Genomic DNA, 115,343 nt, shown 5'->3' with positions numbered 1-115,343 from the left:
TGTATCCCCATTCCGGCTGTCCGTAGTTTCTGTATTTTGAAACCTTGTCGGTATCGACATCAAAGGAGTCGGTCTGCAATCCCATGTCCTTCAAATATTCTTCAATGAAAAGCTGTACTTCCCTTTCATTGCCCAACGTGCTGTCGTAGGAAGCCACCGTCTTTAAAAACAGCAGCTCCTCGTTCCATAAGCTATCGATTGCCTTCTCTACAGATTCATTAATTTCAAGATTGATGGTTACCCCTCCTGATCGAATGCTATTTCGTCCCTGTCAGCCAGTTCCCTGACGACTTCGAAAAGTAAAGTGCCGCACTTCTCCAGATATGCGTCCAGAGTAAGTTCTGCAATATCGTGGCTGATGCCGCCGACGCTCGGTGCGAATATCATCGCTGTTGGCGCAATGTCGTTGATGTACCGGGCATCATGTCCTGCCCCGCTCACTATATCAAGCGTGCTGTAGCCGAGACTCTCACTTTTACTCGAAATGACCTCCAGAACATCACTGTTGAAATGGGTGACTGGAGAAGTCCAGGTGTGATCAACGTCGATGTCGACATTTTTCAGGGATGCGATCGCCCCTACCCTTTCTTCCAGCAGCCTTATGAATCCATTTCTTTCTTCATCGTCCTCAGAACGGACGTCGATTGAGAAATTCACCGTTTCTGGAATGACATTGACAGCGCCCGGTGAGGCACTGATTTTGCCGATTGTCATGAGTACGGACTCTTCCAGCGCCAATTCCTCAAGATCGCTGATGAGCCGGGCAGCAGCCATCATGGGATCTTTCCTCAGGTGCATCGGAGTCGATCCTGCGTGGTTGGATTTGCCCTGAACGGTCACCTCGAACCAACTGACCCCCTGGATGCCTCTGACAATACCGATATCCCGGCCTTCCTTTTCCAGTCTCGGTCCCTGTTCGATATGGACCTCCACAAAGGAATGGATATCCTTGATGCGGTTCTCTTCTGTACCCCTGTAGCCGATCCTTCCAAGTTCCTCGCCAAATTCAAGCCCTTCAGCGTCCTTTCTCGAATGGACGAATTCCTTGGTGAACTCTCCTGCGAGCAGTCCGGAGGCCATCATCGGCGGTTCAAAGCGGGCGCCTTCTTCATTCGTGAAATTCACGATTTCAATCGGCCGCCGTGTTTCGATGTTGTAATCATTCATCGTCCGGATCGCTTCCAGGGCCATCAATACACCGATGACCCCATCATAGCGGCCGCCATAGGGCTGCGTATCGAGGTGGGACCCGATGAGGACCGGGGGAAGGTCTTCCTTCCCGGCTCTTCTGCCATACATGGTTCCGACGTCATCGATCCGCACTTCAAGCCCCGCTTCTTCCATCCATTTTCTGAACAGATCACGCATCTCTTTGTCTTTATCAGAGAGTGCCAGTCTATACAATCCTGTATCTTTGACTCTGCCGATTTCCGAACTTGCCTCCATGGTCTCCCTGAAGCGTTTGAAATCAATTTTTGCGTTTTCCACACTCATTTAAAGTTCCACCTTTTTTAATTGAATCCCAGCATGAAGAACAGATATCCCCAGACGCCTATGGTTATTATCGTCATTATGATTGCTATTGCATATATCTGCTTGTATTGCCTTTTGATCTGCGCCAGACCATCCGGCCTTTTCATGAATTCATTTAGCGTAATTTTTGCCATGCTCGTTGATTTCATCGTATCATAATATCTCAGTTCATATTCGTTCGGCTTCGTAAGGAATGCGGCGACAATCAATGCGCCGACAGAAATCACCAGTGAAATCATCAGTGCGTCAATGCCTTCCGGTACCGGGAGCCAGTTGAAGCGAATGGCTTCGCCCACAAGTACGAAGGCCGTGACCCCAAGGATCATGCTGGCCAGGGCCGCCTTGGAGTTCATCCTTCTCCATTCGAATGAGGCAACGATCGTCGGCAACCAGCCGACTGCGAAGATCGATCCGGCATAGATGGAAATCCAATAGATGGCTGAAGGTCTGATGATGGTGATGATACAGACGACGATACCAACGATTATCTGGCCGATCCTCGCTGCGCCCAGGCTTTCTTTCGTATTCAATTTCTTATCAAACAGTCTTTCGTACAAGTCCCTGGAAAGGGCGAATCCGACGAGTACAAAGAGCGTGGATGCCGTGGACATGATCGAGGCCATCAATGCGGCAAGTCCGATGCCGGCAATCGCAGGTGGCGTATAGTCAAGGAACCCGATGACCATCGCGTAGTCCGGATCTGAGATGTTCGGATCCAGTACCCTGACGGCAGCTGCAGCAAGGAATACTGTAATCTGCATGAACGGTGCAAAAAATATGCCGATGATGGCCACTTTCAGGATGACAAAGTCATTCTTGGCCGGGAATATCCGTGAAACCAGTGCAGGGATACATGTAAAGAAGAGTATCCATACAAGGAACTGGGAGATTGACCAGCCGATATGCCTGTCTTCTGTACCGGCAATAGACCAGTAGCCCGGCAATGTTTCAGCCAGATTCTTCATCTGGTCGAATCCTGCCTGACCGATAAGTATAGGTGCAATCACGACGGAAATCATGAGCATTGTGAAGAACATCATTGTATCTGTAACCACGATGCCGTACATACCGCCGACTGCTGTAAACACGAGCATGGCAATCGTGAAGATGATGACGATGATCCTGTAGTCGACCCCTGTCACTTCACTCAGGACAATGCCTGCACCGATGAACTGGATGACACCGTAGCCGATCAGCCCAACAATCATGATGATGATCGCAACGACACTCACCCATTTATTATTGAAGCGCTTGTCGAAGAAATCCGGCATCGTCGAGCATCCATACGCCTTCATCTTTCTGCCGACGTATACGACGGCGAGCAGCGTGCCGACCCATGCCCCGAATGAGCCGAGGGCCGATATGACGAGCGGTCCTTCAGTATAGGACTGTCCCGCGATTCCGAGAAGGGTGGTCGCACTCAGGTAGGTTGCGGCAAGCGTACCCACGATCAGCACGGTCGAGCCCCTTCCACCCATGGTATAGAAATCGTCTTCCGTTTTTATGACTTTCACAAGGGCCAAGCCAACGCCAACGTACAAAGCAAGAACTCCGATCATTATGCCTACTGCCATCAGCGCACACCCTCTTTCTGTTCTGGATCATTGGTGATTGTCTCGTTCGCCCGGTTATTATTCTGTGCGTTCCTCTGTTTGTTCTCCTCTTCCTGAATCACAGGCAGATACTGCTTTTTGAGAATGCCTATGACAACCACACACGAGATGATGGTTACAAGTGTGGCATTAAAGAAGAGGATCAATACATCAATATTCATTTATCCTGTCCCCTTTTGCATGCTTTATTTCTGGATATGGTTCCCGATGGATATATATTTCGTCTCGAGGTATCCTTCAATCCCTTCGATGCCGCCTTCCCGGCCGAGACCGCTTTCCTTCATGCCGCCAAATGGTGCATGTGCCGCCGAAGGTGCGCCATCATTCCAGCCGATCACCCCAAATTCAAGGTTTTCATGAAGGTACTTGCCCAGCCGGTAGTCATTCGTAAAGAAGTATGCAGCCAGACCATACGGCGTCCCATTCGCTATCTCTATCGCCCTGTCGATACTGTTGAAAGTCGTTATGGGAATCACTGGACCGAACGTCTCCTCCTGCATTATGAGCATATCCTCACTGACATTCGACAGCACTGTCGGCTCAATGAAATATGTCTGTTTTTCCGGGTCGGTGTCGAATGCATTGCCACAGACGACAGTTGCCCCCTTCGATTCCGCCTCACGAATCTGGTTATAAATTTTATTATACCCTTCTTCGTTGATTACCGGACCAATATCCGTATCCGCCTCGAGTCCATTGCCCATTTTCAGGGCCGCCACCTTCTCCCTCAGTTTCTCTGTGAAGGCCGCTTCGATGCTTTCATGCACAATGACCCGGTTTGGACATATGCATGTCTGCCCGGCATTCCTGAATTTGGCGGCGAGGGTCTGATCGACCGCAAAATCGAGGTCGGCATCCGCGTTGACGATCAGGGGCGCATGTCCACCCAGTTCCATGGATACATGCTTCACCGTATTGGCACTGGCCTGTATGAGCTTCTTGCCCACTTCAGTGGAACCGGTAAAGCTGATCTTCCTCACCAGTTCACTACCGGTGAACAGATGGCCGATTTCATGCCCATATCCATTGATATACTGGAATACATCCTCCGGGATGCCCGCTTCAAGAGCCAGTTCTACCAGCTTCACCGTAGTCAACGGCGTCTCTTCAGCCGGCTTGGCAATGAATGTACAGCCAGCAGCAAGTGCCGGCGCCGCCTTACGGGTGATCATCGCTGCCGGAAAGTTCCACGGGGCGATGCCGATGGCCAGCCCTACAGGCTGCTTGGCAATGAGGATCTCCTTGTTCGCGGAATTGGCAGGGATGGTTCTCCCGTAGATCCTTTTCGCCTCTTCTGCATACCAGTCGATGTAGCTCTTCGCATAGGCAACTTCCCCTATTGATTCCCTGATCGGCTTTCCGCTTTCACTGGTGATTATATTGGCAAGCGCTTCCTTATTGTCTTCAACAAGCCGGGACCATTCCTTCAACAGCCGGGATTTCTCATGGGCGTCCAGCCGCTTCCAGTCGGATTGGGCAGCGTGCCCCCTTCTGATCTTCTCCAGCACTTCATTCTCCGAATCGGTCTTCAGTACTTCAATCACTTCTCCCGTAGCGGGATTGCTAACTTCCATCATTGCCATGTGCCTCCTTCAGGCTTCAAGTGCTTTCTCCAGAATATCCAGACCGGCGTCCAGTTCTTCATCTGTAATTACAAGCGGTGCCAGGAAACGGACGACGTTTCCGCTGACGCCCGCAGTCAACAGGAGCAGGCCATTATCATTTGCATACTTGGCGATCCGTCCCGTCTTCTGCTTGTCAGGCGTGTTTCTGCTTCCCTCTTCTATGATTTCCATCGCCACCATGGACCCCATTCTTCTTATGTCGCCGATGAAAGCGTGCTGCTCCCTGAATGCCTTCATCTTTTCTTCCAGTTTCTGTCCCAGCGTTTCAGACCTCTCGAGCAGATCTTCTTCCTCTATCGTCTCTATTACAGCCAGCGCTGCTGCACAGGCCACGGGGTTTCCGGCATAGGTGCCCCCGAGTTCACCCGGACTCGCTGCCTCCATTATTTCCTTCCGCCCCACGACGCCACTCAATGGCAGACCCGCTGCCAATGATTTTGATACCGTGATGAGGTCCGGCACAACATCAAACTGTTCCATCGCAAACATGGTTCCTGTCCGTCCGAATCCTGTCTGTATCTCATCCGCCACAAAAACGATGCCATGTTCCTTGCAGAAGTCACTGACATATTTGACGAACCTTTTCGGGGGGATGATGAAGCCTCCTTCCCCCTGGACCGGCTCCATTATGACACAGGCCACCGTTTCGGGGTCCACGCTTGAGACGAAGAAACTGTCGAATTGCTGGATGATGAAATCAATATACTCTTCTTCACTCATCTGTTCCGGCTTCCTCGAAACGTCAGGAAAAGGTGCCTTATACAGTTCCGAAGCAAAAGGGCCGAACCCATACTTATATGGTTTTACCTTGCTTGTGAGTCCCATGGTCAGGTTCGTCCGCCCGTGGAATCCCCTTTCGAATGAAACGACGGCCTGCCGGCGTGTATATTTCCTTGAGACCTTCACTGCATTCTCCACAGCCTCGGCTCCCGAATTTGCCAGCAGGGCCTGCTTGTCAAACTCACCCGGAGTGATTTTACAGAGTTTTTCTGCAAGGTTGATGTAGCTTTCATACATGATGACATTGAAGCCGGGATGCAGGAACTTGTCCACCTGGGATTTGACCGCTTCCGTCACTTTCGGATGACTGTGCCCAACATTCAGTGTGCCGATGGCACCTGCAAAATCGATCCATCTGTTGCCATCGAGGTCTGTTACAGTCGCCCCTTCTGCATGATCGGCTATATTCAGGTTTCCATTGCCGACTCCTCTGGGGATGAATGCTTCTCTTTTCCTCTGCAGATCCTTAACGATATCACTCATTGCCGTAACTCCTTTCAAAATTGCGAATTTATAGATTATTATCGCAAACACTGATACAATTAAAAGCACCAATTTTTCATTTTTTTAGGTACCAGATGTCCACAGGTACCTCATCAAGGGGGATGTCATGCTCAAACTGAAGATCGATCATGAAAGGAATGCCGGCTTCATCTATAGGCAGGTTTACGAAGGAATCAAGGAAATGATTATGCAGGGCAGGCTCACCCAAGGGTACAGGCTGCCCTCCAAACGGGTTCTGGCAAAGGACCTCGGGGTCAGTACGAACTCTGTTGCGAACGCCTATGAACAGCTGATCGCTGAAGGGTATCTTTACAGCATAGAAAAAAGCGGATATTACGTCGAGGCAATCAATCCATTCAAAATACATGAACAGGCTGTGGACCAGCTGCCCGAAGAGTTGAAGGAGGACGAAACCCTTGAAGAGGACTGGCTATCCTTCACCCACATTACGACGAATGTTGCACTGTTCCCCTTCAAAAAGTGGATTGCTGCAGAAAATCACGCGATAAGGAACTACAGGCATTATATTTCCGGACTCAATCATTTCCAGGGACCATACATTGTGAGGGAATCGATCCGGGATCTCATCGCCGTTACGAGAGGGGTCTCCTGCTTTCCCGAACAGCTCGTGCTGAGTACGGGTACACTCCCCCTGATAAACCAGATTCTCGATATGGCGGAGGAAGGGGCCAGAATCGCCATTGAGGATCCCGGCTACTCCAGGATGTATACACTGTTGAAAAATAAAAACTTCACTGTCATCCCGATCCCTCTTGATGATAAGGGAATCAACATGGAAGTACTGGAAAAAGAAGACCCGGACTATGTCTTCGTCACCCCTTCCCACCAGTTTCCGACCGGCACCATCATGCCGATATCAAGACGGATAGACCTGTTGAACTGGGCCGCCGGGAAGCCCAACAGATTCATATTGGAAGATGACTATGACAGTGAATTCAAGTATACGACGGACAACATCCCCTCCCTGCAAAGTCTGGATAAGAATCAGAAGGTCATATATTGCGGTACATTTTCGAAGACACTGCTCCCAAGCTTCAGGTTCAGCTATGCTGTCCTTCCGATCCCTGTAATAAACCGGTATAAATCACTGTACCGTGAATGGATCCAGGGGAACAACACGCTCCAACTGCTCGCGTTGAAGCATTTCATCGACAAGGGGGACTACAGCAAACATGTACGCAAAATGAACCTCCACCACTTCTCCAACAGGCAGCTGCTCATCAGCAAACTGTATGAATACTTTGGAGAGGATGTGAAAATAAACGACATCCCTGCCGGTCTCCATTTCCTTGCAGAGTTCAGAACAGACAAAAGCTACGAGGAAATAATGAAGAGGGCCGTTGCAGAAAAGATTGAAATCTATGATATGAGGCGGTTCTCCTTCAATTCCCTGGACTATGGCAGCGACTGCAAAAAACTGATACTCGGGTTTGCCAATCTGGATCCGGATCTGATAGAAGAAAGCGTTGCAAGACTGTACAGGGCCGTCGCAAAGTAGTCCGATATGCCTGCTCCATTCCAACACACCCGGATGACTGCTTCACCAATTATTCCCCATTCAATAAGTAAATTCCCGTATATAGGGTAAAATTATATAAATGCGATATGTATATAATATATCTGCGCACGATTGTGAGGTGAAAATGATGAAATATCCATATGCTGCAGCATCCCATGCTGCATTGAAGGCGGGGATGTATGAGCGTGCCCGGGAACTTTTCAAAAAGGGGCTGACCCATCGTCTGGGTGCCGATGAACCGGTCATCAGAATATATCTGAGATTTTCCCAGCATGCATATCTGCACAGCCAGCTGGACCTGCTGGACCTCAAGGAGGAATACAGAAGCTATCTCAGAAGCCTTGTATATCGTCATGAGAAAAACTATCAGGCGGCCTGGGAAATGATAGAATGGATTCCCGACGAGGCACTCATCCCGCTCAAGGTGGGCCTCCTCTGTGATATGAGGAAAAAGGATGAACTGATCGAACTTTCCGATGAGGGTGTGGACATACTTGCACACCTGAAAATTGAACGGAAAGAGGCCCTGATCCGGCACATGATCCGGAATCATGACACAGAGAGGGCGGAACAGATGATCAGCAGGACCGAACCTGACAAGGAGCGGCTGCGTACCCTGTTCGAAACGGAAAGCAGCCATCCGGTCATCAGATACGACTGGGAAACATTCAGGAATGCACATCTCGGCATGAAATCCGACCCGCAGCCGGAGGACTTCTCTTCATTGATGAGTACAATAGAATCTTTGGAGGCCACTCTGCAGGATGCGGCACATGTCCACCTCATCAACCGGTTCCATGACGAATCACAGTATCACCGGATGCTCAACAGGACTTCCGTCGCGCATATGAACAACAAGGCGGATCTGCTCCAATACATCAGTATTGAAGCCCTCTATACGCTCAATTTCAATGCATCACTTCTGGGAACACCATCTTCACAGCTTGATCTGCTGTTCGAATACTATCACAGCGGCAATCGCGGTCAGGCCGTCATCCGGGCCATCCATCAGCTGCTGCCGGAAGCCAAATTGACCGACAGCCATATCCGTTCGATGAGAAAGATGATACTCTATGGCACGCTCGACCTCTACAACGAACGATTGATTCAGATGTTCAGGGAGGATAAGAAGGCCTATACGGTCTTCCAGTATCCTGCCCTCTTCCTCAACACCAGAATAAACAGGGCCGTCGACAACTTCGTCTATTTTCATTTTTCGAGCAAGGTGCGGGAAAAGATTTTCCGCCCCCTTGTAAATGAACTTGTCGAATCGACCGAAAAGACCACTCTGCCACGCTATTTCGTCCACTATCTGGAGCGGACGAGGCACAGAAATTTTTCCAGCATGTGCATCCTCGTCCGCCACACATACCGCAGCGGCGACAAGGCCCAGGTCGAAAAATACATCAGGGAATTGATACCGGATAACCAGTTCAAAATAAGGCTCTATCTGGCGAAATTCCTCTACGGCTTCGGTGAACTCGAGGAGGCCCTGGAAGAGGTCAAGGCGGCCGAAAAGCTTACCGATCAGCATTCGGAACTCTACATGAGCTTCATCAAAATCTACAGGCGGCTGGGAGATTCGGAGAACCTGCTGAAATATATGGGGAAAATGAGGGAACACTATCCGAAGGCGCTGCCGGACCGTGAATACGAAAAGGCAAAGGCAGCGTATGAAAGGCTGAATAGGAATTAGAGGAGTACTTGGAAGAAGCGGACGTCTTTATGCAGACGTCCGCTTCTTCTTTTATCGCTTCATCATCGTAGTTTTCAGATCACAAACTTCTCATTCATATAAGTAATTTTACACATTTAGGGTAAAAGTATATATATGCAGGGGGAATATAAATGAACCGCTACTAGAATTGCTGAGGTGAAGATGATGAGCTACTTTTATGCTGCAGCGTCCTACGCTGCATTGAATGCCGGCATGCAGGGTCGGGCGTCCCGGCTATTCAAAAAAGGATTGACCCATCGGCTGAATGCACGCGAGCCGGTGCTGAGCATATACTTGAGACGCTCCCGCCATGCGTTCGTTTACAACCAGCTGGACACGCTCAGCCTTGACGGGACATACCGCGCATATCTCAAAAGCATCGTGCTGAAACATGAGAAAAAATATGAGGAAGCCTGGATGAGGATCAGGGATATCCATGAGCCGTCCCTGCTTCCGCTCAAGATCCGGATCCTCTACGACATGAAGCAGCTCGACAAGCTGATCGAACTTTCCGGCGAAAAAGTGGATGTGCTGGGACACCTGGACCGTCACCAGAAGGAGACCCTGCTGGCATTCATGCTCAGGGCACACCATTTTAATGAAGCGGAAAGGATGATCGAACAGACGAAGCAGCACCGGGCACGCCTTCGAACTCTATTCCATACTGAGAGCAGCCAGGCGATCGCCAAGTACAGATGGCATCCATTCAGGGAAAAACATCTGAATATGGCACAGGACCCCGGACCGGAAGACTTCCCGGCACTGGCTCCTGTCATAGAGTCGCTTGACACCCCCCTCCAGGATGCGGCACATGTATTACTGGTCAACAGGTTCCATGATCAGCCTGAATATAAAAATGCACTCGACAGCACATCCGTCAGTTATCTAAATGACAAACCGGATCTCCTTCAATATGTATCACTTGAAGCACTCCATACCCTCGAATTCAAAATACCACAGACAGACTCCGCCACCTCACAGCTGGAAAGACTTTTCGAGCACTACCACGGCGGCAATGACAGCAGAGAAATCATCCACGCCATCCATGAACTGCTTCCGCAGGTCAAACTGACCCGCAACCATATCCGTTCGCTGAGAAAAATGGTTCTGGACGGTACCCTGGACCTTGAGGATGAAAGGGTAATCCGGCTCTTCAAAAAAGACAGACGGGCTTATACCGTATTCCAGGATTCCGCCATGTTCATCGATCCGGCAGTCAATCGGAAGGTGGATGACTTCATCCACTCCAATTTCCCGGGCCGGACACGCGAGCGGATATTCCAGCCGGTGGTCAACGCACTTGTCCAGTCGACTGAAAAGACCCGGTTGCCGAGGCACTTCTTGCGCCATCTGGAAAATAATCGCCACAAGAAGCTCTTCAATATGTATATTCTCGTCCGGCATGCCTACCGGACGGGAGCCACGACCCAGGCCGAGGTGTACATCAATGAACTCGTACCGGAGGAGCAGTTCAAACTGAGGCTGTATCTGGCCAAAATCCAGTTCAGCTTTGGCGAACTCGAGGATGCCCTCGCCCAGGTCGAGGCGGCACAGCGTATCAGGGAAAGGGACCCGGACCTGTTCCGCCACTTCATCCGCATCCATCATTATACCGGCGACATTACAAACCGCTTCAAGTATGTAAAGAAGATGCAGAAAGACTTCCCGAACAGACTGATCGACCGGGAATATGAGATGGCCGAGGATGAATACATCCTGTTCCGCGAGGAATGGAACCTCGATATCGATACGCCGCCACTTGATGACCCCGATCCATCAAAGATACTGTTCGTGTTGAACAAGGCCTATCCGGTCATCAACGGCTACACCGTCCGTTCGGATGAAATGATCCAGAGGGTGAAGGAGCACGGCTATCATCCCATCATTGCCACGCGGCTCGGCTGGACTCCGGAACATGAAGGGTACGACACGCCGGCTCGGTATGATGACGGAATCGATGCCCACTATATCGACCGCTCGGACGAATATCTGACATACCGTACACCGCTCAGGACATACTTCGAACAGTATGCCAGGGAAATCACGACCATCGTGGAGAGGGAACGGCCGCACATCATCTATGCCGCCTCCAATTTCCAGAACGCCTACGCCGCCCTCGCAGTCGGGAGACGGATGGACATCCCGACCATCTACGAAGTCAGGGGGCTGTGGCAGTATACACAGAGTACAAAGAATCATTATTTCTACCAGTCCGAACGGTTCTATCTGCATGAAAAATTTGAACTGAAATGCTGTGAACTCGCCGATCGGATCACCTGCATCAGCGAAAGCCTTAAGGACTTTCTGGTGAGCAGAGGCATCGAGGACTCCAAAATCACCGTCCTGACCAATGGCGTGAACACAGCTGCACTCACACCGGTCCACAAGGACGAGACACTCATCCGGAAATATACCCTGGAAGACAAGGTCGTGCTCGGATTCATCGGTTCCATCACGGACTATGAAGGCCTCGACCTGGTGCTTGAAGCGGTCCATTCAATCAACAGGAATCAACTGCATCCCAAGGAATTTGTCTGCATGATCGTCGGCAAGGGCCCTGCCAAAGAGGCCCTCATCAAAAAGGCACGGACCTTGAACATGACGGACCAGGCCATCTTTCCCGGAAAAATTCCGCGGGAAGACGTCCAGAGCCACTACTCCGTCATGGACATCGCCCCCTTTCCAAGGAAAAATGAACCGCTCTGCCAGCTAGTGACGCCACTGAAGCCGTATGAGGCCATGGCAATGGGGAAGAAGGTCATCGTCAGTGATGTCGCTGCCCTGAAGGATATGGTGATTGAAGACGTCAACGGCAAAATATTCAAGGCAGAAGATGTGGAATCCCTCATCAGTGCAATACTCGAAACCGTCGATGATGAACAGCTGGGTGTCCGGACAAGGGAATGGGTCGTCGCCAACAGGGACTGGAATGTAGTCATCAGGAATCTGTTGGAACTGCTGCCTGCTGCCCCCGACACAAATGAGAGCAAAGAGGAAAGCGAGGCGACGGAATAGATGAATTTGAATTTTGACGTACACAAAACCGCGCTTCTGAAGCGGAACATCCAGCAGAACAGCAAATTTCTCCAGTATGCAGATGAACTGCTCGAAGGCAGATATCTCGTCCACCCGAGCCTCGACGGACTGAAGTTTGAAAGCACGGTGGACTGGGACATCCAGACGGAAAAGAACCCAAGAACCGCACAGATCTATCTGCATTCGATGGACTACTTGAACTACCTGGTCTATGCCCATAACGAGACAGGCGAAGACAGGTATCTGGAGAAGGGAAAGGCACTCCTTGAGGATTGGCATCACCACCATGCCGATGCAGGGAAGCATGAGACGAAAACCAATCTGGCATGGAATGAACACGCCGTCTCAAGCCGCGTTGTCAATGCGCTGTGGCTGAAGGCCCACAAGCCCGATGCACTTGAATCCGATGATCAGTTCGAGACGTTCATCCGGCAGCATCTGGACTTTCTGGCCGATGATACAAATTATATGGAAAACAACCACGGCATCATGATGGACAAGGCAATCCTCATCATCGCCCTGTTCATGGAAAACGTAGAGGCCAGAAGTCCCTACATCACCATCGCCAAGACACGGTTGGAAAAAGTACTGCTGCGCGACTTCAGCCATCAGCATGTCCACCTGGAAAACTCGCCCGAGTACCACCGCCTCGCGGTGCGGTGGTTTACAGAACTGTCAAAGCTTCTGAAGGAAATGGATGCCGGCTTCCATCGGACCTACTACAATAAGATCAAGCGTGCAAAAGACTACCTGGGCTCAGTCATCGATTATAACCATCAGCTGCCATTGCTTGGTGATACCGGAACCGTCAACATGTCAGTCGATAAAGTGCATGACGACTTCTTCGATGCCGAAGCGGGGGTGAGCATATTCAATGATGAAGCCAAACGCTCGACACTCGTATTCAGTGCCGGCTTCCACAACAAAGCCCATAAGCATCTGGATGATCTGTCCTTCATATTTTCAGTGAACCGGGAAAGCATCTTTGCAGACTCCGGCAAATACAGCTATGCAAAGAACGATCCCTTCCGGTCACATGTCATCTCTCCAGCCGCCCATACCACACTGTGCGTCGAAGGTGAGGACTACCCGATGGACGTGATCGGGGACGTAGGTCTGACAAACTACTACACCACCGGCAGATACAAATACGTCAGTGGCGAAAACAACCTGTATGACGGCGTTTCATTGAAGCGTCATCTGATACTGATAGACGGGGACAAACTGTTCATCGTCGATGATGCGGCTTCGGAAACACCCAAAAGTTTCATACAAAATTTCGTGCTTGATGACGGTGTCCACGTGGAGCAGACGGATGCCCATGCGATGAAGCTCTCCACTGCAGACAATACCTACCTCTTTAAAAGCCATATGGGAGGGATGGAAACATCTATATTCCAGGGCAAAAAAGACATGGCCGTCATCTCAAAACAATTCGGTCAGTTGACCGATACCCACCGGATTGAAATCAGTATGAAGGGCGACCGCGCACGCTTTTTCACAAGCTTTGTACCGGAAGGCGACGTGGTGACACTCAATGCTTCAGATGAGGACGCCGTCTCCTTCGACATCAATGGCAGGACATTTGACATCCCACTTGAGCCGATGAAGAGAAAGTGATGGAAACGAATGGGCGGGTACCCTGTCGCAGGTATCCGCCCATCAAAGTTCTATTTATAATAGTCGCGCCTAACGATGCCATAGAGTGCACTGTCACAGATGCCCTGATTATTGCGGTCCGACTGCCGGGTCGTCCCTTCATACAGCAGACCGCACTTCTCCATCACCCTGCCGGAACCGGGATTTCTGGTGTCATGCTTCGTTTCGATGCGGTTTAATCCGACGTCTTCGAAGAAGAAGCGGATCAGCCGTCCGAACGCTTCCGTCGTGTACCCCTTCCCCCACCACGCCTTGCCGATGCAGTAGCCGATATGGACCATCCCGACAGAGTCATCCGCATCCACTACACTGATTGTGCCGACCGGTGCGTTCAACTCCTTTGGCACGATGGCCCATTGATAGAAATCATATTTCTTATATTCTTCTGTCCAGTGGCCGATCAGTTGCCTGGTCACTTCCAAAGACCCATGCGGCGGCCAGGTCAGGTATTCCGTCACCTCCGGATCCGATGCCCATTTGTGATACATTGCTTCTGCATCATCCGAAGTGAGCTTCCGGAGCACGAGTCGTTCCGTCTCCAATTTTTGTGTGCCAAGATGCTGCATATGTATCTCCCCTATCTGGTTTTACTCATTATATCATTCAAGATTTTTCACAAAATAGAAGACCTGCAGGAAATTCCCACAGGTCTATTTCATCATTCCTAGTTTGGTCGACGTCTCGTGAAGTAGATTACAGCGCCACCAATGGCCATAAGCAGTGCTGCTGGGATTGCGACATTCTTGGCAGCAATTCCCGTATCCGGCAACATTTCCTGCTCAGTGTCATTTTTCTCAGCTGCAGCAACAGTCGTGTCTGTGGATGCTTCGCTACTCTCAGCAGTTTCACTTCCAGAAGTCGTCTCTTCTCCGGATGTACCATCGGAGTTCACTTCAGTTACCACCACATCATCGTCTGTAGTCGCGTTCTCAGAATCTTCTTCTGCACCCTCTTCAGTCAACTCACCATATTCAACAGCAAATTGGCTGAAGCTGTCTTTTGTAAATACAACGTAGCCATCCATCACTTCAAAGGCCAGTTCAGTCAATGTCTCTCCGGATTCGCCAAGGTAATAGACATTTGAAACCGTGCCATTGGCCGGGATGGAAACTGTTACGGATGCTTCAGGCTCGTATTCATTGCCGTCTGCATCGAGCAGTTCGATGTCATAGAGGTCGTGTGGATTTGAGATCAGGCCGGAGTCCTCAAGAACTTCGACTGACACCTGAACGCCCTCAAGTTCACCGGTAGCACTTGAAACCGTTATACCGCTTGCCTCGTCGACAACAGAAGATCCTTCAATTGTAGTCCCGGTTTCATTCTCTTCCTGTGTACCAGTACCAGAGTCGTCGGAAGGGGCATCAGAATCATCTTCAACTTCATTGTCTCCCTCACTTGCTGGAGGCGCCTCTGTAGAATTATCTTCACCAGTCAGTTCTTCATCAGTTGGTTCCTCTTCGGTAGGCTCATCGACCGGTTCTTCCTCAGTCGGCTCCTCTTCCGTAGGCTCATCAACCGGCTCTTCCTCAGTCGGTTCCTCTTCCGTTGGTTCGTCGACTGGCTCTTCCTCAGTCGGTTCCTCTTCCGTTGGTTCGTCGACTGGCTCTTCCTCAGTCGGTTCCTCTTCCGTTGGTTCGTCGACTGGTTCCTCGTCAGTCGGTTCTTCACTTTCGAAATCGTCAGGATTTTCTCCCTTTTCCCAGACATTGATATTTACGTTGTGTAGAGTTAGGTCATTCTCCTTTTCATTAAACTCATAGTAACTAAGAGAGTGGCTTCCGGGAGTTTCGGCAACACCTGTCACATAAAAGCCATTGTAAATGAAATATGGACTGGTAGCGTAGGCAAAGCCTATTTCCATATCACTGGGAACTTCTATTTCAGTAAATTCACTCCCGGTATAATAAGTTTCATATTGTTTATACAATTCAGAGAAATCTTCGAACACTTCTTCTCCCACTGTATAGTTCTTAGTAACTGTAATCTCGTCTTGTGGTGTAACACCTTCAGGAAGTGGCTTGATCAGATAGTCATAGTTTTGTATTGGCTTACCATCAACTACACCTTCCTTATCTTCTTCCCACTCATCAGTAATATACACAGTCATATTGGTCACATAGTTTACTTCCATAAACCCTGGGTACGGTCCGCCTCCACCTCCACCACCAACACGTCCGGCTTTTCTAGTAACAACTCTGTAATTCTTTCCTGTTTCTTCTTTAAGCTGTTCTAGATATCCATCAAGTTGCTTTGAGTATGAACCTTTCTCAAACTTAATTCTCCCAAGATCTTGACCAGTGTAATAATCTATAAATGCCAGATTCCCCATATAATTTTTTTCAATATCAATCTTTTCAGGGTTTTTTTCGATTTTATCGTTTTGATTCAAGGAATCAAGATATACTTCAATGAAATATCCTCTTCCTTCATATAAGTCCCCATAGCCCGCGCTATCTTGATTTATATACTTTTCCACAACATCTTCATAGACATGAAGCTCATCAATATTAAAATATGTTGGATGGGACATATAATACTCTGATAGGGCTCCTTTAATCGATTCATCCATTGTTTCAGTGCGTACATACTCCCTGTCGTATTTCAAACCATCACCATCAATGATACGAATCGATCGGTATACCATTTCAGATGTTGAGTCATCATACAATTCTTCTTCAGGGACACCTGGTAGAATCATGTCATTATCCTCATCTGGTCCCAACCCGTCTACATAAATATTATATTTTCTATTACTGGTACTGTAGTAGTAGTCATCGGTATGCACTTCATAATCAGTCAGTTCGGTATTGGAAACCATCATATTTACATTATTAATTTGGTTGTATTCATCTATGATACTGCTTAACCTTTGGGAAAAGAACTGACCATATACTTCCAAGGACATGACTGTCTTACCTGTTTCTTCGTCAATCAATGTCAACTCATTTTTGACATCCGAATTTGCATCCTCATTTTCATAATAATATTTTTTCTCTTCCACTTGTTGGAGGTATGCTTCAGAAGGGTTATATGCTTCATAATAGACAATAACATCATACACGGGACGAACTTCTGAACCATATTCCATTCCTTCTTCCATTTCAGCATCCACATATTTAAAAAATGGAGCATCATTGTTCACAGAGTCAACAATCATTTCTTGAAATTCCCGACGAATTTGATTGTCTATGGTGCCTCCCCAAGTTTCTAAATAACGAGTATCATCTACACCACCTTTATCCATATTAAAGAACCGCATTATGACTTGTCCTGTTCTAGGTACAATATCGTCAATCAGTTCCTCTTCCGGAACCAAATCTTTTAAATTCGGCATATTATTATCAATCAAAGTGACCACAATATGGTTTCTGGTTACTATTTGTTTTTTTGCGTCTTCATCCACTCGACTATAGATACCTATATTGTGCTCATTAAGTTTATCAACAGTGTAGTTTGTATCATTTTCTGCATTCAGTTCATCAATAATTGAGACTATATCAGATTTGTAATTCTCACCTTTTGTTATCTTATAATCAAGATCATAATTTTCATTTCCGATTTTTATCTGCAAGGTAATATGATTCTTGTATTCAGTGGTATATCCTTCCTTATTTTCCTGTTCCTCAATGCTTCGGCTTGGTGGAACCTCAGTACCTACTACATCTCGAATATATCCAGGAATCATCTCTTCAACAAAGTCTTTAGGAAGTACTTTTTGGCCTACTTGTTCGTTGACAGCAAACCCATACTCATCAATATCATAAGAGTATTCGTATACCCCATCATCCAAATAGATGTAACCTGCTCTATCATTCAGCACTTTATCCAGAATGTCATGGTATACCTCATCATCATTTTGGGATCCACTAGAATTATCTTCTTCGTTAAGGTCATCGTCGACTTCTTCTGGATTTTGTTTAGGAATGTCTGCTCCTATTTTCGCTATCTCATCATCGTTAAGTTCTATTTCTATGAAAGCTGCAGGAATGATGAGATCTCCTTGAACGACCTCTGTAGCGTAGCCTTCCTCATCAACTTCATAATGATATTCATATATACCATTTTCCAAATAGATATATTTATCTGGATTTTGCATGACTCTAGATAGCACAGCAACATAATGATCCACCTCTACAGCAGTATATAGTAATTCACCATTCTGGTAGATGGCATTCTCATCGTATTCCTCATCAGAAGGTGCTTCATCTGACGCTTCTTCATTAGATTCCTCATTAGTCCCTTCTTGATTTGAATTTTCTTCTGAAGATTCCTCGATTAATTCTTCTTCTACAACTTCTTCATCGACCTCACCACCAGCGAACTCCTCTTCAGTTGATCCTTCAACACTCTCCTCTTCTACTGAGGGTTCTGAAGGTTCGACTTCCTCGGTAGGTTCATCTTCTAGTGGTGATTCAGTCGATTCCTCAGCTTCGTCTACTGGTGTCTCTTCTGGATACTCCCCTTCTTCGGATTCTTGGTTTGAACCTTCAGGTGCTACAACTTCCTCCTCATTTCCCTCTTCAGTAGCCTCACCGTCTAATTCGGTTGATCTTTGCTGTGGAATACTTGCCCCTATTACATTAATTTGATCGAGAGTCAGTTCATAGTTAACAAACTGCGTCGGGATGACTTCCTCGCCTATAGTATAGTTATAAGCATATCCACCCTCGTCTACCTCGTAAGTGACAGTATATACCCCACCGTCTACAATATACTGATTTGGATTCGCTAACACAGTATCAAGAACGCTTCTGAAATGATTTGCCTCTTCACCTGTGTAAATTACATTTCCTTCGTTATCATATACTGCATCCTCGTCATACCAATCAGGGAATTCTACATGGTCTTCAGGATCTCCTACACTATGTGATTCATCCCCTCCCCCAATTTCCTGACTGCCATCTACCCAATCATCCGTTTCTGATGCATCAACTGTTCCTGCCAGTGGTGTTGCTATTGTCAGTGCCAGTACACTTGCCAATGATGCTTTCATTAAACGCTGTCTTTTTTTACTTTTCAAGTACGATCTCCTCCAATTATCTTGTTGCGTTCATATATATTTGATCGCTAATGACATTATGTAACTTGCTATTATGTAAATATTATCCTATACATTGAAAATTTTTACAATGTAATTCGTGAAGAATTTAAAAAATTTAGAATTTAAATTTTGTAGTGGAGTTAGCATACTTTAATCCAAATAAAAAAGCAGGCCCATGACCTGCTCAATCAAAATGTCTGATTTTATATTCCATTTCTTCTTCCGGCGTCATAAAGCCTCTTGCCTTACCAACATTGCCGTTCTGTTCATTCCATATGGTGTTGTGCACCTGCACAGCATTTGAGAAGTCTCCCTCCATCCATTCCTCAAGAGCCTTCATATAGAACTCCCTATATGCATAATTCGATTCCTTGGCTGTTTCGTACTTCTGCTCGATTCGCTCATCCGTAATTTCAAGATGGCCCCATTTCTGTGTCGCCTTGACCTTCTGGTGTGTCATATGGTGTAGACTGTCTGCGAACTGGCGTTCACTCGGCAGGCCATCATCCGATTTCTCATCAGATACTTTAAACTCGCCTTCCGAGCTGGAGTCGGCCAGTGCCGCAAGTTCTTCATCCTCTTCAGGCATTTCCGCTTCTTCCGCAACAGATTGGTCGAGTGCATTTCCGATGCTGTTTCTCACATCGGAGAAGTTGAACGCTATTACACCTACAGCAATCACCCCGAGTACTGCGACAACTGCCACGCTCCATAAAACCACCTTGGTAAAACTTGTCATAAAACCGTCCTTTCATGATGTTGTGTTAATTTGGGTTACTTTCCATATTATGGTTTAATACAGTTTAACATTCTCTACTATCAAAATGTAACCCCTTCATCAGAAAAGCACACATTCCTTTTAGAAACTTGCAATAAAAAAGGAGCGCCGAATGGCCCTCCCTGATATTACGCCGTCGTCCGCTTGTGGCTCGTACGTATCTTCTGCTTTCTTACATCTTTATCCTCACCTGAACCATATGCCCATTTAAGATATTCGGGAACATAGTTGTAGGCGATGATCTTCTCGAGCCGCTTTCTGAACATGTAGTTCTGCTCGTCTGTAATCCTGTAGATGACGATGTTCATGTTCCTCTTCTCCAGCACGCCATTGAACGGCTTCAGACGCTTCTCCTCTTTCGACGGCTTCTTCTCGAACGGCTTGCTGAAGTGGCGCTTCAGTCGCCTTGCGATGTTCGTACTGTGGCCAACATAGAAGAGATCCGAACCCTTGTAGATCAGATAGACACCAACCAGCGCCTCATCGTTGGACAATTTGAATTGCTTCTGAATCTTTTCATCGAGATCCTTGTGGTCGACCGCCCGTCGCCCATCACTCGTCTTAATAATTGAAGGAGCAATCTGACCCGACTCGATCCCCTTCTTCCAGATTCTTTTCGATTCCTTGCCAAAGTTCTTCATTACCCTGTCTAGCTGCTTATTCATGTTTCTGAGCTGTCTCGCCATAATAATCACCTCAAGATACCTATTCCCCAGTATCCCGATTCCACACATTAAAAATGATTGCCATGGTATCCAGGCCTGTGTTCTTATGTGATCTAAAGACCAAGCATGCGTTCACTTTCGTCCAAGCTGTACACCGTCTCATCTTTATTATATGCTTCCATTGCTTTCTGATGAATCTGGATATCGATTTCGTCTTCGACCTTTTCGATAGTTAACCTTTTTATAAATTCGAATGTACTGAGACCGTACACCTTGGAGTAGTGACTGATAATTTCTTTATCTTCCTTAGATACTCTGATTGTTATTGTTTCAGAATTGCTCATATCTATCGACCCTTTATATTACATTATAATAGATCTATGTCATTGAATAAATTTACCATCATATCTACTATTCATAAAACTCCATATGGGGCTTGGCTTCCTTATAATACTCAAGCCTGTCCTTCATGGTGCCGGTATGAAATTCAAATTTATGACCATCCGGATCAGTGAAATAGATTGAGCGTCGATCCCGGGTGTCCCGCTTCCGACCTTCCAGTATATTGACATTGCAGGAATGTAGCTTCTTCACCATATCGTCAAAATCCACCTCATCAATCGAGAAAGCGATATGTGTATAGGAGTCGCGAATTTCATTCCTTGGAATTCCCCGCTCTTCATTCAAAGCGAGCCATATGCCGTCCAGATCGAAATAGGCGGTGGTCCTCCCTTTCACTTTCAGGTCTGCCCCAAAGACGTTTCTATAGAATGTGACGGACTTCTCAAGGTCGGACACGGAAAACAACAGATGATTGATGCCTTGGATGGTCATTTAATTTCCCCTTTCTTTCATTCCTTCATACTACCATTATAATGGTTTTCAAAAGAAAACCCGCACTCCCGGATGGTAGCCTGGAAGTGCGGGTGGGCTATCTGCTCTAAGCTGCCTGCTTCAATCTATTCGCCACAAGTTCAAGAAGGATGGCGACAATGAGGATAAGGTAGGTGATCATGCCGACTTCATGCATGTCATAGTAGAATGTACTGGACATGAAGAGTTCGTAGCCAATGCCTCCTGCACCCGCTGCGGCGCCCATGGCAACGGCGATGCCGAAGTTGGTCTCAAAACGCAGGAATGTCCATGCGATCAGATATGATTTGGTCTGGGGCAGGACGACCTGGAACAGGATGTGGGTGTAGCTGGATCCTGTGGCTCTCAGTGCTTCAATCTTGCCTGCATCAATCTCCTCGAACGCCTCGGAGTATGCTTTGACAAGGTAGGCAACGGAATGGAACAGCATCCCGATGACGGCGGCGACGGAACCGAGTCCCGCCGCGATGGCAAAGATGAGTACCCACAGTACGGTCGGCACGGCACGGATGACTGTGATGAATGTCTTTATCGTCATGCTGAGCCATGGCTTCGACAGGTTCATAGCCGTGCCGAAGGCCAGGAACAGCGAGATGACGGCACCGATGACGGTGGAGAGGAAGGCGAGTGATAGTGTCACAAGCACCTGCCACATGGCTGTACCGAATGTGACCTGATTGAACTGGGGCGTGAGGAACATCGTCTTCAGATTATCGAGTGTACCGATGATGGCCGGGACAAGTTCGAGTCCCTGGTAGTCCAGCAGGAAGAACCCGATGATGGTGAAGAGGAGCGTCCCGATCATCAGTGCACGGAACCGCATCTGTCCCCTGTTCGCCTTATTGATCTTGATCTTTCCGTTGCCTGTGGTTTCCAGATGGCTGTCCATCATAGTATCTCCCTCCTTATCCAGTTGGATACCCATTCGATCAGGAGCACGGCGATGACGATGGCGAGCGTGATGAGCGACACCATCTCATAGTCGAGCTGCTTGTAATAGAGGTCGAACAGGTATCCGATGCCGGTGCCGGTCAGAAGCCCCACCAGTGTGGCACTGCGTATGTTCGTTTCGATCATGAAGAGAACCCAGCTGAACATCTGCGGCATGCTTTCCGGAATGACGGCCTTGGCAATCACCTGCGGGTATGTCGCCCCCGTCGCCTTCAGCGCCTCGACGGTGTCACTGGATGCTTCATCAATCGTCTCGATGAATGCACGGACCAGGAAGCCGAATGTCGTGAAGAAGAGTGCCAGGAATCCTGTCGCGGCATTCGTTCCGAAACTGATGACCAGGATCAGCGCCCAGGCGACGACGGGAACATTCCGGCTGATGGAGGCCACGAGTTTGGATATGTACATCAGCGGCGCATTGACTGCAGTGAGCTTCGAGCCGGTGATGGCGAAGATGACCGCAAAGAAGGCGGCGGTCGTCGTCGACACGACGGAGATCAGCACCGTCTGCCAGAGCAGGTTCAGTACGGTCGGCAGCCGGCTGAGGGTGCTGCCGCTGAAGAACATGTTGGCGAGCAGCCATTCAAGTGCAGCCGGTATCGCAACAAGTCCTTCGATATGATCATACTCTGTGACCATTCCGGAAAGGATGATCAGTGCGAGTATGATCAGCGCAATGACGGACAGCCGAATGTGCTTCTTTCTGATGATGTTCACATCAACTACATGCTGTGGGTTTGTCTTTTCCATAGCCACCCGCCTATTCCGTAATCAGTTCGTCCAGCTGGGATCCATAGATCCGGCTGACCGATTCTGAAGTGATTGCATCCGGCGCATCGTCGAAGACGACAGTGCCATCATTGAGCCCGATGATGCGGTCGGAATACTTCCTTGCCACTTCCAGCTGGTGGAGGTTGACGATAATCGTGATGCCCCGCTCCTCTGATATCCGCTTCAGGTACTCCATGATGACGCGGGATGCGTTCGGGTCGAGCGAAGCGATCGGTTCATCGCAGAGGATGATCTTCGGATCCTGGATGAGGGCGCGGGCGATGCCGACCCGCTGCTTCTGTCCACCACTCAGTTCATCACAGCGCTTATAGATGTGCTCCCCGATGCCGAGTTCCGAAATGATGTCCAGTGCCCGCCGCTTTTCATCCTCCGTATACATGGAAAATATGCCTTGGAGGCTGTTCTTGTACCCGAGCAGACCATGCAGTACATTCTCGAATACACTGAGCCGGTCCACCAGGTTGTAGTGCTGGAAGATCATGCCGATGTCCGTCCGCATGCGGCGCAGACCGCGCCCGCGCATCGCGAGTGTGTCCTGCCCTTCAAAATGGATGGCACCGCCGCTCGGTTCGATCATGCGGTTGATGACCCGGAGCAGCGTCGACTTGCCGGCGCCCGATGGCCCGATGATGGAGAGCAGCTCCCCCTTCCCGATGTTGAATGAAATGTCCTTCAATACGCGCTTGTTTCCGGTGTAGGACTTGTCGATGCTCTTTATTTCCATGATCGTCGGCAGAGTGCGCCTTTTTGGTTTTTCCGCTTCCTCGAAGAAAGGAAAGATGACTTCATCCGTTTCCTTCTCCACTGCCCTGTCTGTTCTATCAAGTGTTTTAACACTCATCCGTATCCCTCCAAAAATAAATAAAGGGAGTGCGGCTCCCTTCATTTTCATTCCCTATTGGCCAAGTTCCCTGATCGGGTCGAACCATTCATCTTCCACGACAACGAACTGCTCATCCGCAGATTTTGTAAAGAGGCCCGTCTCTTCGGAATCCTCAGGCAGGAAGATGTTCTCGTTGTTCGCCACTTCCTCGGAAGTGAAGGCATCCTGCAGTTCCTTGATCTGTTCTTCGCTCAATGTATTGCCGTTGGCGACGAATGGCGCGTTCAGTACCGGTGTGGCGGAAAGGATGCCGAACTCTTCGCCTGCAAGATTCTCGAATGGTGCCGCTGCACCTTCAGAAACCGTATAGATGGCACCCGGTGCGTTTTCCTCGCCTTCCGACACTTCGACGTAGTTGTCGAGGCATGTATCACAGAACGCTGCGAGGTCCGCTTTGCCGTTCAGCAGATTTACTGCCGAGCCCTGGTGGGAGTTGCCGAACATCACTTCACTGAATACATTGCCGTTTTCTGCAATCTGGTCGATTTCAAGATCTTCATAGCCTTCCTGCTCACCGAAGTGGCTGACCAGCGTGCTGCCCGGCACCTTGAAACCGGATGTGGAGGATGGTGAGACGAAGGAGAACTTTTTGCCTTCAAAATTATCGAGTGCATATTCACCGTTTCCATCTTCATACTGCTCCATGTTTTCAGGCAGTGCCGCGAACCAGCTGTGGTACAGGGCATCTTCTTCCGTGCCGCTTGGGCCGGATGGCACCGCAAGTGGAGTGAGCGCGTCGTTCCTTTCTTTCGCCTGTACGTAGCCTTCAGCTCCGGTGAATGCAAGGTCCGCATTGTCATTGACGAGGCTCTCTATCGCGATGGCATAGTCCGTCGTCAGTTCATGTTCGACTTCCTGGCCCGTGGCATCTTCTATGATGCTGCCGATCTCATCCCTCGCGTCAGAGAGTTCGTTTCCGGATTCATTCGGATACCAGACGACCGTAAGCGGTTCTCCGCTGCTATCTGCGCCTTCGGCATTCGCCTCTCCCTCCGAATCATTACTGCATGCGGAGAGTAAAAGGGACAGTGATGCCAGGCCAACCAACCATTTCTTCATTGATATGCAACTCCTTCATTTTTTTGATTCTATTCCATTAAAATCGATTGGGTTCGATAAATAAACACCATTTACGCTTACTTAACATTTCTTAAAGGGAACTTCATCAAATGGACGATGCGTTAACAAATCCGCATCCATGCCGATCTCCACCGGTACACCGAAGTCGCCATGGTAGTCCGACCCGCCGGTTGTGACCAGCCCGTAGCTGTCGCACAGTTCGCCCACCCGTCTCACATCGTCTTCCGTATGATCCGGATGGTACTGCTCGATGCCGTCGATGCCAAGTTCAACGAGTTCTTCGATCAGATCGTAGCTGTCGAGCTGACCGGGATGGGCAATGACGGCCATGCCGCCATCCGCCTTCACCGCGCGTACGGCATCGTGCACATCCATATACTCTATATCGCCGGCGGCAGGACCATCTCCTTTGAAAAGGACACGGTACAAAGACCGGTATTCATCCGTCGCATAGTGTGCATCCGTCAATGCCGCCATGATGTGCTGCTTGTAGACCGTCTGCCCGGGCAAGAGCTGCGCCTCGACCTGCTCCACGTCGATGTCGAAGCCATATTGCCTGATCTGTTCGACCTGCCAGAGTGAATGCTGGTGCCGCCGTTCGAGCAGCGGAACGGTCAACTGCTGCATTTGGCTGCCATCGAGGTTATAGTCATAGCCGAGCACATGGACTTTCCTGTCCCGTTTGAAGTCATAGGCGGACAGTTCTATCCCGGGGACCAGAGTGATGTCGCGGGCGGCCGGTTTCCTTTTTGCCACATGGTAGGTCAGCGTCATGTCATGGTCCACGAAGCTCAGCATCTTCACACCCCGCTTGTGCGCAGCCTCGAGCACTTGGTCGATGGTGTCCCCGCCGTCGGATAATGTGCTGTGGACGTGCAGATCAATCCGCGCCATCACATCTTCCCCGCTTTCCCGCTCGTCATATCGTACACCCTGTCGCACAGCCCCTCCATGAACTCAAGGTCATGGAAGATGCCGATGAGCGTCGTACCATCCGCCTTGAGCTTGGCGATGGCATCCCTGACTTTCAGCTTGGAGTCGTTGTCGAGCGATGCCGTCGGTTCGTCGAGCAGCAGCAGCCGGGGGGATTTGACCGTGGCCCGGGCGATGTTCAGCCTCAATTTTTCTCCGCCGCTGAATGTGTTTGGATAGTTGTCCCACAGACTCTCCGGAATATCAAAGTGTCTGAGTGCCGCTTCCGCCTTCTGCCGGGCTTCCTCCGGGTCCTTTCCCATTTCGAGCAGCGATTGGGTGACCAGTTCAAGGCTCGTCGTCCGGGGCATGACTTTGAGGAACTGGGAGACGTAGCCGATTTCCGTCTTTCTCAGACGGATCAGGTCATGGTCTGCCATCTCCATCATGTTCACCGGCCCTTCGTCCCTGGAGTCGTATATGATGGCACCCGCTTCCGGCCTGTATGTACCGTAGATGCTCTTCAGGATGGTCGACTTGCCGCTGCCGCTCTTCCCGACGATGCCGAGGAACTCGCCCTTTGCGACATGCAGGTCGATGCCGGAGATCGCCGACCGGGTCTGTCCGAGGTGGTGGATGGTAAATGATTTGGATATATTCTCTACGCTCAGCATCACTCTGCCTCCTCATCGATTCTATAGTGATATTGTGAAATGATGGCCCCATCAACGATGCATTCCGTTATGACCGGATAGTCTCCGTTGAACTGGATGACGTTGAGATCGGCCTTCTTGCCGACTCTGACCGAACCGATTTCATGGTCCATATTGACCGCCCGGGCCGGATTGAGGGTGATAAGCTTCATCGCCTCTTCCAACGGCAGCCCGCACTCATCATGAAGTTTGAAGATGGAATGCAGCATCGCTGCCGGATAGTAGTCGCTGCACAATATGGAGATGCAGCCCTCCCTGATGGCATCCGCTGCATTCAGATTCCCGGAATGGGAGCCGCCGAGCATGATGTTCGGTGCACCGGCGATTGTATGCATGCCCTTCTGATGGGCATACTTCGCCACTTCGATGGTGATCGGAAATTCGCTGATCGTCGCCCCAAGCGTCCCGTTGAGATCGATGCGTCCGACATGGTCGTCATCATGGGAGGCCACTGCGATGTTGCGGGCACGGGCCATATCGCCCACCGTCTTCATCTCCTCATAGCCGATTTGTTCATAGTCCTGCTTCTCGAGCATCTTCTGATCGATTTCGATGTCACTCATGTTCTGGTAGCTCTTCATCGTGTTCCGGTATACCGAAATGTTGCGGTACTGCCCCTGTCCAGGGGTGTGGTCCATGAAGCTGAGCAGATGGACATTGCCCGCTTCGATATGCGCCTTCAGCGCCGGCAGCTGTTCTACTGCGTCCAGCTCGAACCGGGCATGCAGACGGTGGCGGATGAGGTGCTTCTCATTGTGTGTCCGGGCGATCGCCTGGATGAGCTTCTCCACATTCTGCGGTTCCCGGATGGGTTTGTGTCCGAACAGGTCCTCCCGGTAGATCGACAGTGAATGGAACATGGTCGTGATGCCGTGGGAGCTGAGTATGCGTTCCGATTCACGGATGCCGATCGTGACGTCCATGAGGGACGTCGGCCGCGGGGCGACGATGCCTTCGATATAGTCGGAATGGATGTCGATGAATCCCGGGGACACGTATCCGCCGTTCGCATCGATGACTTCCGCCGTCCCATCGAGCATCTCTTCCGCTTCATCCATCGGAAGGATGTCCACGATGTACTGGTCCTCCATAATCACTGCTGCATGGTGCATGACTTCCGTTTCGGTGATGATGTTGCCGTTTATGATTGCTTTCAAAATCAGGCCCTCCCTTAAAGGATTGAATATACGAGCTGCTGCGTGTAGGCGTGCTGCGGGTCCTCGAGAATCTGGTCGGTGATGCCCGTCTCGATGACACTGCCGTCGAGCATGACCATCGTCCGGTCGCATAGCATGCGGATGATGGCCAGGTCATGGGAGACGACGATCATGCTGATGCCGAGCTCCCGCTGGATTTCCTTGATCAGCTCGAGTACGTCCGCCTGGACGGACAGGTCGAGGCCGGTCGTCACTTCATCGAGCAGCAGTACGGGCGGATAGTTGGAGAGCGCCTTGGCGATCTGGACCCTTTGCTGCATCCCGCCCGAGAAGTTTTTCGGTGGATCGAACTTGCGGCTGAGTGGGATGTTGACCTTTCCGAGGAAGTGGTCGCCGACCTCCGTCATCCCGCCGACATGACGGGAGCCGCTTGCAATGAGCTTTTCTGCAATGTTGCTCATGGAGGAGAACTCCATCTTCAGCCCATATACCGGGTTCTGGTAAACCATGCCGAGGATCTCGTTCCGTATCTGCCGCTTCGCCTGGCTGGATAATCCGAAGACATCCGTCTGCCGCCCATCGAATCCCGATATACGGTATTCGCCTTCCGAAGGCGTCTGGTCGAAGTAGAGCATCTTCATCAGTGTGCTCTTGCCGCTGCCGCTCTCGCCCACGATGCCGAGGATCTCGCCGTTATGGAGGTCGAAGGAGACATCATCGCAGGCGAAGACAGTATGGCACTCGGGGCACATGTTCCTGTTGAGCACGGCATCGTCCTCTACACAGTAGCTGCACCTGTCCCCATAGAATTTGCTGACGTTGCTGACGCTGATCGCCAAATTATCTGCTGTCTTCATCGCACAGAACCTGCCTTGTTGAGTTGTTCAAGCATATAGCTTGTATCGTTCGTCACGTAATACGTTTCCCCCGTCTCGTCGTCGACCAGCTCGTCCATGTAGACACCTGTGAGTCCGGACTCCCGGCAGGATACGTCATCGAAGGATTCAACTTCGAATGGATGATCGTCGAATGCGAGCGAGCTCACCTTCGTGTATGGCGGGATGGCATATATCTTCTTCTCGCGTCCGGCCCCGAGCAGGATGAGTCCGTCATTGTCATCGAGCTTCGGATTATCGAACCGTGGAATCGGACTCGGTGCCATGACATAGCGGCCGTTGACGAGGACGGGATAGTCCGCATCATCCGTAATCGAGCCGTACTTCATGATCTGCTCGAACAGCCTGAGCCAGGCGCCGCTGTACTCCCTGTCCGCATGGAGCTGCTTGGTGATGCGCTCGCTCGGTTCGACCGGCCGGAGCGGTTCCGGCAGCGGCACCTGGAGCACGAGTATCTGGTAGGGTTCGAGCGGCACTTCCGGCACACGGTGGCGCGACTGGATGAGTGTCGCCTCACTCGTATGAATGGTATCCGGCACACATGTCGTATCCTGGATCAGCTTCCTGATGTTGACGGCATTGACCGATTCGTCGGCGCCCTGGTCGATCACCTTCAGCACATCGCTTTGTCCGACAAGGGAGAGGGTCAGCTGCAGTCCGCCGGTCCCCCAGCCCCGTGCAATCGGCAGTTCCCTCGAAGCGAACGGGACCTGGTAGCCGGGGATTGCGATGGCCTTCAATGTTTTGCGTCTGATCTCCTTCTTGGAGTTCTCATCGAGAAAGGCATAGTTCTGTTTCATTCCGATTTCTCTCCTTTCGTCTGTCTCACCCGGTCCAGTACGGATTGGAAGGTGACATAGTGCGGCAGCTTCAAGTGCGAGATGAATCCGGTCGATTCCACGGAATCCACATGGAGGAGGACGAACTCGTCATCGCATGTCGCCACCCCTTCGATCGGGTGGCTCAGACTGTAGTCGAGCACACTCATCGCTATGGCCTTCGTTTCATTCTGACCGAATGTGAGGCCGTAGCCGATTCTGAATGTCTTCTCCTGGCCGCCTTCTGATTCTTCCTCTGCACCGTCCGCTGGCATGAATGCCTCCACTTCCGTCAGTTCTACGTCACCGACATAGTATGCATCCCCATCATCGAATGGATCGATGTGGACCGGCTGCTGGCCGACCCGCACTTCGCCGATGTTCGGATGGGAGGAATAGCCATATCCCCTGATTTCTGCATATCCGAGTGAAGTCACTGCTCCCGTCTGTCCGCGTGTCAGCGACTGGAGCCGCTCGCTTCTCGAACTCGGGAATTCGATGCTTCGCTTCGTGATGTCATCCGGTTCCCTGTCATCTTCCGGGTATTTTTCGAACAGCCCCTCCTGCTCGAGGTAGTCGACCACCTTCGGCAGGTCATCGAGACGATAGCCGTATGCAGAAACATCGGTCTCCTCGTGGAGCGCTCCACTGTCATATACATCCGAATCATCCAGCAGACGATGGGTGAAGTCCGGGGATGCACCGAGGATCTGTCCACCCGGGATATCCTTGAAGCTTGCCGACACACGGCGTTCGACGAACATGTCGCGTGTGTTCGTCACCGTGGAATAATGGAGCCTCGGCAGCGTCGACCGATGGGCACGGAGAAGGAACACCGCCTCCTCCATATTCCCTTCGGCCTGCCTGACTGCCAGTGCCGCAAGATCGCGGTCGTAAAGGCTCGCTTCCGACATGACCTGGTTGATCAGCTGATTCATGTGCGTCCTGACCACGCCGACATCCAGCTCCTCGTCGTGCTGCGATTTATTCCGATACATTTCAACCGATGCCTCGATGGCCTTCGTACCGCCCTTCACTGCAACGTAGCCCATCTACATCACCTCCACTGTCGTTGTTCTTGGTATGACCGCCATCCGGTCCGTCCGGTCGATGATGACCAGATCGACCCCGAGGGGGAATTCACTGCACAGCGTGTTGCGCCACACGATCCATTCCGGGTCAAGCGTCATCTCAAGCGTGTTCGCCGTCTTTATGCCGGGACCCTGGAGTATGTACGCGTGCCCTTCCCCGATGGATGCCACTTCGATGATGAATGTCGTCGACTTTTCAGGAGAGGCCAAAGTGCCGATCCTTGCCCCTTCCATCAGTCCTGCATTCAGTTCTTCGGCCTTCACGACGATGAAGTCGCTCTTTCCAAAATCTTTTGTATGCTGGCCGCCCGTCAGTGTCAGAAACTCATCCGCATCCTTGCGATCTGCCGTATTGAAGAATATCTCATTGTCGAACAGTGTCAGCACCGTCGCCAGCACTGCATCCGAGTATGAAGTGAAGTTCGGTGTATCGAACTTCGAACGCCTGACCTCCCCCGGCCGGCTGAAGAGATCCACGAGTTCCCGGTAGTGTCTCTGTGTCTCATGTACCAGTGTTGTCATATATATGCCTCCTATTCTGCCATCATGTCGAAATCCACTTTGGTTTTAAGTATCTTCTGCGTCCGTTCCTTGATATATGCCGCTTCTTTCATTTCCAGCGATTCCAGAATCTGTTCCAGTTCATCCGCGAGCACATCCAGACTGAAGCACAGATCGATGAAGGCGACTGCCATGCTGAGATTCCTGTCGGAGCCCTTCACCACGCCAAGCCCGACCGTCTGCTCCTGTCTGATCTTCGTTTCCGTCACCAGCATTTCCCCGATATAGAAAAGACTGTTCTCCGCATGCTCCCTGACCTTGATCATCGTCAGCCCTTCAGCCGGTTCCGAGATGATCTGAAAAGGCACTGCATTCCGGTATGTATCCAGGAAATCGGTGGCCTCCTCCTTGCCGTATTTTATAAATAGAGATGTCCAGCGTTTTTTATTCATCATCATGCCTCCCTTAACTACATCCTAACTTGTTGCCAAGCTGGTGACCTTTAAGAGTCTGTAAAATCTGTAAAGAGCCGGTTGATTTTGTGAATATAAAAAGAGGATGACGTAAAGTCATCCCCCAATCAGTTCACGGACCCGAGCGCATGCTTGAAAAGGTCGCTCCGGTAGAGTATCCGTGTCTGTTCCAGTATTCGGTTCGTATCGAGATCCATCGTCTGCGATTCATACACGATCAGCGGCACCAGCTCCTCGCACTCCAGATGTCGCTGTTCATCCAATGTCGGAAACGCCGTATGGATATGTGTATCCATCGACTTCAGGTTCGTGTAGCCATTCTTCCCATAGTAGTTGAACATGGAGGCGAGCTGCTTCGTTTCTTCATTAATATCAGGTACCGCATCCTCACGTATATAGGAAAAATGGATGGCACAGGGTGTATGGTTGACGATGCGCAGCCGCGCCACTTTAAAAATGGAGACATCATCGTCCATCCCAAGTGCCCGGCGGTACTTCTCCTGCTCATTTTCTGTTGCATATCCCGCAAAGATCACCCTGCTTTCGTAATGCACACCCTGTTCCCGCATCTTGTCGGAAAAGCTCCGCCTGCCGCTCATATCCAGTTCAATCACCGGGCGCTTCTCCTTCACAAACCGCCCGATTCCCTGCCGGCTATCAAGCAGCCCCATCTTCTCGAGCTGCACCAGTGCATTCCTTACCACAATCCGCTTCATCCCGAATTCATCCGCCAGCACGTTTTCACTCGGCAGCCTGTCCCCTGGTTTCAGTTCATTGCTCAGAATCCGTTCCTGGATGGTGTTCCTGATGATACTTTCATTTGATACGCTGAAGTTGCTTCCGGACATGATGGACCTCCCGTCATAGTTATGCACTTTACTTTCCATATTATCAGTAGACCGGCTTTCATGCTATGAATGTTAAAAATAAAATCTTCCCTTGGGAAGATAATAGCACTGAATACATAGAGTGGATCATCTTGCATTGTTTTTTCCAGAAGAGGATAATAAAAGTAATGATGAAGGGTCGTTCTTTTTTTAACAAAACTGGAATAAATGACTCCCTCTGATTAAAGGAGAATCAACCATGACTACGATTAAAGAATTGTCCGAAGAACTCTCCGTATTGAATATGAAATTGGTTGCCGGCTATATGGGCGTTGATAAAACCGTAGACTATATTACAATTCTGGAACTGCCAGAGAAAACAGGACGTTTTAAAACACGTGGACTTGTACTGAGCACATTCCAGTCATTTAGGGATGTTGAGGAAATAAAGGATCACATGATATGGCTCAAGAGTCTTGGGATTGCCGGCATAGGATTCCATACCGCCCATTATAAATCTGTACCGGACGAATTGATTCACTGGGCCAACGAAGCCGACCTGCCTTTGTTCAGTATCCCTTCAGATGTGCCCTACCATAGGATACTGGATATATTCAACGAAATGGAAAACAAGGATCTCAACCTTAGGACATATGAAGTCTATCGCATCAACGATAAATTAATGGAATCTGTTTCGTTGAAGAAGGACTCAGGGTACATACTCAACCTGGTTGGCAACTATATCAAAGAGACTGTCATTCTTTTGGATGCATACCTGAAAATAAAAGGTGTATGGAAAAAGCCCACCTTTTCACAAGAAGATATGGACGCACTCACCGCCTCACTCACTTCGAAATATAAAAAGAATATCTTACAGACCCGTTTCTTCAAAAGACAGACGAAACTGCTCATCTCTTCCAGCAATACATCCGATGACTTGGCACTCCAAGTGATGCCCATTTCGGCAAATGGAAAGTTCTACGGATATCTGATCGTCAATACATCAGTCATGGATAACATCTATGTACAGGAGGTCGTCAAAAGCGGGCTGAGGGCGATTGCCATGTCTGCCCAAAGCAGGTCTGAATCGGAAGACCACTATAAAATGCGCGATTTCAAACGATTCGAGGCAGTACTGGAAGGCAGGTTTGACGAGGTTTCCCCTAAGGCATTCCATACGACACTTTCTGATTTGAAATACTGCGTGCGTGCTGACTTTACGTCCGATCATGACCTCGATTATGTCTTCCAATCATTGAGCGACACGTTTCTTTCCAAATCATCCGAGTCACTGTTATGGATCTACAACGGTACACTGATTGCTTTCATGGATTCGGAAGCAGATTTGAAGAAATTGTCGGATGCTCTTGCTTTCCATTCCGACGCAGTAATGGGGGTAAGCGCCCGATTCAAGCAGCCAACACTCTATGATCTGCAACTGATGAATGAGCAGGCCGAAATCGCTCTGGCCCATGGCAGAGAGCGTGAGGAAGCTTATGTATCCTGGTCGGCAATGGGTATAGAAAAAGTCACCCGGAGCATAGGTGATATGGAGTTGTTCCGGGCGCTCGACACGGATATTCTCGGGCCGATCATCGATTATGATAATGAAAAGAATGGGCATCTGCTGGAGACATTGGAATGCTGCCTGAAACACTTCTTCAACTTGAAAGCGGCGAGCGAGTCCCTCTATGTCCATTCCAATACTGTAAAGTACAGACTGAAACAGATCACCAGACTTTTGAAACTTGATATCCGTCACCCTTCTCACTTTGCTTTGCTGGTCATGGCATTTGAAATCCATCACTCCAAGCATGAGAATTAAGTACTGCCCTTTTGTGCATATGCCACAAAAGGGCAGTACTTTTTTTGTCGAAAACTTCAATGACCCGGGTTCTGTATATTGCTACAATTCAGATAACTTATATTAGGAGGAATAGTTATGTCTCAAAGAACAATTTTGTCGCACTGTAACTTGATTGATGGAGTAAGTGACGATGTCCATCAGGATCGTCACATCGTCATTGAAGAAGGCCGTATCACTGAAATCTCTTCCACCCCACCAGAACAGCACTCATCAGATGAAGTCATCGATTGTACCGGAAAATACATACTGCCTGGACTGATTGACGCCCATGTCCACCTGGTGTGGGATGGCAGTGCAAATCCGCAATCGGTCATCTCCCATGAGCCGGATGAGAATGTGATCCTGGATGCTTACGCCCATGCGATGGATACGTTGAAACTTGGTATTACCGCAGTCCGCGACCTCGGTGCACCAAGAGGTACCGTAATCGGATTAAGAAATAAAATCGACTCAGGCAAGCTGGTTGGTCCGACGATCATCTCTTCCGGTCCCCCGATTGTCATGACTGGCGGACACGTCCATTACCTGGGATATGAATCGGATGGTTCAGATGAAGTCCGGAAGCACACGAGAAAGGTACTGAAAGAAGGTGCAGACCTTATAAAAGTCATGGCCACGGGCGGTATCTATACTTTAGGGGAGGAACCCGGATCCGTTCAGCTGACCTTGGAAGAATTAAGTGCTGCAAAAGAGGAAGCTCTGAAGAAGAATAAAAAGGTTGCCGCCCATGCAGATGGACTGGAAGGCATCATGAATTGTCTTGAAGTCGGCATCGACACGATAGAACATGGGATCTACGCAGACAGGAATGCGCTTGAAATCATGAAGAACCAGGGCACTTTCCTTGTTCCTACGATTACTGTCATGCGCCAGTTGACGAGCAGTCCGGATATACCGGCATGGGCATTGGAAAAAGCGGAAAAGGTTCTGGAACCCCATTTCAACATGCTGAAACAGGCGATTGATATTGGTGTGAAGGTGGCGACAGGCACAGATTGCGGTGCTCCACTCACTCCCCCACGCTATTATTTTGATGAAATGCAGGTCATGCAGGATGCCGGGATGAACGCGATGTCAGTCATTAAAGCCTCGACGAGCGTAGCTGCAGAATGTATTGATGCACACGATATTGGAGAGCTTGCACCTGGCAAGAAAGCAGACCTGTTGATTGTGGATCAGGATCCTACAGAAAACTTGGGTGTGTTGCGGGAAGAAAAAATTGTAGTCAAAAATGGCACAGTCGTAAAGTAAACAAACAAAGGGGATGGGGTTTATGAATATCTATCTGGTTGCTGTCATTCTGTATCTTTTGATAATGGCTGGGATTGGTATTTTCTTTGCAAGAACATCAGTAAAAAACAATGATGACTTTATGGTGGCCGGCAGGCGACTGCCTCTATTCGTTGTAATCGGTACATTGCTCGCCACATTTGTCGGTTCCGGTACAGTGGTGGGTGGCGCCAGCTTCATCTATCAATATGGACCGTTTGCTGCTATCTTCAACTTGTCCGGTGGTTTTATCGGTGCCATCATTCTGTATTTCATCGCTGAAAAAGTACGTATGAGTGAAACATATACAGTTCCACAATTGATGGAAAAGCGCTTTGGCCGGACGACACGGCTCATTGCCTCTCTATTCATACTGCTGGCATATGTCGGAATCACCGCATATCAATTTACCGGCGGTGCTTATGTCTTGCAGCTTACAACGGGTATCCCGCTTGAGATCGGTGCCATCATCATGTGTTTCCTGGTCATTTTCCTGACGATGAGCGGCGGGTTGTTTTCAGTTGCATATTCCGATGCATTAAGTGCTGTACTGATCCTTATCGGGTTCATCATCGGTGTGCCTTTCGCCTTTAATGCCGTTGGCGGCCTTGAGGGACTGACCCTTTCATTGCCGGAAAACACAAAAAGCTGGAATGGAGGATTGAGCATCCCTCAACTGCTTGGCTTCTTCCTCCCCCTTTTCCTCCTTGTACTTGGTGACCAGAATATGTACCAGAGATTTTCTGCAGCCAAAGATGGAAAAGTTGCGAAGAATTCAGTCATTGGCTTCATATTCGGTAACCTGATCGTCATTACTCTGACAATTCTTCTGGCAACAACAGCAATCGTGCTCTTCCCGAACATTGAAGCGGATGCTGCAATTCTGACGCTCGCAATAGAAGGTCTGCCTATTATCATCGGTGTATTGATCCTTTGCGCAGCTGTAGCGTTTCTGATCACTACAGCCACTTCATACCTTCTCTCGGCATCCGGAAATATCGTCTATGACCTTTTCTATTACATTCGCGGAGATAGAGAACCATTATCTGAAAAACAGATGCTATGGTATAGCCGTGCCACCGTATTGATTCTCGGGTTATTTGCTTATGTGCTTGGACAATTCTTTCCAAGTGTACTCGCGATTCAGATGTATTCCTATACTATGTATGGTGCAGCCATCACTCCCGCCATTCTCGCTGCCCTGCTATGGAAGAAAGCTACTAAAGCAGGTGTGCTTACTTCCATCCTGATTGGAGGATCAGCGACAATGTTCTGGGAGCTTGTACTAAATCGCCCGATGGATTGGAACAGCGTACTCTTTGCTCTGCCATTATCTGTCCTCTCCTTAATAACAATCAGCCTGTTGACGCAGAAGAAAGAGCAGCCACTTGGGGAGAACGCTGAAGTTCAATAACCAGATAAAAGGAGGATACAAATGGCAGCAGTTATTCGTAATGCTAAAATGCTTGTTGGTGAAGATTTGGAAGTGCTGGAAGGATACGAACTATGGATGGAAAATGGGGAAATTACATCCATACAGCCAGAGAGCAATAAAGTTGGCGACGAAGTAATCGATGGAAAGGAGAATTATCTTATTCCAGGTCTCATAGATCTTCACGTGCATATGATGTGGGACGGCTCCATCAATCCGGTGCAGATGACAGAAGCGGAAGGATATGAACAGATGCTGATACGTGCTGTCGCCAATGCTAGGCATTATCTCAATCATGGCATCACCACTGTCCGTGACATCGGCTCCATAGATGATATTTCATTACATGTCGCAAAAGCAGTCAGACGCGGGCTGATTGAAGGTCCGGATATCATCGCCTGCGGAAAGACCCTGACCATGACGGGTGGGCACGATCCATTCTGGGCAAGGTTTGTAGATGGTACGGACGAAGCATTGAAAGGCGTGCGGGAACAGATTTATAAAGGGGCCACTGTCATAAAAGTCAGTGCCACAGGCGGTGTCTATGGCCGAACAGAAGGAGAAGATGTGGGCAACTCTGAACTAGGATTGGCAGAACTCGCAGTTATTTGTGAAGAAGCTCATAAGTTTGGATTGAAAGTCGCCTCCCATGCAATAGGTCGTGAAGGCATCAGAAATTCAATTTTAGCAGGTGTTGATACGATTGAACATGGTCATTACATGGATGATGAACTCATTTCCCTGATGGAACAGCATGGTGTGTCCTGGCACCCTACACTCTATGTGTATAGGCAGGTCGCCAATCAGTCAGGCATACCGGAGTATGCAAAAAATAAGGCTATAGATATTGTAAAAATACATGATTCAGCTTTTAAAAAGTATCATCGCCGAGACATTCTGATTGGTGCTGGTTCAGATGCTGGTTCTCCAGGAGTAAGCCATCATGCGCTGCAAGATGAACTCTATGCGATGCATGAAACAATCCAGAATACGACAGAAACCCTGAAGACGGCGACAGTCAATGCGGGACGCATTCTGGATAAGAAGGTTGGCATGTTGAAGGAAGGGTACGATGCAGATCTCGTCTTATTGGAAAATAACCCATTGAATGACCTGGAATATATTGAAGGCGTAAAAAGCGTGTTCGCCAAAGGAAAACTCATAAGACAAGGAGTGGAGCATCATGAAGACCAAGTCAAGATCGGATGAATTGAAGTCTATAATGAAGAATAAAAACTTGGATGTTGCGCTGATATCCAACTTCGAGAATCAATATTACTTCAGTGGACTTAAAGCCATCACATATTCCCGGCCAATACTCCTGATTATAGGAAAAGACGAAGAAAGCCTCATCATCCCTGCTTTGGAGGAAGAACATGCGAAAGAAAAAACAGATATAGACCAGCTTTATGTTTATCATGAGGTTGAAGGCAAAGAAGGAGAGACTTCCTACCATGAACAAGTGAAAGCAGTGCTCTCTACATTAAAATCTGGAAGTACGGTAGGCGTTGAATATAATGCTCTGCCCACTGAAATCACATTGATGCTGAAAGACGAGAATGCTGAAATAAAGAATATTCAAGAAGATATCACTGCAATGCGAGCCATAAAGAGCAAGGAAGAGATCGATATGATTACACATTCGGGTCAACTTGTCAGTAATGCGTTAAAACATACCATTGAAAATGCGGGGGAGAATAAGACCGAACTTGAAATCGACTACTATGGCAATGAATACCTGTTCAAGGAAATACCGAAACATTTCCCTGATTCTACACTAGATTATTTCGTAATGTCCCCTTCCGGTTTGGAAAGAACAAACATGCCCCATGTCTTCTCGAACACAAGAAAGCTCCGTTCCCAGGATATCATCATACACAGTCGTCAAGTCGGACTCAATGGATATCGAGCAGAATGTGAACGCACTTTCTTCATTGGAGATCCTACAGATCGTCAAAGAGAAGTCTTCAATGTAATGGTAGCCGCTCAAAAAGCAGCATTGGATTTCATTAAAGTGGGGGTTACAGCTAAAGAGGTAAATCAAAAGGCATTGGAGGTTATTAAAGAGGCAGGTCTTGAAGAGTATGTTGTCCATAGAACAGGACATGGAATTGGTATAGGTGTTCACGAAGAACCTTCTTTAAGATTCGATAATGATTTGATGTTGGAAGCCGGCATGGTGTTCTGCATTGAACCAGGGATCTATATTCCGGATGTCGGTGGATTCAGACATTCAGATACCGTTGTTCTCAAAGAAAATGGTACCGAGCTGATTACAGAATATCCGAGAGATATAGATAGTTTAATAATTAAATGAAACAATAAGTCTCAGTCCGTAAAGGACTGAGACTTATTGTTTTCACAACTCAACGAAACGTTCAATACTGAACTTTTCCTAATGGGATAATCAGCAAAACTATAAATCCTGCAAAAGGTTCAAGCATCCAATTAAAAATTATTTGCGCCACTAACCCATAGTAAGCTCAATTTTAGAAACATCTCTATTATTCACAAAGGTACTCCACACGAAGTTAACGCCATCCTGTAATATTAGTACGGAACAAACTCTTATTTATGTACCACACTCCTGATGAACTCGATCTTCTCCTTGGAAATCCCCTCATCATAGGACTTGCCAATTCTGATGCCCGTACCGAAATGAAGACTGTCCGGGTTCAGCCCATCAACCACTTCAGTGACATTTTCCGTACTGAGTCCTCCGCCAGGCATGATGTTCATATGAATACCTGCCCCCTTCATCAGTTTCTGCAGGTTCTCAAAGTTATCAGTGACCCCTCCAGGACCGCCTGAAGTGAGTATGGTCCTAACCTCTGGATATTCAAGAAGTACATCCAGCCCTTCAGACTGATCTTCCAATGCATCGAACGCCTTATGGAATGTGATATCCATCCCTCCACAAACCGAAATGAATTTGTCCAAGGCGCGGACATCAATGTGCCCATCTTCTGTCAGTACACCAATGACGATGCCGTTTGCACCATAGCTTCCTACTTCCTCTATTTGCTCCGCCATCTGTTGAATTTCCTCATCAGTATAATGGAATGAATCATCATGGGGTCTGATCATGACATTGATTGGAATGTCCGATACCTTCACCGCTTCTTCCACCAGGTTCATTTCAGGGGTAAGGCCATCCTTCTCCATCTCCCCACAGAGTTCGACCCTGTCTGCACCAAACCGATTCAGGTCGTGAATGTCCTGTATGTTTGTTGCGATACCTTCTATAATCATACCGTCACCTCCATATAACGTTTATGACTTGCACATACATAGAGTATAATCGTTAGTAAGATGAAATATCCATACTAAGTTTCAAGAAGCAGTTTTTATAGTAAAGCTACAAATTTTTTACCATGAGGAGCTATTATGCACACATTCAATAAAATGTTCCCGCATCTCACCATTACACATATAGAAAAGCTGGATAAAGGCTGGTCAAATGACTCCAAGTACATCCTGAGAGATGATGAGAATAGAAAGTATCTGATACGCCTGAGTGACCTCGATCAGAAAGATAAGAAAATGAGGGAGTATGACTTGATTCAAAAATGCTTTGCAGCAGGCATCCCTGTACAGAAGCCGATTGCACATGGAGAAACAGACTGCCACTACTATCTTCTGCTCGAATGGATTGAAGGGGACGAGGCAACAGACAGACTTCCCCGCCTGCCTGAAGCGGAGCAGTACAAGTTGGGTGTCGAAGCAGGAAAAAATTTATGGAAGATGCATCAGATCAACTTGGAACAGCCTGAAGAAACCTGGGAATCAAAGGCAACAAGAAAAATACACCGGAAAATAAGTATGTATAATGAATGTGACTATAAATATGAAAAGGGGCACCTGTTCCTTGAATATATAGAAACGCACCGTCATCTTCTCAAGAATCGTAGACAGGTTCTCCATCATGGGGATTACCATGTCGGCAATATGATCATCGATGCTGATCATGGCTTCCACATCATAGATTTCAACCGTCACGACATAGGGGAGCCTTGGGAGGAATTCAACCGGATCGTCTGGAGCGCCCAGGTGAGCCCGGCTTTCGCCTCGGGCCAGGTTGATGGATATTTCAAGAACGGCGTTCCTGACGATTTCTGGCAGCTGCTCCTTCTCTATATCTGTGCCAACACACTTTCTTCTCTTCCCTGGGGCATCCCTTTCGGCCGGGCACAGATTGAAATTTTCATGAAGCAGGCACGTGAAGTTCTGGGCTGGCATGATGACATGCAGTCGGTCATGCCGTCCTGGTACCGTCATCCATCTTGAAGCAGTGATGCTGCTGCATCAGATACTCTTTCTTCAAGCACAATAAAAGGCCACTCCCCATGGGAATGACCTATATCTTCGTTTATGCTCTATCGTTGCCGCCGAGCGCCTTCATGATGAAGGATACGATCAGAATCAGTATGATGGCACCTAATAGTCCACCGATGATGCTGACGCCGCCGACTTCGGGACCGAAACTGAGTCCGATTGCGTTCGCAATTGCAGCACCTACAAGTCCTGCGATGATGTTACCGATGATGCCGAATGGCACATCTTTTCCGAGAATAAGACCGGCGAGCCATCCGATGATGCCGCCTACGATCAATGTAATAATCCAACCCATTAATAAAACCTCCGTACAATCTTTTTATTATCATAACTGAATACATAAGTCAGATACCCCGCATAAATATCATAAAACATGGAAAATCGATCTGGCTCTAATTGTCATCAAACAGTAATCCGGGTGTAATAAATCTGTTAATGGAGTACGGCCCATTAAAAATAAGGCAGGAGATATCGTCAGATACCCCCTGCCTTTCTACTACTCCTTAAAAAATGCTTCCACTACCTTCTCCGACGCCCTGCCATCATCCCAGTTGCAGAAGCGTTCTTAGAATGCGTCATATCTTTCCCTGTACTTCACTATAGGAGAATATAATGGTTACCTCTCTTTTTGTGTTAAATCGCAAGTATTGAACTCATTGGTAAGCCTGCATAATATCATCCATATCATTAAGTAAATCTTTAGTCATTTTTGAGTAAGGAGTAGTCAGGTAATCTTTTTCACTTAAATGTAATTCTAACAATTCATGTATATCCAACTGTCTTAATTCTGATGAGTTATATTCACTCAATCCTGCTTCATCAAGAGTTTTTTCTATGAGCTTCAGATAGTGCTCATTGTACCAATATCTTCTTTTAAGAACACTTTTAATCTTGCCTTTATCGCTATTATAGCGTTTCTCTAATTTTAAAAGGTCGTCATTTAGGCCTTCAATTTTTATATTGAGATTATCACTAAGGTGCGCCTGAATAATAGCCTCATAACTCATTTTACTAAAATCAAATTTAAATAGGAATCTTCCTTCATTCTCCTCAAATAGAGAGGGATAGGAATTTGCAAGTTTAGTTAAATTACAAGTATGACAACATGGCATTAAATTATAGAAATGTATAGTTAAATTGCTAAAATCACTTTTTGGTTTGATATGATCAATATCTATTCTACTAATTTTACCAGTAATTTCACCTGTCTCTTCGCTAGTATATTCAATGTATTCTAGTGAATTCTTATTGCAATAAGGACACACATTGATACCTAAAATTTCTTTATATAATTGATAAGGTATTGTGCTGGATCTCAATTTATTATATAAAGTTTCACCAAAATATATTCTCGAGGACCGGTTTCGCGGAATATAATTTTCACCTTCGCTAGTTTGGGCTGCCCCATTCTGTCTTTGTAAAGAGTTAGCTGCTTCTAAGTCTTTATTAAATGCAATGTTAAGGATTTCATTTTTATTGCTTTTCAAAAATTCAACTGTGCGTACTTTATTAGTTAAGTCGTACTCGCTTTTTCTGGGTATTTTAAGGTTAAAATAGTCAATTAGATTACTTATTTGCAATTTGTTTCCTTGCTTTTCAAAAATTTTCTCTATCCATTCAAAATAAACTTCTTTACATCTGTTTAACTGTTCATTTGATATTTGGATATGTATCATTCATTCACCTTTTCTTCTTTGATTAATCCATTTTTGTATATTATCGATTTCTGTAGAAGACATATTCATTATATCTTCTTTTTCAATACTATCTATATACTTTTTCCTCAAGACACTTTTAATCATTGGATCTGATACACTATTTATTACGAACATCTTTTTTACAGGAGAATACTCTTCTATATTTCTAATTATACTTTCAGAATACTCACCTACGAGTCCTTCCAAAATAAAAACCTCTGAAAGTATTTCATTAAAGTTTGAAGCGAAATATTTACTTTTGATTTCTTCAATCGCAGGTTCTCTGTTCGAATTTTCATCATTCAAACTTTTTAATTTTATAACTTGATCTTCAAAAAAATCACTCAAAATAAATGGTGAATGAGAAGTAAGAATTAACTGCTTCTCGGCAAGTTTATCCTCTTTGAAAAAATCATAAAGTATGTACATGAACCTCCTACTTAATTCTGGGTAAAGAAATGCATCTATCTCATCGAGTAAAATAACAGAATTATCTTTTATACTTTCTTCTATAGATATAAACATTTTTAAAACTTTTTTCATCCCTGTAGATTGGATGTTATTTTTTATCTCTAGGTATTCTGTAAAAATATTATTTATTATACCCCTACTGTCAGCCTTTACTAGATCTTGTAAAGCATCTGCTATCTCTTCAGCATAGGAGAAAGAGAACAAAAGTCTTCTATCATTTCCTTTAATATTATCTATTTGTTTAATAATATCTCTGACATGTTTATACTTTTCCAATACTTCCTCAAAGCTATACTTAACGCTATTTGATAATTTAGCTTCCATCTTTAAGAATTTATAAGTTTTATTATCCTCAAATTCTTCCCTTAATTTAGAAACTAATAAATCAAATTCATAATCATATTTTTTAAAGTCTATTTTTTCATAAAGAGAAGAAATACCATCTAAACTCTTGAACATTTTGTCATTATTAGTCAGGTTGAACTTTTTTGACTGCCATATTATATTATACAAAATCCGATGGTCCCATAAATAAATCAACCTTTGATTACTAGGTAAATTTTTGAACTTAGCACGCTTTTCTCCTGAATTGTTAAAGAAAGGAGGATGGCCTCTTTTGAAATATCCTTTCTGAATCTCCTCTCTACCTTGTTCACGCTCTCCTAGCGTAAAAGAACCAAAAACTTCTATATTCAATTCTAAGGCTTCAGGGATATTTATAAATTCATCAAACAAGTCTCTGTCCTTATCTAATCTTTCAATAATTTTAATTTCTTGAATTGAATCAGTGGATTGAATGTCACCAGAAATTTTAGTGATATTCAATAAGCTTTTTTTATATTTTTCTTCTTCATAGATAGCTTCTCCAATCTTAGTGAACTTCAAAACCTCATTCGAATTCGCTATATTGAGAACTATCCTTTTACCATTTGCAAGATTTTCACTTTTATCTAACATTTTTAAGTCATTACTAACGGAAGGGGGATTATTACTTGAATAAACACCGTATATTTCTTTTTCTGAACTCACAAAAACTATTATATCTTCATGATAATAATATATTTCTTTAGATATATCCAATGCTTCTAATATAGTAGTCTTACCTGACCCATTCTTCCCAATAATAAGAGTTTTGTTATCAATAGTATTTTCATTTTCTTTATTGCTGATTTTGAAAGTGTCACTCTTTCTTTCTACCTTATAATGCTTACTGAAGTTGAAGAGTTGACCTTCTATCCCCTTAAATAATCCTATGTATACAGCTATTACTTCCATCATTATCCCCCTTATTACATAATCTTTAGAATAGCTTTTACAGTTTTCATTATCTTACTTTTAATATAATCGTTTTATAAGAGCTAAAATTTATAAAGATGAGGAAGGCTTTATATATGCCTCCCTCGATTTAAATCCCCCTCTATTCCCTGAACACCGCATCCACAACCTTCTCCGACGCCCTGCCGTCATCCCAGCTGCAGAAGCGTTCATGGAATGCTTCATATCTTTCCTTGTATTTCTTCTCTATCTGATTGATGTTCTCTATCGCATTGACCACTTCATCGTTCGTCATGAGCAACGGGCCGGGCAGCTCCTCTTCCATGTCGATATAGAAGCCGCGCAGCTGTTCCCTGTATTTCTCGATGTCATACGTAAAGAACAGGACCGGCCGCTTCAGGTTGGCATAATCGAAGAATACGGATGAATAGTCCGTGATGAGCATATCGGAGACGAGATAGAGTTCGCTGACGTCATCGTATTTGGAGACATCATATGCGAAGCCTTCCAGTCCGGCGAGATTCATCTTGGACGCGACGACATAGTGCATCCTGAGCAGGATGATGTGATCATCGCCGAACCGCTCCTTCAGCCGCTCGAGATCGAGCTGCAGGGAAAACTTGTACTGCCCCACTTTGTAGTATTCATCATCCCGCCATGTCGGTGCGTAGAGGACGACCTTTTTATCTGCGGAAAGTCCGAGCTTCTCCTTGATGTCCTGGATGATGACGGGATTGTTGTCATTGGTCAGGATATCATTTCTAGGGTAGCCGGTCTCGAGCATGGTGTTGCTGAACCAGAATGCCCTTTTGAATATGGCGGATGAGTACGCATTCGGGGCGATGAGATAGTCCCATTTGTCCGTCTCACGGCTGAAGTTCTGCTTATAGCGTGCTGCGTTCGTTCCGGGCATATGTACGTCATCCATATCCCCCGCGAGACGCTTCAGCGGCGTACCATGCCATGTCTGGAGATACTTCTGCCCATCCTTTTTGATGTAGCTGTTCGGCATCCTGACGTTGCTCACGATATATTTCGCTCGTGCCATATAACGGTAGTATTTCAATGAAAACCGCTTCACGGTCACCGGATTGCCGGGGATCTTCTGTTTCTTGTTCATCACCCAGACATAGTTGTATCCGCTTCTGCTCTTGAGCATCTGCTGGTATATATATTTGGGACTGTCGGAATAGGATTTGCCCTGGAAGCTCTCGAAGACGACCAGGTCATCCATCAGGTCCATGTTCTTGAAGAACCGTTTATAGATGAATTCCTTACGCCCGTTCCTCGTCGTGACGGCTTTTTTGACATCCCTGATGAGGTCTCTGAATATGCTCAGCCTTTTGAATGTACGCATGCTTCTCGACTGGATGGTGCGGACGTCGAGCCGCAGCACCCTGTCTTTGCCGTTCAGTACTGCCGGACTGACCTTCCGAATGGCTTCCCGCAGGCCTTCGAAGTGCTGGTCGATCTGGGCTTTGTCCTTGAACTCCACTATCAGATGCTTCCGGTAGAAGTTGAGCAGCAGGTTATCCAGGAACTCTTCAGCTTCAAAACTGAGGCGGGAGTGCTTCAGGCGGTTGTAGATGGAAAAAAGGTCATGCATGCGCTGCTCCACAGGCAGCTGCCGGAGGGATGGATGGGTGATCGGATCATTCCTTCGTCTCCTGAAATAGACCGCTTCATAGACGAACGCCACCACTTCCACCGATTCCAGCAATGGAACGATGAACGAAAGGTCCGAGTACGTCTGCTCTTCTTCAGCGAATCTCAGATCCAGTCGGTCGATGTAGTCCTTTGAGACGAGGAAGTTGAGTGCCGAATGGTTCTTCACCAGGTTGTATCTGTTCCGATGGAAGATGCTGATCCGTCTCTGATCCGTTACATTCTCGAGTGCGCTCGAATCCAAATTGGTCCTTCGTACCCTGCCACGGACGACCGGACGGCCCTCAATGTTGTCGGTGAGCAGCTGGAGCGTATCATCAGATATATAGTCATCGCTGTCCAGGAAATAGACATATTCCCCTTCCGAGGCTTCGATGCCGATGTTGCGGGCGGCGCCTGCCGTAATGTCCTTCGGAGTTTCGATGAACCTGAACCGTTCATCTTCAAGATACTTCTCGCCCACTGCGCGCTTCAGTGCATCGATGTCTGAATGGAGGATCAATGCTTCAAACGCCGTATAGGTCTGATCCACTATCGACTCGAGTGCCCTGTCGATATAGTTTTCATTTTTTTCTGCAGGTGTAATGATTGAAATCACTTTATTCTTGCGCACCTCGACTTTCATCGTTCTCCAACAGGTGATTCACCAGGGAGAACCATTTTTTCTGATAGCTGTCGATGCCGAACTTCGTCCGCATCGTTTTGCCTGCCGCCACACCCATCGCCCGGGTCTCCTCGGGGTTTTGAAGCATATGGATCATTCTTTCCGCAAGCATCCCGGTATCCCCTTTTTTAATCAGGAATCCATTTTCACCATCTTCGATCATATCCGAAGGACCGTACCGGATGTCATAGCTGACGACCGGCGTCTCATTGACCATGCTTTCCATGACGGACAGTGAAAACCCTTCCGCCTTCGATGTGACGACGGACATCGCACCCGAGCGGTAGACGTTCTCGGGGTGCTGGGTATACCCCTTCACCTTTACATTACCATCGAGGTCCAGCTTTTTGATCAGATCCTTGTACTCCTGCTTCTTATCGCCCTTCCCCCATATTTCAAGCTTCGCTTCCGGAACGGCTTCCACCACATCCTTGAAGGCCCTGATGGTGTGGTCGATGCTTTTGATGCTTGAGAATCTGGAGACGATGACCACTTTTTTCATGTCGCGTTCGATCTTCCGGCTCCGTTGCCGCACATTCATCAGGAAAGAGCGCAGGCCGGTGACCTTCGGCGGCCCGGGATCGTAGTAGTTCGGGACGACGAACACCTTCTCCGGATGGCCGAACCGGCTGATGATGTCCTGTCGCTGCTTTTCCGTCAGAACAACAAGCGCATCAATATCCTTGACGCTTTCGATGGCGTATTTGTTGCGGCGGTTCAATTCGGAGGATGGGTCATCGGGGTTCCGAAGATGGTTGCTGTGGGGGCGGATGACACCCTTCACCCTGCTGTCATCGAGCAGTACCACGAGTTCATCAGTCGGTCTGGTATCCGAGATGACCACGGTATCGCGGTCGGATTCACCGAGGACCTGATCCAGCCAATCCTTCCTGTAGGGGGTCTGGTCACCGTCGGTTTCGGAGAGCGTCCTATCGCCCTCCCCGAAGTTCTTTACATGGATGATTTTGTTCGTTTCCGGATCATGCCGCATGGTGAGGATCGTATCCCCGTTCCGATTGTAGAAGTGCTCCTCCTCCAGCTTGTTCTCCTCAGGGCTGAAACGCTGGAGGCGTGTCATCTGTCCATAGTAGTCGAAGAACTCCCTCCGCTCGCGGCGTTCGTACTCACCATAGTAGTCGATGAAATCAAGTGTGTCGTCCTCCCGCAGGGAGATATATTTTACGTACCTGCCATCCTGATACAGCCTGTATGCATTATGTTTCGGTCGTTTCGACACCTTGTACGCTCCTTCGTACTCGGAGATGTCGACTTTCACACGCTTCCTCTGAATCCTGTCCGTCCTGTCATACAATGCGCGTTCATGGAACAGGTTGCGGATGCGTACATTTTTGCTGACCTTGCCCATATGCACGAGCTTCCTGCATATCAATGGGAATCTCGGGTCGTACCTGAACGTCAGAAGCTCGGTGTCGTAACCGGCATCTGCGAAAGTGCTCGCCTGCCTCAAGGATGCATGCGTCAGGCCACCCCGGTTCACGTCCACGGAGTTGAGTAAAAACAAGATTCTCGGTTTCATATGATCATCCTTCTCCCGACACTTTATTTGAATACCTGTTGCAGATAGTACTCCAATTATATATCAAACGTGGATAAATAAGAAAGTCATGTGCGGATTCGCTGTCTTCCCTCTGTTTAACCGCTTCATACAGGGGTAATTAACTACTAAGCTGAATGCATTTGAAGGACACATATATTGGAGGCCTGATCCATGGGGAGAATTGAAACATTCGGAAACAACAGTGATCTGCTCGGCAGAATCGAGCATCTGAAACTGAACGGTGTGGAGGAGGAACAGATGACGGTGATATCCAGGGAGAGCCTGGATGAAACGCTGCTCGCCCACCTCGACATCAGACGGAAGAGCACCGAAGTGGATACTTGGGACCGGATCGTCGCATGGTTTGCCGACGAGGACGCCGGAGATCAGGTGATGAACAGCATGCAGCTCACACCGCGCGAGCAGAAGGAATATACACAGGCACTCGAAGACGGCATGCTGCTGCTCCATATCGAGAACAGTGGAAGGACAGGTGATCAAGTAATGAAGGAAAAGGAAACCAGAAGGGTTGAACGCAGAAAGGGCGCATCAGTCGACGAATACGACTATAATACAACACGCAACGATATCAACAGCATGGAGGACTTCGATGCCGACAAGGATAAGATGCCGGATACGGCGGACACTCGGGCGTACGACCAGGAGCGCCCTGCCACGGAGGCGCGCCGGAACGACCGTGAAAATGAAGAGCGGATGACCCTCCGTGAGGAGCGCCTGAATATCGACAAGGAGAACGTCCAGGTGGGCGAAGTCGGTGTCGACAAGCGGGTGACGACAAAGCTCGAGGAATTCGACGTGCCGGTCGACCGCGAGGATGTGACGGTTGAACGGCGGCCGGTGGACGGCAATCCGACGCTCGATGTCTACAGTAGGGATGATGCGGACGATGATGAGAACGTCATGCGCATCCCGCTCACCGAAGAGCGTGTGAAAGTCATCAAAGAGACGGTCGTCACCGAAGAGATCGTCATCCGGAAGGATATCGTCACGGACAAGGAGCATATCTCTGAAGAACTCCGCAAGGAGGAAGTCGACATCACGGAGCACAACAATACGCGGGAAAATTTCGATGACCATAGAAGATAGCATAGAAGACGGGCAGGGCCATCAATCGGCCCTGCCCGCTTTCTATTCACACTCACTGCTACTGGTCGATGATCTCCACATCTGCCGGCAGTTCCATATGGAAGAGGTCCATCGACGGCTCGATGCCTTCGACGAATGTAACAACCTCATACTCCATGCGCATATCGCCCTGGTCCAGCACTTCCTTCAGCGTCAGCCAGTGCTCGGAATCGATCCAGAGCTCCATCGTCGTGCCGCTCTCCATTGCCTCTTCCTTCGGCGTGAAGACCAGATGATGGCCTTTTCGGCCATTCACCTCTTCCTGCCCCACAACTTCAGAATCATGGGACATCTTGTAGCTTGAGATCCGTTCCTTCATCGCTTTCGACGGCGAGGGCAGATCTGCTCCCGGCACAAGGGTCTCTGTACGTATTGCGATGTCCTCCCCTTCCGTATAGATCGTCGAATCCTGGTCGTTGCCCGTGATATATTGGGTCGGCACACCCGCCCGCTCTATCTCCTTGCGGAAATGCAGTTCCCCATTCTTCCAGTAGAACCATTCCCGAGTCAACGTTTCATCCGTCTGCTCGTCCGTATACATGGTGACCTTCGACTCAAGATAATAGTTTTCCATCAGTTGATCCACCTCCGAAGCCTTCTGCAGCAATACTTCCTTGCTGATGCTTTCCGATGCCTCGGCAGTACCGCCATTTGTGGCGTCTGCATTCCCAGCATCCTCTTCCGGAGGTGATGATTCCTCCGTCGGGGCTGCTTCTTCTGTCACATCATCTTGGTTCTGATCCATGGAAACTCCGGTCCCGTCATCTGATGTACATGCACCCAATGTCATCAGCAACAGCACCCCGATCAGACTTCTAAGAATGAAACCATGCTTCATCTTCCGTCCCCCTTGTTCAATTTCCTTCGTAATCTTCCAGTAAGTCCTTACATGATACTCAAACCTTATAAGTCATAGACTTATTTTATACAACCCAGTATACATTAAAAAACCATACATTATTACAATTTTCAGAAAATATGGATGTTATCGATGCATTTTTTTAAAATTTGCAATCTATTTTTATTATATATATGCATATTTCATCCTTTCGTCTTATTTTCAACAAATCAGTACAGCACTATTGATAATTGTTCTAATCTGAATGATAATAAAAAATAAGCGGGTTATTCCTAATAAATACAGGACCTTCAATTTTGAAGATGAAGCTATTTTGATCGAGGAGAGAATCATGAAGATAATCGAGAAGAAAATGAAGTTTTCAAAGTCGAAATGTAAGGAAATACAACCAAGGGAGATCGCACGGAAGATCGGGAAGTTCTCTGCAAAGGCCGGACGGTCGGCGGTCATCCTCACCCGGAGGAAAATGGAAGAGAACAGCATCAGGGAAGCGGCACGCTACCATTACTACTGGCAGTTTTCGAATGAACAGCTCCAAGATATGCATGACCGGACGGATTCGATGCGGGCACAGGGGGCCATCAAAGCAGTGATGAAAAAGAGGGGCTACAAATACGATTTCGAAATAGATATGTTCCGCCCCGCCGACAGTGTCAAAATGGAGAAGAGCGGGAAGGTCCACCTGCTCGAGAACAGGAAAATCCAAAGCTACGAGGAGATCGAATCCCGCCTGAGGGAACAGAAGGCGAATAGACCTCCCTACCCTCACTAAAAAAGCAGCCATCCGATTGGATGGCTGCTTTCATCTATCATACCTAGCTGATGATTGCGTTGTTCATGACCGCTTCCGGTTTCGCACCGAGGATCAGCAGGAATATTTCCGGTGAATCATTGTGCTTGTTCCTGTTGAGCAGGTCCCGGAAGATTTCAAATCCCGGTGTTGCCTGCAGCTTCTCGACTTCATCGATGAGCAGGTTGAGTACGGATGTCTTGATGAACATTGGCTGCGGCTCCCGCTCTTCCTCCGTAATGAGATCGGCGAGATATCTGTACTTCACCTGGAGCTGTCTGGCGAAGCTTGTGACGTGCTCGATTCTTGCGTAGAGTGCTGGATGCTCTGTGCTGATTTCGGCCAGTTCCCTCTGGACCTGATTGATGGTTTCCTGGTTTGCATACATGAATGTCGTCCTCCTATATATCCCATGGTTTTTCAATGCTGATATTCGTCGTCAGCTCTTTGCTGTGCTCGCGGCGTTCCCGGCGCATTGCCGTACGCTGTGCATTGGATTCGTAGAGGTATTTCTCCTCTTCGGTTTCCGGCACGATGCCTGGTACCGGAATCGGACGCTTGGTCTCTTCATCGAGTGCGACGAATGTGAGGAAGGCGGTGGCTGCGACTTTCCGTTCCTCCGTCACGAGATCTTCGGTGATGACTTTGCAGAATACTTCCATGCTGCGTTTTCCTGTGGATGTGACGAATGCCTCGATGCACACGGATTCGGCCTGCGTGATGGGATGCAGAAAGTCGATGGAGTCGATGGAAGCCGTGACGCATTCCTTCACCCGCGCATGTCTTCTTGCAGCAAGGGAGGCGACATTATCTATGCGTTTCATCAATACGCCGCCAAACAGCGTATCGTAGTTGTTCAAGTCGTTCGCGAATACCTGATCGATGCTGATCACTTTACTGTCTTTCGGATTTTTATAATCTGACATAACATTTCTACCTCTCATTTATCTGATGGACCCATCCTACACCCTGAAAACCCTTTCCAAAAAATAGTGGAATTTCATGAGGTCCATAGATAAAAACTATGAAAGCGGTCTTAAACCCCTATTCATAGTATTGCTGAAAGAACTTCATCCATTCCTTCGTGATGAAGTTCATGTATCGATCGCGGTTCCAGATGACGCCGAGCCGCCATTTCAGCACGGGTTCATGGATGTCCACCGTCACCGATGAGCTCTTGAGAAGCGCCGCGACACTGTCCGGCAGTATGCAGATGCCGAGTTCCGCATTGATCATCTCCTCGATGAAATGCCACTGGGCGGTCTTCGAAATGACCTTCGGCGTGAACCCTGCATTTTTGCAGGCGGAAGTGATGATTTCATTCAAATAGAAGTCCTCGTTGAACATGACGAAGTGCTCATCCTTGAGAGCTTTCAGATCAATGGATGCCTCACCGGCAAGCGGATGATCCCTATGGACCACGAGCTTCAGCGATTCCGTCAGGAAGTTGAAGGAGTCGAAGTCATCCCCTTCCGTCGGCAGCACCGTGATGCCGATGTCGATCTCATCCTGGCGGAGCCTTGTCTCTATCGTGCCGCTGCCGCTCTCGATCAGTTGGAAGGTGATCTGCGGATACATCGCATGGAAGTCCTTGACGATGCCCATCAGCCTGCCCACATCCATAATCGGGGGTAGCCCGATCTTGATTTGTCCCTGCCGCATGCCGACCATGTTCTTCAGGTCGTTCGAAAGCTCCGAATGGCGCCTCAGTATCTCCTCGCACTGGTCGTAGAAGACCTTGCCCGCATCCGTCAGCACGAACTTCTTGCGGTTGCGGTCGAACAGCTGCATGCCGAGCTCCGTCTCCACATCATGGATTGCCTTGCTGATGGTGGGCTGTGAAATATACAGCTGGTTCGACGCTTCCGTCATGCTGCCATGCTTCACGATGGCGGCGAAGTACCGCATATGCTTGATATCTATTTGGAACACTTCCTCTCATTCAGATTTTACAAAGACCTTTCATATTATATACCCTTTCATTCACAAGTGAACAAAAAAATCCGGGGCTTCTGCCCCGAGATGTTGATATAGTCACTACATTTCTTCGCTTATTATTTCAAATGAAATCTAAGGTTCATTGACGATTGTCCAAGTGATGTTGGTACTATAGGATTTTGAAGCGGCTAAAATAGGGTTTACTTCAATCATAGGCCCCTGCTCTGGTTGCCACTGTATGGTAGTGATAGGGTCTTCACTCGTCTCCCCTGTAAACACTTCCACTGGTCCTTCATCCAAAGAATGGGCTTCGAAGTTCTCATCTACATAGACAAGAGCATTTGGAAGGGTATGACCATCTTCTGTAATCAAGGGTTGTGCTTCCGCTCGAATACGGATTGTACTGCCCACCCCTCTTGTATCCCTCACTTCCATCGACCAATCGGGGTCTTGTCTTGAGATTTTGGTTACTCCCTGTTTTATGGATGCACTTTCAAAGGAGAGGGTTTCTGGAACTCTGTGAAAAACAATGGTCGCCTCAATGACTTGTGTCTTCGTTTCTTCACTGGAATTTCCAGCCTCGTCTACTAGTAATGCTGTTATCAGTGTGCCCGGCTCCAGTGCAACCGGAACTTCCATCGAATATCTTCCATTTTCATCAACAGCCCCTTCATAATCGATATCATTGATGGTCAGGATGATTTTTGCACCCGCCTCACCGCTTCCGGTAATGATGGTATCATTGCTGTGGACATCATCAATCTCCGGAGCATCCGGCGCAGTAGTATCCGGAGGCTCAGTGACAGTGACAGCTACTTCTTCACTTTCAATGCCATCTTCATTTACAATGCTTCCTCGTATTTCGGTTCCGGCTGGCTGTTCAGGAATATTGACTGAGAATCTGCCTTCTGCATCCACCAAAATATCTGAATCTGGGAGTTCCACTCCATCAATTTTCAGCACTATCGTTGAACCAGGTTCTCCGTGTCCTGTAACGACTGTACTGGTTGTATGGATTGGATCATCGATGTGCGGTGCTCCAGGAATAACAGGGGAAGGGAGTGTGGCATCGCTCCCTTCATTCTTGATGAGATCCAAGTTAATCCCACTTTGTTCTGTTTCTATAGCGTAGAAAGTGTATTGCCCTGTGTCTGTTGGTGGAAATTCATCCAGCATGATTTCCAAAGTAAAGGTGTTTTCAACCCCTGCCTTTAAATTCAAGAAACTTTCAGCTTCCAAAATCACCTGATTTCCCGTAATATTTATTTGTTCAGGTGTAAAAGGTTCTGGATCTCCTCCAGTATCAAACAGGCTAGAGTCATAATAGGACGCCTGCAAATTATTTTTTGAAATGAGTTCCATGATTTCCGGTGGCAAATAGAAGTTTACAAAAGCTCTATCCAATAGACCCAAATTTAGAATGCTTGTGATTTTATAAGTAAGGATGATACGAGAGGGATGGTCTGCTTTAGCAGCTGTCAAACTTGTATTTCCCAAGATATCCGCTCCCACCAAAGCTGTCGTCTGTAGGGATTCCGCAGATTCTTCCTGAGGTGCCTGCGCTTTCTCGTCAGCTATTTCCTCAGTCGTCTCTTCTTCAGAAATTTCTACTGAGGGTTCCGCTTCGATGGGTTCCTCAACAGTCGATGGTGTCTCCAGACTGTCCACTTCCTCAGTTTTTACTTCTTCCGTCACTTCCTCTATTGAGACTTCTTCTGACGATGTATTCTCAATTGAATCTGTTTCTTCTATCGTCTGCTCTATTTCATCGGTCTCTGCAACAGCGGACATGGGCGCAACCAGAAAGGCGGCAAGCAAAAGTGAAAGCAGTATTCGAATAGCGATATTCATTTTTAATTTCGTTCCTTTCTACACAATCTGTAAATCCACAGAACGGCAGTGATGGAGAGCAATTCCAATTGCACCATGACGAATCAACTCACCTTATTTGTCGTTTCTTCGTCTGTCACATCAGCTATGGCTGGTGCTATTTTATTTTCTCTATCTTGATTGTTCGATTCTGATTAGGAGCATAAGGATATTTATCTTTTTGCTTATTTTTCTTTTATAATATCTTCTATCTCTTATTATATCCTTTTTTTTACAAGTGTACAAAAAAATTCCGAGGCTATTGGCTCGGAACATCCATACATAATATTCTATTTGTCCGGTTCTGCCGGTTTGGAGATTTCCTCAAGAGCCACTTCTGAGTCCTCAGGGTCTTCCTCGTCCACTGCCACATCACCGAGGGAAACGATGCCTGCCACTTTATTGTCCTCGATGATCGGCAGCCGGCGTATCTGTTCCTGTGCCATCAGGTTTGCCGCTTCTTCCACGTCCATATCCGGTGTACCCGTCACATTGTCGGATGACAGGATGCGGTTCACCGGTGTCTCAAGCGAGAACTGGGAAGCAATGCCCCGGATGACCAGGTCACGGTCTGTGATGATGCCTCTCAAGTTGCCATCCTCTGTGACCGGGATGGAACCGACATCCAGTTCCATCATTTTTGATGCCACTTCCTGGATGGTAGTTTCAGGTCCGCATGTTTCGACTTCAGTCGTCATAATTTCTCTGACTTTCATCAATAATGCCTCCTTCTGATTTGCATTCATCTTACATGTTATATATTTACCACGTGAGCGGAATCTCTAATCATCATTTGGAACTCAATAATATTTTAAATGTTTAGATAACTATAATTTGGAAATTTAATAAGTAAAGGAAATTTGCCAATCATGATGCCATGCCATCAAGATCTATAGGGAGGAGAAGATAATGAATAACAGAAAAAGAGTCTGGTATGAAGAAAGTGGCAACAGACTGGATCCCGGCCTGATCGAACAGCTGCGCATCGACCGGAGGAATGCCTACCACGCAACAGGCACCAATGAGATTCCGATCATCATAAAATGCAGGCAGGGGTGTGGAAAAGATGAAAAGGATGACCTCTTCCGACAATGCAACATCGATTCCCACAATCACCTGGACCATGAAATACGCATCATCAATAGCATGAAAGGGTCCCTTACACCTGAGAAGATCAAACAGATCAAGGATCATGATGCCATTGAACGGATATATTATGACCGCCCTGTCTCAGCATATCTCGACATCACGGACTCGCAGATCGGATCCGGGAAGGTCAGGGACACGCATAACCTCAGCGGAGAAGGTGTGACGATTGCTGTGCTTGATACCGGCATCCATCCCCATGCCGATCTGACGACACCGGAAAACCGCATCATCGCCTTCCACGATGTAATCAAGGGTGAGACCGAGCCCTATGACGACAATGGACATGGAACGCACTGTGCCGGTGATGCGGCAGGAAATGGGGCACTATCCGACGGTGAATACAAAGGACCGGCACCAAAAGCATCCATCGTGGGCGTGAAGGTGCTGAACGGTTCCGGAGGCGGCAACCTGTCCAACATCATTGAAGGCATCGAATGGTGCATGGAAAATAAAGAGGCATATGATATCCGGATCCTCTCCCTTTCTCTTGGTTCGAAAGCCCTTGAATCATTCAGAAGAGACCCATTGTCGCTTGCCGCTCAGGAAGCGTGGCACGCCGGCATGATCGTCTGTGCCGCTGCGGGAAACAGCGGACCGGCGCCTTCTACCATCGGTACGCCTGCCATCAATCCCTTCATCATCACGGTCGGGGCAACGGATGACCAGAATACGGTCGAGCGCACTGATGACGAAATCGCTGAATTCTCCAGCCGGGGCCCAACCATCGACCAGATGGTCAAGCCGGATATCTATGCCCCCGGCACAAACATCATCTCGCTGTTGTCCCCGGGCTCCACGGTGGTGACGGAATTGGCGGAACAGGTCATTGACGAAAATTATATACAGATGTCCGGCACTTCCATGGCCACACCCATCTGTGCAGGAGTCGTTGCCCTGATGCTTGAAGCGAATCCAGACTTGAGCCCGAATGATGTGAAAAGCATACTGCAGATGACCAGTGAAGCGTCATTCGGCAGCCAATGGGGCTATATTGATGCGGAAAATGCTGTTGAGATGGCAATCCGCTATGCAGAAAATCGGCAGAAGTCCGCGTCGGCGGATGGACCATCACTATAGATACATTCTTTATCAAATAATATTTTCGGCCGGCTGGTTCATTGAATCGGCCGGCTTTTTTTGTTCATTAAATCTTTATCATAAACTCACTTTGTTCTCGATATGTATTCTCCCTGAATATAAATCAATTTAAAAAGATGGGACGAGGGCCCCATCCAATTTCATTTCATATACCTTGCCAACTGGTCATAAAAAGTTTCTCGATTGCCTGCCAGAAGGATCAAAACCATGTTTCCTTCTTCATCCTCTTCCACTTAATTAACTCTCTTTAAAGAAAATAGATTAAAATTGCTATTAAAACCTCTATAACTTAATCTCCATTCCCGCTTCTGCCAACATGACATCCTCCCCGCCAGCGGCCTCGGCAGATGCTGATAGCTCATCCAAAGTACCATAGTGTGGCAGGTGGGAGAGCACCAGTTTCCCAACACCCGCTTTGGCCGCCAGACCACCGACTTCCTCGGCATTCATATGACCCATCTTCTCACCGTCTTCACCGGCATATAGGCTGCATTCCGAAATCAGCACATCCGCATCTTCTGCAAAACGCACAAGGCTCTTCCTGTAGCTCGTGTCGGCAGTATAGACCAGCACATGCCCCGCATCATCCGTAATACGCATGGCATAGGTTTCGACCGTATGTGCATTCTTATGGAATTCTATCGAGAACGGTCCGACTTTGAATGTGCTGTCCTTGCCATATGGATGGAAAGTATTGTTCTTCACTTTATTCACCTGTTTCTCTACACCCTTGTCAGCGGGCCCATAGAAGTTGAGCGTCTTGTCCACCCGACCGAGCTGTGTGCTGATCATGCGTCCGAACAGGAAAGATCCGATATCGACGGAATGGTCGTAATGGTAATGGGTCAGGAAAATATGATGCAGATCATTCAGATCGATATGGTTCTGTACATGTGCAGCCACCCCACTCCCTGCATCGAGCAGTATGGCACATCCGTCCTTCTCGACCAGATAGCCTGAAGTCGGTTCACTCTTCTTGGGGAAGCCGCCCCACATGCCAACGATTGTACATTTCATAATATCCACTCCATTTCTTTAAAAATTCCCTTTCCACTTATGTAACCATAAAAAGAAATATAAAACGCACCTGATAGTCTATAGAAGAATGTGTAAATCTATGAACACATAGTAAAACGGCCCGCAGTGCGGACCGTTTCAACTTCCAGACGCTGTATAACTGAGATTCGATTATTGTGTCGGTTCTTCAACCGGCTCTTCTGGTGTTGGTTCTTCAACCGGCTCTTCCGGTGTCGGTTCTTCAACCGGCTCTTCTGGTGTCGGCTCTTCAACCGGCTCTTCCGGTGTTGGCTCCTCAACCGGCTCTTCTGGTGTCGGCTCTTCAACCGGCTCTTCCGGTGTTGGCTCCTCAACCGGCTCTTCTGGTGTCGGCTCTTCAACCGGCTCTTCCGGTGTCGGCTCTTCAACCGGCTCTTCCGGTGTTGGTTCCTCAACCGGTTCTTCTGGTGTTGGTTCCTCAACCGGTTCTTCTGGTGTTGGTTCTTCAATCGGTTCCTCTGGTGTTGGCTCTTCAACCGGTTCTTCTGGTGTTGGTTCTTCAATTGGTTCTTCTGGTGCTTCTTCTTCAGGTGCCTCTTCATCTGGTGCTTCTTCAACCGGTTCTTCAGGAACTACTTCGATTGCTCCCAGCAGGTCTTGCAATTCAAGAATGAGTGAAATTGTCAGGTTGATGTCACCTTCCACTTCTACTATGCCTGATGCATCATTACTAAATTTCTTGGAGACTGCGTTCAATTGATTCGTAGAAGCGTTGACACGGTTAAGGAGGGAATCAAGCTCCCCTTGATAATATTCATATTGTTCAGGAGTCAATGACTCAACGTTCTCAAGCTGTGAAGCGATGAAGCTTGCTTCGAGTTCCACTGATTGCAGTTTGCTTTCAACTGGACTGAGACGATGTGCCAGACTCGCTCCGTTTGAGTGGGAGATTTGTGCATTTGAGTTCACTTTGGCATTGATATTGGCATTTGGACTCGCTGCTTCAGCGTCCCCTTGTGTAGATAATGCCAAACCAAGTGCCAGAGCTGGTGCTGTAATTTTTATGAGTGATCTTCTTCTCATCTTCATATGATTCTCCTCCTCCTAAATAATAGATGATTGGTCTTGCATAGCTTGTCTACCTTCTCAGTAGGAAATTAATCATGATTTAGAATTTTTTTACACAATTGAAAAACAAATGAAATATTTTTAATATTTTATCATGTTAGGAACTAAAACATACTACTCATAAGAAAATCCCTGGAACCAATAGTCCCAGGGATTCTATACTTTTTGCTGTCATTCCTTTTACCTATGAAATTCTCTAAATTCACCCGATCCTGAAATTCCTGTTGAGCCGTTCAAGTGTACCCAGGATGCTGATGGCAGCAAGATAGCTTGTCTTCGGATTTTCAGGCAGCGGCTGGTTTTCTATTTTGAATTCGGCCCTGCCAAACGCGCCTTCGACTTCAATCTGATGGATGTTCTTTTCAATATTCGGGTCGGCAATCAGCATCACTTCCGTCTCCTCGATGCCCATGCCTGCCATCCCGAGGATGATGGCCACATTCATATTTTGCGGATACAGGGTGATGGCGTCTTTGGCCCTGCCTTCGAATACCACCCGCTCCGACTCCAGATTCTCATAGCTGAGCGCAGCCGCCGGCTTCCGCGTCGTCAGCATGACCTTTTTCAGATCGCCGTGGGACTGGGCATTCTGAAGGAGGTCGAGGCCCCCGATGGCGCCGGATGGCAGGTGCAGAGTGTGATTATGATTTTTCGCAACCTGCATCAGCTCGGCCACAAGTTCCCCGTCTGCCAATGCACCGACACTGATCAGCATGGCATCTTTATGTTTAAGCACCTCAGGCAGATGTTCCTTCACGACTTCCCCATTCGCCGCTTCCACCACGATGTCGATGCCGGATGACAGGAAGCCATCAAGATCCGTGTACAGTGTGACACCAAACTCATTTTCCAGATGCCGATACTTCTCTTCGTTCCTCACGAATACGCTGCTGATTTTCAAATTTTCATGACTGTCATGGTTGATGCGCTCGAGCATCCCATTTGCGATGGCCCCTGCACCAATGATTCCAATATTCATATGGATCCTCCTCTGTATTGTTATATACCTACCCTTACTCTACCCGAACTTGGCTGGGAAATACATCGGATCAGATCCTTAGTGATAACCGGCCACATGGGTCCAGTGAAATTGGGTATAAGGGAAGGAATAAAGAATTGGAGGGAAAACATTCATGGCAGCATTATTGCAGGTGGATTTCGAAATGAAAGGCCCTTTTGGTGAAGAGATGTCGGAAGCGTTCAAAGACCTCGCCGAAAGCATCAATGAGGAACCCGGATTCCTATGGAAGATATGGACGGAAAACGCACTGGGAAAAGAAGCAGGCGGCATCTACGTATTCGAAACGAGGAAGGATGCCGAAAAGTATCTGAAGATGCATACCGAGAGGCTCGCAAGCTTCGGCATCAGCAATGTCATCGGCAAGATCTTCGACATCAATGAGCCACTTTCAAAAATCAATCATGCACCGATCGGCTAGACAAAAATGGCAGGACCTGAAGGTCCTGCCATTTTTACTTATACCGCCCTCTATATCAATTGCTTCATGTCAGACGGCATCTCTCCTCAGAAGAAGATTGTATTCAATCGTAAGCATTTTGATGATAGTCAGGATGATCGACATCCGGCACTACCAGGCAGTTGGCCGGGTAGTTCACACCACTCGAAAAACTCTCATCCTCTTTATATACAAGCAATAGGTCTGCTTCAGGAATTGCCTGAATCACATTGTAGGTGACACCTTTGTATTCGATGGTCCTCATGCCATTTCACCTCCTTCGACTTTGACAGGAAATAATCAAACCTTTTTACAGATTCAAACAATGAGATTACGGCAGCCATGATCTGGATTACTGCTTTTTGTATACCAGCTGCACCACACCGGACTGGTACCTGTTCACTTCCTGGAGCGCGAGGTTCAATCGCCCTTCTATATTACTGAATAGCGGCTTCCCCTTGCCCAGTACGACCGGGTGGATGGAGAGTCGGTATTCATCAACAAGGCCCCGGTTCACGAATTCGGTGATCAGTTCCGCTCCACCATACAGCCAGAGATCCTTGCCATCCCGGGACTTCAGCGCCTCGACCGTCTCTTCAACCCCATTTGAAAAAGTCACATTGTTTTCCGACTCACTCTTCAATCGTGAAAAGACGATCTTCTCCTTGTCTTCAATCATCTGCATCATTTCTTTGTCGAGGTCGGATTCCTCTTCATCCGGTACATACAATTTCCACATGTCATAGCTCTTCCTGCCGAAAAGTATGATATCCACTGATTTCAGAAAGTCCGTGAAATTCATCTCCGGGTCCATGATGCACCAGTCGATTTCACCATGCTCCCCTTCGATATAGCCATCCAATGTTACAGCGAGGTCCAATACGATACGTCGCGCCATGGCCATTCCCCCTTCCATTTGCCCCCATCATACCACACACACCTGTCATGGAGATGTAACTGGCATGTCATGTTTGTAATGGAGACTTAACACCCTTTCCAATTGAATTCCGCCCGGGAGGGGGTATATATTGGGTGACAATAAAAATCGGCAAAAAATCCAAGAACCAATTGGAGACTGATGGGAGCACATAACCATGTCACAGAAAAAACGCTTCACAGAGATCGATGCACTGAGGGGGCTCGCCGCAATCGCGGTCATCCTCTTCCACTACACCACCTACTATGACAACCGGTTCGGCCATGTGAAGGAGGGGTATATCGACTTCTTCTGGTTCGGCGAATACGGCGTACAGCTATTCTTCATCATCAGCGGCTTCGTCATCTACATGTCCGTCATGAAGGTGAAATCTGCCTCCGATTTTGCCATCAAGCGGTCCATCCGTCTGTATCCGGCGTACATGTTCGCCGTCGCCCTGACATTTGTGGTCGTCTCAACATCTGTAATGGAGGATCTCAAAGTCGGCTTCGGCGAGGCGCTGATCAACATGACCATGTTGCAGGACTTCTTCACCGGTGTGGGACGGGTGGACGGCGTCTACTGGACACTCCGTGTCGAATTGACATTCTATGTATTGATGGGCATACTGCTCCTGTTCGGCAAAGCGAAGCACATCATGGGTGTCACGCTCAGCTGGTTCACAGCATCCGTACTGATACAAGTCGTCCACCGTACGATGGATACGGAGCTGACGTCGATCATTCGCGAATATTCCATCGCCAGCTTCAGCCACATGTTCATCATCGGCATGATGTTCTACGCCATATGGCAGCATGGCCACCGGATCAAGTACCATCTGGTGATCGGCATGGCCGTCATCTATGATATCTTTTTCCACAGTATCGAGAACGCACTGTTCACCCTCCTGTTCATCGGGGTGTTCCACCTCATACTGAATGGCAACCTGAAGTTCCTGAGTTCGAAGGTGCTCGTCTTCTTCGGCACCATCTCATATCCGGTCTATCTGGTCCATCAGAATATCGGATATGTCATGATCAACCGGATGGAATCATTCGGCCTGGTCCATGAAATCTACATGCTTGTGCCGATTGGCGTCAGCATACTGATGGCATACGGCATCTATCGCTATGTGGAGCAGCCGAGTCAGAATGCACTCTATAAGCTGTACAAGGAAAGACGGGACGCCTATCCGAAGGACGCCATGCTGAAGCGCTGATGAAAGAGCAGTATATTGCATTAAAAAAAGATGTCGCAGGCTGGTCAAAGCCTGCGACATCTTTTTTACATAAGCTATTTCAAAACCACATCTTTCACTCGGCTTTTGGTGTTGGAGAATAGTTCCCGGTTGAAACTTCCATCACTGTTCAGGAAAATTCCGTCGATACCATCGATTTCAATTCAGACCCATTCGATTCTATGACAGCCCGATACCAGTCGAAAGAAGCTTTTCTGCTCCGCTTCATCGTACCATTTCCTTCATTGTCACGATCGACATGGATCATGCCGTACCGCTTTTTCATTTCACCCGTGGTGAACGAAACGATGTCCATGACGCCCCACGGCGTATATCCGATCAGTTCCACACCATCGTAGTTCACCGCTTTTTCCATCTCCTTGATATGGGCACCCAGATACTCTATGCGGGCATCATCCTGGATCGTACCGTCCTCCTCCACGTGGTCGATGGCACCAAATCCGTTTTCCACGATGAACAGTGGAATCTGATAGCGGTCGTACAGGCGGTTCAGTGCATATCGCAGACCGACGGGGTCAATCGCCCAGCCCCAGTCACTGGATTCGATGAATGGATTGTCGACCCCGTGGGGCAATCCGCCATTCACTATGTCACCTTTATGGTCTGCGGTGACCTGGCTGTCCACCGTGGTGGACATATAGTAGCTGAAGCCCAGATAGTCGACCGTCCCGTTCCTCAGTATTTCTTCATCGCCTTCAAGAATCGGGATGTTCAATCCTTCCCTCTCGAATTCCTTGAGTGCATACCTTGGATATTCTCCCCGTACATGTACATCAGGGAAGAAATAACGCTGTCTCATGTATTCCTCTGCAAGCATCACATCATCGGGCCTCGCAGAGTATGGATAGATCGGCACATGGGAAACCATACCGCCGATCTCAAATTTCGGATTGATTTCCTTCCCTTTCGCCACAGCCAGGGCACTGGCCACGAGTTCATGGTGCCCCGCCGTATACATGACCTCTTTCGGATTTTCACCGTCTTCTACACTGACGCCGGAATTTGTCCAGAGGAAGATCGGGTTGTTGTAGTCCATCTTATTGTTGATTTCATTGAAAGTCATCCAGTACTTCACTTTATCCTTGTATCTTTCGAAGACGGTTTCAGCGAATTTGACAAAGAAGCCGACCGTCTCCCTGCTTTTGAAACCGCCGTATTCCCTGGCGATATGAAGCGGCATTTCAAAGTGGGAAAGCGTGATGACAGGCTCTATGTCATGTTTCAGCAGTTCATCAAACAGGTCATCATAGAACTTCAGGCCCGCTTCGTTGGGCTCGGATTCATCTCCCTGCGGAAATATCCTCGACCAGGCGATGGATGTCCTCAGGCACTGCAGCCCCATTTCGGCGAACAGTTTCACGTCACTCTTGTAATTATTATAGAAATCGACCGCTTCATGATTCGGGTAGAACTTGCCTGCCTCGATTGTTTCCATAATCTCCCTCGGTACACCATGGGCACCTGCCGTCATCACATCCACAACACTTGGACCCTTGCCGTCCTGGTCCCAGCCCCCTTCGAACTGATGGGCAGCGAATGCACCGCCCCATTTGAAACCTTCTGGAAATCTACTCATAAAAATCCTCCTATTTTACTATTGTCAGCATGATCTTGTCAGCAGCAATCGTCTCTGATAATACGATATCTGCATAATCTTTCGTGTTCGTCACGATTACCGGTATGAGGGATCTGAGCCCTTTCTGACCGATCATCTCCCTGTCGAATGCCATCAGCAGATCTCCCGCTTCCACATGATCACCGACGGACACTTCGATATTGAACGGCTTCCCATCCAATTCCACCGTATCCAGTCCGACATGTATCAGCACTTCCACGCCGCCCGTCGACCTGAGGCCGATGGCATGCTTGCTCGGAGCCACAAATGTGACTTCCCCTTCAAACGGTGCTGTCACCTTGTCATCCTCCGGCTCGATCGCCACACCTTTGCCCATGGCTCCCGAGGCGAATACCTGGTCCGGAATATCCTCAAGTTTCACCAGACTGCCTTTGACCGGTATCAGTACATTCTCTTCGTTCATGATATTCTTTGCCGTCATAGCCGGATCCTGGATGTCGCCCGTTTCGTTCTGCTCCTCGACCAGTTCATCGCTTCCCGCCTGTTTGGCCGTGTCATCTCCGTATCCGAATACCTGGATCAGGACGATCGGCAGGACGATGGCGATGGCCACACCGATGAGTACGCCCCAGATCGAGGATGGATAGTCGGAACTTATGGCATTGACGAGAGTCAGCGGGCCCGGCAGCCCTGCATACGCGAAGTAGTATGGGTTGAAGAAGCTTGCTACGATACATCCGATCGCACCGGAAATGCTGCCGATGATGAACGGTTTCTTGAACCTCAGCGTAATACCGTAGATGGCAGGCTCCGTGATGCCGAAGAGCCCGGTTACGGCAGCAGACGTCCCCACCTGCTTGATTTCCTTGCGCTTCGTTTTGATGATCACGCCGAGCACCGCACCCACCTGGGCGATGACAGCAATCGTCTGATAGGCCTGGAAGGAATCCATGCCATACTGGTCATAGTTGGCCAAAACCATCGGTGTCACACCCCAGTGGACGCCGAAGATGACGAATACCTGCCAGAATGCACCAATCAGGGCGCCGGCCAATGCAGGGAAGCTGTTGGACAGTACGTTGTAGCCGTCCGCAATCAGGTTCGCTCCAGCTGCAGTCAATGGTCCAATCACCAGTATCGCCAGAGGCACCGCAATGATGAGTGCAAAAAACGGTGTGAACAGCGGACGGATCGTCTCGTTCATGCTCCTGTCCAGGAATCTTTCCAGATAGGACAATCCCCATACCAGAAACAGTGCCGGCAGTACAGTCGATGTATATGTGGTTTCACTGAGCGCAAACCCAAGAAATGAAACCGTCTCCCCTTCGCCGACACGGCCGGCCAATTCGGCAAGCGTCGGACTCACAAGTGCACCAGTGGCAGCGATTGCGATGTAGGTGTTCGATCTGAAGTGCTTCGAAGCCGTAATTGCAATCAGGATGGGCAGGAATACGAACGGTGCCCATGAAATCAGGCTGAACACTTCATATGTCCCCGTTTCCGCAAAAGCCGGAAATACAAGGTTTATCAGAATCAGCAGCCCCTGAAGAATACCGGCTGCCGCCAAGATGTAGATGAATGGCGCAAATACGGCCGACATGGTGGCAATGACCCGGTTCACAATCGTCCCCTGCGGCTTTTCACCCTCCACCTGGGTGTTCGAATCCAGGTCCGTCAGATCCAGAAATTCCTGGTGGACTTCACCGACATGCTGTCCGATGACAACCTGGAACTGTCCGCCCCTTTCCACTACGCTGATGACCCCAGGCATTTCGGAAACGATTTTCTTCGCTTCAGGACGGTCTTCCTTCAATACTATGCGCAATCGTGTAGCGCATCTCGCAACATTTGAAACATTCCCCTTCCCACCGACTGCATCCAGAATATCTCTGGCGAGTTTGGGATAATCCCGTACTTTTCCTGACATCAATACCACACCCCTTTGTTTGTTTGAGTTAATTATAATTGTATCGGTACAATTTATCAAGACAAATATAATTTATTTTAAACAAATCATTGGATCATCGGTGTTATAATATAAAGGAAGACATAAAGATGCCCAAATAAAGGAATGTTATAAGATGAAGGATAAGATGCTGAAGTACCAGAGGATTGCCGACGATATAGAGCACTACATCGTTGACAATAAATTAAAGCAGGGGGATAAGCTGCCTGTGCTTGAAGAACTCAGAAGAAATTATGAAGTAAGCAAAAGCACGATCACAAAAGCGCTTGAGCTGCTGGAGATGAAAGGGATCATCTATCAGGTGCGAGGCAGCGGTATTTTCGTCAGGCGGCATAAGAGGAAAGGCTATATCAACCTCGATGAGAATCAGGGATTCAGATCCGGACTTAATGAATTTCAGCTTACGTCTGAAGTCCTCAACCTCGAAGTGGTGAAACCGTCGGAAGAAGTCATGGCCAATCTTTCGATTTCAGCTGGAGAAGATGTCTACTATGTAAAGCGGCTGCGTTTCATCCATGGACAGCGGCTGTGCATTGAGGAGTCATACTATAAGAAATCCGTCGTTCCTTTCCTGAATGAACAGATTGTCTCGGAATCCATATTCACCTACCTCAGGGAAGGGTTGAAACTGGAGATCGGCTTCTCGGACAACTTCTTCCATATCGGGAAGCTCACAAAAACTGAAGCGGATCTGCTGGCATTGAGAACCGGAGATCCTGCGCTGTACTACGAATCGGTCTATCACCTTCCAAATGGGGAAGCGTTCGATTATTCAAAGCTTGTCTATAATTTTCAGGAAGCGCAGTTCTACCTGCAGATCAACAGTCTTTCATAAGACAGAGCACCCTCCCTCGCCATCCCATGTGGACGGGAGCCGGGGCGGGTCGCTTTACTTATAAACAATTTAAAAATAAACCTCCCGGAAGCCAATCAGCTTCCGGAAGGTTTATCTTTTTTAAATGGACTTTTTTAAGCACATCATTAAGATCGGCCACCATCATGAATCCCCCGATAATGAATTCTCCCGACAGGAATGGTCATCTGATAGACTTTAAAAGTGTCCTATAAAAATCGTAGGCCAAGTCATCTGATGGGATTCCATACACGTTCATCCGACCATCCTGAAATACGGTCATTTCTATATCTTTATAACTGATAAGCTTTACAAAGGGAGTTTCCTTCTTGATATTACCAGGTAGATATTCTGCACTGTCGAAGGCAGTCCTTTTCAACCTGAACATGTATGTTCCTCCACACAATGCCTCAATAGGACCGCTTTCTTTTTTATTCAACAATTCATATTCACTTCTGTCACAGACAGGACAGCTCCCATCTTTCAAGCCATCGATGTCCATCGTCTGGTTCTTCATTGTAAAAATGTCCAAAGATATGAGTTTTTTAGAGAACCCTTCTCCTGAGGCATACCGGATCACTTCGCCGATTTCGTAGCTTATGACCTGGTGTATGGCAGGTGGAAGCACTCCGTTGATTGCACAGCTTTCCCCTGTGTCGGGAATGATATCGAGCATGCATTTCAAACAAGGTCCAGTGTAGTCCATGGCATATACTGTACCTTTGCTTCCTACCGCTGCACCATAAACCCATGGAATGCCTAGCTTATGACATGCTTCGTTGATTAGAAATCGCATCTCAAAGTTGTCCATGCCATCCAATACGATATCCGGCTGATAAACATTCAATATTTCTTCGATGTTACGCGGGGTTAGTTCGACATGCAGAGCATCAAATCCGACATGTCGATTGATTCGGCCAATATTCTTTTTCAGTACCTCGACCTTCGGAGACATGGATTCGGCATCATGTTCATCATAGAGCGCCTGTCTATGCAAATTGGACAGTTCCACGACATCCATGTCGATGACCGTCAGATGACCCACTCCCATACGGGCAAGCTGTTCTGCCAGATGACTGCCTAATGCGCCGCCTCCCATGATCATTATCCGTGTTTTCATCAGCTGATGCTGGCCCTCTGTCCCGAAGGGGGCGAAACTTGCCTGTCTATTGTAGCGTTCCATCATAGAAATCCAAGCCCGTCGGCGGGACTGGATGCTTGTGCAGTATACTTCACTGGAATCCTCCCAGCTTCATAACTCAGCCTTCCGGCTTCTATCCCCAATTTCATCGCACTTGCCATTTTGACCGGATCTTTTGCAGCAGATATTGCCGTATTCAATAGTACTGCATCTGCACCGAGCTCCATCGCATGGCATGCATCTTTCGGCGAGCCGATTCCCGCATCCACGATAACAGGTACATTTGCCTGTTCAACAATATACCTCATATTGAGGGGGTTGTTGATACCACGGCCGGTGCCTATGGGGGATGCGAGGGGCATGATGGCATGGACGCCGAGCTCCTCCAGCTTTCTCGCCAGCACTACATCATCTGAAGTATAGGGGCATACGATATAGCCTTTTTCCAGAAGTACCCTGCATGCTTCGTATGTGCCGAGAGGGTCGGGGAGCAGGGTCTTGTCATCTCCAATCACCTCGACTTTGATCATGTCACATACACCAGCATGGCTTGCGATTTCGGCAATTCTTACAGCTTCTTTAGCCGTTTTTGCCCCAGCTGTATTGGGAAAAGTGATAAAATCATTCAAATCCACGTTTGCCAGAGGATTCGGAAGGTTCTTGCCATACAGATTCATGCGTCTGACGGCAAAAGTAAGTACCTCCGTTCCTGATTCGGCTATCGCACCGGATTGTATTTCCTCATTTTCAAACTTGCCTGTCCCCAAGAGTAATCTTGATTCCAATTCAAAAGGTCCTATCTTAAACAAAATTAACCGCCTCCTACAAATTCTAATAGTTCCAGCCTATCTGCTTCTCTTACGATATATTCATTGAAATCCTTCTTTTTTATGAGCACATTATTGTGCTCGACAATGATTCGGTCATGATCCAGTTCAAGCGATTCCAATATTTCATGGATACTCATTTCATACTCAAAAGAAAATGAATCCCCGTTGATTCTACATTCCATTACCCACACCTCCTCTGGTGACTTGGAATGGCCTGAGTAGTTCGGGCCTCTGATTTTTGATGACCCAGTCCGCAACGAGATCTCCAATGAGTGGTGATAGCAGAATGCCATTTCGATAGTGTCCGGTGATGACAAAGAGTCCATTGTTCAGTTCGTCCATGATTGGTTGTTCGCGAACCGTATATGGACGTACACCAGACCATTTCTTCAGCAGGCGGCTTTCAGCAAGTACCGGTATGGTCGCTGTGGCCTGAGTTTTCAACCATTCTGTCCCGACATCCGATACGCCCACTGAAAAATCATTGAAGTAGCTTGTCGCTCCGATCAGAAATCGATTTTTATTTTTGGGGACGATGTAGCATCCATTGGTCATGAATACTGTCTGGTCGATATTCAGACCCTCATGTTCAACAAGCAGCACCTCTCCTTTTACACCTGAAATCATGGGTGATATATCATAAGTTTCCAGCAACTTCCCACTCCATGCGCCTCCGGCAACTATCACTTTATCTGCATGGATATCACCGGCTGAAGTCTTCAGCATGTAGGAATCGAATCTTTTCGATATCTGATGGACTTCAGTCCTGCAGAAACGGTCGATTCCTTTTGTGATGACTGAGGTAAGCAGTGCCCTGGTATATTTCCATGCATTAATCTGTCCATCATTTGGAATATGGATGGATAGATTGCGATATACGACCGACCCCTGTGTCAAATTATCGAGTGCCGGCTCGCTCAATTTCTGGACCCGCGGATCATGGCTGTTGAGAAATTGATACTGGGATTCGAGATCAGGAATATCATCCTCATCTGCCGCCATCTTGATCAGTCCCCCCTGTCTGAATTCGATATCCAGATCATGTTCTTCCAGGAATGTCCGACTCAGAGCCTCAAATCTGCTTCTCGATGCAAGGGCCATTCTGAAAAGAGCCCCGTCTTCATTGAATTCATTCTGGGCACCGAGCATGCCACCGGCTTTATATGAAGCATGCTTACCCGGCTCATCACGGTCTATTACCGCTATTTTCAAGCCGTATTCATCAAGTGCTTTTGCTATGGACATGCCAATGACACCAGATCCTACAACTGCAACATCATACATTCTCATACCACGCCCTTCTTACTGCTCTGATTTCTTCAAGATTGTGATCCATAAATAATGAAATGGCACATATGCCGCTGAACCCATCGGGCAAATCGCCTATCGTGTGCTGACCAATTCCACCGATAGCCATGACCGGAATGTCCATATCTACAGCCCGCTCCATTTCATCCAAAGATCTCGGTCGCACTCCCTTTTTAGAAGCGCTTTCAAAAACGTGACCAAAGAAGACATGATCCAGACCATTCTCCCTGGCCTCACTGATGCTTTTCATGGAATGTGTCGACATGCTGACAGATATCTCTGGATGCCTCGCTTTATAGGCATATGCCATCGGATCCCCTTCTTTGAAGTGAATGGCTTTCAACCGAAGCGCTTCCAACACCCGGATGTTGCTATGGATGATCAGTTTATCCTTCGGGAACCCCTTATTCACCAGCATATTGAGGAAGAATATCAGCCCAACTGAATTCATACGTGTCCTCAAAAGCAACCGGTCAACGACAGGCTCAATGTTCATAAAATGCTCAATATCTTCACTGGTCAGTACTTTGTCATGTGTAATTGCGATAAAGATATTTACACCCCAAATAAAAAAGCGTTATTTTTCATGTAGAAAAATAACGCAGATATTTTTAAGTAACGTCACTTTCCTACGCCAGTATGAACTGGATCAGGTTCAAGGAATTCCAAAGTCGATACTTTGATCTCAGCCTTTCACAAAGGCTCTTCCAGTGATTTCGGTTTTATTCAGTTGGTGGATCTTTGCGGCAAGTGAATTTGAATCATTGCCCTATATTTATCATTCTAAATTATTTCGTTACAAAATACAATCATGATCCGATAAACCAGTCGTACAATGAGAGATAGGGTGCTTTTCAAGATTCTAATTTTGAACCACCCCTAACAGGCAGATCACCCTTCCTTGCCAAGCGTCTCCAGGAAATGCGCAACGAACGCTTCTCCGTCCACATCGGTGCATATAGTGACGTTGGGTTCCTTGCCCAAAAGACCGCCAAAGTCGCAGATGGTCTGGCCATAGCCGAGCGGGCTGATTGTCTCCACATCGACATAGTGCTTCTCCGTCTTCAGGAAGTCACGGTTCAGGACGTACCCGACCGTAAGCGGGTCGTGCAGTGCACAGCCGTCTAGGTTGAACCTCTCCTTGCTGAAGGCGCGGTAGACTTCCGTCGACTGCCTGACGAAGTCGTGGTACTTCCTGCCTTCAAGCACTTCGACATCATAACTTGAAAGCAGTGTTTGTTTCGTCACATCAAGGCTCACAAGTGTGGTCTCCGCTCCACTGTGGAAGACGATCCGTGCCGCCTCGGCATCTGTGAAGATATTGAACTCCGAGTTCGGCAGCTTGTTCCCTCTGCCTGCTTCAGACACCAGTCCGCCCATGATGACCACTTCACTGAGCCATTTGGAGAGGTTCGGTTCCTTCCTGAATGCCAATGCCAGGTTGGTCAAGGGGCCGACGGCGATCAGCGTGATTTCTCCCGGATGATTTTTCGCCTGTTCAATGATGAAGTCCGCAGCAAACTGTGCCTCGCATTGGTTGTTATGTTCGAAGCCGTCCAGTGCGTTGCCGATGCCATCATCTCCATGGATATGGTGGACGTGCTCCGATTCCCTCAGCAGCGGCCGATCCGCACCCGGTTGCACGGGAATCTCTTCTCTGCCCGCCAGAGACAGTATCTTCAGTGTATTCACGTTTACCATTTCAAGCGGCACATTGCCGTTCACCGTCGTAATGCCCAGTACATCAAGCTGCCTGCTCTCCAGCGCATACAGGATGGCCAGCGCATCATCGACGCCCGTGTCGACATCCATTATCACTTTCTTCATTATGTATCCCTCACTTTCATATACATGAATTATATCAGAAGTGTAGACTCAAAATAAAAAGGCTCTATAAAAGAGCCTTTGTTCTCCCAAATTATTGTCGCTGTTTCGCCCAGTTGATGATGCCTCCGGCCAGCATGATATCAAGATGCCGGCTGGTCATGCTGTGCTTGACCGTAATCTCTTCACCGGAGTCCTTCAGCCGGACGGTGAATGTGTTTCCGTCCCGGATGGCCTGATGGACATTCCTGAACTCGATGACATCCCCCTCATCGATCTTCTTATGGTCTTCTCGGTCAGCGAAGGTCAACGGCAGAATACCGAAGTTGATCAAGTTCTGCAGGTGGATCCTGGCGAAGTCTTTGACCAGCACCACTTTCAGGCCGAGATACCTGGGCGCAAGTGCCGCGTGCTCACGGCTCGAACCCTGGCCATAGTTGTTGCCGGCCACAATCATGTGTCCGCCTTCTTCCAGCTTCTCCTCTGCCCTTTCCGTATAGGTCTCATCGATGCCTTCAAATACGAATGTGCTGATTTTTGGAATGTTGCTGCGGAATGGCAGTACCCTTGATCCGCCGGCGAGTATTTCATCCGTCGAGATATTGTCATCCATCTTGAGCAGCACAGGCATGTCGAAGTTGTCCTCGATTGGATCGAAATCCGGGATGGTCGACACGTTCGGTCCCTTCGTGATTTCGATGTTGCTGGTGTCTTCCGGAGGGGCTTCGAGCATTTCATTCGTTTTGATGGCTGCGGCTTCTGGTATTTCTGGGTAGTCCATATCGAGTGTCCGCGGGTCGGTGATGACACCGGTCAGCGCCGAAGCGGCTGCAATTTCCGGACTGCAGAGGAAAACCTTGTCCTCCTTCGTTCCGGATCGTCCCGGGAAGTTCCTCGGGGTCGTCCGTAGACTGTTCTGGTCTGTCGCCGGTGCCTGTCCCATACCGATACAGCCGTTGCATCCTGCCTGGTGCAGCCGTGCACCTGAGGAAAGCAGACTGGCGATATGTTTATTCTCCACCAGCTGTTGGAGCAGTAGGCGTGATGTCGGATTGATGTCGAATGAAATGCCGTTGGCAATCTGTTTATCTTTGACGATTTCTGCTGCGACCGCAAAGTCCCGATACCCCGGGTTTGCGGAAGAGCCGATGTATGACTGGTAGATTTCCTGCCCTGCAATCTCCTCGACAGAGACCACGTTGTCCGGGCTGGTCGGCTTCGCAATCAGCGGCACCAGTTCCGAGAGGTTGATTTCATCATGGTCGTCATACTCTGCCCCTTCGTCAGCCTTCAGTTCGACCCACTCATCGGCGCGTCCCTGTGTCTCCATGAAGCGTTTCACTTCCTCATCTGATGGAAAAACCGATGTCGTTGCGCCGAGTTCAGCACCCATGTTGGCGATGACGTGCCGGTCCATTGCAGAAAGGTCATCGAGTCCAGGGCCGTAATACTCGATGATTCTGCCGACGCCTCCATTCACAGTGTGGCGGCGCAGCATCTCAAGAATGACATCCTTCGCACTGACCCAGTCCGGCAGCTTCCCTGTCAGTTTCACACCCATGATGCGGGGCATTTCCACGTAGTACGGTTCCCCAGCCATGGCCATCGTCACATCGATGCCGCCGGCCCCCATCGCGAGCATTCCCATGCACCCATTCGCGCATGTATGGCTGTCCGAGCCAAGCAGCGTCTTGCCAGGTATCGACAGTTCCTGCATATGCACAGGGTGGCTGACGCCGTTGCCGGGTCTGCTGTAGTGTACGCCGAATTTCTGTGCCGCACTCCTTAAGAACTGATGGTCATCGGGATTCCGATGATCATCCTGTATCAGGTTGTGGTCGACATACTGTGCAGAGACTTCCGTCTTCACCTTGTCTATGCCCATCGCTTCCAGTTCCAGCATCACCATCGTACCCGTCGCATCCTGCGTCAACGTCTGGTCGATCTTCAGTCCAATCTCTTCTCCGGGCTTCATTTCTCCCGAAACGAGATGGTCCTGAATCAACTTTTGGGCCACATTCAATGGCATGTTCCCGTCCCCCTTATAGTGTTATACCGTTCTGCTAAAAAACGTCTCTATAGTTACTATTACACTAAACAGTCGGTTGTAAACTGAATATTCTAAACTTTTTTTACTGCAACCTCCAAAAAACTTTCTGTCTTAAACTCATTGGCTACTGGATTTGGAGGTTTTTTAAATCAGTGTATAATGTAATAAGAGGTGGTTGTTACAATGAAAACATATAATCTAAAGAACTTAGATGAACAGAACAATCGTCGAAGAGATATCGCAATAAAAGCCGTAAAAAAAGCTGATCCCGATTTCCATAAGGGTAAACGCAAATTTGATATTCCTAGAAAAACTGAAGGTAAGCAGGAGATTCTGGACAGACTTGAAAGAGAAGAAAATGAACTACTCCATTAGCCATGCGAGATGGGTAAAAATAGCTTTAGGATAATAATAAACAAGACGCGGCAAAGGACGATGATAAACCCCTTGCCGCGTCTTTCATTTGATTAGTGAATCATATGCTGTTCATAGAAATTTATAATTTACTGCTCTACTCCCAATGTTCCGGCCTGTCATATGTGACATACGTGCCGGCAAGGAGATCGTGGATGCTGCGCTTGTCTTCCCTCAATCCCACCATGAATGCCGAGACGATCAGTGCAATACCGAATGTGATGCCATAGATGAATCCGCCGATGACTTCACGTACAACCATTGTTCCAAAGCCCACATTTGTTCCATCTTTCCTCACGACCCTGATATTGAGCACCCGCTTGGCAACGGTGTAACCATAAAGGAACACAGGCATCAGTACAAAATACAGTGCTGCAACTACGCTTTCACCCGTCTGTACAGCCTGGCTGCTCGTGTCTAGCTGGAACAGAAAGACGAGCGTCCCGACCACCATTCCAATCAACAGGCCATCAAGCAGCCGTGCGCCGAGCCTTACCCAGAATCCTGCTACGTTTGACATTTTCAAACCCCCATACTATTTCTCTTTCTTCCATTGTAGCACTGCCACACACTGCAAGGATATACATTCATCCAACAAAAAAGGCCACCGCTTCCGACTGCTGCAGATACAGCAACTGAAACGATGGCCATCATGTGAACGCCTAAGCCGACAGCGAGAATCGAACTCGCATTGCAGCCTTACCATGGCTGTGTTCTACCATTAAACTATGTCGGCAAGTTTTAGATATGTATTGGAAAAATGTCCAAATTGATTATAGCATACCCCAGATACGATATTCCACCTGCGCCATGATTTTTTTATTATATTTTTACCCATTCCATCCAATAGGAATGACAAAAAGCTGCCCTGTCAGCCTTTATGGGTGACAGGGTCATAATGCTTCCAATGATTCATCAGAAACTGTCTAGATCCGTATCATGTTCCGGCTGGGACATATCAATGACCTCTACGTCTTCCGGCAGATTGATCGCGTAACGTTCAGGTGAATGCTCAACATCCCCTTCAAAGGCGATCAGTTCATACACCATCTGGTGGCCATCCTGAATCATGACTTCCTTTAAAATCAACCCATTATTGACATTAAGGTAGACATCAAGCGCTGTTTGCCCTGGATTTTCCTTTGGTGTAAAAGCGATATGATATCCGGCGTGACCGGCAATCTCCACGGTCTCCTCAAGTGCCATCGTATGGCCCTCCTGATAGTTGCGGAGCCGGTTGCCTATGACTCCGGAAGGTCGGGCCATCATGTCTCCGCCCCGCGTCACATCACTGACGTAGGCCACAGAATCCCCTTCGCTGTATTGCCATGCCTTTTCGCCGTCATTCACATAGTACTGTACAGGCATCCCTTCATTATATACTTCCCGGCGAACGAAATCCTTCTCCCCTTCCTTGTGGTACCACTCCTTCGTCTCCGACACCTGTGTCTCATCCTCGTATTCCATGGAAACCCGGGTGTGGAGGAAGTAGTTGACATTCTCTTCGGACCGGGCCTCCACAGCCTCAACTATGGATTCAGCCGTCATCGATTCCGGCGAGGTGAATGTCTCTTCCGATTCTTCGGATGCTTCTGAAGGCTCATCTGGCACTTCAGCCGTGCTCTCTTCAGATCGGGATCCGGTCTCTTCAGTTTCCTTCATTCCACAGCCTGAAAGATACAGGGCTGCCACAATCAGCATCAGCCATCGCATGTTCATACAGCACCTCCCCTCTATGGATCAGATTGGATTTCCTGTCTCTTACAGGCATTCTATCACTGTCTGCTGTATTTTATAATTCAGCCCTCTATATTCCCTCTTATCATATACCCTTTCAGACAGTGCTCCGCACCTCAAAAAATGCAAAAAATAAGAGCAGATTCCTCTGCCCTCTATCATACCAGCCGCTTATTCCATATGACTGTGTCATTCTGGTCATCAAAGCCTGCCGCTTCCTGATGACGCTCCACCTCTGTCTGCCTGATCAGCTGTTCCTGCTTTCGGAAGAGGGTGATGGCACGCTTCCTGTTTGAAACGATGATGGATTCATACTGTGAAGCCATCTCGGCCATTTTTGCTTCAATGGCATCCAGTTCCATTTCGGCACTTCTTTTCACCACTTGAGCACTCCGGCGTTGAAGGATGCAGTCGGCAATCATCCATGTCATTCCGATGCCGCTGCTCAATGTGAGTAGCAAAATGATTCCCATAAGGCCAAAATCAAGGCCGACATACAGGATATGAGCGACAGCCATTAAAACAGCTGCGACACCCGTCACCACTGAGCTCCGGATTAAGCTATGGCAGGAAGTCATGAAGTTATGAAGTTTTCCCTTCCAGTTATGTGAATCAACAGCAGAACGGTCTGACAGCCGGTCTGCCTTCAGGTTTTCATACCGCCGCAACGTATCCTCATAATTATGGCTCAGATCATTCTCATGGTAATCGAAGAGTCTTTTTTCATAATATACAATTGTTTTCTGACAGACATCAATTTCCTTTTCGATACGCGCCATTGCTTTTACACTATGCTGACCAGCTGCATAGTAAGATTGACCTTTATGGACCACGACGTTCTCCCCCACCATGTATGTACAAGTAATTTTACCCGCCCACTACATTATAGGGTATTTTCATCATAATTGCTTATCCTTTATTTCCAAAATGGTGAACAAAATGAAACATTATGGATACTATACACTCTATATCCATTCCATAAAGAAGCCCCTCCCGGATGGAATGTGCCGGAAGGGACTTCAAATCGAATTATTTTATGATCAAGCTCTCTAGATCCCTCGGATATTCCGTGATGACCTCGGCACCGTCCTCCGTCAGTACGACGGTATCGGAGTGCCTGAATCCGCCGACGCCCGAAATATAGATGCCAAACCATTACTTGCTACAGGCTGAATTCAGCTATACTCTCCATCGTAGAAAGTGCCATCAACTTCTCTGCCCCTCGGTTAGCTGAGGGCCTTATTATGCAGGTGGATTGAAAGTGGAGATTGCAGATTGCAAATAAAGCGGTAATAACTAAATGCAAATTTCTGTATTTCTGACTTCAAGGATTTGCACTTGTATTCTAGAAAATCAGATTATGACTCTTTTCTAAATTAAACTGTTCAATTCACTTCAAAAGTGAGCCCACAAAAATATCAAATTAGCATATCTTCTACAATCTTCACTATATTCTCTACGGTAAACCCGCACTCTTCCATGATTCTTTCACCTTTTGCTGAAGCTCCAAAAGTGTCTATTCCGAGGACTTCTCCTTCATCTCCAACGTATTCCCTCCAACCGAAGGGAGAGGCCATTTCAATCCCGAGGCGTTTCTTCACATTCGGGGGGATGATTTCATTTTTATATGCTTCGTCTTGTTCTTCAAATCTGTCCCAAGATGGCATACTGACCACACGAACATTTATATTCTTTTCAGATAAAGCTTTTTTGGCTTTGACAGCTAATTGAACTTCAGAGCCAGTAGCAAGTAGAATTGCATCTAGTACGTCTTTGCTTTCCTTACTTACCACATATGCACCTTTTTCTACACCTTTGTATGCATTTTCTTGTGTGCCTTCAAGAGTGGGAAGGTCTTGCCTTGTCAGTACCAATGCAGTTGGCCTATCCTTAGATTCCATTGAAAGACGCCATGCTGCTTGTGTTTCATTTGCATCTGCAGGTCGAATCACTGATAATCCAGGCATTGTACGGAGAGATGCAAGGTGCTCGACTGGCTCATGTGTAGGACCATCTTCACCCACAGCGATTGAATCATGTGTAAAAACATAAGTGACAGGCAATTGCATAAGCGCAGATAAACGCACTGCCGGACGAAGATAATCACTGAAAACGAAAAATGTTCCCGCATAAACTTTAAGACCACCATGAAGCGCCATACCATTAAGTGCAGCAGCCATAGCGAATTCTCTAACCCCAAACCATATATTGCGGCCTTCGAAACTCTTTCTTGAGAAGTCTTTCTGATTTTTAATCAGTGTCTTATTGGACCCAGCAAGATCGGCACTGCCTCCAAGGAAATTCGGCACTGCCTCAGCAATTGCGTTTAACACTTCTCCTGAGGAAGCACGTGTAGCGAGTACATCTTTACCCTCTTCATATGTCGGCAAGTTTTTTTCCCAATCTTGAGGTAATTCTCCGTTCATTGCTAAAGCTAACTGTTTAGCATCCTCCGGATACTTTTCTTCATATCCTTCAAATAAACGGTTCCAGTTACTTTCTGCCTCTGCACCTGTTTTAATGACTTTTTCATTAAAGTCTTCATATACACTCTTAGGCACATCAAAAGGCTCATGTGCCCAACCATAATATTCTTTAGTCAATTTCACTTCTTCTTCACCGAGGGGTGCACCATGAGATTCAGAAGATCCAGACTTGTTTGGGGAGCCGAAACCAATAGTGGTCTTAACTTCAATCAATGTAGGCTGATCAATGTTGCTTTTTGCTTTTTCCAGAGCACCCCCTATGTCTTCGGTATCATTTCCGTCGTCAACGCTAAGCACTTGCCATCCATAAGCATTAAACCGCATTTGTGTGTTGTCAGAAAATGACTTGCTTAATTCCCCGTCTAGAGAGATATCATTTGAATCGTATAACACAATCAGCTTGCCCAACCCAAGATGACCTGCAAGTGAAGCAGTTTCATGAGAAATACCTTCCATCAGATCACCATCACTGATAAGTGCAAAAGTATAATGATCAACAATAGGAAAATCTTCCTTGTTAAATACTGAAGAGAGATGCGCTTCTGCCATAGCCATTCCAACAGCGGTAGCCAGCCCCTGCCCCAACGGACCTGTAGTGGTTTCTACACCGTCTGTATGATGTACTTCAGGATGGCCTGGAGTACGTGATTCCCATTGGCGAAAGTTTTTTAAATCTTCCATCGTCACATCATAACCAGATAAATGAAGCAGACTGTAAAGTAACATTGAACCGTGACCAGCAGAAAGGACGAAACGGTCCCGGTTGAACCATTTGGAATGTTCCGGATTGTGTAACATATGTCTCGTCCACAGCGTGTAAGCCATTGGAGCTGCACCCATAGGCAATCCTGGATGTCCGGAACTTGCCTTCTCAATAGCATCAATGGATAGAGTACGAATGGAATTAATAGATAGTTGTTCTGTAGAAACTTGAGTTAATGGCATTACGGTATGTTCCCCTCATAATAAGATTAGAATTCTTTTATGCCAGAAAATAATCTCTTTTTTTAAATCTTCTGACTTACCGACTATACTGTCTGTATTACAGTCTCAAACTTGTGTTCGCTTTCAATGTAACGCAACTGTTTATCTTTCCCGTCAATTAGGACGGAGTGAGTGGTATAAGAACGCCCACTACACTTGATTCCATTAAGGAGAAAACTGTCTGTAAGACCTGTCGCTATGAATATACATTCATCCGATTCTACTAACTGATCAAGTTTAAGAACCCCTTCCGGGTTATCGATACCCATATCTTTGCAGCGATTTAATTCCAAATCATCTTGAGGTTTTAACTTTGCCTGCATTTCTCCGCCAAGAGCTCTAATTGCTACTGAACTCAATACCCCTTCCGGAGCCCCTCCGATACCAAGGAACATATCGATATCAATATGCTCCATACATGTTGCGGCAGCATAAATGACATCGCCATCGTTAAAGATTTGGACTTTGGCACCAGACTTTCTAATTTGATCGATATACTCAGCATGCCGCGGCCTATTCTGAACTACTACGTTCAGTTCTGATATATCCTTGCCATTTGCCTCGGCAACTGCTTTCATATTCTCAATTAACGAAGCTTCAATATCAATCTTCCCTTTAGCTTTTGGCCCCACAGCAAGTTTTTCCATATACATATCAGGAGCATGCAGAAGCTTTCCTTTTGGAGCGGCTGCAATAACCGTGATTGCATTCTCTTGTGCATTTACAGTTGGAGTGGTTCCTTCAATCGGATCTACTGCAATATCTACTTCAGCAAAACCACCTTTTCCAAGCCTTTCACCAATATAAAGCATTGGTGCTTGGTCTATTTCACCTTCGCCGATAACAATTCTGCCTCGCATCGGAATAGTGTTCAATGCATTTCTCATTGCAGTCGTTGCGGCATCATCCGCAGATATTTTATCACCTCTTCCAACCCAAGGTAATGCAGCAATTGCAGCTGATTCAGTCACTCTCAAAAATTCTAGTGATAATGATTGCATTGGATTTCCCCCTTTCAAATTAACTGTCTAGATTATTGGAAGTGGCCATCTTCTCAAAACTGCGACCAACAAACTCCTGCTCTTTTTCAATGATCTTGTCCACCTTGCGTTTTGATCCATCTGCCCATTCAACATTCAAGTATGCCTCTACAACCTTCTTAGCTACTTCCTCTCCAATAATTTGAGCACCCATTGTTATAATCTGCGCATTATTACTGAGTTGAGCACGTTCTGCAGAGTACACATCATGAGCAGTTGCAGCGCGAATCCCTGGGTACTTGTTAGCAGCAATAGCCACACCAATACCGGTTCCACACACAAGAATTCCCCTATCCAGATTTCCCTTACTAATTTCTTCAGACACTTCGAATGCTACATCCGGATAATCTGTTGATGCACAGGAATGACAACCGTAATCGACCAGTTCGTGCTCTGTTGACTCTTGTATAAAATGTTTGACTGCTTCTTTCATCTCAAATCCGTTATGATCACTGCCGATACCAATTTTCATGTTCAATTCCTCCAGTTTTAATAAATAATGTATAAAACTTCATTAAATTTCGTTTACATATTTTTCTCTTCACTTAACTTTCATTTATTTTCGTTTGAGATTTTAAAAATGAATCAGAAATATATATTCCTGATTCATTTAATTCGAGTATTCAACCAGTTTTATCTGTTTTAGAATATGGCTCAACCCACTTGAGCAGTATGAGACTTAATGAAATTCTGGAAAGTTGCAAGAATCAAATAGGCAGAGGTTGCTCCAGGATCCTGTGCTCCGATTGATCGTTCACCGAGTCGGCTGGACCTGCCTTTTTTGGAAACGATGTCCTTCGTATATTGCATACCTTTTTCTCCCGCTTCCACAGCTTCATTAAATGCTATGCGAAAGTCCTTTGTTTCCGCAAAAACAGACTCCAACTTATCCGCAAATGGCTCCAATGTGTCGACCATTGTCTTATCGCCTACTTCTGCTTGGCCGCGCTCTTGTATTCCTCTTGCAAAAGCTATCCAGAATTCTGCAAGGTCATTGTCACCGATTACTGATTTACCTTTGACTACCTTAGCACCCCTCATGAAACCTGTAGCATAGAGCGGCCCCACAGAAGATCCAACTGCATTAAGGAATGTTTTTCCAACCATAATATTGATTTTCCCGCAGTCTTCTTCTTCTACAAGTTCATTATCAATCTTTTCATCGACCGCTTGCCAACCTATAGACATTGTTACGCCATGATCTCCGTCTCCAAGTTTACGATCGAGCTCACATAAGTAATTTTTCTCCTCTTCAACCATGCTTATAATCTCTTTGTAGTAACTTTTAAATTGGTTTGCTGAAAACTCCATTAGTGGATTCCTCCTTTTTATTTTTGGACAAACATAGGGCAGTTTACTGGATGGTCGATTGCTTCTTCCAGTTCATCATCCAATTTCATAAGTGTTACTGAGGCACCGCCCATTTCAAGAGATGTAATATAGTCTCCGACATAGGATCGATAGATATCAATACCACGTTCGTTCAGAATCTGTTCTACTCTACGGTACATAACATATAGTTCCATTCTGGGTGTGGAGCCCAAGCCATTCACCAGTACCGCCACTTTTTCACCAGAGTTTATTTCTATATCTTCCAGAATATCGTTGACCAGACGATCAGTAACACTGTCTGCAGATTCAATTTTCCCTTTCTCAAGCCCAGGTTCTCCATGATGACCGAGTCCGATTTCCATTTCATCTTCACCTAGTACAAAACTAGGTTCGCCTGTCTGAGGCAATGAACAAGGAGAAAGTCCAACGCCCATGGAACGAGTATTATCATTCGCCTTATTGGCTACTCTTACAACTTCTTCAAGTGAATATCCAAAATCTGCTGCAGCACCTGCCGCCTTGAATATAAAGAACTCACCTGCAATACCACGACGTTTTTCCTTTTCTTCTTTCGGAGCTGAGGCTACGTCATCTGTCGCTAAAGCCATACCCACTTGAATGTCCTCTTCCAGATCAGCCATCTCAGCTGCCATTCCAAAGTTCATTACGTCCCCAGCATAATTGCCATATAGATAAACAACACCAGCACCTTTGTCGATATTCTTAGTCACTTCCAGAATCGGATCAGGCGAGGGAGATGCAAATATATTGCCGACAGCCACACCGTCAGCCATACCTGAACCGACATATCCCATGAAACCCGGTTCGTGTCCAGAGCCACCGCCGACTAGGATACCGACCTTGTTCTCCCTAGTTTCTTGGGAGGTGACAAGCGCTCTTGCATTTTCAGGAACTTGGCGAATAATATCTGGATGGGCCTTAACATATCCTTCAATCATTTCTTCCACTATATCTTTAGAGTCGTTCATCAGCTTCTTCATCATTATTGCTCCTTATCATTACTCTTTTTATCATTTGCTCAATATTACAAATCCTTATATATCAGACTGTCGTGGATGGGACACTCTGTGCTGTATTTTTTTCGGCTTCCGCTTTCGCCGTGTTATGTTCTGGGATTTTCAAGAATCTGGTCATTATAGCTGCTATAAAATAAAATCCGGCAAGAATCCATACCAATCCTTCAGGACCCACGGCATCGAAGAAGAGAGCAACAAGCGCCGGGCCAACAAATACACATAAACCTGCGCCTAGATTCAGAATAGACATTGCTGCACCTTTATCCCCATCGCCAACAAGTGATGGTGTTAAGGCAGACAATGGAACAAATCCTGCGATACACGCTCCCCAGAGCATACCTATAATCGCAACCATAACTACGTTACCAGTGAAGATTTGAGGGGCATAGAAAAGGGATAACGTAAATACACCACAGCCGACTGCTCCGAACCATGTAACTGTATTTCTCCAGCCAAATTTATCTCCGACATAGCCGAATATTAGATTGAATACAATATTTGATATGAATATCGTTCCCCAAATGTTTAGCCAGACAGTCGTCTCTATACCGTATCCGGCTAGATAGATAGGCAGAAACAAAGGGAAGGCATATTGGGAAGATTGATTAATGATACGGACAATACCAGCAATAGCTACCTTCGGTTCCCGTTTCAATATTGTAATACCATTTGATAGTTCTTTTAACTTGGAGGCATTACTTTCCTTTTTAACTTTCAATTCTAATTTGTCGCGGTTTACTACAATTGCGAATACCGCTCCAATAACCACCCAGAGAAGACTTGTCCATAATGTAGGTACATGCCCTATAAGTTGTATTGACCAACTGGAGTAGAATGCGCCAAGCACACTCAACCCACCTGTAAATACAAACCAGAACCAGCCGACTGCCTTACCCAGTTGTTGGTGAGGCGTACGATACGTAATCCACACAAGAAATGCATAGGCAAAGAGTGGGTAGCCAAAACCTCTGATGGCATATGTAGGAACCATCAACTCGTAGTTCAAGGTCGGTATCGCCAAGCCCACAAAAAGTACATGTCCTATAATGTAGAAAATTACACCTAGCAACATCGTCTTCCTAGGTCCTATACCTTCCACAAGTACACCCGAAAACCATGCACCAATGGCAATCGTAACCCCGTAAGCTGTTGTTAGAAAAGCTGCTTGCTGAACTGAAAGTCCTTGGTCTACAAGATATGGACTGATCCAAGCCAGTTCAAGTCCATCCCCCATCATAAAGATTAATACTCCGAAATATCCCCATACCAAATGAGAAGGTATACCTATTTTATCCAGAAAGGTACTATTAGCTGATAGATGTGTCATTTGTCATCCCCCTTTGTTGACTCGTAGTAGAACTACGGTTTCAATATGACTTTCAATGATTTTTCGCCTTTTTTCATGAGTTCAAATCCTTCTTCGAAATCTCTTAGTTTCAATTGGTGTGTAACTACACCTTCAGTTGGAAAATCTCCATTTACAATACCGTCAATCACAATTGGATAGCAGTATGGGCCCAGGTGAGAGCCAAGAAGATCCAATTCCTTACGATCACTAATTATGCTCCAGTCCACTGTAACCGGTTCACCAAATACACTGAACTCTACAAAGGTTCCCAGTTTACGGATTGCATGTAAACCTTGTTCTACAGATTTAGGATGTCCGGAAGCTTCAATATAAATATCGCAGCCGTATCCTTCTGTCATATCCTTAATCTCTTTCACTACATCCACCTTGCTTGGATTCATCACAATATCAGCACCAAATTTTTTTGCCAGCTCCAAACGATCATCTTTCATATCTAATACAACGATTTTCGCTGGTCCTGACTTCTTTAGGGCGCCAATCATCCCTAGTCCAAGCGTACCGGCACCCGAAAGTACGACAACATCTCCGAGTTGTGGCTGAGCTCTTTGTACTGCATGCAAACTACATGCATAAGGTTCAATAAGTATGGCCTGCTCAATAGTCAATTCTTCTGGCACTTTGAAGTTAATTGCTTCTTTAGTAAACTTCATGTATTCAGCCATACCGCCATTAACATTTTTCTGGAATCCATAAAGATCATGCTTCTCGCACATCCAATACTGACCCCGGTTACAGAACCTGCAGTCCCAGCATGGAACGATCTGCTCAGAGATGATACGATCCCCAACTTCAAAATCATCTACAGCATCCCCTTTTTCAACGACACGTCCGATAAATTCATGTCCTGGAATCATAGGCGCCTTGATATAGGAGGGTTGCGTATCATCACCCCAAAAACTGGGTGCGCCATCATATGCTTTAATGTCTCCTGCGCAAATGCCACATGCTTCGAGCTTTATGATGATTTCTTTGTCATTTTCAATTTCAGGTATGCTGACCTCTTCATAACGGTAATCTTTCGGCGCGTACGCTACAACCGCTTTCATTTTCTCAGGCATTGATTCCCGACCAGTTTTACTCTCAGCTATTTCATTCATCATTAATTCTCCTTTATCAATTTTTCTATAGTAAATGGTAATCTCAAAATTTTATCTACCTTTTATTTAATTGTGTTTCCACCATCCATGACAATGTTCTCTCCTGTAATTAAATTTGCTGCATCACTGGCTAGGAACAATGCGATGGCCGCCACTTCTTCAGGATATCCAAAACGCCCAAGAGGAATCTCTCTTTTTGCTTTTTCTCCCTTTTCACCTGCCCACGCCTTCTTCCCAAGTTCTGTGAGGACGACTGTAGGGGAAATTGCATTCACTGTAATGCCGAATTGAGCCCATTCATAAGCAAGCGTTTTAGTCATTCCAAGCAATCCAGCCTTACTCGTGCTATATGCGACATGGTTATCAAGGGCAATCAAAGCAGCTTGGGAGGCCATATTGATGATTTTTCCACCCTCACCACTACTGATCATAATGTTCCCTACTTGCTGAGTCACTTTGAAAAGCCCATCCAGGTTGATTGCCATAGTCTTCTTCCAATATTCATCAGATATATTTTCTGCGTCATCCAGTAAAGCAATGCCAGCACAATTTACAAGGATATCAACTCTGCCAAACTTCTCTTGCACCATTTCTATTGCCTGAGTAATACTGCCAGCATCCGTTACATCACATTGGATACCTACTGTACGTTTGCTATCAATCTCCATTGCAACTTCATTTGCTTTTTCGTTCATGTCAAGAATCGCAACTTTAGCTCCCTTTTCTATGTACAACTCCACAACAGCACGACCTATACCACTTGCACCTCCTGTGACCACCGCGACTCTGTCAGTGATGTTGAAGTTCTTGTCATACCCTTTAAATCCCATACAACCCCTTCTTTCTAATATACTTTGGGTGTCTTATTCCTTTTCAAATCACTCATATCATGAAAAATCACAAAATCAATATGATATAATACAGGTACTAAAAGTTTCAAAACACATTTTTTAAAACTTGAAACGAAATAATACGATGATTTGCAATCGCTTTCAACAATTGTTATAAGAATAATATTATCATTTATTTTCGTATTGTCAATTAATTTTTTAATAATTCTAATATATTGAAATCATATATAAGTTAAATGATATATTCGAAAATAAACGAAACTATAATGATAACCTGGAAATTTATTGATAGAATATATAATAAACATGCAAAAAATAAAGAGGATGAGGAATCAATGAAAATGTTCGCAAGTGAAAGAAGAAATGAAATACTACATTACTTACAGGAAAAGCAAAGGGTTACAGTAAAAGACCTTGCAAAACGAATTGGCGTATCCGAAGCGACGCTTCGATCCGATTTGACAAAAATGGAAACCGAAGGATTGTTAACGAGGACACACGGGGGCGCTGTTCTCAATGACTATACAGATGGCGAGATGAGTTTTTCTGCACGTGAGAAGAAAAATAGAAAAGAAAAGAATCAAATTGCAAGAGAAGCCTATCGCTTTATTGAAGAGAAACAATGTATATTACTGGATGCCAGTTCAACTGCACTCGAACTCGCTCGTTATTTGAAACACCAGGCTATAAAACTGACTGTTGTAACAAGTGGTATTCAATCTGCCCTTGAACTTAAAGAAAACCCGGATATAACGGTGATACTAATCGGTGGTGTAGTCACTCCCGGCTCTAGTTCTATAGAAGGTAAGCTTGGTCTAGATATTCTGGATCATGTCAATATTGATATGATGTTCACTTCTGCAAGCGGCTTTTCTATTGAAAAGGGACTAACAGACTTCAATCTTTACGAAGTTGAACTTAAAAAAGAAATGGTCAACCACTCTCGAGAAGTTGTCGCTATTATCGACAGTTCCAAGATAGGTATCAACTCAAGTGCCGTTTTTGCCAAGGTTAGTCAGATAAATACATTGATCACTGACAAACCCATAGAAGAAAAAATTTCCAATGACCTGGTAAAATATGATATTACCATGGTTTCCCCCATTTTAAATTAGCAGCAAAAAGAGGGACAGCAGACTACAACCAGTCTGCTGTCCCTCTTCTTATGCATTTATACTGCTATTCAAAAACCATGCTCTCCAGATCCCTCGGATATTCCGTGATGACCTCGGCACCGTCCTCCGTCAGTACGACGGTATCGGAGTGCCTGAATCCGCCGACGCCCGGGATGTAGATGCCGGGTTCGACACAGAATACCATGCCGGCTTCGAGCACGAGGTCGTTGTCGAAGCGGAGTGAGGGCTCTTCATGTTGCCCGATGCCGATGCCGTGTCCGGTACGGTGGGAGACGTAGGAGTCATACCCTGCTTCCTTGATGACATCGAGGGCCGCTTGGTTGACGGCTTTTGCGGTGACGCCCGCCTTGATGAAATCGAGTGCAGCGAGGTGTGCCTCCAGCATGACTCTGAATGCTTCCCTCTGTCCCTCCGTCGGCGCGCCGATGAAGTATGTCCGTTCACATTCCGCCCGGTAGCCGTTCAGGCCGACCTGGCGGCTGTGGATGATGACATCGCCCGTCTCCAGTTTCCGTGTATTGGAGAATACGTGTGGCATGTTTGTCCGTTCGACCCCTGACGGAGACATAACGAAGTAATCCAGTGTGGAATCGGTATGATGCCTTGAAATCTCTTCGAATAGGTACTGGTTGCCATGGTAGTCGATTTCGAGTTCCGACTTTCCCGATCCGGAGTTCTCGAGCGTATGTTTCAGTGCGCCGCTCACAAGCTTGCCGGATTCCTTGATCATGTCGATCTCTTCACCACTCTTGATGGCGCGCATTTTGACGATATCGGCCTGGATATCGACGAGGTCGTGCCCCTTCTCCTGAATGGCTGAGGCAAGTTCAGCCGGCAAGGAACCGAATTCGATGCCCACCTGACTGCCTTCAATGCCATTCAGCACTTTGTCGAACAGTTCATGGTAATCTGTGCTGCCCCTGCCTTCGACTTCATGATAGATGTGGATTGGATTCGCATCCGTCTTCTCCTTCGCGTGTTTCTCCTCGAGCTTCGGAATGATCAGGCTCTGCCTCGCCTGTTCCACGACCATGATGATCGGCCGGGAATAGGTGATGGCTTTGAGTCCGCTGAAATAGAACTGGTTTTCGAAGTTGAATATGATGGCAGCATCCAGATTCTTTTCTGTCATGACCTCTCTGAGGGCTTCCACTCTTTTCGCTCTATCCATTACTCTGACACTTCCTTCATTTCATTATGCTGTCCTTTTGTAAACAGCGTCACGGCAAACAGTACGATGAATGCGATCGGTACCGAGATCAGTGCTGAATTGATGCCTGTCGACTGTACATAGAAGAATTCCCAGAACAATGTGGCGAGCAGTCCGGATGCCATGGAGGCGAGTCCGGCCGGTTTCGTGACTTTAGGGAACAGGAACACTGCGAGCAGTGCCGGTGTAATCCCTGCGCCGTATACTGTATATGCGTACATCTGTACCGAAAGGACAGTCGGGAAGTACATCGTCAACAGGAATGCGATGATGCCGAGTATCGGAATCAGGACCCTTGTGTAGACCAGTTTCTGATGGTCGTTGATGTCCTTCTTCATGTACTTGCCGACGAAATCATAGATGACACTCGTTGCAGCTGACAGCAGATAGGAGTTGCCTGTCGTGACGATGAATGCAGTCAGTGCGGCAATCAGGATGCCGCCAATGACGACCGGGAGTACGCTCGTGATGGCAATCAGTGCCATGCCCGGTTCAATATCCGGGAACATGGAGCGTGAAATGAATGCCAGAATGGAAATCAGCGGTGTGACGATGATCAGGCCGAGAATCCAGCCGGCTGTACCGAGCTTGGTGGATTTGTCATTCATTGAAGAAGACATCCTCTGATAGATGTTCTGGTCACCGAGCAGCAGGAACAGCGTCGGGATGTAGTACCCCATCAGCTGAATGAAGCTCAGCGAACCCGTGGCGCTCATGTGACTCTCCGGCACGTTGGATGTGATTTCACTCCATCCTCCACCGACTGACAAGGCAATCGGCAGTGCGATGATGAGTCCGAAGATGACGAGGAATGCACTGAAGGCATCCGTCGGCGCCACGGACATCAGACCGCCGATGCCTGCCAGGAAGATGATGATCGCTGCGGCAATAATCGTACCTGTGCCTACCGGTATGCCGATCGAGATGTTGAGTATATAGGCGAGACCCTGGTACTGGTATGAAACGATGCCCACGAAAGCGAGAATGATGATCAGGGCTGCAAGCAGACTTGCCACCTTGCCATATTTCACTTCCAATATTTCCGCTACTGTATATTTTCCGTAATGTTTGATTTTTGACGAAATGAGGAAGATCGTTCCAATACCGATGAGCGACGGCAATGTCGACATCAGTGCCGGCCATATCCCGAAGGAGTATGCCAGTGAGTTCTGTCCACCCGTTACAGAACCGCTTCCGACCCACGTTGCAAGCAATGTCCCCATCAGGACGACCGGTCCCAGAGACTTGCCAGCGAGTATGAAGTCCTCACTCGAACTGATTTTCTTGGAGTAGTACATGCCAAGCAGCAGCATGAATACGCCATAACCTACTACAAACCATATGAGTATGGGTTGATTTGAAAATTCCATTGTTTTCCCCCTGTGTTTGTATTGTGTCCTTTAACAACCTAACACATTAGAATTTTCATTTCAGCTTCTCATCCGGAAAAAATTTTAGAAATCCTTTGATGTCAAGGGATGAGCTCAAAAAGTAAAAATTTTCAGTAAAATAACGTTTTCATGTACATACAAGTTGTAAATTAACAATAAAATGCATCCTGAGAGCTTCATTTCAGCTCCAGGATGCATTGATTTTTACATTTCTTCCATCCTACTCACTCCACCAGTAGATGCCCATCCTGTACACCCACAACTTGATATATTCGCTGTACCATACATAGAATGCGTCCCCGCTCTCATGCCATCTTCCTTCCTGCATAGGTAAGGCTGAAATATAGTGGAAATCGAAGCTTCCGTCATTCAACTTGTCATAGATGTACTTGGAGCGTTTGATATGCCAGTCGCTCGTTACGATGAGTGCAGAGGTCATATCGAGACGGTCCATGATATCCATGGTTATGGTGGCGTTGGTGTAGGTGCTGGTTGCCTTGTCTTCCAATATCAGTGCTTCTTCGGGTATGCCGTATTCCATTGCGAGTGCCGAGCTTTGGTTGAGTTCGGCCGACTCGATGACTGGAGTGATCAGGACATGATCTGCATAGCCTTCGTGATAGAGTTGTGCGGCTTTCTGCATCCTCGAAGCTTCGCCCCCGCCAAGCATCACAATCAGATCACTTTCTACAGGCTGATCCGTATAGCTGTGATCAAAGCTGTCGATGATTGATACAACAATCAACATCAATGAAATGCAGAACAAAATGATTATGATCCTTATTTTCATATGTCCTCCTCACCAAGCAAAGTGGTGCAGTTGCATCCTGTTGTCTGCTGTCAGTCCATTTAATCAGAACTGCATTCCAAAGTTTATTTCTTGGAATGCAGTGCAGAATGCTAATTCTTTTTTACCGCGATCTTCGGTGCACGGTATGCCGGGAAGAAGTCCGTCTCTCTATCAATCCCCTTCTTTCGGCATAATGCGTCGTACACTTTGTGGTTCCATATTCTCCTGCCGATATGGAAATCGAACTCGGTATGGCTGGAAAACCGCTTCTTGAACTTGAGTACGGAATCATCCTCCGCATTGGTGACCCCGCCGCCATAATGCACGAAGGAGAAGCCATTCGCTTTCGCCCAGTTCATCATCGTGTATTTCAGAAGATAGGCCGGCGAATGATGGAGGTAGTCCGCCAGGGTGCCATTCAGGTGATCATGGATGACGTCATCCGACATGAAGTACAGCCCCATAGCGATGATCCTGCCCTCGAAGAATACGCTCGTCGTGAACAGCTTGTCACCGAACTCCCATTTCAGCCTTTCGAAATATTCACGGTCGAAATAGTAGAAGTCAGTTGCATGGTGACGATCCATCGTATCGTTGTATATCTCGATGAAATCTTCGATATCCTCGAATTTCGCCGCCACCAGGCAGGAGAATCTGTCATCCCGTATAAGCTTCCTGACACGCCTGCGTGCCGTAGAACAAAACTCGCTCTGGAATGGATCTTCAAAGTTAAGCAAGTCTGTGCCGACTGTTTTCCTCGTATAACTCACATCATAGATGCTTCTGAATGGCTCCTGATTCTGGAACATCGGATGGAACCGCACAAATTCAGAAACGATGTTATGCGTCTCACAATAGTCCACCAGAGTATCTTCGAAGACTTCAATAAGCTTGGTCATATTCGTATACTCATGGATGATCGGTCCTCCGTATCCATAGGGCGTCACCATATCATAGTACTTCACGCCATTGATTTGGGTACCAATCTCCCTTTTGATGGCGCTGTGGGTAATATGACCATACTCGCACTCTATGTCGATGAAAATCGCTTTCCCACGTTCTATCAGTTCGTTGACTTGTGCATATTCTTTGGTAAAGTATATGTCTTTGTTCACTGTAGACCCTCCAATAGGTAGATTCGCATATCCAATACGCTCTTCGAGACTCAAATATCAGGCAAAGAGTTCGTGGGTCAGCAATCGATCCCTACACAACTGAATGACCTTTTCTATCTCTTCTTCGGTCATCTTGGTGTCGGACGGAAGACAGATGCCATGTTCGAAAAGGTATTTTGAATTATCTTCCTCATTGGAAAAATATGTTGTCCCTTCAAACAGCGGCTGCATATGGAGTGGCTTCCAGACCGGCCTCGATTCGATATTGTGTTCATCAAGGTACTCGATCAGTTCGTTTACAGTGATTCCGAGCTTTTTAGAGTCGATGAGCATGGTGGAAAGCCATCTCGTATGGTATGAACCTTCGATTTCAGGCATGAATTCAATGCCCTCCACATCTTCGAGCCCCTCCACATACTTGTCGAAGATGTCCCGCTTCTGCTGGATACGCGCTTCCAGCACTTCCATCTGGCCGCGTCCGATGCCTGCACAGACGTTGCTCAACCGGTAGTTGTACCCCACCGATTCATGCTGATAGTGTGCAGCGACCTCTTTGCTCTGGGTCGCTTTCTTGAGTGCTTTTTCGATGAGCATCTCATCATTGGATATGATCATCCCGCCTCCTGATGTCGTGATGATCTTGTTGCCGTTGAATGAAAATATGCCGAATTTGCCGAAGGTACCGCTCATCCTGCCCTTGTATACCGCACCCAGGGATTCTGCCGCATCCTCGATGATGGGTACACCATACCTTCTGCATATTTCGCTGATTTCATCCATCCGTGCCGACTGGCCATACAGGTTGACGACAATAATCGCTTTTGGCTGCTTGCCCTGCATCTTATAGTATTTCAAAGCCTTCTCCAGCGCTTTCGGACACATGTTCCAACTGTCCATCTCGGAATCGATGAACACCGGTGTCGCATCGTGATATAGCACCGGATTCGCGCTCGCTACAAATGTGAGTGAAGAACAAAGAACGATGTCCCCCCGCCCGACCTCAAGCAGGTCGAGTGCAAGGTGGATTCCGCCTGTCCCGCTGGCAAGGGCGCACGCCGCATTCGCTCCTGTAAATTCCTTGACCTGATCTTCGAATATATCGACATTTTCTCCTAGTGGTGCAATCCAATTCGTATCGAATGCCTCTTGGACATACTTCATTTCCGTACCGCCCATATGAGGTGATGACAAAAAAATTCTGCATTGAGACATGACTCGGTCACCTCTCCCTTAATTGGTTTGTTTCTCACGTTTCCATTCCATATCCTCGGCTTCCCGACAAAACCGAAGATATGTCCTTATATTCATATATTGAACGCCCTATTCTTTCTCTATAGGCACGTCCGGATTCTCTCTTTCAAATTGCAATTTATAAACCACAATCTCAAGCCTTAATATATCCAGCTTTCGTATCATCTATTCTTCCCAGTGTATTGTAGAAGTCGAGCACTTTCCGCTGAATGACCTCTCTATCATAGTTGTCTTCAACGAATTTCCGGGCATTCTGCCCCATCTGACCCCGTTTCACCGGGTGGATGATCATGTCCTCGAGCCCTTCTTCCAACCCCTTGATATCATTATTTGGGACAATAAGCCCCGTCTCGTTGTGTACAACCGTATCTCTCACACCTGTCGAATTAAAACCGACAACCGGCACATTCATTGCCTGTGCCTCAATACTGACCGTACCGAATCCTTCACGGTAGGTTGGGAAGGCAAATACATGCATCATGCTGTAGTAATATTCCGGTTCTGTTGTATGGCTACAAAGGATGATCCGTTCATGTGTATGGATGATATCTATATTTTCTGGCCGGATCGGATCCGCTTCTTCAATGTCCCCAACCAACAACAGCTTGATATTTTCATATTTTCTACTCAGTCTAGTAAAAGCCTCCACAAGTTCATTGGTCCCCTTGTCACGTGTCATCCTACCGATATAGCCGATGACGAAATCAGAGGGTTCGATATCTAGCGTCTCCTTCATCCGTGTGAGCCGGTCCTGATCCACTGCATCCGGGCTGAACCGCTGCATATCGAGGCCATTGACACTACCTTTGCCGATTCTGACGACTTTCTCACGGTTGACGAGCTTTCTGCCGACCATCTCCTCTTCAAGACTGTCGGAAATCACGAGGACATGCGTGCTCAATAAACAGGTCAGTTTCTCCGTTGTCTCCAGGATGAGTTTCTTCACTCCCGTCACTGTTTCAAGACGCAGACCCCATTGCGCATAGATTCTCGTTTCAGTGCCGTTCAGATAGCCTGCAACCATGCCGAGCAGTCCTGCCTTCGGTGTGCTGAATAAAATGATGTCCGGATCTTTCTGCTTCAAATATCTGTACAAGGAATAAAGTGTCGTCACATCCCTGTAAAGATTGATTTCACGCTCGAATGGAATATGTTTGAGCTTGAGTCCTTCGTAGTGCCTTTCTGGATCGTTGTTGCATACCACTTCCACCTGGTAGCCGTTCTGTTCTATAAAGTGCACCTGCTCATGGATGAACAGTGCGCTCATGGAGGAAGTGACACCATGAATCAATTTCTTCTGCATAAGCTACATCTCCAAACCCCTGTTTTTTTGCAGCCGCACCCCTGGACTGCATACAAGATGCCAATCAATGCTTATGCCAGACCCCTTTAACGGTACCCCCTGATGGCGGTCTCTTTCTTTTTCGACCAATATGTCCATATGACACCGATTGCCACGATGATGACATAGAATATTTTGAACCGGTGCCTGAGTGCCGTCCCTGCGTTCGAAATGCCGAATCCGAATATGAGCCATGTCACGACGATACTAAGCAGAATGATGCCGAATATCGGACGCTTCTTAATGAGCGCATAGTTTTTGACGAATACGGCGAGTGCGAAGAGGTAGAATACCCCATCCAGGAAAAAGGCGATCAGGTCATTGAAGTTTCTGACGGTCCACGGCATCGGTGAACCGATGAAATAGAATACCTTTATCGGTGAGAATAGAACCATCTGGTAGATGTTGTCGACCACCAGCCAGCTCAAGTAGGCACTCTCCCCGATATCGTCAGTGAACGCTTCGTAGATGCTGGAATTGTTCCGCTCCACCTGGTCTATCTTGTCGTATATCGGCAACGCCGATATGCTCTCCGGATACATCATGACGTACGTGATGCTCACCGCAAATATAGTGAAAGGGATGATGGACCTCAGTGTGAACCTGAATGCCTTCTTGCTGTGCTGATAGAATATGAAGCCGAACAGATAGCCCACCAGCACCCCGATTACGCCGGTATGGAACGACGCACCGAGCAGGATGAATGCCACGCTCAGTATCGCGCTACTCCATTCCCCATTCTTATACCATCTGACAAAACAGTAGAGTGATAGTGTCACCATCAGCGTAATGATGGCTTCCCTGACCAATATGCTCGAGAATATCAGTGAATGCGGAAAGAATGACATGACCCCGACCAGTACAAACTGTATATGGAGCGGCACATCCAGCATTCTGAAAATCTGTATAACGAGAAGGATGGCGGTGAGTGCCATCAGCACATTCAGGAATTGGGCGAAGAGCCGGTCGTCACCATACATATTGAAGATGAGCGCCAGGAATTTCGTGTACAGGCCGCCATACATCTCAGCATTCATCAGTGCCATCTTCTCGCTGATATATTGCGCTGTCTTATAGTAGTTTTCAGAATCGATCCCACTATGCGGAAGGTTGGGCATCTTTTCTTCGAGATCGTACAATACCATCCCAAGTCTTGCCAGGAACCCTGCATAGATGAGGATGAGAAACTTTGTATATTTCAAGTACAGCAGGAAGAACAGCAGAATTGACGTAATGATGATGAATGAAACTGTCAGAAGGGTCGTATCCGTAATATAATCCCTGAACAGATACCCCATAACCACATATGAAAGTGCGACCAGCCAGATGATGAACATGTCCTCCGCCTCCTAGGAGCGTACTTTAAATTTCCAATGGTGGATCAGCACGCCAATCTGCCCTATGGCCAGGATCAGATACGTGAGGATGACCACAATAAATGCACCGGTTAGACCATAAGGAACGATGATGATAAACGATAATATGATTGCTGCTATGAAAGTCGTACCCTGCAGGAGCACCTGCAGATTGTAGATGTTGAATATGCTGAGTGCCATCTCGAACAGTTTCGTATATACGGTGAAGATGAGCAGGATGCCAAGGAGGATGATTTCATCCTGGTATCCGCTGAACCGCTCTCCGTAGACGAGTACGAGTATGCTGTTGCCGAAAGTAAGCAGTATGGCCTCCCCTATCACTATGAGGATCAGGAATATACCGCACAGCCTGAAGAATGAGTGATAGAATTTGGCTGCGCTTTCTTCCGCTTCCTTGGAAAGCCCCGCCACTACACTCTGGCTGATGGCAACGACGACGTTGTTGGTGATGATCACAAAATACATGATCGTTGCGAAAATACCGAGTGTCTCGACACTATGGAAGTATTCGAGGACATACCTCGGAATGTTTGAAACGAGCGAGTTGAGCAATTCCACAACCGAGAGCCCGATTCCTAAAATGAAGATGTTCTTGAACTCGCGCCACTTGATTCCAATATTCGCCCTTTTTTTCGAAAATGAAAATTTGCAGTCATACACATAGTAGATGATCATCTGTGAAACCAGCAGGCTCAATATTGCCATCACCAGGGAATCGAAGATGAACACGGCCGCTGAAAATAGTATGATTGTGACGATGCTTTTGTATATCTTCGAATAGGCGAGAAAGCTGATCCTGGCCTCCGCAATATTCTCCGTATAGATGAAATCCTCCTTGTTCTCGTAGAACTTGAAGAGGACGAAGATGAAGAGGCATATGCTCTCATATATGCTCAAGTCCACAAACAGCAGGACGATCAATGAGCCAAGAATGAATGCATAGTTGGCGAGGTTCCTGAATTCGTGGAATATCACATAGTCATATGACAGCTTCCTCTGCGTCGGCACCAGGACGATGAGCATGAAGCGGCTGAACAATACAAGCGGGCCTGTCAGAGCAAGAAAGTATGAGAACAGGCCCACTTCATAGAGACCGAGCAACCGTGTGATCAGAATCACCTGCATCCATTGATTGAGTGCAAACAGCAGGGTCCCTACGATGTTCAGGATTTTAGCTTGCATTTTCCTGTCCTACTTTTTCAGGCTCCATGTTTTCCTGCCTGACGAACTTGACGATCCGCTCCTTCATCTCGTTCTCATCGATGGAGAGGAACGACTTGATCTGCGCCTCGAGAAGACTCAGTGAAGATTCTGAAACCCTGCCCCGATAGATCTTCTCATAGACCTGTTCCGGATGGATTTCATTCTCTTTCAGCAGTTCCTCATACAGCTTCTCGCCCGGTCGTATGCCGACGAATTCGATGCCGATTTCGGTCTCCGTGAATCCGCACAGACGGATCATGTTCTTGGCAAGGTCGACAATCTTCACAGGTTCTCCCATATCGAGCACAAACACTTCCCCGCCTTCTGCGATTGTACTCGCCTGGATGACGAGCCGTGACGCTTCCGGAATGGTCATGAAGTAGCGTGTCATCTTCGGGTCAGTGACCGTAATCGGTCCGCCCGCCTGGATCTGCTTCTTGAATTTCGGAACGACGGAACCGCGGCTGCCAAGGACGTTTCCGAACCTGACCGCAACGAGCGTCGTATCCTTGCACCCCTTATCGAGCGCCTGGACGATCATCTCAGCCATTCGCTTCGTCGCCCCCATGACATTCGGTGGATTGACCGCCTTGTCCGTTGAGATCATGACGAATTTCTTCGCTTTGTAATGGCATGCCGCCTCAGCTGTATTCTTCGTCCCGATGACATTGTTCTTCACCGCTTCCCGCGAATTGTACTCCATCATCGGCACATGCTTGTGCGCTGCGGCATGATAGACGATATCCGGCCTGTACTTCTCGAACACTTCGAACATGCGCTTCCTGTTCTGCACATCCGCAATGATCGGCACATAGCTGATACTGTCATTCTTCTTCTCCAGCACCTCTTCCAGTATGGAGTAGATGCTGTTCTCACCATGTCCCAAAAGCAGTATCTGCCGCGGTTGGAACTTGGCGATCTGTCGGACGATCTCAGATCCGATGCTTCCTCCGGCACCTGTGACCAGTATCGTCTTGTCCGTCACCTGCTCCTCAATCCCCTTGATATCGAGCTGCACCGGTTCGCGTCCAAGCAGGTCTTCCACCTGGACCTGTCTCAGTGCATTGACTTCCAGTTTTCCCGAGAGCACGTCTTCGATATTCGGCATGGTCAGGACGTCCACACCATCCAGGTTGGCAAATGTATGGATTTCCTTGAGTTCCGTCTTGCTCAGGGAAGGCACCGCGATGACGACTTTCTTGATATCGTATTTCTTCACGAGACGTTCGATATCATTCCGGTTGCCTTCCACCCTGACACCACCGCAGAGCTCCAGATTGTGCTTGAAGGGATCATCATCGACCACAACCACAGGGTTCATGCCCATGGAAGGGTTATCAAGCATCTGCTTGATGAGGATGGATCCCCCTTTGCCACCGCCAAATACCATCGTCCGGGTCATCTTGGGCCCATGGGACATCCTTCCGTTCAGCTCATAGGAGATGAGCTTCCATGACAGCCTTGACCCGCCGATGAGCAGCATATGCATCATCCATGTCACAAGCATCAGCCGTATGAATGTGCTGTCGAACAGAAGGTATATCAGAATCGTCGTGGCCAGTATCGATGCACTGACCGCCTGTGTGACCGAAATCAGTTCCCTGACGCTCGCATATTCCCAAGCCCGGTGGTACAGGTTGAAGATATAGGCGAACAGATGGTGGTTCACAAGCAGTACGACGGCTGTCACTCCCAGCACTGTCAGCGAATAGTCCGAGAAGAATGGCATGAGGATGTAGTAGCCGATGAACACTGAAAAAGTTACGATTAACGAGTCGACAAATAGAAAGAGAAAATAACGCTTTTTAGCACCCATAGTATCCTCTTCTTTCCTTTTAGAAATACCCTTATTCGATTGTTTTGCATTGCACCCTTTGTACCGCTTTTGACCTCTTTCTTGGGGGCCACCATGACCTCTCAGGTGGCCCCATTCCGTTATGCTAATAAATTCATGTTTTCCTACCCAATGTCTTTCTAATTTGTCGAGCGTCTATTCAATGCAATCAATGGTCAATGTGTAAAACAGTTCTGCCCCGTTTTCAACCACCCCCTTTGATGCCCGAATGACCGCACCCCTGAAGTCATTCAAGATGATTCACGCTTCGTATATTATTCATTTTCAACAATTGATTAGCGTCCCGATCCATCTGGTAAGGATGACCAGGCTGCAGGATATCAGCTCTCCGTAACCGGCTCTGCATAGTAGTATGCTTCGTTCGGACCGCGCCTTTCCTCCCGGTTATTGAGAACCACTCCGATAATGTTCGCACCCGCCTTATCCAACAGGTCCTTCGCTTCCAGCAACTCGTTGCGGTCATTGTTCTCCACATCGGTGATGAGCACTACGCCATCCGCCTGCTTGCATAGAAGCTGGGAATCCGTCACCGACAACAGTGGTGGCGAATCGATGATCACCATTTCGTAGTTGATTGCCAGTGCATTCATCAAAGCTTCCATGCTTTTCGATGCCAGAAGTTCCGACGGATTTGGTGGAATCGGACCGGAAGTCATCAGGTCGAGTTTATCGAATTCGGTCTTTGTGACCATATCCTCTGGCGGCACATGGTCAATAATCGCCTTGGACAGCCCCTTTCTGTTCGGGACTTCAAACGTATAATGGGTTGTCGGCCGCCTCAGATCCCCATCCACCAATAGCGTCTTCACTCCTGCCTGTGCATAGGCGACCGCCATGTTGGCGGCAATCGTCGACTTTCCCGCCCCCGCTATGGCGGAGGTGAACAGCACCGACCGTATTGGATGATCTACACCCGAATACGTGATATTTGTCCGCAGTATCCGGAATTGTTCACTCACAGTCGCATGCGGCTGGTTGGCCACGACCATGCTCCTGGGCGTCGTATTTTCAATTTTGTTCATTTTCTTCCTGTTCATGAAAGCTCCCCCTTAATATCAAAGCTTCTTAATCTTCAAATTTCGCGATTGACCCGACCACTGGCAAATCGAGAACTTTCCGTACATCCCCTTCATTCTTGATTGACTTGTCGAAATGGTCTCTTGCGAAGGCCAAAATCAGACCGAGCATCAATCCGGCAAACAGGCCGAGTGCGATGTTCAAGAGAGGCTGTGGTGATACCGGCTCCATATCCGGCCCGATACTCGCCGGTGCATAGATGGAGAGATTATCCACATACATGATTTCAACGATTCTTTCCTGGAAGACTTGCGCAATTTCATTGGAAATCGCTACCGCCTCTTCCGCCGACTCGTCAACGACCCTGATGGACAACACTTGCGACTGATCCTGGTTGGTGACGGAAACCTGCTTGGAAAGCTCCTTCACAGTCTCTTCCAATTCGAGATTGGTGATTACATCCTCGAGTATCGTCTTGCTCAACATGATATCCCTGTAGGTGTGGATCAGCTGCAGGTTCGTTTCGATATTCTCGAAATCCACCACCACAGCATCCCCCGGCGAACTGACCAGCATCTGTGTTTCTGCTTCGTACTTCGGCGTCATGACAAAATAGGTGATGAGCGCAGCGAGTATGCCCACCAGCAGCATCGAAGTAATGATGGATGCCACATTCTTTTTGATGATCGCCCAGGCCCTCTCAACGTTTACTGAATCTTCCATACGACCCCTCCCCTTAATAACCAAACTTTATCTCTCTCTATAAGTTTGGAACCAATATAACACGTAATTAGAATTTTTGGAATATTCTGTTTGATAATTTTACAAATATTATGTATTTTTTTACTTGTATATACATAATATCAATAAATATACAACCCAAATATTAATTAAAATAACCCTTGCTACCGAGTGGGACACACGGATGGAAAGGGTAGCTATCTTTTTATCGTACGGATCAGCATAAAGCTTTCTGCATGCGCCACACAAATCGTGGTTCCCCGGACCATCGACAATGCACGAATTGCCTCCAACGACCTCGGATGCGGATAATCCTTAAGCTGTGAACGATAACACTCCATCGCTGCGAGCTTCTTCTCTATCGTGCTTGAAATGTCTATAAAGACATTGGGAACAAACGTATTGTCCATAGTCGGCGTATTCCATTCGGTCTCGGATAACGTCTCATACACCAGAATTTCACGCAGATTAGGGACGTTGAATGGACGAAGCGCCACCATGGCTGCATAAGTCGTTTCCGCATGATCGAAGTTCATGTCTCCCTTATGCGGAAGAAAAACAATCTCAGGTTTTACCTGCTTAACAATTTCATGAAACTTGGCGTTAATTTCACCTGTCGGTATATGTCTAAGTCCAATCATAGGCAGTTCCAGAAAAAATGCCTCTTTCACGCCCAGTACTTCATGAGCCTCGTGTGCTTCTCTCTTCAACATCTCAACTCTTTCAGAGTTTGGCCCATTCGTCACTTCACAAATATAAACATCATGTCCTTCATTGGCATACTTGGCTATGGTCCCCCCTGCGCCCAGTACCTCATCATCGTTGTGTGGTGCAAAAAAAAGTATGTTCATATTCCGACCTCCAATTATTTGAATTTATTCCCGTCGACGAATCTGACATCCTCATCCACTTCATAATCTTCAATACGCAGTATGCCATCCGTGCACAGTACATCGATCGACATGGAATCGGAACGGATGATCTGTCCAGGTATACCAATATAGCGTGCATTCGGATGCACGCTCGCGCGCCATATAATGACCTTATGGTCCCTGTAGTGAGAAAAGGCACCGGGGTACGGCCTTGAAGTCGCACGGATCAGCCTATGTACATCTTCAGCGGGTGCACTCCAGTCGATTCTGCCGTCTTCCGGCGTACGCTTCAGCAGGTAGGTCGTCTTCTCATGATCCTGGGGCGTCGCTTCCACTGCATCATTTTTCATCTGCTTCAGCACCCGTCTAAGCATCCGTCCGAGGGCTTCATTCGAAGCATGGTAGACATCCTCCGCATAATCCCCCTCACCAATCAGGTAGGTTTCCTGATCGACGATGTCGCCCGAATCCATCCCTTCATCGATGAAGAACAAGGACGTCTTCGATTCCTTCTCCCCAAGGAGCACCAGCCAGGGCAGCGCCGCCCTGCCCCTGTACTTCGGCAGTGCCGTCGGGTGATAACCGATGACGCCCTTTTTAGCCGTACTGATGATCTCCTCCTTGATCAATTGTGAAATTCCCACGACGAAGATATAGTCCGGTGCAATCAAACGGATCTCCTCCACGACCTTATCGTCATTAATATTCTTGAACGTCATGTGGGGGATATCATTCTCCTCCGCGATGACGGAGAGGTCCACATACCCGGAGACGTTCTTCGAATATTTCCTGTCCAGACCAAATACCATTTCCGGCGGATAGTCATGCACCACCATTCCATCGAGTACAACCTTGCTTGATTCAACCGATCCTATAAGGATCGTTTTGACATGTTCCATAACTCCAACCCCTTCAAGTCCTTTTCGGATTCCTTTTAAAGCTGCCCTCACCAAAGAGGACAATCAGTACCGTTTTCAGTAGGATTTTCACATCCAGCCACAGGGAGTAGTGCTTCACATACGCCACATCGTATTCAATCCGCTCTTCCCATGTCAGGTGTGTATTCCCGTTGACCTGGGCCAGCCCCGTCATGCCGGGACGCATTTCCAGGCGCTTCTGCTGGTACGCGTCATATTCCTTCGTCTGCTCCTCGACCGTCGGACGTGGCCCCACAAGGCTCATATCCCCTTTGAGTACATTCATCAGCTGGGGCAGCTCATCGATCTTGAGACGCCGGATAATCTTCCCGAATTTCGTCAGTCTTTCCGCATCCTTGGCGAAATCGAAATTCCTCTCGGCCGACTCGTCCACCTTCATGCTCCGGAACTTGTATATATCGAATAATTTGTGATGCAGTCCGACGCGTCGCTGCCTGAAGAAAAGCGGACCGGGCATCGTGATCTTGATCATGCCGCCGGTAATGACCAGCAGTGGCAGAAGCACCAATAGGCAGAATGTACTGATGACAAAGTCCAAAGCTCTTTTAATTTTAAGCAAAGTGACCCCCTTCTTTCACAAAAGTTCTCCACTCCCATTATTTCAGAATATTCTGAAATAAATTAATAAAAATTTTTATGCTGATGATTATTTCTATTTAACCTTCTTTATCGTCCGTCCGTAGAGATAGCTGAAAATCGTGGGATGGGACCAAAGTGCACTCTCCCGTGTCAAAGGCTCTTTCACTTTGAAAGTGTCATCCAAAATGGACCCGATGATCTTGTTGTAGTCTACCAGGGCATATGCCTCCTGTAGATGCGAGTAGGTCAGAAAGTTGTCATCCTCAGTCACTTCTATCACTTTCTGATCAAGTACCTCTCCTGAATCTATCCCTTCATCCACGAAATGTGTCGTTACACCCGCAAGTTCTGCATCATTGTTGTACAGTGCCCAGTAGCCCCCGTGAACCCCTCTATATTTCGGAGTGATGCCCACATGTATGTTTACAAACTTAGCGTCTGTGACACTTAAAATCTCGCCCTTTATTATCGGCGTTCCATTGATGAGGATCAGATCAGGATTCATTTCCCTTATCCTATTCTTCATCTCTTCCGAATTGACTGAAGCTATATGCGTTATCCTGTCCTCCGGTATATCAGCGTCATCCAAACCATACATCTTCTGTATGGTCTGGATTCTTGCATCTGCTTCCTTTTTCAAGAAGATTTTGGAGTATAGTGAGAAAATGATTTGACCCATCACCTTCGGCAGACCCAGCCGCTTTATCCTTCTCTTCAAAAACACCTTCCTGCTTCCTTTTCCTACAACCACAACTTCATCGATGGGAAACTCCTTGGTTACATTGTTGTATATATAGCTGGAAGTGACCCCCAAAGTACAGATCATCATTATCCTTTTCACTATGCTCTCACCTTCTCCACATATGATTCCATGCTTTCGGAACTGAAATTGTATTCCTTCTCTAATGTTTTAAAATGATCGATGATATCCTCCAGGAATCGGAAATTCTCCTCTGGAGACACTGAGAAATTATGCGGATGCCACCAGATGTGGTAGTAATGATTGTTCTTCGCAGCCGCAGTCATTTCATTTTTTATCCTCCTCAGCTGCAGGGCCCGCATCACCCGGTTGGTCTTATTCTGAGGCTTGAGGAAACGGCTCGCCTTTATGTTGTACAACTCTTCATAAGGGGAAGGATGTTCATGTGTAAGGTTCCCCGTAATGTTTAAGTACGTGTCTACCAGCCGCATTCCCCGGATGAAATAGTTATCATGCCTTCTCGGTCTGAAGATAAGGTGGTCCGGTGTCCCCCTGTAGGTATCGATACCGTATTTTTTCAAGAGATTAAGATAGTCCCTGTCGAACTGGTTCCTTGGAAACACGATACTGCTCATCTCAATCCCCTTCTCATCCGCAATCTCTTTAGCAATCCTAAGGTCGTCTGCAAATTCATGAACCGTCTGACCATCCTCCAGGCAATAGTAGTGTGAAAAACTATGGGTTCCGATGGTTTGATACTTACTGTTCTTCAGCTCTTCTACTATGTCATTCGCAAAGAAGACACCTTCGCAGAAATTCTCTTCTTCAACGACATGGTTGAAATTAAAATAATTATCAAGCTCCCGTCTACTATATTTTGGTTTGGCTATATGGTGTGTAAGTTCATTCAATTCCTTAGAATTTTCCACCATCAGAAAACCAACCGTAGACCAAGTTACTTTCATCTCATTTTTTTCAAATAGTTTGATCATCTCTGAAGCAATATCCCGTGTCTGATAAAATCGTTTGAATTGTTTGTTGTAGTCGGTAATCCCCAAATAGCCCCAATACAATTCGAAATCCAGCGAGATGATAAACGTACCATTTTTCATAGTACACCTCTATTCAGTTGTATTTGCATTAATTTAAGTGTTCTCTCCCCACTAGAAAGCGTAAAAGTTTAGATATAAGCTATTTTTAGGAAATTCATCATATATCTAAACACACCCCCGCATACTGATACGGTTGATGATTTTCATTTCTCATTTCCATAGATTATTGTTTCGAAAACGGTCTTCTCCCTTTTTTAATTTATTGCAGTACCGTTATTCATGCGTTTACCTTGATATGCTGGAAATTATATGCGAAGTGCCTTATACTATCGTATCGCTCTTTCTAAAGCCTCTCTCTTTCCAAGTAGTGTAATCTTCTATGGAATTTATTTTCCAACCCTTCTTTAAATGGATAAATTGCCATAAAGATCATGTGTCAGTGACTTGATGATTCTCTTCAATCTCATAATTGTCTTGTTCTCTAATCGCATCATAAAATTCAAAAAGTTGCTCCTCCATACGCTTCTTTTCAAAGTTTTCTAAAACAAACGGACGTGTATCCTGCACCATTCGCTTTCGTATCTTCGGATTTTCAATGAGGTATTCGATTGACTCCCCAAGACTTTCAGAAGTGTTATTCTCGGTAATCAGTCCTGTTGTATTGGGCATCAATGCATCTCTGGTACCAGGAGAGTTGAAAGTGACCACAGGCACGCGCATCGCTTGAGCTTCTAGGCTTACAATCCCCAATTCCTTTTGTTGGCAAGGAAAAACAAACAGGTTCATCATGTTGTAATAGTATTCCACATCGGTTATTTTAGGATGGTGAAAAATATTGGAATTATTAATGATCCTTTCTTTGACAACTTTTCCTGCCGGGTCGTTATCTTCAAAGTTCCCAATGAGCAGCAATTTAAGATGATTGTATTCACTACTTAGTTTCTCGAATGCTTCCACCAGCTCATTGACCCCCTTCCCCTTGGTCAACTTACCGACGTAACCAATGACGAAATCGGAAGGACCTATACCTAGGGTATCTTTGAGGACTTCCTGCTTCTCATTATCCAAGTTAGCATTGTTGAATTTTTCCAAATCAATTCCGTTGCTGATTCCTCTGCTGATTCTGACAACTTTTCGCGGGTTGACTATTTTCTGTTGCATGAGTTCTTGCTCCAGACTGTCCGAAGTAACAATCACATGGGTACTGAGCAGACATGTCAACCTCTCCGTCGAATAGAGGAATGCTTTTTTCAACCTTCTGTCTGCTGCAGAATGCAGCCCACTCTGCACATATACGCGGGTTTTGATGTGGTTCAAACACCCAGCTGCCATTCCCATAATACCGACTTTTGGAGTACAGAAATTAACGATATCTGGCTGCTCCTTATTCAAGTAACGGGTCAAATTATATAGGCTTCGTATATCCTTGAAGATATTATTCCGCCTCTCATGAGAGGGGCTATTCATGCTATTCTCATCATAAATCTTGTCAAACTCTTTGTTACAAACAACTTTAACCTTATAGCCGTTATTTTCAATAGACTGTACCTGTTTCTCAACCAGCAGTACACTGCGGGAAGAAGTGACCTCTTCAATAATCTTCTTCTGCATAAGCTACATCTCCAAACCCCTTAGTTTTGATGGCAGCATGCATTTATTCAGTTGTATTGTGCTTTGGCAAACTGCCATGCATCTCTTAATATTTAACTGATTTTTATATATATTCACACAGATTAGTTTTAAGGTAAGAACTTGTAACATGCTTATACCTTTTACTCTTTAATACTCCATGCACGACAAAAAGATATAAAGCACCTTAAAACAGAGTTCTTTTAAAAACCACCCGTGCATTTAGTGAGCAAGCCTGCATGAGGATGTAGTAACCAATAAAAACTGGAAAAATTACGATTAACAAGTCGACAAATAAAAAGAGAAAATATTTCTTTTTAGCACCCATAGTTTCCTCTATTTTTTTTCGTCTATTCTTCAAACTGTCTTTATTCGACTTTTCCGTAATACACCCTCTGACCCACTCCGACCTTTTTCTGTGACTCCGCCACGACCTCTCTAGGCAAAATCACTCCGTTACGCTAATAAATTCATGTTTTCCTACCCTATTTCTTTCCCTTGTTTTTTGCACTTCAACAATATCGATCATTATCCTCTAAAGCAGCCAATTACTGTTCTTAATCACCCCCCTTATGGTCAAAAAAGTTGTTCAAAAACTTCTAATTAAAAAACTCTTATTCTCGTTGCGCATAATTAAATGTTATAGATTTTCGACCTATAATCTTCGTCTTTCTTCTTACCTTTCAATCACCCCTTAATTAACTTATATTTATCTCTCTGTATAAGTTTTAACCAAATATACCACATATTTATAATTTTTGGAATATTCTGATTAGAATTTTTCAAATATTATGAGTTTTTACGTTATACATACCTTTAGCATATTGTAAAAAAGAAAGAGTTGTGATGACAACAATGTGGACTGAGCCCCGTCAAGTAGATAGTTTAAAAAATGCATTATGCTGCAAGTAGATGACCTCAGTATTGTACCGGGGTCATTCTTTTTAGTCACCATTGGTATATTTCATTATTATACTTGTTGATATAATTGCCAACTGCATGCTGCAATGATTCAAAGGACGGGCAGGCTTTATGGTCCCCCCTGTCTTTAAAGTGACCAAAGAAGGATTCCATGGGTGCATTATCTCAGCAGTTCCCCTGGTGGAACATGAACTGGCGGAGACCCAGCTGTTTGACTCTGTTCTGGAACTCGGGGTGGGTATAATGCACGCCCTGGTCGGAATGTATCATTGCTTCCGGATGAACCCACTCTACAGTTTCATTCAGTTGTTTGAGAATTCAATGGACGATATCCATCTTTAGGGAGCGTGACACGACATGTATAATGATTCCTTTCGTTGTGTTATCTTTGACGCAGGAGAGATATGCTTTTTGGCCGTTTCCATAGTAAATATAAGTGATGACGGTCAGATACACTTTGCCCGGTTTATTTTGGTCGAATGCCCGATTCAATAAGTTCTTGCATGTGCTGTATTCCTTTATCGCTTTCAACATATGCCTGTACGGCTTGGCCTGTCTGACCTTTGCGGTCAAATGATATTTTTCATCAATCGTCGGATCTTTTTGCGATTCATGATGATGCCGTAATCATTCTCCAAATACATTTTGATCTGGAGGGCACCGACCTTTTCTTTTTCCGCATCAAAGATCTTTTCAATCAATGCCGCAGCTTTGTCGTTATTTTCCGTTTCCATTTGTCAGCCTGCCTCTCCTTTTAACCACGCGTAATAGCCACTTCGACTGACGCCTGAGAGCTTGCATAGTGAGACACCATATTTTTAAGTGGATGCTTGCGATGGAGCTGTTCAATCAGTTCATATACTTCAGAATGTTTTAGTCTCGTCTCTGGTGCTTCGCCTGTCTTTCGTGTGTTTCGAGTTTTTTAGGAATTCATTTTCTGTCTCTAGATATTTAATCCGTACTTCTGCCTTCTTTAACTTTTCTGCTGCTGAGAGCGCCTTGTTGGATGGCCGCCCAGTGGCCCCTCTGTCCCGGAACTCATTTTCCAACCCACCTTCACCATACTTTTCATACATTTTGCGCCACCGTCTGAAGGACCTACCTGGTTGTTCTTTTCCAATGATGGCCAAATCTGGTCAATGAATATCTGGGTCGGTTCCCCCCTGAAAGATAGGTTTGGACAGCGACCTTTTTGAATCCCGGATGATAAGTAATCGAACAATCTGAGACACTGAGAATGTTTGAATTCTTTTCCAACTGCTTCATTTCAAATGCTGAAAAATGCCGTGACATAAGATGCCCCCGTTCCAATACTTTTTTTCATTATAAACAAGATTATTGAGTGGGCACAGAAAAACCCGAATAATGGACGTTTTTTATTAACTGTCCATTATTCGGGTTATAGTCCACAACTCTTTATGCAGTCTTACAATACTACATTAAATTTCAGGTGAATATCTTCTTTGATTTTCTGGATATTTCCATAGTTATAGTAGTTCACTTCTTTGAAGTCGTGCTTCATGACGTTCTTCGTATCGAAGATGTAGGCGTCCTTCATCGTGGAGAAGTCGTCATCCGTCATTTCCTTGAACTGGCTGTGGTCACTCAGTACCAGTACCAGCGAGCTGTCGGCGACCGCCTTCTTCACATCTTTTTCCACCCAGTCCATCTTGACGTGTGGATCGTAGGCCACGACATCGAGTTTCTCATCCTTCCTGAGCAGTTCGTAGATGTCGAATGCCGGAGATTCACGGATATCATCCACGTCGCCCTTGTACGTGAGACCGAAGACAGTGACCTTCGCGCCATCAAGCTTGGAGAGGATTTCCTTCGTATAATCGAAGACATATGCCGGCATGGATTTATTGATCTCCCGCGCCTGCTGGATCAGTGGGGATTTCTCTGGTGCTTCGGCAATGATGAAGTATGGATCAACCGCCAGACAGTGGCCGCCCACACCCGGTCCTGGAGTATGCAGATTCACACGCGGATGCTTGTTCGCCATTTCGATGACTTCATGTACGTTGATGTCGAGATGATTACAGATCTTTGCCAGTTCGTTGGCCAATGCAATGTTCACATCACGGTAGGTATTCTCCATCAGCTTGGACATCTCTGCCGTCTTGGCATTCGTTTCGATCATCTCGCCTTTGACGAATGTGCCGTAGACCTTCTTGCCGGCTTCCACACAGGCCGGCGTCATGCCGCCGATGATGCGGTTGTTGTAGATGAGCTCCTCCATGATCTTGCCGGGCAGGACGCGTTCTGGACAGTGAACGAGGAAGATGTCCTCACCAATGGTGAAGCCCTGCTCTTCAAGGTATGGTGCAACATTATCATCCATCGTGCGGGGTGCAATCGTGGATTCCACAATGACCGTATCGCCCTTCTTCAGCAGCGGTACGATACTCTTCACGCCGGACATGACGATGGAGATGTCACAGGATTTGAATTGATCATCATTATTCGGTGTCGGCACGGCGATGATGTAGACATCCGCTTCTTCCGGTGTCGTGGATGCACGGAAAGTCCCCTGTTCGATTACTGCCTCCAGCGCATCCTGTAGGCCCGGCTCTTCGATATGAATCTTGCCAGCATTCAGCATATCCACTGCTTCCTGCTTGATATCCACACCGAGGACATCCACACCATGCTTCGCGAACATGATCGATGTCGGCAGACCGATGTATCCTAAACCTATTGTCGTCAATTTCATTTGAGAACCTCCAACATTCTGTTGATTACTGAAATTTGTTCACCTTCAGTCATTTTAGTATCAGAAGGTAGACATATGCCATTTTCAAATAAACATTTTGCATTATCTTCATCTTCACTAAAATAGGCGCAATCCTCGAATAGAGGTTGCATGTGCATCGGCTTCCAAACTGGACGCGTTTCTATATGAAATTTCGCGAGATATTCAATGATTTCACTAGGACGAATATCAAGTTCACTTGAACCAATAGTAAACACAGAGAGCCATCGATTGTGTAGCGTATTCTCCATTTCTGGCATTGGTTCTATTCCTCCTATGTTTTCGAAAGCCTTTGCATACCGATTAAATATGGTCCTTTTTTGTTCCACACGTTGATTAAGTACTTCCATCTGCCCTCTACCTATGCCAGCACTGATATTACTTAATCGATAATTATAACCGACTTCACTATGCTGATAGTGCTTTGCCTGATCCCTCGACTGAGTCGCTTTTTTCAATGACTTTTTGATTAACTCTTTGTCATCAGATATAATCATGCCACCACCGGAAGTCGTAATAATTTTGTTCCCATTGAAAGAAAATATACCAAACTTACCAAATGTTCCACTCATTCTCCCCTTATATTTTGAACCAAGTGACTCTGCCGCATCTTCCACAACAGCAACTTCATATTTATCACAAATGGCCATAAGTTCGTCCATCTTTGCTGACTGCCCATAAAGATTAACGATAACAACTGCTTTTGGCAATTGTCCTTTTTTTTCATAAGCCTTGAATGCTTTTTCCAGCGCAATAGGTGACATGTTCCAGCTCTCTAAATCAGAATCGATGAAGACCGGTTCGGCACCTAAATAAAGGATAGGATTAGCACTTGCAATAAACGTGAGAGAGGAACAAAATACAATATCACCTTGCTTCACTCCCAAAAGGTCGAGTGCTATATGTATGCCAGCCGTACCACTGGATAACGCACAAGCAGCTCGGATACCAGTGTAGGACTTGACTTGTTTCTCAAATTCATTGACATTATTACCCAAAGGAGCAATCCAGTTAGTATCAAACGCCTCTTGTACATACTTTTCTTCTGTTCCTCCCATATGTGGGGAGGACAAATGAATTTTCTGATTGCCCATAACTAAGATCTCCTTTTAATGATTTTTGCTGGGACACCAACAATAACAGTATTCTTTTCAGCATCTTCAACGACTACTGCACCGGCACCGACTGACACATTCTCATAAATCGTCTTGTTAGGTATTACAATAGCCCCTGCACCTATATGGGAAAAATTTCTTACACGAACGGTTCCGGTTAATGTTGCATTAGGGGAGATATGGACAAAATCTTCTATTACATTGTCATGCTCAACTACTGCACGCGTATTTATAATTGTATGGTTTCCAATTATAGTACCTGTATTTATAACTGCTCCAGGCATAACCACCGTACCTGCACCAATAGAGACGTCAGTTGCTACTATTGCTGAAGGATCGATAATAGTAGCAAAGTTTTCAGGTTCAAGGTTGTTTTCCTTCATTATTTTTTTCCTGGTTTTATTATCTCCGATGGCTAGAACAAAAGATGCTTCCTGTTTATAATAAGAGAGATTGTCTGTATTATCATAAATTACAGACTCCTCTTTATAAAAAGATTCCACTGATTGGTCGAGTATACCAATCAATTCATAGGCGTTGTTTTTATTAATCATTTCCTGAATGACTCTACTGTGGCCACCATTTCCAATTAATATTACTTTTTTCATACCGGCTCTGCTTCTTTTCTTCCTTTGAATTTCTCTATGGTCACTTGGCCATCTTGGTTGATGCCTTCACTTTTGAGCACTTTCAGCAATGTAAGGTAGAGAATCTTCATATCAAGTAAAAACGACTGATTTTCCACGTACCACACATCCAGTTCAAATTTTTCTTCCCAAGATATTGCGTTTCTACCATTCACTTGTGCCCACCCTGTAATTCCAGGCTTCACTTCATGACGGCGCATCTGACGTTCATCATACAATTCGAGATATTCCATAAGTAAGGGACGTGGACCTACTAGGCTTATCTCCCCTTTGATTACATTGATAAGTTGAGGCAGTTCATCCAAACTATATTTTCTAATGAACTTGCCGGTCTCAGTCAAACGTTCTTCATCTGGAAGTAGCATGCCATTTTCATCTTTGCCATCAATCATCGTTCTGAATTTGTATAGTTCAAACGGCTTTCCGCGAAGTCCAGGGCGAGTCTGCTTAAAAAGAACAGGGGAGCCAAGCTTCTTTTTAACCAGTAATGTGGTACCTAATAAAATAGGGGAAGCCACAGCAAGACCTATAGAAGAAGCAGTGAAATCAAAAAGTCTTTTAATCATTAATAACCTCCTCCATTGCCTCTACGTATTTGTCAGCAAGCTTTTGCCTCTGAAAATTATTAATAACAAATTCATATCCATTATTCCCCATTTCTTCTAACAGAGAGGGGTTGTTTTTTAAGGTTAGTATTTTATCGACCATTTCATTCATATTATCAGGATTTACATAAACTCCTGCATTATTATTAACTACCAGCTCTTTAGCTATCCCATCAATACCTATTAACACTGGCTTTTTACATGACATATAATCAAATATTTTATTCGGATATACTGTCCTAAATGTGCTATTATTCTGTAAAATAGCTGTACATAAATCCGAAGTATTACAGAAATCTGGCATAACTGCTTTAGACTGAGCTGCTACAAAAGTAACATTATTGATTCCATTTTCTTTAGCATATTCAACCAGTTCAGGTTTTTTCATCCCATCTCCTATCAACATGAAATGAATTTCATTATCGATTGCCTGCAATTTTTTTGCAGCTTTCAATAAAGTGATAAGATTATTTGCAATTCCATGAGCTCCCATATAAGTAACAATGAACTTGTCATGTAAATTATATTTATCTCTCACCCAACCTACTTTAGACTCAGGTTGGAAAATATCTGTATCTGCACCGTTTGGAACATATATAATTTTACTTTCTGTTACACTCTTCTGATTCACCAATTTATTTTTGAAAGCAGGAGTCAGTACATTTATTTTATCCGCAGTCTTGTAAGATAGTTTTTCTATTAGATATGCAAGTTTAATAATAGGCTTGCTTGTGAGTATTCCCATATCGATGGCTGATTCAGGCCATAAATCCCTAACTTCAAAAATCAAAGGCTTTCTTTTGGTTATTTTCGCTAATATCCCTGTTAATCCTACAAATAATGGAGGAGAAGTCACAAGAATTATATCTGGTTTACTGGTCTTGAATAAAGCTATTGCTGAAGAGAAATTAAAAGAAAAGTAACCACCCAAACGACCTAAAAAGTTTTTATTATAGTTATCTGATACATGACATCTTAAAATCGTAACTTTTTCTGATATTTTTTCTTTAGTTATAAATTTGCCTTTGTACTTTTCATTCTTCTTCCCTGTAGTATAGTTCACTGTACCAGCTAAGACAGTTATAGTATGTCCACGATCTTCCCAATATTTGACGAACTGGTTAAACCTTGAGCCGCCTGAATCACTTTCTCCTAAATAAAACTGGTGAACCAACAAAATATGCATATTTACACCTTTTCTGTTTTGCTTAAAATAGTCTTAATATTATAGCTGCGGTTACTTGTTTTCGTGTGATAGATTATCTGATTAGCTGCATGTTTTTCTCCATATGTGGAAGAAACCCATCCTCTAAAGGGTTCTTCACTACCATAATAGGTGATTAATTCACCACCATTATCAGAGGCAAAAGTCATTTTCCATTCATCCTCGCCCAATTTAAGCTGGTTCTCTTTAACCTTTACATCTAGTTCTGTCAGCCATTGCAGTTTAAAATCAGCTATATCCTTATCAGAGGGTGCTACAATTTGGTCAATTATTACCACTTCATTGTATCCAATTGTAACTGATCGCTTATGACGGTATTTCCCATAATTACGCAGCTCGACTTCTATTCTAACTTCACTGGCTTTTCGTTTAACTTCTGGCTTTTTTGATTTTGACCAATTATACCAAATAAAACGCGCGCCTTTTTTCATCTGACTCTCATCATTAATTAAAACTGTATTATGTGATGGGGTGCCGTTAAAGTAATTGATAATACCCATGTTGTCATTATAACTGTAGGTCCCTGCATCACAAAAAATACATTGCTCTCTCCACCATATCTCTACATGATTCATATCCGCTTGTGCTGGTCGATCTTTATAACTTTTCGACTTTACATGAACTTTAAAATCACCATGTTTTAAGGTGTGATAACCCCCCTCATGATTGATTGCGACATCCTTGGGTT

General features: G+C 46.6%; 105 protein-coding genes, 1 tRNA gene, 1 pseudogene and 1 riboswitch (2 of these 108 cut by a window edge). Of the genes and pseudogenes, 18 read left to right on the top strand and 89 right to left on the bottom strand.

Annotated features, from left to right (window positions below; translation table 11 throughout):
- The 6 genes in view from RQP18_RS04000 to gabT are tightly spaced (at most 24 nt apart) and all read right to left on the bottom strand, a layout consistent with a single transcriptional unit that may run on beyond the window.
- On the bottom strand, nt 1-223 hold the 5' portion of the coding sequence (locus tag RQP18_RS04000) for an ArgE/DapE family deacylase (protein ID WP_342389363.1). The gene continues 1,034 nt to the left of window position 1, outside the view; the window shows 223 of its 1,257 coding nt (coding positions 1-223); it begins with the start codon at nt 221-223; its stop codon lies beyond the left edge, outside the window.
- A gap of 14 nt (nt 224-237) precedes the next feature.
- Complete coding sequence (locus tag RQP18_RS03995; RefSeq protein WP_342388872.1) at nt 238-1,494, bottom strand: M20 family metallo-hydrolase; 1,257 nt, start codon at nt 1,492-1,494, stop codon at nt 238-240.
- A gap of 17 nt (nt 1,495-1,511) precedes the next feature.
- The gene (locus RQP18_RS03990) at nt 1,512-3,107 is read right to left on the bottom strand and encodes a sodium:solute symporter family protein (RefSeq protein ID WP_342388871.1); all 1,596 of its coding nucleotides are present in this window, start codon (nt 3,105-3,107) and stop codon (nt 1,512-1,514) included.
- On the bottom strand, nt 3,107-3,307 hold the full coding sequence (locus RQP18_RS03985) for a hypothetical protein (protein ID WP_342388870.1): 201 nt from the start codon (nt 3,305-3,307) through the stop codon (nt 3,107-3,109). The genes RQP18_RS03990 and RQP18_RS03985 overlap by 1 nt, the downstream gene beginning before the upstream one ends.
- A 24-nt stretch (nt 3,308-3,331) precedes the next feature.
- Nucleotides 3,332-4,729, bottom strand: coding sequence for an NAD-dependent succinate-semialdehyde dehydrogenase (locus RQP18_RS03980; protein ID WP_342388869.1), 1,398 nt, complete (start codon nt 4,727-4,729; stop codon nt 3,332-3,334).
- A gap of 9 nt (nt 4,730-4,738) precedes the next feature.
- Nucleotides 4,739-6,034: a 4-aminobutyrate--2-oxoglutarate transaminase gene (gene gabT, locus RQP18_RS03975; RefSeq protein ID WP_342388868.1), complete on the bottom strand. Its 1,296-nt coding sequence runs from the start codon at nt 6,032-6,034 to the stop codon at nt 4,739-4,741.
- A gap of 127 nt (nt 6,035-6,161) precedes the next feature.
- On the opposite strand from gabT, the gene RQP18_RS03970 reads away from it, so the two are divergent.
- The 4 genes from RQP18_RS03970 to RQP18_RS03955 all read left to right on the top strand — a co-directional run bounded on the left by RQP18_RS03970 (nt 6,162) and on the right by RQP18_RS03955 (nt 13,968).
- The gene (locus RQP18_RS03970; RefSeq protein ID WP_342388867.1) at nt 6,162-7,574 is read left to right on the top strand and encodes a PLP-dependent aminotransferase family protein; all 1,413 of its coding nucleotides are present in this window, start codon (nt 6,162-6,164) and stop codon (nt 7,572-7,574) included.
- A 145-nt stretch (nt 7,575-7,719) separates the two neighbouring features.
- Nucleotides 7,720-9,291: a hypothetical protein gene (locus RQP18_RS03965; RefSeq protein ID WP_342388866.1), complete on the top strand. Its 1,572-nt coding sequence runs from the start codon at nt 7,720-7,722 to the stop codon at nt 9,289-9,291.
- A gap of 183 nt (nt 9,292-9,474) precedes the next feature.
- Complete coding sequence (locus tag RQP18_RS03960; RefSeq protein ID WP_373446127.1) at nt 9,475-12,327, top strand: glycosyltransferase family 4 protein; 2,853 nt, start codon at nt 9,475-9,477, stop codon at nt 12,325-12,327.
- A complete protein-coding gene (locus tag RQP18_RS03955) occupies nt 12,328-13,968 on the top strand; it encodes a heparinase II/III domain-containing protein (RefSeq protein WP_342388864.1) in 1,641 nt (546 codons plus the stop codon).
- A 50-nt stretch (nt 13,969-14,018) separates the two neighbouring features.
- Here the strand turns inward: RQP18_RS03955 and RQP18_RS03950 are convergent, their stop codons facing one another.
- The 19 genes from RQP18_RS03950 to RQP18_RS03860 all read right to left on the bottom strand — a co-directional run bounded on the left by RQP18_RS03950 (nt 14,019) and on the right by RQP18_RS03860 (nt 32,518).
- Nucleotides 14,019-14,573, bottom strand: a complete 555-nt coding sequence (locus RQP18_RS03950) for a GNAT family N-acetyltransferase (protein WP_342388863.1) — start codon at nt 14,571-14,573, stop codon at nt 14,019-14,021.
- Nucleotides 14,574-14,671: 98 nt separating this feature from the next.
- On the bottom strand, nt 14,672-19,027 hold the full coding sequence (locus RQP18_RS03945; protein ID WP_342388862.1) for an LPXTG cell wall anchor domain-containing protein: 4,356 nt from the start codon (nt 19,025-19,027) through the stop codon (nt 14,672-14,674).
- A 205-nt stretch (nt 19,028-19,232) separates the two neighbouring features.
- Entirely contained in the window at nt 19,233-19,754 is a 522-nt protein-coding gene (locus tag RQP18_RS03940) for a DUF6241 domain-containing protein (protein ID WP_342388861.1), read from the bottom strand.
- Nucleotides 19,755-19,954: 200 nt separating this feature from the next.
- Nucleotides 19,955-20,491, bottom strand: a complete 537-nt coding sequence (locus tag RQP18_RS03935) for a GIY-YIG nuclease family protein (RefSeq protein ID WP_373446126.1) — start codon at nt 20,489-20,491, stop codon at nt 19,955-19,957.
- 113 nt (nt 20,492-20,604) lie between these two features.
- Nucleotides 20,605-20,835 (bottom strand): type II toxin-antitoxin system RelB family antitoxin, encoded by a 231-nt coding sequence (gene relB, locus RQP18_RS03930; RefSeq protein ID WP_342388859.1) that lies wholly within the window; start codon nt 20,833-20,835, stop codon nt 20,605-20,607.
- A gap of 67 nt (nt 20,836-20,902) precedes the next feature.
- Nucleotides 20,903-21,325: a metallothiol transferase FosB gene (fosB, locus tag RQP18_RS03925; protein ID WP_342388858.1), complete on the bottom strand. Its 423-nt coding sequence runs from the start codon at nt 21,323-21,325 to the stop codon at nt 20,903-20,905.
- Nucleotides 21,326-21,431: 106 nt separating this feature from the next.
- Nucleotides 21,432-22,256, bottom strand: a complete 825-nt coding sequence (locus RQP18_RS03920; RefSeq protein ID WP_342388857.1) for a PhnE/PtxC family ABC transporter permease — start codon at nt 22,254-22,256, stop codon at nt 21,432-21,434.
- Nucleotides 22,253-23,065 (bottom strand): PhnE/PtxC family ABC transporter permease, encoded by an 813-nt coding sequence (locus tag RQP18_RS03915; RefSeq protein WP_342388856.1) that lies wholly within the window; start codon nt 23,063-23,065, stop codon nt 22,253-22,255. The genes RQP18_RS03920 and RQP18_RS03915 overlap by 4 nt, the downstream gene beginning before the upstream one ends.
- A 10-nt stretch (nt 23,066-23,075) precedes the next feature.
- Nucleotides 23,076-23,948 (bottom strand): phosphonate ABC transporter ATP-binding protein, encoded by an 873-nt coding sequence (gene phnC / locus RQP18_RS03910; protein ID WP_342388855.1) that lies wholly within the window; start codon nt 23,946-23,948, stop codon nt 23,076-23,078.
- A gap of 54 nt (nt 23,949-24,002) precedes the next feature.
- Nucleotides 24,003-25,049: a PhnD/SsuA/transferrin family substrate-binding protein gene (locus RQP18_RS03905; RefSeq protein ID WP_342388854.1), complete on the bottom strand. Its 1,047-nt coding sequence runs from the start codon at nt 25,047-25,049 to the stop codon at nt 24,003-24,005.
- A gap of 81 nt (nt 25,050-25,130) precedes the next feature.
- A complete protein-coding gene (locus RQP18_RS03900; RefSeq protein WP_342388853.1) occupies nt 25,131-26,012 on the bottom strand; it encodes a PHP domain-containing protein in 882 nt (293 codons plus the stop codon).
- Nucleotides 25,964-26,656, bottom strand: coding sequence for a phosphonate C-P lyase system protein PhnL (gene phnL / locus RQP18_RS03895; protein ID WP_342388852.1), 693 nt, complete (start codon nt 26,654-26,656; stop codon nt 25,964-25,966). Before phnL ends, RQP18_RS03900 begins: the two co-directional genes overlap by 49 nt.
- Entirely contained in the window at nt 26,656-27,852 is a 1,197-nt protein-coding gene (phnM, locus tag RQP18_RS03890; protein WP_342388851.1) for a phosphonate metabolism protein PhnM, read from the bottom strand. The genes phnL and phnM overlap by 1 nt, the downstream gene beginning before the upstream one ends.
- A 14-nt stretch (nt 27,853-27,866) precedes the next feature.
- Nucleotides 27,867-28,709, bottom strand: coding sequence for an ATP-binding cassette domain-containing protein (locus RQP18_RS03885; protein WP_342388850.1), 843 nt, complete (start codon nt 28,707-28,709; stop codon nt 27,867-27,869).
- Nucleotides 28,706-29,548 (bottom strand): alpha-D-ribose 1-methylphosphonate 5-phosphate C-P-lyase PhnJ, encoded by an 843-nt coding sequence (locus RQP18_RS03880; protein WP_342388849.1) that lies wholly within the window; start codon nt 29,546-29,548, stop codon nt 28,706-28,708. Before RQP18_RS03880 ends, RQP18_RS03885 begins: the two co-directional genes overlap by 4 nt.
- Nucleotides 29,545-30,618, bottom strand: coding sequence for a carbon-phosphorus lyase complex subunit PhnI (locus RQP18_RS03875; protein WP_342388848.1), 1,074 nt, complete (start codon nt 30,616-30,618; stop codon nt 29,545-29,547). The genes RQP18_RS03880 and RQP18_RS03875 overlap by 4 nt, the downstream gene beginning before the upstream one ends.
- Nucleotides 30,619-31,179, bottom strand: coding sequence for a phosphonate C-P lyase system protein PhnH (gene phnH / locus RQP18_RS03870; RefSeq protein ID WP_342388847.1), 561 nt, complete (start codon nt 31,177-31,179; stop codon nt 30,619-30,621).
- 11 nt (nt 31,180-31,190) lie between these two features.
- Nucleotides 31,191-31,616 (bottom strand): phosphonate C-P lyase system protein PhnG, encoded by a 426-nt coding sequence (locus RQP18_RS03865; protein ID WP_373446125.1) that lies wholly within the window; start codon nt 31,614-31,616, stop codon nt 31,191-31,193.
- Between the two features lie 122 nt (nt 31,617-31,738).
- Nucleotides 31,739-32,518 (bottom strand): GntR family transcriptional regulator, encoded by a 780-nt coding sequence (locus RQP18_RS03860; RefSeq protein WP_373446124.1) that lies wholly within the window; start codon nt 32,516-32,518, stop codon nt 31,739-31,741.
- Nucleotides 32,519-32,717: 199 nt separating this feature from the next.
- Between RQP18_RS03860 and RQP18_RS03855 the strand changes: the two genes are divergently transcribed.
- The 5 genes from RQP18_RS03855 (at nt 32,718) to RQP18_RS03835 (ending at nt 39,343) form a co-directional block, all read left to right on the top strand.
- Nucleotides 32,718-34,283 carry a helix-turn-helix domain-containing protein gene (locus RQP18_RS03855; protein WP_342388844.1) on the top strand — a complete coding sequence of 522 codons (1,566 nt, stop codon included), beginning with the start codon at nt 32,718-32,720 and terminating at the stop codon, nt 34,281-34,283.
- A 117-nt stretch (nt 34,284-34,400) separates the two neighbouring features.
- Entirely contained in the window at nt 34,401-35,576 is a 1,176-nt protein-coding gene (locus RQP18_RS03850) for a metal-dependent hydrolase family protein (protein ID WP_342388843.1), read from the top strand.
- A 22-nt stretch (nt 35,577-35,598) separates the two neighbouring features.
- The gene (locus RQP18_RS03845; RefSeq protein ID WP_342388842.1) at nt 35,599-37,008 is read left to right on the top strand and encodes a sodium:solute symporter family protein; all 1,410 of its coding nucleotides are present in this window, start codon (nt 35,599-35,601) and stop codon (nt 37,006-37,008) included.
- Between the two features lie 21 nt (nt 37,009-37,029).
- Nucleotides 37,030-38,235 (top strand): metal-dependent hydrolase family protein, encoded by a 1,206-nt coding sequence (locus RQP18_RS03840; RefSeq protein ID WP_342388841.1) that lies wholly within the window; start codon nt 37,030-37,032, stop codon nt 38,233-38,235.
- On the top strand, nt 38,210-39,343 hold the full coding sequence (locus tag RQP18_RS03835) for a M24 family metallopeptidase (protein WP_342388840.1): 1,134 nt from the start codon (nt 38,210-38,212) through the stop codon (nt 39,341-39,343). Before RQP18_RS03840 ends, RQP18_RS03835 begins: the two co-directional genes overlap by 26 nt.
- Before the next feature lie 251 nt (nt 39,344-39,594).
- Here the strand turns inward: RQP18_RS03835 and RQP18_RS03830 are convergent, their stop codons facing one another.
- Nucleotides 39,595-40,278: a copper homeostasis protein CutC gene (locus tag RQP18_RS03830; RefSeq protein ID WP_342388839.1), complete on the bottom strand. Its 684-nt coding sequence runs from the start codon at nt 40,276-40,278 to the stop codon at nt 39,595-39,597.
- 135 nt (nt 40,279-40,413) lie between these two features.
- Between RQP18_RS03830 and RQP18_RS03825 the strand changes: the two genes are divergently transcribed.
- On the top strand, nt 40,414-41,313 hold the full coding sequence (locus RQP18_RS03825) for a phosphotransferase family protein (protein WP_342388838.1): 900 nt from the start codon (nt 40,414-40,416) through the stop codon (nt 41,311-41,313).
- 82 nt (nt 41,314-41,395) lie between these two features.
- On the opposite strand, the gene RQP18_RS03820 is transcribed toward RQP18_RS03825, so the two are convergent.
- From RQP18_RS03820 to RQP18_RS03800, 5 genes are all read right to left on the bottom strand, one after another.
- Nucleotides 41,396-41,656 (bottom strand): GlsB/YeaQ/YmgE family stress response membrane protein, encoded by a 261-nt coding sequence (locus RQP18_RS03820; RefSeq protein WP_342388837.1) that lies wholly within the window; start codon nt 41,654-41,656, stop codon nt 41,396-41,398.
- Nucleotides 41,657-42,014: 358 nt separating this feature from the next.
- Entirely contained in the window at nt 42,015-43,037 is a 1,023-nt protein-coding gene (locus RQP18_RS03815) for an HNH endonuclease (protein ID WP_342388836.1), read from the bottom strand.
- Nucleotides 43,038-44,807 (bottom strand): AAA family ATPase, encoded by a 1,770-nt coding sequence (locus tag RQP18_RS03810; protein WP_373446123.1) that lies wholly within the window; start codon nt 44,805-44,807, stop codon nt 43,038-43,040. It lies immediately after the preceding gene.
- A gap of 139 nt (nt 44,808-44,946) precedes the next feature.
- Complete coding sequence (locus tag RQP18_RS03805; protein ID WP_342388834.1) at nt 44,947-47,094, bottom strand: CDP-glycerol:glycerophosphate glycerophosphotransferase; 2,148 nt, start codon at nt 47,092-47,094, stop codon at nt 44,947-44,949.
- Nucleotides 47,069-48,670, bottom strand: a complete 1,602-nt coding sequence (locus RQP18_RS03800) for a glycosyltransferase (RefSeq protein ID WP_342388833.1) — start codon at nt 48,668-48,670, stop codon at nt 47,069-47,071. Before RQP18_RS03800 ends, RQP18_RS03805 begins: the two co-directional genes overlap by 26 nt.
- Nucleotides 48,671-48,862: 192 nt before the next feature.
- On the opposite strand from RQP18_RS03800, the gene RQP18_RS03795 reads away from it, so the two are divergent.
- Nucleotides 48,863-49,798: a YsnF/AvaK domain-containing protein gene (locus RQP18_RS03795; RefSeq protein WP_342388832.1), complete on the top strand. Its 936-nt coding sequence runs from the start codon at nt 48,863-48,865 to the stop codon at nt 49,796-49,798.
- Between the two features lie 58 nt (nt 49,799-49,856).
- On the opposite strand, the gene RQP18_RS03790 is transcribed toward RQP18_RS03795, so the two are convergent.
- Nucleotides 49,857-50,675: a LolA family protein gene (locus RQP18_RS03790; protein WP_342388831.1), complete on the bottom strand. Its 819-nt coding sequence runs from the start codon at nt 50,673-50,675 to the stop codon at nt 49,857-49,859.
- 352 nt (nt 50,676-51,027) lie between these two features.
- Between RQP18_RS03790 and RQP18_RS03785 the strand changes: the two genes are divergently transcribed.
- Complete coding sequence (locus RQP18_RS03785) at nt 51,028-51,468, top strand: hypothetical protein (RefSeq protein WP_342388830.1); 441 nt, start codon at nt 51,028-51,030, stop codon at nt 51,466-51,468.
- A gap of 43 nt (nt 51,469-51,511) precedes the next feature.
- Here the strand turns inward: RQP18_RS03785 and RQP18_RS03780 are convergent, their stop codons facing one another.
- From RQP18_RS03780 to RQP18_RS03760, 5 genes are all read right to left on the bottom strand, one after another.
- Complete coding sequence (locus RQP18_RS03780) at nt 51,512-51,874, bottom strand: hypothetical protein (RefSeq protein ID WP_342388829.1); 363 nt, start codon at nt 51,872-51,874, stop codon at nt 51,512-51,514.
- A gap of 13 nt (nt 51,875-51,887) precedes the next feature.
- Nucleotides 51,888-52,412, bottom strand: coding sequence for an acyl-CoA thioesterase (locus RQP18_RS03775; RefSeq protein WP_342388828.1), 525 nt, complete (start codon nt 52,410-52,412; stop codon nt 51,888-51,890).
- Nucleotides 52,413-52,530: 118 nt separating this feature from the next.
- A complete protein-coding gene (locus RQP18_RS03770; protein WP_342388827.1) occupies nt 52,531-53,418 on the bottom strand; it encodes a LysR family transcriptional regulator in 888 nt (295 codons plus the stop codon).
- Between the two features lie 138 nt (nt 53,419-53,556).
- Nucleotides 53,557-55,275 (bottom strand): Ig-like domain-containing protein, encoded by a 1,719-nt coding sequence (locus tag RQP18_RS03765; protein WP_342388826.1) that lies wholly within the window; start codon nt 55,273-55,275, stop codon nt 53,557-53,559.
- Between the two features lie 308 nt (nt 55,276-55,583).
- Nucleotides 55,584-56,009: a CBS domain-containing protein gene (locus RQP18_RS03760; RefSeq protein WP_342388825.1), complete on the bottom strand. Its 426-nt coding sequence runs from the start codon at nt 56,007-56,009 to the stop codon at nt 55,584-55,586.
- A gap of 193 nt (nt 56,010-56,202) precedes the next feature.
- Between RQP18_RS03760 and RQP18_RS03755 the strand changes: the two genes are divergently transcribed.
- Nucleotides 56,203-57,519, top strand: a complete 1,317-nt coding sequence (locus RQP18_RS03755; RefSeq protein WP_342388824.1) for a S8 family peptidase — start codon at nt 56,203-56,205, stop codon at nt 57,517-57,519.
- 303 nt (nt 57,520-57,822) lie between these two features.
- Here the strand turns inward: RQP18_RS03755 and RQP18_RS03750 are convergent, their stop codons facing one another.
- The 3 genes from RQP18_RS03750 to nadX form a co-directional block, all read right to left on the bottom strand.
- The gene (locus tag RQP18_RS03750) at nt 57,823-58,557 is read right to left on the bottom strand and encodes an MBL fold metallo-hydrolase (protein ID WP_342388823.1); all 735 of its coding nucleotides are present in this window, start codon (nt 58,555-58,557) and stop codon (nt 57,823-57,825) included.
- 171 nt (nt 58,558-58,728) lie between these two features.
- Nucleotides 58,729-59,625 carry a hypothetical protein gene (locus RQP18_RS03745; protein WP_342388822.1) on the bottom strand — a complete coding sequence of 299 codons (897 nt, stop codon included), beginning with the start codon at nt 59,623-59,625 and terminating at the stop codon, nt 58,729-58,731.
- A 241-nt stretch (nt 59,626-59,866) separates the two neighbouring features.
- The gene (gene nadX / locus RQP18_RS03740; protein ID WP_342388821.1) at nt 59,867-60,643 is read right to left on the bottom strand and encodes an aspartate dehydrogenase; all 777 of its coding nucleotides are present in this window, start codon (nt 60,641-60,643) and stop codon (nt 59,867-59,869) included.
- A gap of 154 nt (nt 60,644-60,797) precedes the next feature.
- Between nadX and RQP18_RS03735 the strand changes: the two genes are divergently transcribed.
- Nucleotides 60,798-61,103 (top strand): monooxygenase, encoded by a 306-nt coding sequence (locus tag RQP18_RS03735; RefSeq protein ID WP_342388820.1) that lies wholly within the window; start codon nt 60,798-60,800, stop codon nt 61,101-61,103.
- Between the two features lie 103 nt (nt 61,104-61,206).
- On the opposite strand, the gene RQP18_RS03730 is transcribed toward RQP18_RS03735, so the two are convergent.
- On the bottom strand, nt 61,207-61,386 hold the full coding sequence (locus tag RQP18_RS03730) for a hypothetical protein (protein WP_342388819.1): 180 nt from the start codon (nt 61,384-61,386) through the stop codon (nt 61,207-61,209).
- An 87-nt stretch (nt 61,387-61,473) separates the two neighbouring features.
- Nucleotides 61,474-62,019 (bottom strand): dihydrofolate reductase family protein, encoded by a 546-nt coding sequence (locus tag RQP18_RS03725; protein WP_342388818.1) that lies wholly within the window; start codon nt 62,017-62,019, stop codon nt 61,474-61,476.
- Between the two features lie 196 nt (nt 62,020-62,215).
- Here RQP18_RS03725 and RQP18_RS03720 point away from each other — a divergent pair, with 196 nt between their 5' ends.
- Entirely contained in the window at nt 62,216-63,256 is a 1,041-nt protein-coding gene (locus RQP18_RS03720; protein WP_342388817.1) for an acyltransferase family protein, read from the top strand.
- 148 nt (nt 63,257-63,404) lie between these two features.
- Here the strand turns inward: RQP18_RS03720 and RQP18_RS03715 are convergent, their stop codons facing one another.
- Together RQP18_RS03715 and RQP18_RS03710 are read right to left on the bottom strand one after the other, a co-directional pair.
- On the bottom strand, nt 63,405-64,871 hold the full coding sequence (locus RQP18_RS03715; protein WP_342388816.1) for a 6-phospho-beta-glucosidase: 1,467 nt from the start codon (nt 64,869-64,871) through the stop codon (nt 63,405-63,407).
- A gap of 10 nt (nt 64,872-64,881) precedes the next feature.
- On the bottom strand, nt 64,882-66,798 hold the full coding sequence (locus RQP18_RS03710; protein WP_342388815.1) for a beta-glucoside-specific PTS transporter subunit IIABC: 1,917 nt from the start codon (nt 66,796-66,798) through the stop codon (nt 64,882-64,884).
- Nucleotides 66,799-66,964: 166 nt separating this feature from the next.
- Between RQP18_RS03710 and RQP18_RS03705 the strand changes: the two genes are divergently transcribed.
- Nucleotides 66,965-67,672, top strand: coding sequence for a GntR family transcriptional regulator (locus RQP18_RS03705; protein WP_342389362.1), 708 nt, complete (start codon nt 66,965-66,967; stop codon nt 67,670-67,672).
- 202 nt (nt 67,673-67,874) lie between these two features.
- On the opposite strand, the gene RQP18_RS03700 is transcribed toward RQP18_RS03705, so the two are convergent.
- The 7 genes from RQP18_RS03700 to RQP18_RS03670 all read right to left on the bottom strand — a co-directional run bounded on the left by RQP18_RS03700 (nt 67,875) and on the right by RQP18_RS03670 (nt 74,822).
- Complete coding sequence (locus RQP18_RS03700; RefSeq protein ID WP_342388814.1) at nt 67,875-68,873, bottom strand: ThiF family adenylyltransferase; 999 nt, start codon at nt 68,871-68,873, stop codon at nt 67,875-67,877.
- Entirely contained in the window at nt 68,873-69,640 is a 768-nt protein-coding gene (locus tag RQP18_RS03695; RefSeq protein ID WP_342388813.1) for a thiazole synthase, read from the bottom strand. The genes RQP18_RS03700 and RQP18_RS03695 overlap by 1 nt, the downstream gene beginning before the upstream one ends.
- Before the next feature lie 2 nt (nt 69,641-69,642).
- Nucleotides 69,643-69,843: a sulfur carrier protein ThiS gene (gene thiS / locus RQP18_RS03690; RefSeq protein ID WP_342388812.1), complete on the bottom strand. Its 201-nt coding sequence runs from the start codon at nt 69,841-69,843 to the stop codon at nt 69,643-69,645.
- The gene (locus tag RQP18_RS03685; protein WP_373446158.1) at nt 69,833-70,945 is read right to left on the bottom strand and encodes an NAD(P)/FAD-dependent oxidoreductase; all 1,113 of its coding nucleotides are present in this window, start codon (nt 70,943-70,945) and stop codon (nt 69,833-69,835) included. Before RQP18_RS03685 ends, thiS begins: the two co-directional genes overlap by 11 nt.
- Complete coding sequence (locus RQP18_RS03680; RefSeq protein WP_342388810.1) at nt 70,938-71,420, bottom strand: thiamine phosphate synthase; 483 nt, start codon at nt 71,418-71,420, stop codon at nt 70,938-70,940. Before RQP18_RS03680 ends, RQP18_RS03685 begins: the two co-directional genes overlap by 8 nt.
- 158 nt (nt 71,421-71,578) lie before the next feature.
- A riboswitch (TPP riboswitch) is annotated at nt 71,579-71,688 on the bottom strand.
- A 172-nt stretch (nt 71,689-71,860) separates the two neighbouring features.
- A complete protein-coding gene (locus RQP18_RS03675) occupies nt 71,861-72,796 on the bottom strand; it encodes a nucleoside hydrolase (RefSeq protein WP_342388809.1) in 936 nt (311 codons plus the stop codon).
- Nucleotides 72,797-72,887: 91 nt separating this feature from the next.
- The gene (locus RQP18_RS03670) at nt 72,888-74,822 is read right to left on the bottom strand and encodes an aconitate hydratase (protein WP_342388808.1); all 1,935 of its coding nucleotides are present in this window, start codon (nt 74,820-74,822) and stop codon (nt 72,888-72,890) included.
- A gap of 204 nt (nt 74,823-75,026) precedes the next feature.
- Here RQP18_RS03670 and RQP18_RS03665 point away from each other — a divergent pair, with 204 nt between their 5' ends.
- The gene (locus RQP18_RS03665; protein ID WP_342388807.1) at nt 75,027-75,218 is read left to right on the top strand and encodes a hypothetical protein; all 192 of its coding nucleotides are present in this window, start codon (nt 75,027-75,029) and stop codon (nt 75,216-75,218) included.
- Nucleotides 75,219-75,354: 136 nt separating this feature from the next.
- Here RQP18_RS03665 and RQP18_RS03660 read toward each other — a convergent pair whose 3' ends face one another.
- The 13 genes and pseudogenes from RQP18_RS03660 to RQP18_RS03600 all read right to left on the bottom strand — a co-directional run bounded on the left by RQP18_RS03660 (nt 75,355) and on the right by RQP18_RS03600 (nt 87,169).
- The gene (locus tag RQP18_RS03660; protein ID WP_373446122.1) at nt 75,355-75,783 is read right to left on the bottom strand and encodes an RDD family protein; all 429 of its coding nucleotides are present in this window, start codon (nt 75,781-75,783) and stop codon (nt 75,355-75,357) included.
- A gap of 139 nt (nt 75,784-75,922) precedes the next feature.
- A tRNA-Thr gene (locus tag RQP18_RS03655) sits at nt 75,923-75,993 on the bottom strand.
- Between the two features lie 179 nt (nt 75,994-76,172).
- On the bottom strand, nt 76,173-76,976 hold the full coding sequence (locus tag RQP18_RS03650; RefSeq protein WP_342388805.1) for a LolA family protein: 804 nt from the start codon (nt 76,974-76,976) through the stop codon (nt 76,173-76,175).
- 176 nt (nt 76,977-77,152) lie between these two features.
- Nucleotides 77,153-77,827, bottom strand: a complete 675-nt coding sequence (locus RQP18_RS03645; protein ID WP_342388804.1) for a hypothetical protein — start codon at nt 77,825-77,827, stop codon at nt 77,153-77,155.
- Nucleotides 77,828-78,023: 196 nt separating this feature from the next.
- A pseudogene (locus RQP18_RS03640) lies at nt 78,024-78,143 on the bottom strand (M24 family metallopeptidase); the annotation flags it as partial.
- A gap of 269 nt (nt 78,144-78,412) precedes the next feature.
- Entirely contained in the window at nt 78,413-80,425 is a 2,013-nt protein-coding gene (tkt, locus tag RQP18_RS03635) for a transketolase (RefSeq protein WP_342388803.1), read from the bottom strand.
- Nucleotides 80,426-80,508: 83 nt separating this feature from the next.
- The gene (gene glpX, locus RQP18_RS03630; protein ID WP_342388802.1) at nt 80,509-81,465 is read right to left on the bottom strand and encodes a class II fructose-bisphosphatase; all 957 of its coding nucleotides are present in this window, start codon (nt 81,463-81,465) and stop codon (nt 80,509-80,511) included.
- Between the two features lie 19 nt (nt 81,466-81,484).
- The gene (rpiB, locus tag RQP18_RS03625; RefSeq protein ID WP_342388801.1) at nt 81,485-81,976 is read right to left on the bottom strand and encodes a ribose 5-phosphate isomerase B; all 492 of its coding nucleotides are present in this window, start codon (nt 81,974-81,976) and stop codon (nt 81,485-81,487) included.
- A 182-nt stretch (nt 81,977-82,158) separates the two neighbouring features.
- Nucleotides 82,159-82,815, bottom strand: a complete 657-nt coding sequence (gene dhaL / locus RQP18_RS03620) for a dihydroxyacetone kinase subunit DhaL (RefSeq protein WP_342388800.1) — start codon at nt 82,813-82,815, stop codon at nt 82,159-82,161.
- A gap of 17 nt (nt 82,816-82,832) precedes the next feature.
- Nucleotides 82,833-83,837: a dihydroxyacetone kinase subunit DhaK gene (locus RQP18_RS03615; protein WP_342388799.1), complete on the bottom strand. Its 1,005-nt coding sequence runs from the start codon at nt 83,835-83,837 to the stop codon at nt 82,833-82,835.
- Nucleotides 83,838-83,898: 61 nt separating this feature from the next.
- The gene (locus RQP18_RS03610) at nt 83,899-85,200 is read right to left on the bottom strand and encodes an MFS transporter (RefSeq protein WP_342388798.1); all 1,302 of its coding nucleotides are present in this window, start codon (nt 85,198-85,200) and stop codon (nt 83,899-83,901) included.
- A gap of 32 nt (nt 85,201-85,232) precedes the next feature.
- Nucleotides 85,233-86,342 carry an MDR/zinc-dependent alcohol dehydrogenase-like family protein gene (locus tag RQP18_RS03605; protein ID WP_373446121.1) on the bottom strand — a complete coding sequence of 370 codons (1,110 nt, stop codon included), beginning with the start codon at nt 86,340-86,342 and terminating at the stop codon, nt 85,233-85,235.
- A 59-nt stretch (nt 86,343-86,401) separates the two neighbouring features.
- Nucleotides 86,402-87,169, bottom strand: coding sequence for an SDR family oxidoreductase (locus RQP18_RS03600; RefSeq protein ID WP_342388796.1), 768 nt, complete (start codon nt 87,167-87,169; stop codon nt 86,402-86,404).
- A gap of 287 nt (nt 87,170-87,456) precedes the next feature.
- On the opposite strand from RQP18_RS03600, the gene RQP18_RS03595 reads away from it, so the two are divergent.
- Nucleotides 87,457-88,305: a DeoR/GlpR family DNA-binding transcription regulator gene (locus RQP18_RS03595; RefSeq protein ID WP_373446120.1), complete on the top strand. Its 849-nt coding sequence runs from the start codon at nt 87,457-87,459 to the stop codon at nt 88,303-88,305.
- 64 nt (nt 88,306-88,369) lie between these two features.
- Here RQP18_RS03595 and RQP18_RS03590 read toward each other — a convergent pair whose 3' ends face one another.
- From RQP18_RS03590 to RQP18_RS03470, 25 genes are all read right to left on the bottom strand, one after another.
- On the bottom strand, nt 88,370-89,497 hold the full coding sequence (locus tag RQP18_RS03590; RefSeq protein ID WP_342388794.1) for a M24 family metallopeptidase: 1,128 nt from the start codon (nt 89,495-89,497) through the stop codon (nt 88,370-88,372).
- Nucleotides 89,497-90,906, bottom strand: coding sequence for a sodium:solute symporter family protein (locus tag RQP18_RS03585; RefSeq protein WP_342388793.1), 1,410 nt, complete (start codon nt 90,904-90,906; stop codon nt 89,497-89,499). Before RQP18_RS03585 ends, RQP18_RS03590 begins: the two co-directional genes overlap by 1 nt.
- 241 nt (nt 90,907-91,147) lie before the next feature.
- Nucleotides 91,148-91,675 (bottom strand): YdcF family protein, encoded by a 528-nt coding sequence (locus RQP18_RS03580; RefSeq protein WP_373446119.1) that lies wholly within the window; start codon nt 91,673-91,675, stop codon nt 91,148-91,150.
- A gap of 152 nt (nt 91,676-91,827) precedes the next feature.
- The gene (locus RQP18_RS03575; RefSeq protein WP_342388791.1) at nt 91,828-92,832 is read right to left on the bottom strand and encodes a GNAT family N-acetyltransferase; all 1,005 of its coding nucleotides are present in this window, start codon (nt 92,830-92,832) and stop codon (nt 91,828-91,830) included.
- Nucleotides 92,833-92,889: 57 nt separating this feature from the next.
- Nucleotides 92,890-94,044: an aminotransferase class I/II-fold pyridoxal phosphate-dependent enzyme gene (locus RQP18_RS03570; RefSeq protein WP_342388790.1), complete on the bottom strand. Its 1,155-nt coding sequence runs from the start codon at nt 94,042-94,044 to the stop codon at nt 92,890-92,892.
- A gap of 172 nt (nt 94,045-94,216) precedes the next feature.
- Nucleotides 94,217-95,386: a glycosyltransferase family 4 protein gene (locus tag RQP18_RS03565; protein ID WP_342388789.1), complete on the bottom strand. Its 1,170-nt coding sequence runs from the start codon at nt 95,384-95,386 to the stop codon at nt 94,217-94,219.
- Nucleotides 95,387-95,472: 86 nt separating this feature from the next.
- On the bottom strand, nt 95,473-96,762 hold the full coding sequence (locus RQP18_RS03560) for a hypothetical protein (protein WP_342388788.1): 1,290 nt from the start codon (nt 96,760-96,762) through the stop codon (nt 95,473-95,475).
- Nucleotides 96,763-96,774: 12 nt separating this feature from the next.
- Nucleotides 96,775-97,983 carry a lipopolysaccharide biosynthesis protein gene (locus RQP18_RS03555; RefSeq protein WP_342388787.1) on the bottom strand — a complete coding sequence of 403 codons (1,209 nt, stop codon included), beginning with the start codon at nt 97,981-97,983 and terminating at the stop codon, nt 96,775-96,777.
- Nucleotides 97,973-99,820 carry a polysaccharide biosynthesis protein gene (locus RQP18_RS03550; RefSeq protein ID WP_342388786.1) on the bottom strand — a complete coding sequence of 616 codons (1,848 nt, stop codon included), beginning with the start codon at nt 99,818-99,820 and terminating at the stop codon, nt 97,973-97,975. The genes RQP18_RS03555 and RQP18_RS03550 overlap by 11 nt, the downstream gene beginning before the upstream one ends.
- 359 nt (nt 99,821-100,179) lie before the next feature.
- Entirely contained in the window at nt 100,180-100,896 is a 717-nt protein-coding gene (locus RQP18_RS03545; protein ID WP_342388785.1) for a CpsD/CapB family tyrosine-protein kinase, read from the bottom strand.
- 28 nt (nt 100,897-100,924) lie between these two features.
- Nucleotides 100,925-101,599, bottom strand: a complete 675-nt coding sequence (locus RQP18_RS03540) for a YveK family protein (RefSeq protein ID WP_342388784.1) — start codon at nt 101,597-101,599, stop codon at nt 100,925-100,927.
- Between the two features lie 215 nt (nt 101,600-101,814).
- Nucleotides 101,815-102,468, bottom strand: a complete 654-nt coding sequence (locus RQP18_RS03535) for a PIG-L deacetylase family protein (RefSeq protein WP_342388783.1) — start codon at nt 102,466-102,468, stop codon at nt 101,815-101,817.
- Nucleotides 102,469-102,482: 14 nt separating this feature from the next.
- Entirely contained in the window at nt 102,483-103,388 is a 906-nt protein-coding gene (locus RQP18_RS03530; protein WP_342388782.1) for a methionyl-tRNA formyltransferase, read from the bottom strand.
- A 13-nt stretch (nt 103,389-103,401) separates the two neighbouring features.
- A complete protein-coding gene (locus RQP18_RS03525; RefSeq protein ID WP_342388781.1) occupies nt 103,402-103,986 on the bottom strand; it encodes a sugar transferase in 585 nt (194 codons plus the stop codon).
- Nucleotides 103,987-104,079: 93 nt separating this feature from the next.
- Complete coding sequence (locus RQP18_RS03520) at nt 104,080-104,847, bottom strand: formyl transferase (RefSeq protein WP_342388780.1); 768 nt, start codon at nt 104,845-104,847, stop codon at nt 104,080-104,082.
- Nucleotides 104,847-105,818: a polysaccharide deacetylase family protein gene (locus RQP18_RS03515; RefSeq protein WP_342388779.1), complete on the bottom strand. Its 972-nt coding sequence runs from the start codon at nt 105,816-105,818 to the stop codon at nt 104,847-104,849. Before RQP18_RS03515 ends, RQP18_RS03520 begins: the two co-directional genes overlap by 1 nt.
- A gap of 369 nt (nt 105,819-106,187) precedes the next feature.
- The gene (locus RQP18_RS03510) at nt 106,188-107,369 is read right to left on the bottom strand and encodes a glycosyltransferase (protein WP_342388778.1); all 1,182 of its coding nucleotides are present in this window, start codon (nt 107,367-107,369) and stop codon (nt 106,188-106,190) included.
- 966 nt (nt 107,370-108,335) lie between these two features.
- Nucleotides 108,336-108,461, bottom strand: coding sequence for an IS3 family transposase (locus RQP18_RS03505; RefSeq protein ID WP_373446118.1), 126 nt, complete (start codon nt 108,459-108,461; stop codon nt 108,336-108,338).
- Between the two features lie 416 nt (nt 108,462-108,877).
- Nucleotides 108,878-109,042: a transposase gene (locus RQP18_RS03500; protein WP_342388777.1), complete on the bottom strand. Its 165-nt coding sequence runs from the start codon at nt 109,040-109,042 to the stop codon at nt 108,878-108,880.
- A gap of 692 nt (nt 109,043-109,734) precedes the next feature.
- Entirely contained in the window at nt 109,735-111,024 is a 1,290-nt protein-coding gene (locus RQP18_RS03495; RefSeq protein WP_342388776.1) for a nucleotide sugar dehydrogenase, read from the bottom strand.
- Nucleotides 111,021-112,157 carry a DegT/DnrJ/EryC1/StrS family aminotransferase gene (locus RQP18_RS03490; protein ID WP_342388775.1) on the bottom strand — a complete coding sequence of 379 codons (1,137 nt, stop codon included), beginning with the start codon at nt 112,155-112,157 and terminating at the stop codon, nt 111,021-111,023. The genes RQP18_RS03495 and RQP18_RS03490 overlap by 4 nt, the downstream gene beginning before the upstream one ends.
- 2 nt (nt 112,158-112,159) lie before the next feature.
- Nucleotides 112,160-112,786: a NeuD/PglB/VioB family sugar acetyltransferase gene (locus tag RQP18_RS03485; protein WP_342388774.1), complete on the bottom strand. Its 627-nt coding sequence runs from the start codon at nt 112,784-112,786 to the stop codon at nt 112,160-112,162.
- A complete protein-coding gene (locus RQP18_RS03480; protein ID WP_342388773.1) occupies nt 112,783-113,391 on the bottom strand; it encodes a sugar transferase in 609 nt (202 codons plus the stop codon). Before RQP18_RS03480 ends, RQP18_RS03485 begins: the two co-directional genes overlap by 4 nt.
- Nucleotides 113,384-114,616 (bottom strand): glycosyltransferase family 4 protein, encoded by a 1,233-nt coding sequence (locus RQP18_RS03475; RefSeq protein ID WP_342388772.1) that lies wholly within the window; start codon nt 114,614-114,616, stop codon nt 113,384-113,386. The genes RQP18_RS03480 and RQP18_RS03475 overlap by 8 nt, the downstream gene beginning before the upstream one ends.
- Nucleotides 114,617-114,618: 2 nt before the next feature.
- Nucleotides 114,619-115,343, bottom strand: partial view of an alginate lyase family protein gene (locus RQP18_RS03470; RefSeq protein ID WP_342388771.1) — the 3' portion only. The gene runs 1,225 nt beyond the window's last position; the window shows 725 of its 1,950 coding nt (coding positions 1,226-1,950); its start codon lies off the right edge, out of view — the gene reads right to left on this strand; its stop codon occupies nt 114,619-114,621.

This window comes from Salinicoccus sp. Bachu38 (assembly GCF_038561955.2).
Classification (GTDB): domain Bacteria; phylum Bacillota; class Bacilli; order Staphylococcales; family Salinicoccaceae; genus Salinicoccus; species Salinicoccus bachuensis.
This window is presented reverse-complemented; position numbering and strand designations above follow the sequence as displayed.

What these genes read in the sequence shown, in the direction of transcription:
- RQP18_RS03875 (WP_342388848.1), bottom strand. Translation starts at nt 30,618, where the DNA reads ATGGGCTACGTTGCAGTGAAGGGCGGTACGAAGGCCATCGAGGCATCG.
- RQP18_RS03545 (WP_342388785.1), bottom strand. Translation starts at nt 100,896, where the DNA reads ATGAACAGGAAGAAAATGAACAAAATTGAAAATACGACGCCCAGGAGC.
- RQP18_RS03810 (WP_373446123.1), bottom strand. Translation starts at nt 44,807, where the DNA reads ATGATGGAAGTAATAGCTGTATACATAGGATTATTTAAGGGGATAGAA.
- RQP18_RS03750 (WP_342388823.1), bottom strand. Translation starts at nt 58,557, where the DNA reads ATGAAATGTACAATCGTTGGCATGTGGGGCGGCTTCCCCAAGAAGAGT.
- thiS (WP_342388812.1), bottom strand. Translation starts at nt 69,843, where the DNA reads ATGGAATGTAGAATCAACGGGGATTCATTTTCTTTTGAGTATGAAATG.
- RQP18_RS03730 (WP_342388819.1), bottom strand. Translation starts at nt 61,386, where the DNA reads ATGAGGACCATCGAATACAAAGGTGTCACCTACAATGTGATTCAGGCA.
- RQP18_RS03850 (WP_342388843.1), top strand. Translation starts at nt 34,401, where the DNA reads ATGTCTCAAAGAACAATTTTGTCGCACTGTAACTTGATTGATGGAGTA.
- RQP18_RS03580 (WP_373446119.1), bottom strand. Translation starts at nt 91,675, where the DNA reads ATGTTGATTGTTGTATCAATCATCGACAGCTTTGATCACAGCTATACG.
- RQP18_RS03510 (WP_342388778.1), bottom strand. Translation starts at nt 107,369, where the DNA reads ATGCAGAAGAAGATTATTGAAGAGGTCACTTCTTCCCGCAGTGTACTG.
- RQP18_RS03500 (WP_342388777.1), bottom strand. Translation starts at nt 109,042, where the DNA reads ATGGAAACGGAAAATAACGACAAAGCTGCGGCATTGATTGAAAAGATC.
- RQP18_RS03565 (WP_342388789.1), bottom strand. Translation starts at nt 95,386, where the DNA reads ATGCAGAAGAAATTGATTCATGGTGTCACTTCCTCCATGAGCGCACTG.
- RQP18_RS03680 (WP_342388810.1), bottom strand. Translation starts at nt 71,420, where the DNA reads ATGAATTCAGTTGGGCTGATATTCTTCCTCAATATGCTGGTGAATAAG.
- RQP18_RS03495 (WP_342388776.1), bottom strand. Translation starts at nt 111,024, where the DNA reads ATGAAATTGACGACAATAGGTTTAGGATACATCGGTCTGCCGACATCG.
- rpiB (WP_342388801.1), bottom strand. Translation starts at nt 81,976, where the DNA reads ATGAAAATTGGTATCGGCAGTGATCATAACGGATTTGAGATGAAAGAA.
- RQP18_RS03785 (WP_342388830.1), top strand. Translation starts at nt 51,028, where the DNA reads ATGAAGATAATCGAGAAGAAAATGAAGTTTTCAAAGTCGAAATGTAAG.
- RQP18_RS03845 (WP_342388842.1), top strand. Translation starts at nt 35,599, where the DNA reads ATGAATATCTATCTGGTTGCTGTCATTCTGTATCTTTTGATAATGGCT.
- gabT (WP_342388868.1), bottom strand. Translation starts at nt 6,034, where the DNA reads ATGAGTGATATCGTTAAGGATCTGCAGAGGAAAAGAGAAGCATTCATC.
- RQP18_RS03765 (WP_342388826.1), bottom strand. Translation starts at nt 55,275, where the DNA reads ATGAATATCGCTATTCGAATACTGCTTTCACTTTTGCTTGCCGCCTTT.
- RQP18_RS03530 (WP_342388782.1), bottom strand. Translation starts at nt 103,388, where the DNA reads ATGGAACATGTCAAAACGATCCTTATAGGATCGGTTGAATCAAGCAAG.
- tkt (WP_342388803.1), bottom strand. Translation starts at nt 80,425, where the DNA reads ATGCCATTAACTCAAGTTTCTACAGAACAACTATCTATTAATTCCATT.
- RQP18_RS03915 (WP_342388856.1), bottom strand. Translation starts at nt 23,065, where the DNA reads ATGGAAAAGACAAACCCACAGCATGTAGTTGATGTGAACATCATCAGA.
- RQP18_RS03650 (WP_342388805.1), bottom strand. Translation starts at nt 76,976, where the DNA reads ATGAACATGCGATGGCTGATGCTGATTGTGGCAGCCCTGTATCTTTCA.
- nadX (WP_342388821.1), bottom strand. Translation starts at nt 60,643, where the DNA reads ATGAATATTGGAATCATTGGTGCAGGGGCCATCGCAAATGGGATGCTC.
- fosB (WP_342388858.1), bottom strand. Translation starts at nt 21,325, where the DNA reads ATGACCATCCAAGGCATCAATCATCTGTTGTTTTCCGTGTCCGACCTT.
- RQP18_RS03585 (WP_342388793.1), bottom strand. Translation starts at nt 90,906, where the DNA reads ATGGAATTTTCAAATCAACCCATACTCATATGGTTTGTAGTAGGTTAT.
- RQP18_RS03805 (WP_342388834.1), bottom strand. Translation starts at nt 47,094, where the DNA reads ATGAAAGTCGAGGTGCGCAAGAATAAAGTGATTTCAATCATTACACCT.
- RQP18_RS03950 (WP_342388863.1), bottom strand. Translation starts at nt 14,573, where the DNA reads ATGCAGCATCTTGGCACACAAAAATTGGAGACGGAACGACTCGTGCTC.
- RQP18_RS03535 (WP_342388783.1), bottom strand. Translation starts at nt 102,468, where the DNA reads ATGAACATACTTTTTTTTGCACCACACAACGATGATGAGGTACTGGGC.
- RQP18_RS03735 (WP_342388820.1), top strand. Translation starts at nt 60,798, where the DNA reads ATGGCAGCATTATTGCAGGTGGATTTCGAAATGAAAGGCCCTTTTGGT.
- RQP18_RS03990 (WP_342388871.1), bottom strand. Translation starts at nt 3,107, where the DNA reads ATGGCAGTAGGCATAATGATCGGAGTTCTTGCTTTGTACGTTGGCGTT.
- RQP18_RS03475 (WP_342388772.1), bottom strand. Translation starts at nt 114,616, where the DNA reads ATGCATATTTTGTTGGTTCACCAGTTTTATTTAGGAGAAAGTGATTCA.
- RQP18_RS03490 (WP_342388775.1), bottom strand. Translation starts at nt 112,157, where the DNA reads ATGGGCAATCAGAAAATTCATTTGTCCTCCCCACATATGGGAGGAACA.
- RQP18_RS03970 (WP_342388867.1), top strand. Translation starts at nt 6,162, where the DNA reads ATGCTCAAACTGAAGATCGATCATGAAAGGAATGCCGGCTTCATCTAT.
- RQP18_RS03855 (WP_342388844.1), top strand. Translation starts at nt 32,718, where the DNA reads ATGACTACGATTAAAGAATTGTCCGAAGAACTCTCCGTATTGAATATG.
- RQP18_RS03595 (WP_373446120.1), top strand. Translation starts at nt 87,457, where the DNA reads ATGATAACCTGGAAATTTATTGATAGAATATATAATAAACATGCAAAA.
- RQP18_RS03550 (WP_342388786.1), bottom strand. Translation starts at nt 99,820, where the DNA reads ATGGGTGCTAAAAAGCGTTATTTTCTCTTTCTATTTGTCGACTCGTTA.
- dhaL (WP_342388800.1), bottom strand. Translation starts at nt 82,815, where the DNA reads ATGGAGTTTTCAGCAAACCAATTTAAAAGTTACTACAAAGAGATTATA.
- RQP18_RS03720 (WP_342388817.1), top strand. Translation starts at nt 62,216, where the DNA reads ATGTCACAGAAAAAACGCTTCACAGAGATCGATGCACTGAGGGGGCTC.
- RQP18_RS03965 (WP_342388866.1), top strand. Translation starts at nt 7,720, where the DNA reads ATGATGAAATATCCATATGCTGCAGCATCCCATGCTGCATTGAAGGCG.
- RQP18_RS03485 (WP_342388774.1), bottom strand. Translation starts at nt 112,786, where the DNA reads ATGAAAAAAGTAATATTAATTGGAAATGGTGGCCACAGTAGAGTCATT.
- RQP18_RS03840 (WP_342388841.1), top strand. Translation starts at nt 37,030, where the DNA reads ATGGCAGCAGTTATTCGTAATGCTAAAATGCTTGTTGGTGAAGATTTG.
- RQP18_RS03725 (WP_342388818.1), bottom strand. Translation starts at nt 62,019, where the DNA reads ATGGCGCGACGTATCGTATTGGACCTCGCTGTAACATTGGATGGCTAT.
- RQP18_RS03800 (WP_342388833.1), bottom strand. Translation starts at nt 48,670, where the DNA reads ATGAAACCGAGAATCTTGTTTTTACTCAACTCCGTGGACGTGAACCGG.
- RQP18_RS03505 (WP_373446118.1), bottom strand. Translation starts at nt 108,461, where the DNA reads ATGGAATCCTTCTTTGGTCACTTTAAAGACAGGGGGGACCATAAAGCC.
- RQP18_RS03705 (WP_342389362.1), top strand. Translation starts at nt 66,965, where the DNA reads ATGCTGAAGTACCAGAGGATTGCCGACGATATAGAGCACTACATCGTT.
- RQP18_RS03710 (WP_342388815.1), bottom strand. Translation starts at nt 66,798, where the DNA reads ATGTCAGGAAAAGTACGGGATTATCCCAAACTCGCCAGAGATATTCTG.
- RQP18_RS03700 (WP_342388814.1), bottom strand. Translation starts at nt 68,873, where the DNA reads ATGGAACGCTACAATAGACAGGCAAGTTTCGCCCCCTTCGGGACAGAG.
- RQP18_RS03685 (WP_373446158.1), bottom strand. Translation starts at nt 70,945, where the DNA reads ATGTATGATGTTGCAGTTGTAGGATCTGGTGTCATTGGCATGTCCATA.
- RQP18_RS03605 (WP_373446121.1), bottom strand. Translation starts at nt 86,342, where the DNA reads ATGATGAATGAAATAGCTGAGAGTAAAACTGGTCGGGAATCAATGCCT.
- RQP18_RS03795 (WP_342388832.1), top strand. Translation starts at nt 48,863, where the DNA reads ATGGGGAGAATTGAAACATTCGGAAACAACAGTGATCTGCTCGGCAGA.
- RQP18_RS03555 (WP_342388787.1), bottom strand. Translation starts at nt 97,983, where the DNA reads ATGCAAGCTAAAATCCTGAACATCGTAGGGACCCTGCTGTTTGCACTC.
- RQP18_RS03790 (WP_342388831.1), bottom strand. Translation starts at nt 50,675, where the DNA reads ATGAAGCATGGTTTCATTCTTAGAAGTCTGATCGGGGTGCTGTTGCTG.
- RQP18_RS03865 (WP_373446125.1), bottom strand. Translation starts at nt 31,616, where the DNA reads ATGATGATGAATAAAAAACGCTGGACATCTCTATTTATAAAATACGGC.
- RQP18_RS03955 (WP_342388864.1), top strand. Translation starts at nt 12,328, where the DNA reads ATGAATTTGAATTTTGACGTACACAAAACCGCGCTTCTGAAGCGGAAC.
- RQP18_RS03760 (WP_342388825.1), bottom strand. Translation starts at nt 56,009, where the DNA reads ATGAAAGTCAGAGAAATTATGACGACTGAAGTCGAAACATGCGGACCT.
- RQP18_RS03570 (WP_342388790.1), bottom strand. Translation starts at nt 94,044, where the DNA reads ATGTCTCAATGCAGAATTTTTTTGTCATCACCTCATATGGGCGGTACG.
- RQP18_RS03610 (WP_342388798.1), bottom strand. Translation starts at nt 85,200, where the DNA reads ATGACACATCTATCAGCTAATAGTACCTTTCTGGATAAAATAGGTATA.
- RQP18_RS03590 (WP_342388794.1), bottom strand. Translation starts at nt 89,497, where the DNA reads ATGGATAGAGCGAAAAGAGTGGAAGCCCTCAGAGAGGTCATGACAGAA.
- RQP18_RS03860 (WP_373446124.1), bottom strand. Translation starts at nt 32,518, where the DNA reads ATGGAAAGTAAAGTGCATAACTATGACGGGAGGTCCATCATGTCCGGA.
- RQP18_RS03600 (WP_342388796.1), bottom strand. Translation starts at nt 87,169, where the DNA reads ATGGGATTTAAAGGGTATGACAAGAACTTCAACATCACTGACAGAGTC.
- RQP18_RS03920 (WP_342388857.1), bottom strand. Translation starts at nt 22,256, where the DNA reads ATGATGGACAGCCATCTGGAAACCACAGGCAACGGAAAGATCAAGATC.
- relB (WP_342388859.1), bottom strand. Translation starts at nt 20,835, where the DNA reads ATGAGCAATTCTGAAACAATAACAATCAGAGTATCTAAGGAAGATAAA.
- RQP18_RS03985 (WP_342388870.1), bottom strand. Translation starts at nt 3,307, where the DNA reads ATGAATATTGATGTATTGATCCTCTTCTTTAATGCCACACTTGTAACC.
- RQP18_RS03995 (WP_342388872.1), bottom strand. Translation starts at nt 1,494, where the DNA reads ATGAGTGTGGAAAACGCAAAAATTGATTTCAAACGCTTCAGGGAGACC.
- RQP18_RS03935 (WP_373446126.1), bottom strand. Translation starts at nt 20,491, where the DNA reads ATGAATAAGCAGCTAGACAGGGTAATGAAGAACTTTGGCAAGGAATCG.
- RQP18_RS03755 (WP_342388824.1), top strand. Translation starts at nt 56,203, where the DNA reads ATGAATAACAGAAAAAGAGTCTGGTATGAAGAAAGTGGCAACAGACTG.
- RQP18_RS03560 (WP_342388788.1), bottom strand. Translation starts at nt 96,762, where the DNA reads ATGTTCATCATCTGGCTGGTCGCACTTTCATATGTGGTTATGGGGTAT.
- RQP18_RS03775 (WP_342388828.1), bottom strand. Translation starts at nt 52,412, where the DNA reads ATGTCAGATTATAAAAATCCGAAAGACAGTAAAGTGATCAGCATCGAT.
- RQP18_RS03820 (WP_342388837.1), bottom strand. Translation starts at nt 41,656, where the DNA reads ATGGGTTGGATTATTACATTGATCGTAGGCGGCATCATCGGATGGCTC.
- RQP18_RS03670 (WP_342388808.1), bottom strand. Translation starts at nt 74,822, where the DNA reads ATGCCATTGAATGTGGCCCAAAAGTTGATTCAGGACCATCTCGTTTCG.
- RQP18_RS03780 (WP_342388829.1), bottom strand. Translation starts at nt 51,874, where the DNA reads ATGTATGCAAACCAGGAAACCATCAATCAGGTCCAGAGGGAACTGGCC.
- RQP18_RS03825 (WP_342388838.1), top strand. Translation starts at nt 40,414, where the DNA reads ATGCACACATTCAATAAAATGTTCCCGCATCTCACCATTACACATATA.
- RQP18_RS03830 (WP_342388839.1), bottom strand. Translation starts at nt 40,278, where the DNA reads ATGATTATAGAAGGTATCGCAACAAACATACAGGACATTCACGACCTG.
- RQP18_RS03480 (WP_342388773.1), bottom strand. Translation starts at nt 113,391, where the DNA reads ATGATTAAAAGACTTTTTGATTTCACTGCTTCTTCTATAGGTCTTGCT.
- RQP18_RS03715 (WP_342388816.1), bottom strand. Translation starts at nt 64,871, where the DNA reads ATGAGTAGATTTCCAGAAGGTTTCAAATGGGGCGGTGCATTCGCTGCC.
- RQP18_RS03815 (WP_342388836.1), bottom strand. Translation starts at nt 43,037, where the DNA reads ATGATACATATCCAAATATCAAATGAACAGTTAAACAGATGTAAAGAA.
- RQP18_RS03905 (WP_342388854.1), bottom strand. Translation starts at nt 25,049, where the DNA reads ATGAAGAAATGGTTGGTTGGCCTGGCATCACTGTCCCTTTTACTCTCC.
- RQP18_RS03675 (WP_342388809.1), bottom strand. Translation starts at nt 72,796, where the DNA reads ATGAAGAAAGTGATAATGGATGTCGACACGGGCGTCGATGATGCGCTG.
- phnL (WP_342388852.1), bottom strand. Translation starts at nt 26,656, where the DNA reads ATGCTGAGCGTAGAGAATATATCCAAATCATTTACCATCCACCACCTC.
- RQP18_RS03835 (WP_342388840.1), top strand. Translation starts at nt 38,210, where the DNA reads ATGAAGACCAAGTCAAGATCGGATGAATTGAAGTCTATAATGAAGAAT.
- RQP18_RS03615 (WP_342388799.1), bottom strand. Translation starts at nt 83,837, where the DNA reads ATGAAGAAGCTGATGAACGACTCTAAAGATATAGTGGAAGAAATGATT.
- RQP18_RS03665 (WP_342388807.1), top strand. Translation starts at nt 75,027, where the DNA reads ATGAAAACATATAATCTAAAGAACTTAGATGAACAGAACAATCGTCGA.
- RQP18_RS03980 (WP_342388869.1), bottom strand. Translation starts at nt 4,729, where the DNA reads ATGGCAATGATGGAAGTTAGCAATCCCGCTACGGGAGAAGTGATTGAA.
- RQP18_RS03745 (WP_342388822.1), bottom strand. Translation starts at nt 59,625, where the DNA reads ATGAAGATGAGAAGAAGATCACTCATAAAAATTACAGCACCAGCTCTG.
- RQP18_RS03540 (WP_342388784.1), bottom strand. Translation starts at nt 101,599, where the DNA reads ATGGAAGATTCAGTAAACGTTGAGAGGGCCTGGGCGATCATCAAAAAG.
- phnH (WP_342388847.1), bottom strand. Translation starts at nt 31,179, where the DNA reads ATGACAACACTGGTACATGAGACACAGAGACACTACCGGGAACTCGTG.
- RQP18_RS03960 (WP_373446127.1), top strand. Translation starts at nt 9,475, where the DNA reads ATGATGAGCTACTTTTATGCTGCAGCGTCCTACGCTGCATTGAATGCC.
- phnC (WP_342388855.1), bottom strand. Translation starts at nt 23,948, where the DNA reads ATGAGTGTTAAAACACTTGATAGAACAGACAGGGCAGTGGAGAAGGAA.
- glpX (WP_342388802.1), bottom strand. Translation starts at nt 81,465, where the DNA reads ATGCAATCATTATCACTAGAATTTTTGAGAGTGACTGAATCAGCTGCA.
- RQP18_RS03515 (WP_342388779.1), bottom strand. Translation starts at nt 105,818, where the DNA reads ATGAAAAATGGTACGTTTATCATCTCGCTGGATTTCGAATTGTATTGG.
- RQP18_RS03885 (WP_342388850.1), bottom strand. Translation starts at nt 28,709, where the DNA reads ATGAAGACAGCAGATAATTTGGCGATCAGCGTCAGCAACGTCAGCAAA.
- RQP18_RS03880 (WP_342388849.1), bottom strand. Translation starts at nt 29,548, where the DNA reads ATGAAACAGAACTATGCCTTTCTCGATGAGAACTCCAAGAAGGAGATC.